The organism is Bacteroides caccae, from assembly GCF_002222615.2.
Taxonomy (GTDB): Bacteria; Bacteroidota; Bacteroidia; order Bacteroidales; family Bacteroidaceae; genus Bacteroides; species Bacteroides caccae.
In genome coordinates this window covers 2,076,176-2,191,518 of record NZ_CP022412.2, presented here as the reverse complement: position 1 = coordinate 2,191,518, position 115,343 = coordinate 2,076,176, and the positions used below count along the sequence as shown (strand labels likewise).

Sequence of the window (115,343 nt, the reverse complement as noted above, 5' to 3'; positions counted from 1 at the left end):
TTCCACACTCCTATCGGCGACATAGGTATACGCTGCGAATTCAACTCATTATTGATTTGGATTTCCTTCTTACACCATTCTACCAACCGTATCGGTTCTTTTATAAACTCCCCTGCTTCTTCCTTTGAAATGACTTTCTTGAAAAAAGAACGGTAAGGTGTCAACATTTCATTCTCTACACGTGGATTGGCAATCTCCGCACATGCCCATAAATCCGTTTCCTGAGGATCAGGAGCATTCTTCAAATGGTCTTCCAATACTTCCAAAGAGACATCCCTCCAGTCCTTTGCAGAAAGTTGTTGTAATAAGGGCAAAGCAAGTCCTTCTCTATCACATTCGGTTGCCGACTTCCGGAAATCAAGTAACGTCTGATAGTTTCCCCGCGAAGCGACCAACATTTTCACAAACTGTTCCGTATCGGCAATACCTTCTTGTTGAAACGAAGCCAACGCAGTTTTTGCACGTTCTTCCGTCAGCATCGTGGCAACATACGCATTACGAATAGAATCCTCCTTAGCCAGACGAAGATCATTTTCGGCACGCTGTTCCGGAGTTACTTCAGGCAAATTGGCTCCTTCAACCGGAGGAGTGATATCCAAATCCAATGTATATGCTTCTCCTCCTTTCTTATCTAAAACCAAATTCAAAGTATCTTCTTTACCAAAAGACAACTTAGAAAAGCCGAATGCCCCGCCAGCGGAAGCCCATACCAACATATCTCCTTTACCGGCTGTCAACGATGCCCGGCCGTCAGTACCAGTGTATTTGGTAGCTACCGTATAAAACTCGGCATAATTGTACACCTTAAAATCAACTTTGGCTCCGGAAACAGGTTTCCCATTCGCATCTGTCACCGTCACCACGGCTTTTGCCGTCGGAGCATAATTCCCTATTACATTGATTTCAGTATAGTTAGGAGTTTCGAGCATAATCTCCTCCGGACCGTTATAACGTCCGAATACCTTGGTATGCATCAGCATTCCACGACTTGCAGGCGCATTAAACCAACCCAGATTCAAGACCGGTTCCGGTTCGCAAGCCCCGAAGAAATACCATTCACCGTCTGCCCAAGCCTCTACCCACGCATGGTTATCATCAGTATGTGCCCAACGGGGAGTATAAACCTGACGCGCAGGAATCCCAACGGAACGCAATGCAGCAACAGTAAAAGTGGATTCTTCCCCACAACGCCCGTATGCCGTCTTTACTGAAGCCAAAGGCGAACTAGTGCGGGCGTCACTCGGACGATACACCACCTTCTCATGACACCAGTGGTTCACTTCCAGAATTGCATCTTTCATCGAAAGGCCTTTCACCCTCTCTTTCAATTCTCCATAAAACACTTTTCGCGAATCATCCAGATTCTCATTATTCACCCGGATAGGCAGAACAAAATGCCGGAATAATTCATCGGTGACGTTTTTTCCCCAAGACATTTCGTTACGGGCCTGCTCGGAAAGACGAAGATTCTCCAGATAGTAATTTCCGGAATAATCCGTAATATCCCCTATCGGCATATAGGCATACAAAAACATCAGAGCTTCACGCTCGGAAAGAGTCAAAGTCGAATCGGAAAAGATTGTGAACAAATCTCCATGAGGAAGTGCCCTCTGCTTCTGTTCAAAATCCTGAAACACCTGATTCCGGTAAGCCTCCTCCTTCAGAAAGTGAGATTCACCACAGGAAAACAATACAACCGATAGAATCGGAACAAGTAATAGTCGAATGTGTGTGTTTATATTCATATCTTAATAAAATAAATATGTGAGCTATTTTATGCGTACTTAAAAGATACGTTCACAAAATTACAAGTTTTTTTCAGAAAGACGGCACAAGTCCTTGTAAATGTATGTAATAGGTTTGTAATATATACCGTGTTCGAACCTCTTATAAAAAGAAAAAGCAGAAGAAAAAGAAATATTTTATGTTTTACAGCATATAATTCAAAAACATTTCGTATCTTTGCAGTGTTAATAAAGAAAACAAGATGTAAAACCGCTCTTCAAAACGTGGAGGGCAAAAAAAGAGGAAACAAATTATGAAAAAGAATGCAAATGAAAAGATTATGATGTTACAGTACCGTATTAAACGCTATCAAGCAATGGGAAATGGTGCAATGTGCCAAACCCTGAACGGTAAACTTCAAAAACTGCTGTCACAGCAGGTTGCCATGTAAATAAACACACTAATTATATTGAAATAAAGCGAGGAACTTTCGAGTATCCTCGCTTTTTTTATACTTTTGTACTCTAAAGATAATAAAACACATCAATTATGAAGAAACTATTAATATCGGTCGCGGTATTCGCCTTTGCCATAGCCTCATTTGCACAAGCACCCGGCTATGAATTCACAACCGTTGTATCCCACAAAGCCACACCTGTCAAAGATCAGTCGTCCACCGGAACTTGTTGGTGCTTTGCCACTGCATCTTTTATAGAGTCGGAACTGCTCCGCATGGGGAAAGGAGAATACGATTTATCAGAGATGTTCATCGTCCGCCAAAAGTACATGAACCAAATGGAAGATAATTATCTCCGACGCGGAAAAGGAAATATCGGCGAGGGAAGCCTGGCACATACTTTTAAAAACGCTTATAAGCAAGTAGGAATTGTACCGGAAGAGGCATACTCCGGTTTGATAGACGGCAACAAAGAACATAACCATGGAGCGTTATCGCGTTATTTCAAGGCTTTGGTAGACGCAAATATCGCTTCTAAAAAGCGTACTCCGCAATATTATGCACTTATCAATAATCTGTTCGATACGTATTTGGGTAAACTGCCGGAGAAATTCACTTATAAAGGAAAGGAATATACACCGCAGTCTTTCACCGAAAGCCTGGGACTGAATATGGATGATTACATAGAACTGACCAGCTTCACCCACAAACCTTATTATGAAATGTTCTCTCCCGAGGTACCGGACAACTGGGAGAACCAGCCGATGTATAATCTTCCGTTGGATGAACTGATTGAAACTATCGACTATGCACTGAACAAAGGATATACCGTATGTTGGGACGGTGATGTCAGCGAACAAGGCTTCTCTTTTAAGAACGGAGTTGCTATCAATCCACAAGTGGAAGACGTAAAAGATTACTCTACTACCGATCGCGCCCGTTTTGAAAGTATGCCGAAATATCAACGCCTGGACGAAGTGTTTAAGTTTGAGCACCCTTATCCGGAAATCGCCGTAACACCTGAAATCCGTCAGGAAGGCTATGAAAAGTTTGTAACTACCGACGACCATTTAATGCATATCACCGGCATTGCAAAAGATCAGAACGGTACTAAATATTATATTACCAAGAACTCCTGGGGAGCAGAAAGTAACAAGTCCGGCGGTTACCTGAATATGTCGGAAAGCTATGTACGTGCCAAGACTATCTGCGTTATGGTACACAAAGACTCCCTACCGAAGGAATTGAAACAGAAACTCGGAATCCGATAAAACGTATCGGGCAAATTCTTATAGACTTAGTTGGAAAAAACAGGGCGGAAAAGTAGTATTACTTCACCGCCCTATTTTCTTATTAACCCACTATTAAACCCTTTTTTCTTTTATTTCTTTTTCAGCGTCACATCACTGATTTCTACCACACCACCTTTACCTAGGGAAAGGATAGCTACATAACAATCTTTCAGGATAGCCGCATCATCATCAGTATCGGATACTTCCAGATTGGCATTTGATTTCTTACTGCTGATAGCATTCACCACCTGTCCCATATCATAGTAAACCACTACTTTAGTCCATTTATCAGCATCCTTAATCTTGAAGTTATATTGTGCACCCGAAGCGTTTGGTTGAGCGTCCGCATCATAATCTCTACGCATGAAGAAAGTAGTATTGTACTTACCGTTATCATTCTTTTCCTCATTCGTCTGCTTGATATATACACTTACCGGAGTGCCGGCTTCCTTAGCTTTTGCATAGAAAGTGAGAACATAGATACCCTTTTCCAGACCGTCGGTAACACGCTGTCCCAAGAATGCCTTGTACCAGGAAATATTCTTTTCGGCTCCGGAGTTGTCAATCTTCATGGCATTCGGATACTTGGCGTCTCCTGTCTGTTCCCAAGCAATGGTAGTCGCTCCGTCAGCTTCATTATTCATGATAAACCATTCTCCTGCGATAGCCTTGTTGGCGTTAGTTACTTTAGTTTTCACTTCGGTAGCAAACTTTTCGTTTTTAATCAGATTTTGAGCACTTACGCTTACTCCCGCGATAGCCAAAAGGCCGACAAATAATACTTTCTTCATCTTATAGCAATTTAATTGTTAATATCTCAATTTCTATTCTTTCTTATTTTACTTGTTGAATGACAAATTTATAATTCCCGGTCATTTTCTTTTCTTCTGCTTTCAGTGTGATCCGATAAATCTCCTTACCCCATACATTAGACAGGCGCGGATCATCTAACTTGACAGTTTCCAGTTCGGCTTTAAATTGAGCCGGATAGTCCAGTTCCACCTTCTGTCCTCTGACTTCGATACGCACTTTGCCCGGCGACGGAAATGTAACATTTCCCCAAGTCAGGAAGTTTACCTGATTAGGCGCCAGCACTTCATTTAATGTATAGTTGTCGGCCACCACCAACTTACGGTCATCCAGTTTATAAGAACGAACCCAGCTTTTTACTTTCGCTTCTGCCGGATAGGCAGCAGCTATATCAGTAGAGAAAAAGCGATTCTTCTCATTACACACCGTATTGGTAGCCTTATAGTCCTGACCGAATTTCTGCGATATCCCGTTAATCATCGGCAAGTTATGATAATCACTCTGCATCGTCCAAATCTTATAGCGGTCCTTTCCGAATGTCTGTTTGGTATATGTGCCCACGCCGGCGTCAATCAATACGGGAATCGTATTCAGATACAAAGAGAATGTGCCCACATCATTATGATTGTGGCTTTCGTTATTGAACCCTCCTTTGGTTGCTACAAACATTCCATGTTTATTCTTCATATAGCAGAATTCCGTTTCGGGATACCAAGTCACGTCCGGCATCTCATGTTTAGGGGTCGCTTTGGCAAGATCATTACAGCAAAGCAGGGACTGGAGAGAACGGAAAGCATCATTACCCATTGTAGCATACGGCTTTCTGCCATTCAATAGATAAGCGGCAAAATGCATCATCTCCTCACTGTTCACAGCCTTACCGAAACGATAGATCAATAAAGGATCACCCCCGCCTTGTGCAGATGCATCGGCAAAGTTTACGACCCAGCCATTGCCTACATAAGAGCGTGACATATATTCACCCATTCGGCGAATCATCGGTTCCTGAAACAAGGATATTTTGCCACCCGTACCGTCAGAAAGAATCTGAAGATAATCATAAAGTTTACCGGCTGCGTGTCCCCAGTAGGAAGTTCCTTCTTCACAAGCCCCGTCGGATTTCACAAAGTTTATGAACTTATCCACCGATTTCATCGAACGGTAAACGGCTTTGACCAGTTTATCCTTGTTGTTCTCCATTAATAAGAAACATTGCAGCGCATTGGAGTTACACCATGGATTCCAGTTGTTGATAATCTCTCCCGGCCGCCAGTTGAAAGCCATCCACCACATATCATCATCATTCATATAAGGATCGAGAATGCGTTCTTTAATAGCTTTACGTATTTGAAGAGACACCACGGGGTTAATTTTGTCGAACGGTTTACGGAAAAAATAGTGTACCCACGCCATTAAAGCACCATAACCACCGGAACCAAGATCGATAATCTGTTCGCGGAAATCAGGAAGTGAACGTTTACTGCTCTGGCGAGGCAAATGTGCAGACAAAACCCATGAATTCATCTCGCAGCTCATGTAAGCTCCGTTTAATAACTGGTCGATAAAACGTCCCTTTCCTTCGGCCAGTTCAGCAAGCATCAACGCATTCAATGCCTGGCGGTTGGCGTCATAAGGAGCTTCCATTACTTTACGATTACCACTACGTTCGTATTCCAGATAAGCAGTGGCAGGAATCAGTTTCCATTTATAATCGAGAAGTTTCTCACCGGCTGCGATAAGACGTTGCTTGTTAGGCCCCATTAACGAATCCCAGGCTGCCCGATCGGTATAAGCCGGATAAGGCACCCAAGCTTGTTTCATTACTAATACGTTTTTCAACGTAGCTTCATCAGCCGCTTTTTGCAGCATATTTCGTTCGGTGTAAGCATTGGCTTTGAAAGAAAGACTTCCCAAAGTTGCAACCAGAAGAAAACAAAGTAAATGTTTCATTCGATTCATGGTATTTTGTTCATTTAAGTATGGCAAAGATAGCGCATCTCCCTAAAAACGAGGTGAACAAATCATACGAACCTGATGACAAAATAGTACAGAGTTCAAGAATTGTACTCACAGAGAGCTTAAATTAAGTATTCAAGTCATAAAAGCGATGATTTTATCCTGCAAAAAACAGAGGCTCTATTTGAGTAAAACAGAGGCTCTGTTTGGGGTAAATAGAGGCTCTGTTTGAGTGAAATAGAGGCTCTGTTTTATTCCCAGTCACTGAACTCGAAACTGAGCTGTTCCCAGACCCCGTGTTGCTCATCGGCTTCTTCTTTCGGATTGGAAACGGAAAGTCCGATAAGGCGGATCGGATGTTGCTCGTATTCCACTGTTTTCAATAATTCCTTGGCGAGTGGAAGCACGCGGTCCAGCGTCGTCAACTCCTGCGACTGGGTGATACTGCGGGTGATCTGACTAAAATCATGGAACTTGATTTTCAGCGTCAGAGTGTTTCCCTTGAACTCTTTTCGTTGCAGTCGTTCTATCAGTTCTACCGCCATGTGATATAGTTCGATAAAAACAGATGAACGGGAGGAAATATCCCGTTCCAATGTACGCTCGCACCCGATAGATTTACGAATACGAACCGCTTCCACAGGACGTTCGTCGATCCCTCGTGCACATTCGTAATAAAGTGATCCTACTTTACCAAAATGCGCGGTCAATGTCTCCAATGAACATTTCCGCAGTTGAAGCCCGTTACGGATTCCCAACAGATGCATTCTCTTTGCCGTGACAGGTCCTACTCCCCAAAAGGATTCAATAGGCAGACGGGCGATGAACTCGAGTGCCTGTTCCGGATGAATGGTACACAACCCGTCCGGTTTACGATAATCCGAAGCTATTTTGGCAAGAAACTTATTATAAGAAATCCCGGCAGATGCAACGAGATTCAACTGGTCGCGAATCTTCTGCTTTATTTCCTTCGCTATATCCACAGCCAAAGAAATACCCTTCTTGTTCTCCGTCACATCCAGGAAAGCCTCATCCAAAGAAAGCGGTTCAATGATATCGGTATATTCATGAAAGATTTCATGTATCTGTCGGGAAACGGACTTATAGACATCCATTCTGCCCGGTACGAAAATTAACTGAGGACAAAGGCGCTTTGCCTTCTGTGAGGACATCGCAGAACGGACACCGTAACGCCGGGCTTCATAGCTGGCAGCAGCTACTACTCCTCTTTCTTCGGCATGACCGACTGCCAGAGGTTTTCCCCGAAGCTCCGGATGATCACGCTGTTCTACGGATGCGTAGAAGGCGTCCATGTCAATGTGTATGATCTTTCTCTGAACCATTTCTTGCGATTAGCAGAGCAAACTTACTATAAATTCCTGAATAATTTCTGTTTAGCGGTTCAAAAAATATTCAAGATTGCACCAAACCGACTCTTAATAATACTATATTTGCATATTATCTATTGAAACCACAGGCGCACCTGAAAAGTTTATATCACAGTACTATATACTTCAATATTATGAAAAAAATACTATTTTGCGTATTAATAATGCTCTGCAGTATTTCCGCATTTGCTCAAAAAAGAATTACTTTCAAAATAGAAAAGCTTTCAACTCCCGAAAACTTCCTTTATTTGCAATCTTACGACGATATCTACAAAAGACTTATCATGTCCGAAACCGAAGTTTTTTCAAAAGAAGTTGAAAAGCAGGAAAAGAATCCGCCGTTCAATATCATCGCAAAAAGCGAAGCTCCCGACAGCCTGGTATCTTATCGCTACCATTCTTTCTTTCAAGGTATGTATCAGGCTTATGCGGACCACAGACCGTTTGTGTTATCTCCGGACATGATCTGGTTGTTAATCAGCCAAGGCTTTGCACGACATATCAACGCTAATCAAGAAGCAATGCGAGATTATATCGTCGATTTCTCCGGAAAACAATCGTTGATTGTTAAGACAGATAAACAGTTGGAAGATCCTACTCTTTCATGGAGTGAGATCTTCCCTCAATTTACAGAACAAATAAAAAAACAAGTAGGAAATAGCCTGGTTGAAACACTGACTTGCAACTTCTCAACAACAACACCTTTAGAGAAAATTGCCTCTGAAATAACAATCATGGAATCCGTGAAGCCTTATTTTGAGTTTATTGTTATACGCATTGTTTGCGGAATCCCGGAAATAACCCTCGAAGGTACACCTGAAGATTGGGAGAAGGTGCTAAGTAAGGCTAAAAGTTTGAAAGGATATAAGCTCGAATGGTGGATCTCCGAGCTGGAACCTCTTTTGGAGGAATTTGTAAAAGCATCCAAAGGCGAAATTAACAAAGGCTTTTGGCGCAATATGTTTAAATATCATTCGCAAGAGAAGTATGGCGCTCCTAATATGATCGACGGCTGGATAGTGAAATTCTTTCCTTATGACAAAAAAGGACAAAGGAACAATCTAAAACAACTGGAAGGCACAGACAGTCTGCCTGATGAAATAGTAAAAGTAGATTTAAAATATCAGGAAGTATATAACAATACAGTTACAGAAACTCCGTTGGAACTTTGGGCAGGCTTCGTCGGGCTTGAACAGAATAAAAGAAACTTCGCTCTACGACCACAAATCAGTTGGATGATCAGAAAGAAAGACCTCACTAACAACAAAGTGAAAAACAAATTAATGGCAGATGCACAAGGTACAGGTTTCGGTCGTGGCATTTCTATTAGAGTGAAAGAATTTCCTTCTGTTTTGTTAGAACTCACTGAAATAAAGAAATTGGAAATAAGATTCATTAATCAGATTGATATACCGGATGAAATATCAAAGATAAAAATTGAACATTTAGAGTTATTCGGGAAAATAAGCAAAGAAGGAATTGAACGTATCAAAAGACTATTGCCTGATAGTGATATTAAAATAAATGGTTCACGAATATAAGAAATAGTCCCGATGAACGGGACTATTTCTTATATATATCAGGCCTGTTTCTTAGCCAGAAACTTCTTAGTCAGCCACTTTCTTACAGGTTCATCATACAACTTCAGACAGAGGTATGCCAACAGGATATTTCCGAAGAATACTACCAAAGCCACCGGCCATGTATCGGAGAAAGTGAGTTTTTCCCCACTCCACAACCAGGCATAATACAAATACATAAAAGGATAATGAACGATGTACAAGGGATAGGATATATCTCCCAGGAATTTGCAAATTACGGAAGTCCCTTTATCTGTCGTTTTTCCGGAGGCACCCAGGTAAACAAGGATCGGGAAAAGAATAATGGTACATACAGAGTCATAAATACCATTCATCCACGAAGCTTCCATACCACCGATATGTGGTATAGACAGTAGAACAGCAATCGCAATACTACATATCCAGAAAGCTCCTCTAATCTTGACCGGTTTAAAAATACGCGACATCAACAACCCTGCGGAAAAAGCAAACAGCAAACGCAGAAATCCTCCGAGCAGATTATAATCCAGCAATGACCAACCTACACCTAAATGCCCATAACCGGAAAGATTGCATACAGCAAATGAAGCCAGTCCGATCGCCGCCAGAATGACAAGCACGGTCAGCTGTTTGGTCGAGAACCGGCGGATAAACAGGGCATACAGAATATTCCCTATATACTCGAAAAACAAAGACCAACTCGGACCGTTCAAAGGATACATTTCTCCATTTCCACGAACTTCGGAACCCGAACCGGGTACAGTCGGAATCAAGAAAAGATTGAGAAGCAATGCAAGCATCACCATAGATATGCTGACCTGCGTACCGTCCCACTTCTCACAACCTTGTATACAAAACGTAATAGCACCTAAAACAGCTCCCAGGATAACCATTGGATGTAAACGGATTAACCTGCGTTTGAAAAAGTCTTTTGTGTTCATCGTTGTTTTCCAACGGTCGTCATAAGCGTAACCAACAACGAATCCCGACAGGATAAAAAAGAAATCGACGGCCAAATAGCCGTGATTGAACCGCTGGTCTATGGGACTTGTGGCAAAGCCTTCAAATATATGATACCATATAACCAAAAGAGCAGCGATTCCTCTCAAGCCGTCAAGGAGTTCATAATGGGGTTTACTATCTGCAAATGCAGCAGAAGAAGAGATGTTTTGCATGATAAATTTATAAATTAGATTATTATTTTGCGTATCACTGATGAGGGCCCAAAGTTACAGAAGTTAGTTATTAAAAAAATTGTCCTACATCAAAATACGCCCCTACCAGAAATTATTTCCGGCTTCTAAGGCGGCTAAGTGTCGGAAGGGTTATTCCAAGATAAGAGGCAATATATCCTAATTGTACCCGCTGGCATATCTGAGGAAACTGCTGCATAAATTCCTCATATCGCTCTTTGGCCGACAAAGTCAGGCGATCTTTGTGTGAACGGTGTAAGCGTCGGTATTCATTCTGATGAATGATCCTTCCCCAATTAGCCAGTTCGATATTGGTCTGAAAAAGCCGGATCAAATCAGATAGTGTTATTTTATAGGCAACCACGTCTTCAAGCGTTTCCACAAATTCCTCACTCATTTTATTATAATATAATTCATCCATGCTGAAAACAATCCCTCCTTCACACGAGAAGGAGGTAGTGATTTCCTCTCCGTTGACCAGCCAATAAGAGCGGGTCATTCCTTTTTCGATGAAATAAGCTGATCTGCTATATTGATTAGCCTTTATCAATTGATATTTTTTAGGGAAATGGCAAAGTGTCACATTATCCTTCAATAGTTGTATTGTATCATCAGAAACCGGATACAGAGAGGTCATCATTTCTATTACATTCGTCATAAAGCAAATCCTTAATTGTTTTTCCAGTGGTCACAAAGATAGAAAAAACAATTACTTCAGCAATACAAACGGCAACCATTTTACAAAACGATATTCTCTATCGAGCTTTAAGGCAATGACAGGTATTTGTCGTCCTTTCTCCCAAGCCGGCAAAGATAAGATGACCTCATTATTCTTTCGTTGAATCTTAATCCTTTTACCTGTTGACAAATCAAAAGCTTTGGTTATCTGATAGCCTTCCAAAGAATTTATCCGAAGGGTAGAAACCGGTTTCCGTAAATGCAAGTATATATACTCATCTTTATAGGTACTTCCTATTTCATCAGTTTGCTTGAAAGGGCCTCCATGTGTATCATACACAGCTTCTCTATTCCGGTTGATCCATTTCGTCAATTCATATAACCGTTCCACTTGTTCTTCGGGCATCTCTCCGGTAGGTTTAGGTCCGATATTCACTAATAGATTACCGTTACCGCAAAGTGTTTTACTAAACATTCCGATCAGTTCGTCTGCTGTCAGCATCTTAGCATCAGGTTCGTAAGCATATACCGGATAAGTGACGCTGGTACATGCTTCCCATGGAAACGGGGGAGCATCTGTTGTTTTGGCTTCTATTGAGAAGTAGTCGCCCGATGAGCCGTCTGTCCAGAAAGTTTCATGCCCGTCCTCTCCTCTGGTAATAGCCAGACGAGTAGATAACGTATTACTTTTTAGTTTCTTGATATACTGATATAAATCATTTCCTTCTTTTGCAGTCCAAAGAGGATCCAGCCAAAAGCCGTCAAACCACAAGATATCCGGCTGGTAACGGTCTATCAGTTCTTTTGTCTGGTTATGCACAAACCTGATAAAATCTTCCCGCCCATATTTCGGTTCTTTTATTTCTCTTCCAACTTGTGCCATAGAGTTCCAACCGCAATAATCAATGTCTGCTATTGAATAGTAAATGCCATAAAGCAATCCCTGTTTCCGACATTCTTCACCCAATTCCTTCAAAATATCTCGCTTGAAAGGTATGCGGTCTATATCAAAGATAGAATATTCGCTCGGCCAAATGCAAAACCCGTCATGGTGTTTTGAAATGACTACCATATATTTGCATCCGGCCTGAACAGCTACATTTACAATCTCTTTAGGATTGAAATTCTGAGGATTCCATTTCATGGTAATAGAGTCTGCCACACTTTTAGGAGTACCATTACCAATAGCCCAGGAATCTCCTGTACCAGGTGAATGACAAGCCATCCAATGAATGAACAAACCCAGTTTGGCATCTTGAAACTGTTTTAGAAGTTTCTTGTCCGTTTGAGGATTAAGTACCGTTGTCTGACTTTGCACACAAGTTAAATATCCACATATAAACAATAATAGAAAAGAGAGTCTTTTAAGCTGCATATAATAGAGGTTATTTAAGTTATTTTTCTATATTCAAAGAGGTGTTTTACCCCATACATCTGAATTAGCGGTCATGATTTTCAAACATAAACCACTCCAGATTCATAAAATCCTGCCCGGTCATAGACGGATCATTGTTCTTGAACACCAGCACCAATGCATGAACACCGGTCACCGGTTTCACTTTTGTCCGGTGAACGGAATAGGCAACATCCCCATTCATCGGTTGCAGCTCACAAGTACCAATCAGTTCTCCATCCGGTTTATCCAAACGGATTTCAATAGTACCGGCAGCATTCTTTCCCCATGTTTTGCAAATGAAAGAATTCACCTCCATTCCTGTAAAATCGAAATATTTCCAGTAAGCACAATCTCCATTCCGTATAGCCGACAAATATTCTACCGGATTGCTATGTGCCGGACGCCGAACAACTACCGTGGTATGCCCCGACAAAAGACAAGCCCTCGCCGCATCCATACGCAATAAAGGATTAATAGGCCCCCCACAACCTTGAGTGGTCATTTCTACTTCATTGATAGTTCCGTCCGGATTAAATACAATGGGTTCCATACAAACCTTACGCATAGATGAACTAGCATGGGTAGGCCGATGATAAAAGATATACCACTGCCCATCTATTTCAGCAATAGAACCGTGATTGTTCACTAAATTCCGGTCACTCCCCCAATTGTCTATAATTACTCCCCGATATGTATAAGGACCTAATGGAGAAGTAGCCGTAGCATAGTTCAGGGTAGCACAATTAGATTCACCGTGACGCTGGTGCCCGGCATATACATAATAGTAGATGCCATTCCGTTTACGGACCGAACTGCCTTCATTGAATGCATGTTCTTTATAAGTCAGCAGTTTCTCATGTACTTCACCTTCGATAGATAACATATCCTTACTCAGTTTAGCTCCTTTGGCATTGGCTTGTCCCCAGAATAAATAAGCTTGCCCGTCATCATCTATAAAGACCGAAGGATCAATTCCATGAATTCCGGCTATGGCTTTTCCCTCTTTAAAAGGTCCATAAGGAGAAGAAGATACGGCAACACCTTCATCTTCCTTTTCATTCGTCAGGCAATAGTATAAATAGTATTTGCCGTTGTGATAGATACAGTCCGGAGCATAAAGCAACTGGTCGGTATAGTCGACTTGCTTCCCTATACCTTTTGTAGCGAAAGAAAACTGTTCCACATCCCAATTTATCAAATCAGAAGTCGATAACACATCATAGGTATGCGAACACCAGACATTTGTCGGCTCATCACGCGAACCATATACATAGACACGCCCATCAGGCATCTGCCTGGCCTCCGGATCGGCAATATACACGCCCGGAGGAGAAATAGGATTAAGCATTCGATGATTAGTCTTAAGTAATTTGGAAACCTTCTTTCCTGTTTGTTCGGTCACAGCCGTATTTACCATGCGATGCTGTGCCGACAATCCCAAACAAAAGGTTAAGAGTATAAAAAACAGTATCTTATTTCTCATAATTCTATATTTTTTCAGTTTTAACTCTAACGTATCATTTGATTATTTTATAAAAAAGTCTTTTTTGATCCGTATATCCTCCACCGAACGACCTATCATCAGGTTGAACTTCCCGGATTCGACAACATATTTCATATCTTCATTCCAAAGTCCCAAATCGGAATAAGGAATGACTATCCGAATATCCTTAGATTCTCCCGGATTCAGACTCACTTTCTCAAAACCTTTTAGGCAGGCAACAGGCGTTACAACACTAGAAACACAATCACGTATAAATACTAAAGCGGTTTCTTTTCCTGCCATATTTCCCGTATTCTTAACAGTAAATGTAAATTCAATATCCTGAGTTTGAGGAATGACACTGTCGATTTTCAATCCTGAATATTCATAACTCGTATAGCTTAATCCATGACCGAAACAAAATGCAGGTTTTTCATCTTCTCTGGAAGAACCCAAACCATAACCCGTCCAATATCTGGAAGGTCTTTGATAATAATACATTGGGATTTGACCGGCATGTTTGGGAATGGTAATTGGCAATTTGCCCGAAGGATTCACTTCTCCAAATAATATTTCAGCTAAAGCTTGTCCACCATACATTCCCGGTTCCCACACATCTACTATGGTTGGGATGTTTTTGGTTATCCATTCGTTATTTAGAGGTTTGCCATTTACAATGACGATAACTACGGGAGTACCAGTGGCATGTATTGCTTGGACCAGCTCCAACTGTCGTCCGTAGAAATCTATTGAAGGACGGTCCGCCGATTCTCCATAAGTTCTTAATCCCCATTCCGAACGTATTCCATATCCTCCAATTGCAACAATTGCCAAATCGGACTGCCGGGCCTTTCGGACAGCATCATCAATACTGTAATCAGAGATGCCGCCGCCTTCGGTTATCAGCTTCTTCTGAATAGCAGGATCGGTAGTATTTACCGACAGATCAGATTTCTTTGCCTTAATCCGTCCGCTATTGCTGTATAAGATCGACTGCTCGGGAGAGGCTGCCGCCTGAATACCCTCCAGAATAGTAGTTACGTGGTCATCCGGTTGAAAGATAGACCAGTCACCCAAAATACTTTGATTGTCAGCATTCGGTCCGGTAACTAAAATCTTCTTGTATTTAGTCCTGTCAAGAGGCAGGATTTGCCGGTCATTTTTAAGCAAGACAATGGCTTCTCTAGCAGCTTCCAAAGCTAATGCTTTGTTCTCTTTGCTACCATAACTATCTTCTTCAGGAGATACATAACGCTTCTCAAACAATCCCAGCTCGAATTTAATCTTCAAGATTCTTCTAACAGCATCATCAATACGCCGGGAAGATACTTTCTTTTCCCTGACTAACTCTACGAGCGGACTTACAAAGCGTGCCGAATCAGCAGAATACATATGCATATCCAAACCGGCATTGACCGACTTGCAAACAGCCTCTTTCTGATTTTCAGCTATCTGATGCAAAGAAGTAGCCAAATTCTCCACATCTCCCATATCACTGATAAAAAAGCCTTTAAAGCCATACTCCTGCTTGATTATATCAGTCAACAACCACTTGGACGCATGCACCGGCACTCCTGCAATATCATTATGTCCGGGCATAATAGTCATACATCCGGCCTCTATGGCTGCCTTGAAGGGAGGCAGAAAATACGAACGGAGTGCCCGTTCAGACAGTTCGGCGCTAGCATGATTACATCCTCCGACAGATGCACCTCCCCCCACCAGATGTTTGACTGAAACAGCCACTTTCTTAAAAGGATTTTCATTGCCCTGGTACCCCCGTATAGCCTCTTTAACCAATTCGCTTGTCAGGAAAGGATCTTCGCCATAGGTTTCACCGGTCCTTCCCCAACGGGCATCCTGAACGATATCTATACAAGGAGCAAATGCCCAATGTATACCGGAGGAACGGATTTCTTCACCGGCCTTCGAAGTCGTGCGATAAATTAATTCCCGGTTGAAAGTAGCGGCCATGCTTATGGAAGTCGGGAAAATCGTTCTGCCCGTAAGCATTGCATATCCATGTGCCGCGTCCATGCCTATAAGATAAGGAATCTTCAGACGGGTTTGTTCGGACAGTTTTTGTAGTTGATTGCATTCTTCAGGCTCCAAATCCGCCAGCCATGCACCGAAATCATAATATCCATTCTTAAATATGGCCTCTTTATCCCATACGGTAACCATATCCATTTGCCCAACCTTTTCCTCCAATGTCATCTGCGCAAGCAATGCTTCCACTCTTTTGTCTACAGGTTGTTTGGCATCCATATAAACGGAAGTGTCTACCTCTTGTGTAGACCGACAAGACATAAGAAGCAAAATTAAAGTATATAAAATCAATTTCTTCATGTTTATTCAAATTTTATCGTTTTATAATTTTCGATTGGGTTCAGGCATACATTACCCGGTTCTATTATCGGGATAACTGCTCCGGATAGTTTCACTTTCTTACCTTCATAAATAACTTCACCCATTTCACGACGTTCCAGACTTGTATTTAAAGATATGAAAAAGGGAAATAGATCGTGTCCTGTTGCAAGACTCATGTCCTCTATCATCTCTTCCCAAGTCAGAAGTCGCATCGGATCGTTTTTCCAACGGGTATACTGGATATGTTTCCACCGGGCATACCAAGTATTTCCATATGTGTCGTCCAAACGTTGCCAGATATACCAAAGTTTATACCAGCCTGCCCCGTAAGAAAATTGCTTGGCATACTCTCCGTCATTTGTATATCTTTTTAAGTCTAGTTTATCAAATTCGGAAGAACGGAAGAAATCTTCGCACTTTTTATTCGCATGTTGCCGGAGTTCCTCATTGTAAAGTGCCTCTACTTTTCCCTGAAACCAACCGGCATGTGCTTCTCCCTGATTTCCAAAAGGTACATCACCAGCCGCTTGTCCTTTCTCGTTGACCGGGCCTGCCAGTGTATGCGCCAGTTCATGTCCATAAATAGAAATCAGACTGGCTGAATCTTGACTAATAATACCATTCTCCTTAGGAAAGAAACTGTTGACAGCCCAGCCTCCTCCACTTCCGGCAGAGAGAACGAGAAACATCGGTTCCTCAGTTTGCCGAGACGGATACCACTGCAACAATGTATCGTTTATCTTAAAGAATTCTTTTTTTATACATTCAAGAAGAGTATGGTTAACAGTAGGCGCATAATAAGTGACCATACCATTAATAACACTTTCCAATTCCGGATAGATAGCTCCGCCACCACCCATTGTTTGGGGCAAACGAGGCTCTCCTCCCACCGGAACTTGTTTCTCACATAACCAGTCCATTATTTGGTCAACAAAAGCACTTCCCGCTTCTCCATTACTTAGAAAATCATCTAAAGCCGTACCGACTGCTATACGTCCCTTACCATATTCACGGTAAGCGCGGATAGGCAAACTGTCACTCCCCATTTCCCAAGGTATCCACTGTTCTGAAAGAGCCAGACCAATATGCCGACGATTCTTATAGTTCTGATAATCTTTGGTATAACTTGCATCAAAACTCTTGAGCAACCGGTTCAGAGACCAATTATCGACCTGTTCTGCTTTTACAGGATCAGCCAGAATAATCAAGCTACCTCCCTCAGATACAAAATCTTTGAGCAAGAGACACTCCTGCTCCGTATAAACCGGAGCAGAAGGGTCATTCTGAAAAGTAATGATTACGTTATATCTAAAATTAGGATACCAGGCAAAAGGATAAATCTTACGTTCCGGATCATATGGAATACGGATACGGGACACCCCCTTCTCATCCAGGACACTACCGAGTGAGGCTTGTGACGATACACTACGAAATCCTTTCTGGTGTAACATATCCGGCAATCCCCACATGAAATTGAACGAACATTGATGCGAAAGATCAATAAGGACATTATATCCTTTATCTATCGTCATGGCAATGGGAGCAGGAGGATATTTCTTCCCGATTTCGACAGGTAGAGTTTCTCCGGAATGCCACGCCTCGGTGATAATTTGTTCTTCATCTTTCAGTGTGCACCCAGTGACGAGCACAGTAATCCAAAGCATTAATAAACATCTGATAATCATTACTTATATACATTTTATTTGGAACGTTCAACAGTTATCAGTTTACCGTCTGCTTGTACGGCTCTGATAGTACATTGGCTGACAGGAAGTTCGTCGGGTAAAGTGAACTTCAGGAAGTTAGAGAAGTATTTTCGTTTTCCGTCTTTCCAGATTTCAAAAGCTACCGCTTCATTACCGTTAATTATGGTTACTTGCTGTCCACTGGCACTATAAGTCGGGGTCTTGGTTATCTTTTGATTCTCTTTAAACTGAGTATAGTGACCTACATCCCCTATTTTACCAGTCAGTCCCAGACTTTCCAAACCTGCATCTCCGTCTTTCCGATCTTCAATATAGTAGAAAGGTTGAGGATTCGGATATTTGGAAGTGTATTCTCTAGTTTCTGCAATCATTGCATTGGTGACAGTATAGCGATTTGACCCATATTGTTCGATAGTTTCATCTACCGGAGTCATAAATCCCCACATATCAAAGAAATCTGCCAAATTCTTTTGAGCTATGTCACTGGCATATTTCACAAATAGCATTTGGCGCTCTCCTACAGGGATATTATTCAAGTTTCTATTATTACGCAATTTCTTGAATAATTCCGGGTAGAAATCGGATTTGATACCACATCGGTGGAAATAAAGCCATAATTGCCAGTATATACGCATATGAATTTCCGTATCTTCCTTCTTGGGATCGCCAAGGAAATTACAGAAAGGACGGTTATTCAGTTTCCTGTCTGCCAATACGCTCAACGGAGCTCCGTTTGAACATTCTCTCCCTATCTTATAAAGTACATAATTTGAAAAGAGGTTATTGGATGACTCAAAACAACCGGTCCAGGCAATAGCTCCCTGGTGAAGGTGACCGATTTCATGGGCAGGGCCCCAGCAGCGTCGTTCGGTATATAACTTTTCAGTAGGCATAAATTCGTCCAATGCATTAATCCCGAAACCTATTTGTCCGTTACCGGCCCACATATAACTATCATCATTGATCGAAGAACCATTCACATGATTATTGAACAATGCAGGACGAATATCCTCCAAGCCTAATAGTTCGTATTGCCAGTTCACAAAATGATCAAACATAGTGATATACTCAACTATAGAATTCGGCTGCCACTGAAGTAACTTGGTACGATGAAAATTCAGTAACATTTCATTTCCTTTAATAAGAAAATATTCATAGGTCGCCTTTTGAAGAAGTTCTGTGTAAACTGCATCGGTCTTATCCCTTTCCAAATCAAAATAACCGCTAACTGTACCGGAAGTCAATGGTATATGAATCTTTACAGGTTTCGCATTCTCCGAAGTTAGTTCGGTGTTATACATAACAAACAACATACCATCACCCTTCATTTGGAGTTTGTTGATACCTTCATTCAACATGTATTTGTCTCCACTCAAATTGGAGGATCGAATCGCTTGTAAACTAATAGTATTCCCATAAGTTTCTCCTACCATGACTATTAATTCATCACCTGAATTTACATAGATACCAGTAGGATTATCCAAATCAGTGTATGATTTCATATACAGTTTATCAGCCCAATTATTAGGAGTACTATAAGGTTTGTATTCCTGAATTCGGAATTTCTTTTCCCAAGTATCATAAGTGCCGTTTTTCAGTTGCATAGCTATATTGATAAAATAGCCGGGCAATGCTTGAATTTGTTGCATAGTTGCCTCCGGACGCACTTCGCTACAAGTGAGATCTGTAAATACACTTAACAGCTGTTTCTCTTGTTCACTCAAGCCTGATTTCATCTCATAAAATTCGATTTCTTCACAGTTCACATAATCATCTTTTGCGGTATTAATTACAACCTTTAATTTAGTGATCTTTGCTAATGGTTTACCCATAGCAAGTTTAGTTTGCGAAGTTGACTTCTTGAAATCGTATGAACCCAGAAGAATATATTCAGGTGTGTCTTGTGTTGCATAATACAGGTCAAATGTCCCCCAATGACCTCCTCCGGTACTTCGCGGAGTATAAACAAAATAATCCAATGTATGTGTTCCGTCAAAATCAAACTCAAGAATGACAGGGAATTTCGTGGCTCCCGCAGCCCAAGGACTATGATAAAAATTATTTCCACCAAGTCCATCCCAACATTTTTCTATTTCTTGTCCCGGTTGATACTGACTGGCAGTTCCACCGGTAGGTTTGAACATAACATCTCCGCCCGGTTCAACATCATCGGTATTAGGTTCCAACGGTTTTTGTTGAATAACACATTCAGCCGCTACGCCTTCATATTTCTCATTATCAAAATGAATAGAAGCAGAACGCACCTCTCCGTACATCGCATAATTATCAATATGGAAAGTATGTTCTTTACTACTCAGGGCACGTGTATCAGGAACAGTCGTCTCGTTCAACCAATCACAGACTTCTGGTATATTGACCTTATAATCTATATTAGATGTAATTTTAAGTCTCACATCTCCACCGTCGGCAGACAATGTAGTGGCAGTAAGCGGAGTAACCAAAATTGCCGGACCATATCCTAGTTGCCGAACCTTGATAGTATATTCTTTGACTGTCGAAACAACTTTTACTACTGCTTCTCTGACCTCTGGTTCTTCACTGGCAGGAATATACAGACGCACCATGTTTTCGTCAATAACTTTCGTCGCCATACACCAGTTTGGGGCAGAAGATGTAATACGCCATTCATCCTTGGATAAATTGGTAATTACCGGTATTTCGATATCATGTTTTTTGTTATCGAAATCCTGTATTAGAAATTCTTCCGCTATTTCCAATTGAGGTATAGAATGATTTTCATCTTCATCATTGCATCCACAGAAGACTGGCATGCAGCATATAAGCATAACCAAAATTAAGCTTTTGATTCTTTGTATATCTTGTTTATCCATACATTTTTAATTTATAAGTATATTATTTGATTTATTCCGCAACCCATAAATTTAACTCGGCAATAGCTATAGCATTCAGTATTGACTCTTTAGAATGAGTCGATTCAATACGCAGATATCTGAACGAACCAGACATTGGCACCATAAGTTCCGATTCATAAGTAGCTCCCATTTCTGACAATGGCAGATCATCACTTAAAGTTTTCAATAAAGTAAAGTCTATTCCATTCTCACTTGTATAAATATTGAGCTCTTGCGGATTTGCATTACCATTGTTAGAACCATTAGCGGCGGTTCTAGTGATATAGCTAAATTTAAAACCACTATACACATGAGGCAATTCAACCTGTATATATGGGAATTCCGAGAAATCACTAGGATAACCATGAAATGCCCAATACGAATGGAAGGAGGTATTGATATCTCCATCAATGATATTGACAAGTTGCGTACGTGGATCCAATGATTCAAAATCTTCAGTTCTCGCATTGCTGGAGATCATGCTTTCTGTCAGTTTGATCTCTTCTAATTCTGTTATATCAATATGCTTCTGATATACGATACCAGCCAGATAAGTATTTGTCCCTTCTTTAATGTCAAATGTAGGCATACTACATTCGGACAATTCTATCGGTAACATGTATTTACCAAATTTCAAATCATCCGGAATATTAATTTTAACCGTAGCGATACTTGTACTTTTTCCGGAAACGAACGAAACCTTTTCTGCTAAAGTATAACAATTATCCGGTAGTAATTCGAAATCTGCATGATTAGTCTCATTATAAGCAGTCAACAATTCAGGATTAATCTTTAAAGTGCAATCAAAATCCCAATTATTTTCCATCGGCATACTTATAGGTATAGTAATATCGAAACTTGTTTCCCCACCTTCTTCCGCTTTATAAGGCTGATAACCTGATTTTTCAAAATAGAGATAAGGGGTGACAATATCCGGAACAATAAATATTTGCCTTTTATCAATATTGATATCATCACTAGAATTATTCAAGACAAGTGGCAAAATATAGTTGGCCTTATCCAATTCTTTAATTTTATCAATATAGAAAAACGCCTTTACCTTTTTGTGGTTATCGGTATCTTCAAACGCCAATGTTGGTGTTTCCAGCTTGAAACAGTTATCAGGTAACAATTTATAATCCGTTTCATTTTCTGCATTATAAATTTGTATATTAACAGCATCTAAAACAGAAACATCAACTGTTGAATATTTCTTTGAATTATATCCGGCCCTAATAACGGTGAATTCACAACTGGCTTCATTGCTTGTATCATAAATAGTAACATGCTGCTCTCCATTATTTTTAAAATAGAGAATAGACTCATATTGATCCAAATAATCCTCACATCCATCATCACAAGCGCCTAATGACACTAATGCGAGAAAAAAGATGATGATTTTAAATATATTGTTTTTCATACAGTTTTCTTTTTGTTGATTTACGAAATTACCACCCATAATTTTGTGTCAGTTGTTTGTTCAAGCTGATTTCTGTCTGAGTAAACGGATACAAGTAATGTTGTTTTTTGAATACACGTTTTTCAAACACTGTTCTTTCCCAAAAACTATCAGGAGTTACATCACCGCTTCCGGTAGTTTCCACATTCATACCCCACATCTTACCCCCGTCACATTCTTCAGCGATTTTCCAAGTACGAGTATCAAAAAAACGATGATTTTCGAAAGCCAGCTCTACACGACGTTCTTTACGGCATAAATCAAGTAATTCATTATCATCAGCATGAGGATAAGATTCAGTAATAGACGGCAGAGCAACTCTTGCTCTCAGCTCTTGCCACACTTCCATTGCTTTGGTATAATAATTAGCCGGGATATTCACCCCTCTAATTTTACATTCTAACACAGCCTCTATAAAATTCAGGTAAATTTCTCCCAACCGGAAAGTCGGAAAAGTAATTTCTCCCCATTGTCCATTTGCCGAATTAGCCGTATGGTCATAAAAGCGATTCACCAAAAAACCAGACTTAGGACGAGCGTCCGAAGTATAACCGTTGGCCCCATGAGCAAAAGAAGTAAGTGTCATTTCATTACCATGATGCCATTTGCTCCCACTAAAGAAAACTGTTACATAAAAACGCGGATCTCTTTCCGTACACATCTTTACAGTATTCAGTTTGTAAGAAGCAGCTCCTCCCCATGCAGGATAGACGAAATCAGTATAAGCCATCTCGTCCATAGGATAACCAGACTCCTGATCAACTATAGGACTACCGTCTGATTCATAACCTGTAATAGGAAACCTACCTGTCTTTGCCATTGGATAGGCATCCACTTGTTGCTGAGTAACCCCGACAAATCCCCAAGAAGAACTACCTGCAACGGAAGTAGGACATGTATGAGCCGACATTATAAAACGGCCTTTCGAACCGGTAGTCCATATTAACTCACTGTTCCACTTTTCTTGTGTTATGCCATAATAATTATCATACGGATCATCATCATCAGAGTGATATAATTGGTAAAGATTGCCATCAATGATCTTGTATGCTGCATCTGCTGCCGTTTTCCACTTTGCCGCATCATAATTCTGCGGAAACAGATTCGTTCCATCAGGATTTTTAACAGAGGCATACATCGTATTTCCATTAAACAAATCACGTGCAGAATAAAGAGTCAAGCGTGAGATTATGGCTTGGCAAGCACCTTTGGTAGCCAAGCCCTTTTCTGTACTGGAAGTCCAGTTAGACTTCATATACGGGCTCTCAATCAACGAATTCAACTCACCTATTACATAATTCACACATTCATCCCATGTATTACGGGGACGTTCCAGTTCAGCAGCACTTTTTGTAAAATCAAGCAGCTCATCATGCAGAATGAATACCGGTCCGTAGATTCTCATCATCAGAAAATAGTAATAACAACGTGCAAAACGAGTTTGTACCTTCCACTGTTCTTTTTCATCATTGCTCAACAACGGGTCAGTACAACGATCAATATTAGCTAAAAATATGTTACACTCACGTATCCCTCTATAATAAGTACTCATACGTTCGTAAGGTACATTTGACGGATTCCAAGCTCCGGAAGTCATAATATGATATTCACGGTTTCGCATTGAAACTGTTACTTCATCAGCTGCCCCGCTCCACGGAGTATATTGGAAATCATTAGCGTCATCCGGTAAGAAACTCATAGTAGTTAACCAATATTTACGTGAATCCGCACGGGTTTCCCACACTTTATCCAAAGTCAGCGCTTCATCTTCCTGTCTATCCAGAAAAGAGTCACATGATGTTTGTGACAGCAGTAAGACACACACAAACAAAGAAGAACAGTATTTAGTTATTTTTTTCATATATCGTTTCATATTATATTAGAATTTAGCGTTCAAACCTATTGTGAAAACTCTTAATGGAGGATAAATACCTCCGTCTGAACTTCCGGTTTCCGGATCCCATAATTTGAATTTACTAAAGGTCAGCAAATTACTCCCTGAGACATAAATACGGGTAGATTTGATAAACGTTTTTTCAAGAATAGACTTGGGAATAGTGTATCCAATTTCAAAATTTTTCAGTCGCAAGAAGCGCCCGTCCCGCATAGTAAGTGTAGATGTCTGGTTATTGTTAGTAGAACCTTCCCCACCGGCTTCACTCAATCTGGGATAGTAAGCAGCCAGGTTCTGTTCCGGTGTATTGGTTGTCTTCCACACATGATCGTAAATATCAGCATTGATTGCACTTTGATTAATATTACCGGTAGAGAAAGGACGCATTGCAGTGCCGCCAATATAGAAAGTACAATGAGCTATTCCCTGGAAGAAAGCATTGATATCCCAGCTTCTCCATTGGGCAGTCAGTCCGAAACCATAAGTAATCTCCGGAATATTTGTATATCCTAAAGCCACTTTATCATATGTATCAACCACTCCGTCTCCATTAACGTCTCTGTATCTGACATCACCCACACGATAAGTTCCAAAATTCTGTTCGGGAGCATTGTCTATTTCTTCCTGGCTTTGAAACAATCCTTCAGCTATAAGTCCGAAAGTATGGTTTCCTCCAGTTCCGAATGTTTTTCCAATACTGTTTTGATATTTATAAAGGTGTTCTACTTCGTCGTTATTCAGTAATTTATTCCGGTTGAATGTAAAATTAGCCCGCCCGGTCAAAAACACCTCTCCGACTTTTTCCTCATATTCGAGTGTTGCATCCACTCCCCGGTTAACAGACGCCCCGATATTGGTTTTCGGTTTTGTTGTCAGTCCGACGATAGCCGGAAGTCCTTGTCGGTTAATAAATACCCCTTCACGTTTTTCATGAAAATAATCAGCTTGTATCTTAATTCTGTCAAACAGTCTCATTTCAAATCCCAAATTGGTTTTATAAGCTTTTTCCCAACTGACATTTAAATTTTCAACATTTCCGACTTGGATACCTCCGCCTCCTTCACTTCCGTTCTCGCCATAATTCCACCCATTGTTGGTGCTGATAGTTGATTGATAAATCCACCGGTCTCCACCAATCGCGTCATTTCCCACACTACCATAGGACGCTTTCAATTTCAATTCACTGACAACCGGAAGAATTGGTTCCCAGAATTTCTCATTAGAAATCATCCAACCGACAGCATAAGCCGGGAAAAATCCGAACCGATGTCCCTTGGCAAAGTTTTCCGAACCGTTATATCCCATATTAAATTCAGCAAAATAAGTATCCTTAAAAGCATAAGTCACACGCCCGGCAAGTCCTTGATATTTATAAGGTAATGAAAGGGTTTTGCTATAAGTCAGTTTCTTGTTTGTAACCTTATGATTGTATAAAAGCATGGCACCTACACGATGTTTCTCGGCAAACAACCGATTATAGTTGATACTACCTTCCAAATAGGTAGTAATGGAACCACTACCACTTTCACTAAGTCCTAATTCGTCTGTTCCGGTCACAATAGGACTACCAAAAATCAAATTCCCGTCTTCATCACGACCCTTAGCATAATATTGATTCGGTGTTTTAGAACGAACAATGGTGTTAGTATTAACCGCATCCCAGGAAAATTTAATAGAAGCTGTCAGCCCTTTGGTGACTAAATCTCCTAAATCCTGATTGATTCCGATAAGTGACTGTGCGGAATTCCAAAATTGTTCGCGATATCCGGAATGAACTAAAAGATTCCAAGGATTCTCGCCACCTTGCATACTCGGATAAGAAAGAGTTCCGTCTGAATATTCTTTAGGATAAACACCGGGAGAAGCTTCGAAAGCTCTCGACCAGATTTTATCTTTCTCTACACCGGGACCATAAAACTTCTCATATATATTGGCCAGATTTACATTCAGAACAGTAGACTTTGTTACATTAAAATCCATATTAGCACGGAAGCTATATTTATTGTAACGAAGAGATGTATCATAGTCATATCGTTGCCCTGCATTTCTAAAAATAGAACCTTCATTATACAGCGAACCGGAAACAAAGTATTTACAAATATCACCTCCACCGGATACATTCAAATTTACCCGCTGGTTAGAGGCCATATTCTTATAAAGTTCATGCATCCAGTCAACATCAGGATACAAATCGGGATCTGTCCCATTCTGGAAATATCCTATTTGCTCTGGAGTATAATATTCATAACCTTTCATCTCATTGTATAATTCAGCCCATTGTGCAGAGTTTACAAATTCCGGCATTTTGGTAGGTTGAGTAAAACCAGCTTCTACTCTGGCATTAATAACAGGTTTACCCTCTGCCCCTTTCTTGGTTGTAATCAAGATTACACCATTAGCTCCTCGCACACCATAAACAGCGGAAGCGGAAGCATCTTTTAATATAGAAAAAGAAGCGATATCCTCTACATCTACTAAGTCCAAATCCCGTTCGATTCCGTCTACCAATACCAATGGAGTGTTACCACCGGTAAAAGAAGATACCCCTCGAATATAGAAATCGGCTGCGCTGGCTTTTCCCGGTTCTCCCGTGCGATTCATCGCAACAACTCCTGCTAGTTGTCCCGCCAGTACACTCGAAATAGAAGAACCTGGAACTTTAACACCTGCCATATCAATAGTGGAAATAGAACCGATGACACTGGCTTTTTTCTGATGACCGTAACCTACGACTACCACTTCGTCGATTTTTTCAGTATCAAACTTTAGAGTCACATTGATAACGTTTTGGTTTCCTATCGCAACTTCCTGAGTACTCATTCCTATATATGAGAATACGAGTACTCCACCTACAACCGAGTTGTCGATAGTAATAGAATATTTACCGTCCAAATCGGTAATAGCTCCCGTCGAGCTGTTTTTAAGCCATACATTGGCTCCGATAATGGGCATATTGTCTCCTTCGGAAATTACCGTACCGGTAATAGTACGCTTTTTAGGAGCTGCCTGGCTGTCCTTTGCAGCGTAAGTTTGGATTGATATTCCGGCTAATAAAATAAGAAAAAACAACCGGAAAAATTGGGTGTGAAATAAATTTGGTTTCATGTATGTTTATTAAAGTTAATCACAATACTAATTTAAGATTCATAATACAGTTTCATTTAATCTCTTTACTTATTAATTTCCTCCTTTCTTTTTAAAGTTCGACCTTTTATCTCTTTGCATTTTGAGTATACGCAAAGAAAGGAACTTTAAAAAAGAGTGTGGGGTGGGATATTTATATTTGAGAGGGGAGGAATTAGAAAGGGGGAGAAAAAAGATAGTTTTTATATAATTTATCCCCCTCCCCCTAGAGAAAGCTATTATTTTTTGTAATCGGAAGGTAATACTCCAAACTCCTTTTTGAAGCATTCTCTAAAATAACGTAAATCACTAAAACCTACCGCATAAGTAACTTCAGAAATACTATACTTTTGTGATAATATCATTTGTGAAGCAACCTTCAACCGAATACTCCGGATAAAAGCATTTGTTGTCTGGTTAGTCAGTTGTTTTATCTTCTTGTTGAGTGTCAATTGGCTCATTCCTATTGTACGGCAAAGTAACGAAACACTCAATTCTTCATTAGCAATATTATCTTCTACCACCTTTATGATTTTTTGAATAAAATCCCTATCGGTCTTTTCCGGAAAAACAGTAGTAGGATCTTCCTCAGACATTAAGTTATTACTAAACTTTTGGGCCAACATTTGTCGGTTGGTAAGGATAGAATGTACTGTGGAAATTAAAATATCATTATCAAAAGGCTTACTGCAATAAGCATCCGCATAAACAGACAATCCTTCTTGCTGTATCTCTTTAGATGTCTTTGCCGTTAGAAGAATTACAGGAATATGTGAAGTCTCTTTCGTCGATTTAATAGCGGAACAGAGTTCTATTCCATTCATCTCCGGCATATAGATATCTGAGATGACCAATGACGGTATTTGAGACAAACAAAGGTCAAAAGCCTCTTTACCATTGAAAGTAGTCAATATCTTATAATAAGGACAAAACAACTCATCCAATATTTGTACAATACCTTTATTATCATCCACAATAAGCAAAGCCGGTTTATCACTCATATCTCTGTCTCTATCCTCTATTTCCGGATGTATATATTCTGATGCAGTAAAGGGACCAGAATCCTCCTGTGAGAATGTTGTTGTCTCTGATAATGGTTCTATAAGAGTATTCTTATTTTGGAAGGGAATAAAGACTTGGAAAACAGTCCCTTCCCCCTCAGTACTCTTGAACAGAATTGTTCCTTTATGAAGTTCGACCAGACTTTTAGTCAAAGAAAGTCCGATGCCGACTCCTGATTCCGAATAGAAACGTTCGAAAATATGTTTTTTCACTTCTTCTGTCATTCCCGTACCCGAGTCGGTTATGTGAATAGAAACACCTTTCTCTTGTTCCATGACATCCAATGTGATAGAACCTCCGTCAGGCGTATGCTTGATAGCATTGGAAAGAAGATTATACAGAATTTCTTCCATTTTATATGCATCAAATAACAAAAGAATGTAAGAGGCATTTGTATTAAATGCAAACTGTATCTGCTTGTCATGAGCTATTTGAAGGAATTGTGAGAAACAATTTCTACAAAATTCCACGATATCCCCCTCCCGTAGTTCGATATCCAGTTTGCCTTTGTCTTGCTTAGACAATTTAAGTATCTGATTTATCAAACGTAATAATATAGAACTATTATGTTGTATGTTCATCAGATGACGATACAATTCATCCTTCGAGATATCCGGCGTAGAAAGTAATTTTTGCAGAGGAGAAATAATCAATGTCAACGGAGTACGAAATTCATGTGACAGATTCATAAAGAAATTCATTTTCATCTCTGACAGTTCCCGTATCTGTTGTTTTTCTTTCTGTGCAAGAAAGAGTTCATTCTTCCTTTTCTCACGAATCTTGAAATTCCGGATAATCATATATACAATGAATATACTTATAAGTATATATAATAGTATAAAATACCACCGGAGTAAAAGCGGCTGCAAAACCTGAATTTCCATTTTCAGTGGTTCCGACCAAGTCTCACCATTGCAAGAGGCTTTCACAGAAAAAAGATAATTGCCGGGAGGTATATTAGTATATTTTGCCGAACGATTACCTTGTTCGCTAGTAATCCATTCTTTATCAAACCCTTCCAACTTATACTTATAAATAATTTTATCTGTGGAGGTAAAATGCAAGGCAACGAAGTCGAATGAAAAATTATTGTTACGACTGGATAATGTCAGTTTATCAGTATTAAGAATGGAGCGTTCCAATAGAATCTGCCTGTTCACTTCTTCTCCGACTTTCAGAGTCTTATTATTTATGGAAAGATTGACAAAAGAAAGTTTGGGAAGAATAGTATCCTCCGTAAACACAGCAGGAATAAACGAGGTAATACCGTTAATGCCGCCAAAATATAAAGTTCCATTCCTTTTTTCTATATAAGCTCTTTCACTAAACTCATTATTTGCAAGCCCGTCATTTAGTTGGTAGATTTTGACGGACAACGTTTGAGGATCAATCCTGTTCAATCCTTTATTAGTCGCTACCCAGATAAAATTATTAGTATCCTCCGATATAGCTTTGATACAATTATTGGAAAGCCCCTTCTGAACATTAATCCATTGATAGTTCCAATCATTAGTAGAGGGATTACGTTTCAGATAATACAATCCATTGTCTAAAGTCCCTACCCATATATCACCATTCTTGGCTTCACGAATATGAACGATGTTATCTTGAAACAACAGATTATTCTGATGAGTGGCAAAGCTAAATTTCCGTAATATGGGAGAAGATGTGAAACGTTCTTTGCCATTTAACACAACAAGTCCTTCTGCCGTACCAACCCATAAATTATTCTCTCTATCTTTCAGAATTGTACGTATAGTATTGGAGGGAAGAGGCAAAACTTCAGAATCAGTTTTATAAGTTACAACACTTTGTTGAGTAGAATAATTATAAAGAGTAACCCCATTGTTATAAGATGCAATCCACAAGAAACAAGAGTCCTGCACAATACTTCGGATAGAAGGGATATTTATTCCCGAAGTTTTTTGATAAACAATTTGTTTGTTACTTTCTATCCATGCTTCATAAAGGCCATACATGGTACCAACCCATACTTTGTTTGAAGACTCTTGACCACAAATTGTATGTATCATGTCATTGGGGAAAATCGTCTTCCCCATTATTTGTTTTTGTGTGGAGTCAAGTACACATACCTCACCATTCAGGCTGCCTATCCAATAATTGCCGGAATGGTCCGTTGACATACATTCGATGTTTTTGCCAGACATACTTTTTTGAAAAGGAGTCTGGTTCTTGTGGAAGCAAAATGTTCCGTTACGATAAGTGCCAATCCATATATTACCAAAACTATCCTCAGTAAATGAAGTCGTCCAGGGATTACCACTAAAAACAGTTTCCATAGCCCGTTCCGGAGTAAGCCCTTTCAAAGACGTACGATACAGACCGTCGAAACTAGATACCCAAAGTTGGTTATCCGAAGAAATGAACAACTCTCTCCCCGGATGGTTTGTCAGTTGGAAAAGAGTCGATGTTTTCTCATTATAAAGGTATGCTAAGCCTTTTTTGAGAAGATAGAGTTGCTGTTTGTGTACAAAAATTTGATCAACATCTTCGAGAATATCTTCCTGAAAGCGTTCAAATGTATTGCGGACTTTATCAAAAGCATAAACTTTTCCTTCTGCCACAGTTAAATAGTATCCGTTAAAAGGAATACATAAGCTAGGAAAATAATAATAGGAACTCAAATATTGTTTCAATTGATATTTATTATTCTTTTTATCAATAACATCAATCCGATAAATTCCCCCTTTACCTGTGTACACCCAAATCTGGTCTTCTCCTACAGCTTTGATTTTGAGAATAGCTCTTTGTATTCCGAAATCTTTCGGGAAATATGAAGAAATACGTGTAAACTGGTCAGTATCTATATCATAACAGTAAAGTCCCATTTCCGTACCAACCCATAGATTGCCGGCTGCATCTTCGGTGACGTACAACATTAATCCGGTATCTAATCCGTTATCATACCGACGATAGGTTTTGAAAGAATATCCATCATACCGGACTATACCGTCAAAAGTAGTAAACCACATAAACCCTCTTGAATCTTGTATAACAGAACGTACATAGTTCTGTGGTAATCCATTAGCAGATGTTATATGTTTAAAAGTATACTCATTTGCCTGTGCCAAAGGGAAAAAATGCATAAGCAAAATGATTAAAAAGACAGTGTGTTTTTGCATAATTAATAGATTTGACTTAAATCAACAGTCAAAGATATAAAAAAACTGTTGTAATATTGAATTTAGTCCCCAATAGAATGGGAGAAAACGATTATCAAAAAGAAAAACCTCTGCTTCCAGAGGTTTAATTCATTGATAGTGGACCTGGAGGGAATCGAACCCTCGTCCAAACGAGGAAATCATAAGCTTTCTACATGCTTATCTTTGCCTAAATTTTCGTGCAGGAACAGAACCAAAGCCATCAATTCCCACCTTATCCTCTAAAGTTTCATCAAAAGTGCGAGGCCGCCTTTGACTATCCCCGATGTAACTGCACCACTGAACCGGAATGCTTCGGAGCAACAGCTTCCGAGTGATGTCTCGTCCTGGCACCTTGTGCCTGGATTAAGCTAATCTACTATGATTCGATTAAGCAGCAAGAGCGTAATTAGTTTCGCCAGATAAAATTTTGATAACTGAGATTTAAGTGGAAATTACCGACCCACTGCATGCTTACTTACCATTTCTGCCCGCTGTCAAATCCAGTCAAGCCCAAATTCTTATTCGTACAAAACAGCATTTGTTTATAACGCTTTTCAAGGGTACAAAGATAGGAAATGTTTTCGAAATTACGAGAAGACGTTAGCAAATATTATATCAAAGCAGTATCTTTACAGGGCAAATTTATTCTTAACACAAAAAGATATCATGAAAAAACTTTTAATTACCAGCTTATTTCTAGGAAGTTGTGTACTCCTCCTAGCACAAAAAACGACTAAAATACCTAATGTTTATAAACCCGTCCGTTCGGAAATGTATAAGAAAGGATGGATAGACTTCAATAAAAATGGTGCTAAAGATACCTACGAAGATCCGACAGCACCTATCGATGCACGTATAGAAGACCTGCTCAGTCAGATGACACTGGAAGAAAAAACTTGCCAAATGGTGACTCTTTACGGTTACAAACGGGTTTTGAAAGATGATTTGCCTACTTCTGAATGGAAAAACCAACTATGGAAGGACGGTATCGGAGCCATTGACGAACACTTGAACGGTTTCCAACAATGGGGGCTTCCACCGTCGGACAATGAATATGTATGGCCGGCATCCAAACATGCCTGGGCGCTGAATGAAGTGCAACGTTTCTTTATTGAAGAGACACGACTCGGCATTCCTACCGATTTTACAAACGAAGGGATTCGCGGAGTGGAAAGTTACAAGGCTACCAACTTCCCTACTCAACTGGGACTGGGACATACGTGGAACCGTCAACTAATTCACCAGGTAGGACTGATAACCGGACGGGAAGCGCGTATGTTGGGATACACCAATGTATATGCCCCGATACTCGACGTCGGACGTGACCAACGCTGGGGACGCTATGAAGAAGTGTATGGAGAATCACCATATCTGGTAGCAGAATTAGGTATTGAAATGGTGCGGGGTATGCAACACAATCATCAGGTTGCAGCTACCGGAAAACACTTTATCGCTTATAGCAACAACAAAGGTGCACGCGAAGGAATGGCTCGTGTCGACCCGCAGATGTCACCGCGTGAAGTGGAGATGCTTCATGCCTATCCTTTTAAAAGAGTTATCCGCGAAGCGGGATTACTCGGCGTAATGAGTTCTTATAATGACTATGACGGTTTTCCTATTCAAAGCAGCTATTACTGGCTGACTACCCGCCTGCGCGGAGAAATGGGATTCCGTGGATATGTCGTTTCGGACAGTGATGCCGTAGAATATCTTTATACCAAACACGGGACCGCCAAAGATATGAAAGAAGCCGTTCGCCAAAGCGTGGAAGCCGGATTGAACGTGCGTTGTACATTCCGTTCACCGGATTCGTACGTATTGCCTTTAAGAGAGTTGGTAAAAGAAGGAGGACTAAGCGAAGAAGTAATCAATGACCGTGTACGTGATATTCTGAGAGTGAAGTTCCTTGTCGGCTTATTCGATACTCCTTACCAGACAGATTTGAAAGGAGCGGATGAGGAAGTAGAAAAGAAAGAGAACGAGGAAGTCGCTTTGCAAGCCTCTCGTGAATCCATCGTACTCTTGAAAAATGAAAAGAATGTGTTGCCTCTGGATCCTTCAAAGATCCGAAAAATAGCAGTCTGCGGTCCGAATGCAGATGAGCATTCGTATGCGCTAACTCATTACGGACCTTTGGCAGTAGAGGTTACTTCTGTTCTAAAAGGCATTCAGGAAAAAATGAAAGATAAAGCAGATGTACTTTATACTAAAGGCTGCGACTTGGTAGATGCCAACTGGCCGGAATCAGAATTGATTGACTATCCTCTGACAGATGAAGAACAAAAAGAAATAGACAAAGCTGTCAGTCAGGCCAAACAGGCAGATGTAGCTATTGTCGTGCTAGGTGGCGGACAGCGCACGTGCGGAGAAAACAAATCCCGCAGCAGTCTCGACTTACCCGGTCGTCAACTCGATTTACTAAAAGCAGTAGTGGCTACGGGAAAGCCTGTCGTGTTGGTTCTTATCAACGGACGTCCATTATCTATCAACTGGGCAGACAAGTTTGTCCCTGCTATTCTCGAGGCATGGTATCCGGGATCTAAAGGTGGAATAGCTGTAGCAGATATACTCTTTGGAGATTATAATCCCGGAGGAAAACTGACTGTAACTTTCCCCAAAACCGTAGGCCAAATACCTTTCAACTTCCCTTGCAAACCTTCTTCTCAGATTGACGGCGGCAAGAATCCGGGACCGGACGGCAATATGTCTCGTGCCAACGGCGCATTATATCCTTTCGGATACGGGTTAAGTTATACCACTTTCGAATACTCCGACTTGAAAATCTCTCCGGCTATTATCACTCCCAACCAAAAGGCTTATGTCACCTGTAAAGTGACCAATACCGGAAAACGATCAGGAGACGAAGTGATACAACTGTATGTACGTGATGTACTGAGCAGCGTCACTACTTATGAGAAGAACCTTGCCGGATTCGAACGGGTACACCTGAAACCGGGTGAAACGAAAGAAATCACTTTCCCTATCGACCGCAAAGCACTGGAACTGCTGAATGCAGATATGCATTGGGTAGTAGAGCCGGGTGACTTCACATTGATGCTGGGAGCTTCTTCTACGGATATTCGTCTGAACGGAACACTGACTGTTGTAGAGCCGGGGCAAGCTCCTGCCACAAATACACACAAGGACAGTACTCCTGTCAGTGCCAGTACCAATGCAGACACAGTAGATAATGTAATTGATAATAATTTAACTACGTTCTGGGAAGGCAATAAAGGGGACTACATTACCTTTACCTTACAGAATGGAGCTAAAATAGACGGAGTATCCATTGCCTTCTCCCGTGAGAACGGACTGGAAACTGACTTCGAGATACAACTATCGAGTGGCGGCGGACAATTCCTCACTGTATATTCCGGTACTGTGAAAGAGTACAATAAACTGTTGGACTTCCGTTTCAAAGGAACTACTGCCAGCGATTTACGCATTGTACTAGGTAGTGACCGAGTAGGAGTAGCAGAGATAAAACTTCCCCAACTGCAAAAATAGGAAAAGGCGTGTTTAAAAAGTCGGTAGTATCTTCAATTCCCCTTCTTTCCGAAAGAAGAAACTTTTCGATACTACCGACTTTTCTATCAGTCTTTTCCTCTAAATTATTTTATATGTTCATCTCCATCAATCTCCCCAGCCCGGATTATTTGGCTTCAACTTAGGATTCAGAGCCATTTCGTTTAACGGCAAAGAAAATAAGTAATGTTTGGGAGATTCAAATATAGCCGGGGTAGTCACACGTTTTCCATATACATCCAAACTTCCATCTGCATAAGTTCCCACTTCTGTTTTCAATACAGCGATTTCCTCAGGTGTGTAAACATCTGTATATAGCATCATTCCCGCTTTGGGGGCTACCAGTCTTTCACCACATCCCCAACGCATCAAATCAGCGTAACGTAATCCTTCTCCGAACAATTCCACGCGGCGCTCACGACGGATCTCACGAATCAAATCCGCATTAGTTCCTTTAATAATCGGATGCTTGGCTACCAGTTTAGAGTCAGTTGCCGGCGAACTGGTTAGCTTTACATTAAATCCGACACGTTTTCTTAAAGCATTTACAGTCAAATCCAATTCAGGATCTTTTCCTAATTCTGCTCCGGCTTCAGCGCGAATCAGTAACACCTCAGCATAACGGAATATGATAGCATCCAGAGTACCTACGCCATGAGTATCGGAAAACTCTTTTTCGTTATAAAACTTAGCAATTGCGTATCCCGTACTGGAATGTGTCCCTCCTTCAAGGAAAGAAGATATTGAACTTCTTTTCCCTTCCAAATAATAAGTATAAGGTCCTGCATACGGGGTCGCGATTGTCTGCAACAGACGTGGGTCACGATTCTCCAATTCATCTTTAACCGACGTTACCCCCGTCTGGTCATACGGTTGCCCTGTTATTGTCAAATAATCATCCGCACAATCTTTGCTCATACCCATCATTTGAGCCATTTCACCCAAACGTAGTTGCCGGGTTACATTATTACCTTTATCAACTTTGGGGTCATATTCTTTTGATAGAATAACCTCTGTGTTAGTATTATAATTATCCTGAATAAATAATTCGTGATATGCCGTAGCGGGAGAAGTTCCTTCATACAATTTATATCCATATTCCGATTTCATTAATTCACCAGCAGCATCATAAGCAGCTTGTAGGAATTTGGTGTCATTTTCTATATTATGGTAACGACGATAAGTACCCTCAAACAAACAGATTCGTGCTTTTAAAGCTAAAGCCGCATCTTTACTCACCCTATATACCTTTGTCTTTTTAGGCAACCATGCAATAGCCTGGTTAATGTCTCTCAATACATTATCCATGACAAGAATCCGGGAATCACGCCCTTTATATAATTCTTCCGTATCAGAAGGTGTCAGTGCTGTGTCATACCAAGGAAGATCACCGTATTTTCTTACTTTATTAAAATAATCCATGCACTTGAAGAACAAGATTTCTCCGGCGTATTGTTGCTTCACAATTTCTGTTTCCGGTGATTTCTCATAATTCATTAGAAACTCGTTGCATGCACGAATATTCTCCCACTTCCAATCAGACCCTTCATCAGAAGCATTTTTTACAGCTATCTGATGTCCGAAGCTTACATCATTCTTTTCCCAAGGAAGAATATTGTCCGAGTTCCAGTCGTCTTCCAACATCGAATTGTACCCTTTAGGGGCACCATGACCGTTAATCAACTTTGGATAAAAGTCATTGCAATATTGTTCTAAAGCATTGGCATTGGCAGATTCAAAGAATTTTCCGGTTTCAATGATATCTTCCGGGGTCCTGTCCAGAAAATCGCATCCCTGCATAAAGAATGCCGCTACCCCTAGTCCTAGTATAATTATTTTTTTCATAATAAACAGATTTTAAAAAGTTAAGTTAATACCAAATGAGAAGGTCCGACTAAACGGATAAGCCTTACCATCGGAAGTAAGATTACCCACCAATTTATTGTCTTTGGAGTTGGACTGACGTGTACTGACAATATCCGGATCCAGATACTTAAATAGCTTAGTCCCTACCCATAAATTCTGGCCACTTGCAAATACTTTCAATTGCTCGATTCCAACTGTAGATATCCACGCTTTAGGTATTGTATAACTGATTGTTAAATCCTTCAAACGAATATATGCACCATTCTGCAAGTATTTTGTTTGGGTTTGCTTACTCCTGCCACTATAACTTGGAAGCGGGTAATAGGCATTGGTATTATTCTCACTCCAAGAATTATCAACATGGTAATCATTAACAGCAGATTGCCATACGTTGCTATTACTCGGAAATCCCCAAAACACCGGGCTGTCAATCCATAAATCTCTTTTAGCTATCCCTTCAAAAAAGACACGCACATCGAATCCCTTCCAGGAAGCACTGGCATTGATATTGAAAGAATAACGGGGAGTGGTGTTACCTATCACTTTCTGGTCACCTGTATTATAGATAGTCTTGGCAGATGTAATACCTTCCACTCCATCCAAATCTTTATAACGTATGTCACCTACTTTCCAAGTCTTTGATATATCTCCCTGAATAGTAGCCATTCTCTGAGCTTCTGCTTCGTCCTGAATGAATCCATCAGTTACATACCCCCATATTTCTCCGATTCGCTTACCTTCATAGTAATTATTCAAAGCTCCTTCCGGATTATCGAATTTTGTAATAGTTGAATAACTGTCTGCAAGTCCTACACCGATAGAATACATTAACGGACTGCCTCCGACATTATTAATCTTATCATTCCAAGAAACAGATAATTCCCAACCATTCGTCCGCATATTCGCCAAATTTTCTTTACCACCGGAACTTCCCAATACGGCCGGATAGGTTTTAGAAATCACCATATCGTTTGTATTACGGATATAGTAATCGAATGAAGCATTTAAACGGTTATTCAACATAGCGATATCCAGACCGAAGTTGGTAGTTGTTACCTTTTCCCAAGTAATATTGGTACTTGCCAATGTCGGTGCTTTCAATCCGGATATAACTTTTCCACCCATTACATAAGATAAAGTTTCATTATCCAGATAACCTAAATAGTCAAAATTTCCGTTTGTTACCTGATTGCCTAGTGTTCCGATAGAAGCGCGAAGCTTTACATTATCAAAAAGGTTGCGTGCAGGTTCAAAAAACTTTTCTTCCGACAGTCTCCAACCAACAGACACAGAAGGGAAAAATCCCCATTGTGAACCGCTTTTATATTTGGAAGAACCATCATAACGTCCATTCACTTCCAACAGATATCGGCCTAAATAGTCATAATTCAAGCGGAAGAACATGCCTTGTACAGCCCAGACCGTTGCATCTTCTCCTATAGACTGCAAAGTAGTAGCAAGGTCACTGACCGGAGTATTGTTGTCGTACAGTCCTGAAACTTTTGTCTTCAAAGCTGTTATTTTTTTACTTTCCTGATTATATCCGGCCATGACACCGAAAGAGTGCTGCTTGATAGTTTTCTTATATTCAGCCCAGAGGTTTAAAGCTTGATAAGTGTCATTGTACTTATCATTATTTACCCCATTTGAACTTCCTTGCGGAATACTTGTACCATCCGGTTGTGATTGATACAAAATATTTTGATGCTTTTTCTGTTGCTTAAAAAACTTATTTCCTGTATAATCCCCTTTAATGGACAAACCTTTTATCGGAGTAATATTGAATGCTCCCGTATACCAAAAGTCATCGGAAGAAGTAATATCACGTCCTGCTTGAGCCATGATTCCTGCAATATTATAGTTGAAGTTAGAACCGGCCACAGCTGCAAAATTTCCATCCGGCAGATAAACCGGAATAAAAGGAAAAGCACGATAAACTTCATGATAAGGACTACTTCCCATATAATCGTATGTATTCGGAATGTCCGACTCGTTACGGTTATACTTAGTCCGGAAGGTGATTTCCAACCAGTTTGTCAATTGAGAAGTAAAATTGAAAGACATATTGATACGTTTATAAGTATCATCTCCAAATGCAAATAATCCATCTTGTCCTTTGTATCCGATAGAAGCATAATATGAATTTTTCTCAGTTCCTCCGCTGATACTGGCATTATGTTGCTGCATGAAAGCAGATTTCTTATAGAACTCCTCGAACCAGTTTGTATTAGCAGCATACGCCCACTGACCTATACCTGTATACTTGCCTGTTTGGTCTATAAATACAGAAGGGTTATTGACCGGGTCACTATTATACCTGTCAATGGCTTCTACTAATTCAGTGGAAAAGTCTCCGTTACCACCGGAATTAACACTAGCCTGATTAATTGCATGAATCCATTTGCTGGAATTTATGCCTTCGGGCAATCTGGAAGGAGACGACCAGGAGAAATTGTTGTTGTAATTCACACGCACTTTCTCACCTTTAGTACCCTTCTTTGTAGTGATCAAGACCACTCCAAATGCAGCTCTAGCTCCATAAACAGCAGCTGAAGAAGCATCTTTTAACACCGAAATGCTTGCAATATCCTGTGGATTGAGCAAAGAAATATCATTAGTTTCCACTCCATCCACCAATATAAGAGCCGAGCCACCGTTCAATGATGTTGTTCCACGGACATTGATTTGCGCAGTTGCGTTAGGACTACCTCCATCAAATGTTATATTCAAGTTGGGAATAGCTCCTTGTAATCCTTGGGTTACGTTAGCTATCGGCCGATCCTCCAACACATCGCCATCAGCCATAGTAACGGCTCCCGTCAAATTTACCTTCTTTTGGGTTCCATATCCCACTACTACTACTTCATCCAGCACTTCAGAGTCCTCTTTCAAAACTATTTTAAAAGAAGTCTTACCATTAACGCTCAATGTCTGACTTTTCATTCCAATATAAGAAATTGTAATTTGAGCATTGGATGCTACATTGTTGAGAGTAAAAATACCGTCAAAGTTGGTAATACTACCATTGGTAGTTCCTATTACCAATACACTGGCACCAATAATCGGTTCGCCTTTTTCGTCCGTAACGGTACCGCTAACTGTCAGTGATTGCCCCAAAGTATTCACGGACAAACAAGAAAGAAATAACACAAACATGCTTCGAAGAAACATGAATGGCAGTGTTTTACATTGTTTCATAGAATAAATTGTTAGTTAGTAATTAGATTTATATCAAGGTCACATTAATAATAAGGAAGTAAACAAAATCCCTATGCGTGAAATCGGACAAGGAACTGTTTACAATAATTAATGGTTAACTTGCTCTTTTATTTATTAAAGTAAGAGGATGTGCCTCACGGCACTATTTATTTTTGCTTATGTGTATTATTTCATTGTGGTATTGCAAATATACCATAAAATTCCTAATAATCAAAAAAAATAGTCTTTTTTTGAAAAGATTAGTTAGCGCTTTTTCGAATATCGAAAAAATACATAATTCCACTCCTCTATCCCAAATATTCTCTTAAAATAAAAACAATCCTAAAGAAGAATTCCAGCAAATTATTGACTTTATTCCAAGTCAATCACTTACCTTTGTCATACTGATACAATTTATGCAATATTCCGTACAACATAAAATATCAATATCATGAAACAATTATTGATTACAACTCATTTGTATACATTCGCTGTTATCTGTGTAATTGCAACTACCATTAGTAGTTGTACCTTTAAAAAAAAGACTGATATGGAAACACCAACCGGAACAAAGGAAAATGAACTAACCATGCTAGTAGGAACTTACACGTCAGGAGACAGTAAGGGAATTTACAGTTTCCGTTTCAACGAAGAAACCGGAACAGCAACCGCACTTAGTGAAACGGAAGTAGAAAATCCCTCTTATCTCGCAGTTTCTGCTGACGGGAAATTTATTTATACAGTCAGTGAATTCAATAATGAACAGGCGGCCGCCAATGCATTTGCCTTCAATCAGGAAAAAGGAACTCTTAAATTATTGAATTCACAGAAAACCGGTGGTGAAGATCCTTGCTATATCATTACAAATGGAAATAATGTGATAACCGCCAATTACAGCGGCGGCAGTATCTCTGTTTTTCCTATCGCAAAAGACGGTTCACTCCTGCCTGCTTCCGATATTATAAAGTTCGAAGGTTCGGGAACCGATAAGGAACGACAGGAGAAATCCCATTTACATTGTGTCCGTATCACTCCGGACGGTAAATATATGTTTGCCGATAATTTGGGAACAGACCAAATACATAAGTTTATCATTAACCCGGACGCGAATGCAGAGAATAAGGAAAGTTTTCTTAAAGAAGGTTCTCCTTCCGCCTTTAAAGTGAAAGCCGGTTCAGGTCCCCGGCATCTGACATTCTCACCCAACGGTAATTATGCCTATCTGATTAATGAACTGTCGGGTACAGTAATAGCCTTCGAGTATAAAGACGGAGATTTAAAAGAAATCCAAACCATAGTTGCCGATACAGTCTGTGCAAAAGGCAGTGGTGATATTCATATCAGTCCGGACGGCAAATTCCTGTATGCCAGTAATCGCCTGAAAGCAGACGGCATCGCCATTTTCAGTATCCAACCGGATAACGGAATACTGACAAAAGTAGGTTATCAACTTACAGGGATTCATCCGCGTAATTTCATTATTACGCCTAATGGCAAATACATGCTGGTTGCTTGCAGAGACAGCAATGTCATTCAGATATACGAAAGAGATGCAGACACAGGCCTGTTAACAGACATACACGGAGACATAAAAGTAGATAAACCTGTTTGCGTGAAATTTATACCCAATCCCAAACAGAGCTAATATTCACAAGACCTAAAATTATATATAGCCTGATACTTATATTCTCTTTCAAGTGTGAAACAATTTAAATGTGAAAGAGCTAAGCTGATTAACAAATCAGCCTAGCTCTTCATTCAGGAATAAAAAAGCATCCACTATCTCATTTGATCAAACTACGAAAGGCCTGAATCCCCTGATGATTAATATCCAATTTTTCTACCTCTTTCAATAACCTGGCAGATTTCTCTTTCTGATTCAATCCCCAATATCCCAATGCCATCATATATTTGCAATGAATTATATTCCTTACAGTCAAGTTATCCTCCCAAATCAAAAGATCAGGCAATGACACAGCGAAATAATCCATTTTAATCTTGTCAAACAAATGCTTCTCTCCGTAAGAAATCAACTTATGAAAACGTCCATTCGCCTCATCTATGCGTCCTAGTTTTAGTAATGCCAACCCCTGATAAAATATTTTATCGGGTTTCGCATCATTATAATACATGGCGGCGGCAGGTTCTGTCGGCCCAACAGTGGCCTGTTCCCAATATCTGACAGCTTCATCTTTACGGTTCAGATTTTCATAAGCGCAACCCAAGAAATAATAGAAATCATTCTCTTGTGCACCGTACAATTTGCCTTCACCTAAATGATGCGGATATTCCAAGCATTCTTCCAGTAATGCAATTGCTTCTTGATTATTGCCAGCAGTCAATGCTTGCTTAGCCAGTTCCACACGGGCTAGTTGATATTGGGCAGGTACTTTTCCCTCACCACCTTCCCAAGGGTGGAAGCTATGTGCATCAAGCAATGCTTTGGCTTTTTCATATTCACCAGTCTGGTTCAACAGAGTTATTTCTTCCAATACAAGATCGTCACGTTGCTCAATCAAATCAGGATATTGCCGTAAGAAAGCCAGACGTTCCTTATGCGGACGACGAACACGTTTATAAAGCTGGTCCAATTCCATTAGAATACGTGCATCTGTTGTATCAAGCCGAAAAGCACGTTCCATGTATTCGATAGCCTTTGTTTCTTCATTCTTTTTATTGAAATAAGCCAGAGCCAGATTACGCCATACAGTCGGGAAGTTATCATCTAGCCGGGCAGAAGTTTCCCATGCTTCCATAGCCAAGTCGTACTGACGTTTGTCATAGTATAGATTACCCAGATAATAAGGAGCTTTAGCATCATGCGGATTTTGCTCCATGGCACATTGTAATGCAAGGATTGCTTCCAGACGGTTAGGGAAACAATAATCAGGACACATCTCAGCCGCTTGGGCAAACACCTGTCCTGTTCCCGGTAATTCCCCTTGAACCAGACACCAGCCTAAATAATAATAAGTCATAGGAGTAACGGCACCTTCAGTTATAGCTATATTCCATAAAGAAGCAGCCTCTTGCCAACAACCTGCCGCACAATAATCAAGCGCTATTTCATCATAGTTATGAGGTTCGCCACGCATCATTTCCTTCAAAGTAGCCAACTCGTCAGAAACATTGGTTATCAAATATTTTTCATAACGACAGCCAAAGTTGAATTTATCAATGGCCAATGAATCCTCAATCAGTTGCAGAGCTTCTTCTGATTGTCCCATTCGGCGGAGGATAGCAACTTTTAAAGCACGGGCTTTATGATTGTGCCAGTTGCGGATTAGCGAGTGATTAATTTCATCCAATGCATCTGCCAAGCGGTTTTGCATAGTAGAAATCTGTGCACAAGCAAAATATCCGGCATCCTGCCAAGCAGCATTCCAGCAAGCTTTATAGAAACGGTCGTAAGCCTCATTGTAATGTCCCTGATATTTCAAGGCAAGGCCAAGATTATAAATCGGTTCTCCGTCATAAGGATTCGGATTACGTTTTTGTAGGGTCTTCACGGCAGTAAGCAGATATTGTTCTGCTTTATGGAAACGCCCTTTACGTATATACCACAGACCAAGCGCGTTATTATTACGTACATCAATCGGATCACGCCGCAATGCTTCTTCGTAGTATTCTACGGGATTATAAGTAGCATGCCTGTATTGCTCCAAATGCATACCTGTTAAATAAAGCTGTTCAGTTGTCTTTATTTCTTGTGGAAATAGCGCAGCTTCGGCAGCATCAGGAATAGGTTTCACTTCTTCCGGTTCCGCATGCCAATAAAGCAATTCCCTTCCGTTTGCCGTGATTTCAAGAATCAGTTTATTAAGTTTCTCACCATTCACATTTACCACTTCATTCAGCAATTCTTCCGGGGTGATAGTCACTTCCTTGCTATAATACACTTTACCGTCTTCTCCTTTCAAAATAACGTTTACCGTCTGACGAGAAGTAGCAAATATCTTACAACGTACACAGTCTTCTCCTTCCGGTTCAATGTTCATCAGCAAATCCCTGCTGGCATTCTTCACCACTCCCAATTCCCGGTAAGGCAGGAAATATTGAACGAAACTCTTTTCTTCATAAGGTTGCAGCCAAGTAAAGTCCGGTTGATTTTCAGTATATACACCTGCCATTAATTCAATATACGGTCCATCCTCATCGGTCAGATTACGGTCCCATGCACGACCGAAATCACCGTTCCCCCAAGTCCATTGTTTCTTACCCGGAGAAATATGGTGATTGGCTACATGCAGCATACCGGCACGGGTATCATTCTCATATCCACCCTCGAAGTCAAAGCGGGAATTTACAGCCATATAGGAAGTAGGAACCTTGATATTCTTATAGTTCGAGATGTCCACTCCGGCGGAATAGTCCATCTTATAATAAGTACCCGTTGCGATAGGAAAACTGGATACGGCACGTTTTCCATGGTCGAACACGGCATTGATATCCGGCGGGAATACGCTCTGATAGTAATCATTCACCGCTACGGCAGGATTCGCCCACCACAGAAAGGTCTGCGGTACTTCGGTACGGTTGTAAAGTACTCCTTTGATTTCAAGAAAAGCATGTCCGGGACGAAGTGTAAAACCTGCCATTCCCTTCTGATGAAACATACGTTCCATTTCATTTACCCATACCGTGACGCTTCCGTCGGCATTTTCCTCAATAGTCGTATCCACGGGCATATAAGTACTGGGGCGATGATGTTGAGGCCAGTTAAATTCGATACCACCAGAAATCCACGGTCCTGCAAGTCCCACCAAAGCCGGCTTTATCACATGATTATAATAAATAAAATGACGCTCTCTGATTTTATCATAGGCCATCTGCACACGTCCACCCAGTTCAGGCAGAATCATCACTTTGATATATTCGTTTTCGATAAAAATAGCATTGTATTCCTTATCCACCTTTTCATCGGACATTGATTCAATCACAGGATAAGGATAAACTACCCCACTACTGCCTTGATACACCCGTTTCTCCAGGAAAATCGGATTCTTCTCCGGTTTACCTACTTCATAGGTAGGGATAACCACCTTTTCTTTCCATGCTTTTACCATCGTATTATTGATTATAAATTTATTTTTTATTCGTTGACAAAAAAAACAAAAGGCAAAGAAGATCGGAGACAGGGAGGTTTTATATCCTCCCAGCCTGATTAATGATGTTATGCCTATTTACTTGCTAATTTGACAATCCGTTATCGTTTATTTAATTAAGTCCTTTTCTAATGCTTCCAGCGATTTGCCTTTCGTTTCGGGCAATGCACGGAAGAAGAACAGGTAGCCGACAGCACAAATGGCTGCATAAATCCAAAATGTACCGCTGCTTCCCAAGAAATTATTCAGTAGCGGGAAAGTGTATGTCAGTGTGAAACTACCGACCCATAAAGCAAATGTACAGGTAGCCATCGCAACGGCACGTACTCGGTTCGGGAAAATCTCGGCGAGCAGTACCCAGGTGATTGGCCCCAACGACATCGCATAGCAAGCAATAGCCAAAACGACCAGCACCACCATAAAGAATCCACTGACTTCGAAGAAATAACAAGTACCCAGAATAAGATAAATGCCTGCCAGTCCCCCGGCTCCCAACAGCATAAGAATACGGCGTCCTAAACGTTCGACTGTATAGATTGCCACAAAAGTAAAAATTACATTTGCCACACCTGTCACCACAATATTAAAGAGAACATCTCCCAATGAATATCCTGCGGACTGAAATATCTCCTGCGCATAATTGAAGATAACATTCGTACCGCACCATTGCTGGAACACAGCTACGATAATACCTAAAACAAGCACTTTACGGAACGGACGGCTAAACAACAACCGCAATCCTCCTTCCGACTTCGAAGAACCGGTTTCTTCCACCAGGCGAAGTTCCTGACCGGCATAGTCGTCACCGCCTATTTTGCTGAGTACATTCCATGCCTTCCCTTCTTTCCCTTTCATCGCCAGCCAACGGGGACTTTCGGGAATGAAACATGCCAGCAACAAGAATATCGCAGCAGGGAAGGCAGCCGCCCAAAACATCCATCGCCATCCCATTTGGCCATTCCACGAAGCGCAGATATCCGCGAGAGAGAAGTCTGCAGGAATAGGCTCCGCAATCAGCCAGTTTGTGATTTGAGCGCCAAGAATACCGAGCACAATTGTCAATTGGTTTAGCGAGACGAGTTTTCCCCTGATTGAGGCAGGAGCTACTTCGGCAATATACATAGGAGAAAGTCCCGAAGCGATTCCGATGCCGATACCTCCCAGAAAGCGGGCGGCCAGGAACCAGCTAAATACTGAAAATGCCCCGGTAGCATAGGCAGAAGACAAGAATATGAAAGCAGAAATTATCAGGAGAGGTTTACGCCCATAACGGTCTGCCATCATCCCTGCCACCATAGCGCCAATCAGACAGCCGAGTAAAGCCACGCTCATGGCAAGTCCCTGCATGGCAGGCACATCGGCTATATCGAAATAGAGTTCGTAGAAAGGTTTCGCTCCCCCTATCACTACCCAGTCATAGCCGAATAGAAGTCCGCCCATTGCGGATACTAAACAGATAAAATAGACAAACTTTTTATTATAACTTCTCATACCATTAGAAGATTGATTGATTAATTGATTTTGCAAACTTGTTTTTTAGACTTTCGACCGAACACCCGGTACTCCTTTTTTTCTAGTCCAAGCCCCTATAAATAGATGTCGCTTTTGTTTCTATCACTTTACCTTCATTCTTTAGTATCAGGCTTCTGATATCCTCTTCGCCAAGCATCGTCCGGGGAGCAAAACTTTCAGAATTCATATACGTAACCAGGCTGTAAAGCATCTGTTGTATTTCAGGCTTGTCGCTTCCCTCGGAAAGAATATCCATAGCACTCATTATCAGTTTTCCCTTTCCACATTTTGTTTCAAAGACAGATACCAACTTTCTGTTATTTGTAAAATTGTCAATAGATTCCACAATCGGTTCAACCGGCGGTAACGAATCGACAACCAGTACTTTCGACCTCTTCACCAGATTCCACCATTGCCAGTTGCTATGCATTTCTGTAGGGAAGTGCCGCAAAGCCGCATGTTGAGTATTGCACAGAAGTCCCATTGTTCCTGCCTGTCTGGGGAAATGGACAGGACTCCAGAAGACCGGAAGAAACTTCCCTTCCAATCCTTTCAGATAACTCATTTTCGGAGAAAACAAAACTTTTCTTCCTTGCTTCAACGCAGCCAAAGCTTCTTCTACATCTTGAGTCAGCAGGACATCTCCGACCTTCAATGATTCGATACGAGGATATACCCAAACAGGCCACGTATTTTTCCATTCAGTTCCTTCTACAGATACCGTGAGATACAACTTTGAAGCCTTCCGTACACTTTTAAGTTCTGCACGGATATCTCCACATTGTGTCACTGTTCCTTTGGATATACTTTCCACATTCAGTCTGCCGTTCGAGATTTGCGTTCCCGCCTCATCAGCCAGCTGCCACATTATCTGTTTATTATCAATAGCCGCATTCGAATAGTTGACAACTTCAATTGATGCAGAGAACATCTCATCACCGGAATAAACCGCTTTAGCAAAACGAGCCAACGGAACAACAGGCGCACAAAACTGCCTGAAAGCAGAAGCCTCAATCAATCCTTTCGAATCCCAGAAAGCATCCAAAAGTCCGACCAGTGCAGTTCCCTGTCCCGGGAAATCATGCAAATCCAACAACTGAAAACCGCTGAACTGCTTTGTTTTCATCGCTCTTTCTATCTCCTCCTTATATAACAAGACCGCCAATTTTCCCGATGCTTCCAGAAAATCCTCCGCTTTCGAATATAATCCTTTCTTCTGTAAATCCTGTTTAACAGCCTTAAAATTCAGAGGTTCCAGTACTCCTGTGTATTTCTCTATTTCTTTTAGATTCGGAAATACGGCATACTGCCCAATCTCATGAGAGATAAGAGGGACATTCATGTCCTGCATGGCGGCACTGTAATCTTTATAGAAACAAGGTGGTTCCTGATCGAAAATACCTTGTCCCCTCACCCAACCTTTATCTGTCCATTGCGTGACAAAAAAGTCATCTTCCGGCTCCGGTTTCGCTCCATGTCCTTTTTCGAAAGTAAAAGTCGAAGTTGTATATAAACGCCTGCTATCTTTCCCTTTCATATATCTGACCATGTCATTCAACAGTTTAAAATCATACTGGAGTTCATTACCAACACTCATCATGCAGAATGACGGGTGATTTCCATACGCTTCGACAATCCGGTCAAATTCGTTATAAAGAAATTGGGTCATTGCCTCATCCTTGCCGATAGTATAAGACCAGTTCGGCAGTTCCACCTGTAAATAGAAACCTAACTTATCCGCAACGCAAAATGCCGCTTCCGGCGGGCACCAGGAATGAAACCTCAAATGGTTCAGCCCCCACTCCTTGGCTGTGGCAAAGACTTTCATCCAACCTTCTTCCGTCATCGGCGGAGTACCTGTCAGAGGAAAAATACAACACTCTAATGTTCCGCGCAGGAAAATTCTATTACCGTTGACCGTCAGGATGCCTTGACCATTATCTATCTCGCGCATCCCGAAAGAAACATCTTTCCGTTCAGTTTTCTTCCTGTCAAACCGGCAAACTACAGACAAATTATATAATTCAGGAGTAAATTCATCCCATTTCTTCATATCTGTACCCAGCGAATAATCATATTCGAGCTTCTGCCTGCCTTCTTGCAAAGTAATCTGAAATTCTTTTTCTACAAACTTCTGTCCACCTTCAGGCTGTCCGACCTGCAAGGCTAGTTTCACTTTCTCCGGTTTATGCCCGCTATTCTCCAAAGTAACCGCCACCCGTATCTTCCCATTTCTGACATCAGGATAAACATTCACATGCTGAATACTGACTTTCTGCCGGGCAGTCAGTTTCATCTTACCCAACACTCCATTCCACATAATCTGAGTGTCATTGGTATAAGCATGTGCCAGGTCGTTTGCAGAAATATCATATCGCTTTCTATTGTCAATACGTAAAGCTATTATATGTTTACCTGCCGACAGACCTTTCGGCATGACAAACCGATGAGGAGCGATCAAGCTTTCCTGTGCACCCGCCACTTCTTCTCCGTCAATCCATAAACGGCTCTGCCACAGGACTCTTTCAAAAGAGAACTCCAACGGCTGTCCTGCCATACTTTTGGGAATATTAATCTCACGCTTGTACCATGCGACCCCTACATAAGCGTTCTTACGGGTCAGACGAAGCAACTGCGGTTTTTCCAGTTTGGGAACGAGTCTGTTGGAAGTCCCTTTCCGGGCCAAATCTGTGGTTCCAGGCAAACTTATATTATCGGAGAAAGATTTCAGATACCATCCCTCTTTCTCCCCTACATCTGTACTATCTAAAGCCAATTCCCAATTTCCACTCAAATCCAACAGATTTTGGGCGGCAGAAATACTGGAAATTCCCAATAATACTATTAATAAGAAAGATTTCATATTATAACTTTTCATACCATTAGAAGATTGATTAATTAATATTGCAAAGATAGAACCGGTTGAGTAGACAAAAAATAGAATTTCATTTTATAAAGATAGACAATCTTATTTTTTTGCCCTATATTTGATAAATAGTATACATTACTATATATTTGCATAAAACAGTTGAATCACATACTATGATATTATGGTAAAGTTAAAAAATGGATTTACCGGAGAAAGGGCTTTAGTGCTTCCCCGAATGATTGTTGACAAACTGGAGGAAGATCCTCTGACCTCCATGCTCCATATCACGGATATAGGATATTATCCGAAGGCCAAACATCACTTCCGGGAACGAAAAGAACCGATCAATCAATATGTATTCATTTATTGTATCGACGGGGCCGGTTGGTATCGGATAGGTGAACAGGAATATACCGTTTCCGCCAATCAATATTTTATCCTTCCTGCGGGAGTTCCTCATGCCTATGCTTCTAATAAATCTTCTCCATGGACTATTTACTGGATACACTTCAAAGGTATCCTTGCTCCTTTTTACGCTCAGGAAGCAAGCCGTCCAATGGATATCCAGCCCGAATCACATTCACGTATCAGTACACGAATCAACTTGTTCGAGGAGATATTCAATACTCTGAAGAATGGTTACAGCAATGAAAACCTGCGTTATGCGTTCTCCATGTTCCATTTTTATTTAGGAACACTACGCTATATACAGCAATTCCGCAACGCTGCCACACATAATGACTCAACAGAAGATGAAAATATAAGCGAACTGGCAATTCATTATATGAAAGAAAATATGGAGAAACACCTCAGCCTGCAAGATATAGCCGACCAGATCGGGTATTCTCCTTCTCACTTCTCCATGCTGTTCAAGAAGAAAACAGGACATGGCCCGGTAACCTACTTCAATTTATTAAAAATACAGCATGCCTGTTTTTTACTCGACACCACGGATATGAAAATTAATCAGATATGCTATAAGATAGGTATAGAAGATACTTATTATTTCTCCCGCTTATTCAGCAAGATTATGGGAATGTCACCACGGGAATATCGTAAATCGAAGAAAGGATAACTGCCTCGAAACTTTTAGTTTCAAGCCTTTGGAACAATAGTTTCAAGGCGGTGAAACTTTAGTTTCCCTATATGGAAACTTTAGTTTCAAAGCCTTGAAACTAACTGAAGTAAAGCTTGATTCTGACGAGGACCTACAAGGGAAGTATGAGAAATGCAATACGAACAGTATGAGAAATGACTGTTTTTTATCGGTTTTAGGTTAAAAAAGTATGAGAAATACCTTATTGAAAAAGTATTTCTCATACTTTTTTATATTGATTAATAACAAATTATCTAAAAACAATGAGAATATGAGAAATGCTTTTCTCATTTCCGATTCTTCGCCAAATTTGGTGGTAATTTAACCAGTCGGTGGTATCTCCATTCCCCTCCTTCGGGGAAGGAGGGGTGGCTGAAAGCCGGGGTGGTAGGTGGATACACAATGCTGATAATAACAGACTTACGCATTCACCTACCACCTCCCCCTACGGGGACTCCTCCTTCCTGAAGGAGGAGAATGTTGAATACTATTGACTATCAAATTATTGTTGAATACTATCGACTATCAAATTATTATTTTCCTAATTAAGTTTACCACCAAATTTAAAGAAGAACCTCATTTCCCTTCTGGTAGGCGAGGGCTACTTTTTCTCTATCGACAGCACAAATTGGCGTAAATATACTTGTTGTTCATCACTACCCGCATTTGTAAATCGAACGAATTTCACCGGGGCTTTTTGCAGTCCGGCCGTCAGTCGGGCATCTTTCTGCTTCAAGTCGATCGTTTTCCATTCTTTACCGTCCGCGGAGATTTCAAAACGTCCCCATGTACAAGGTTCCTTCTTTCCGAAATTAATATCTATACTTTCTGCCGGATAGATATTATCCAATTCTATTTCTATGAAGTTTCCTGCCGGCCATTTCACGACTTCGTTCATCGGAGAGATAAGTATGCGGTTCGCCTTTATTTGTAATGGCAAATTCTTTATTTGCTCCACATTACTGATAAGCTTATGTGGCATATAATCTGTTGTGGCATCCAAATCGGCTCCATACTTCTGATTATATCGTTTTACGGCAGTCGCAAATATCTGGTCAATCAAAGGCTTTATAACTTTGGAGGCTGTCTTCACTCCCGGTTGATAAGGATTCTGATTATAATTCTGGTCGGTATAAAACATTCGTTGCTGCAAAGCTTTCACATGATTATATCTCCGTAAGAAAAAAGACTTCGAATCATTTTTGACCATTTTCAGTACTTCTTCTCCGGTTTCGGCCAGCAGATTGAATTGATGAAGCCACGGAGTTATTTCTACAATCAACGGCTCGTTTTCTGTATTCACCAATAGGATATCGCCAGCTTCCTTCATCTGTTCAAATGTATCCCACAAGAGGTCAAAATCAACTTTTTCATATTTTCCACTCTCAACATAACTGCTAAGGAAACGTTTGGCAACGGGTTGAATATTCATAGACTCTTCGCGGCGATAACCGTGTCCGTTGGGACCTAAGTCGGAATTGTGCATGGCAAAACATTCCAATTCGTCCGCAGCCCCCGGAAGAATGGTACGGATAGCGTCTTTCCACGTTTTCCAAGTATCATATTTAGTAGGATTCCATGCATAGCTTGCAACACTGTAAATAGCAATCTTAGAGGCTTCGGCGTGCTCCATAGGATTGGTCACAAAACCGGACATTTCCTTCGCTATTGTGGTGTCGTTGCCATAAACAGGTCCGAGCAGTAAATGGTCGCGTACATAATCGGATACCGGAAAATTCCACCAAATGTAGGCGGGACGTTTAATGCGTTCGTTAATCCAGGAAATGCCGTCGCGGGTAATATCGGAAATCACACGATCACCTGTCCACATAATCTGGACAGAAGGATTCAGTTTCTCACCTAATGTAGTCAGATAATTGCCTTTGGGGTTCGACCAGCTTTTATTATACTCCGTAGGACACATGATAAGCGGAGTTACATCCGGCTTTGCCTTTACAAACGCCTCATCAATATAGTTCAATAATTCAGCTTGCTTCTGAGGATTGGTACCTTCGCCCGAGATGTCATCAAAGAACACCGCAAAGGAACGGACACCGAGCTGATACATCTTCTCAAATTTTGAGAGCAATAAATCACGGTCTTCCTGGTTCCATTTGATATCCTGTCCCGGGTGAATAGCCCATACAAAATCAACTTCATTTTCATTGGCTACTTTCACAAGCTCCTGCAATTGGGCTGCTTCCTTTTCCGGATAAGGCAAACGCCAGTTGGGAGCGCTGTGATACGGATCGTCTTTAGGACCGTAGATATAGGTATTCATCTTATTCTCACCATAAAACTTCAGTTGGCGAAGACGTGCCTGATGGCTCCAGGGAGTTCCGTAGAAGCCCTCCACTACACCGCGATAACGGACAGAAGGATAATCTTTGATTTCCACTTCCGGCAATTTTCCTTCTTTCAGCAATTGGGCGAATGTCTGAATAGCATAATAAGTGCCCCGTTCATCATTGCCGGCCAATATGATTTCTTTATCATTGACAGCCAGATAATAACCTTCTTCATGTTTGGGAATCAGCTTGTTATACTTACGTACACTTTTGTCTCCCTTCTCACCAATATAAATACGGATTCCTTCCTTGGTACTTTGCTTGCCGGTAAGGATACCTTGCAACGCTTTCACCGCATGCGGGTTTGCTTCTTTTTCACCTTCTATCCGGTAGATAGCAGGAAGACTGAGTGTTTTACCTTGTTCATTGAGTTGCTGTGGGGGCGGCTGTAAACTTACATTTTGTGCAATTGAAGTGAGTCCACACAACAAACAGGCTCCCATTAAATAAATCTTTCTATTTTTCATAAGTAATTAAAAGGGGGGTTAGTATATTATTATACAAAGAAATACAAATCAATCTAGTTATACAAATTTCCGGGAGACAGATAACATAGATTTTAGAATAAAAAAGAACAATTACATATTGAAAAGTTCTTAAAAAGGAACTATTAACAACTCATCGGCCAATAAAATGAGAACCGGATTGCATACTACATTTAACTTTGAACTTAAAGATTCATAATTGGTAGTGGTATATTCCATTATTTGTCTTACATTTATGACGTTTTATACTTTACTAACTTTATATATAATACAGCATGGAATATATCAATCGTTTCTACTGGCTAATAGCTTTATGTCTTATTATTTCCACCGGAGCCAATGCTTCCGTAAATCCCAAACCTTTTGTTATCCCCGAACTGAAAGAATGGAAAGGCAGTGACGGAGCTTTTGTTCCCACCGAGGCTACAAAAATCGTGTATGCCGCCAACAATCCGGAGCTTGAACGCATCGCACGAATCTTTGCCCAAGACTATCAAACAATGTTCGGACGTTCGCTCGAAGTAGTGCAAGGGAAAGGAGCTGCCGGCGACTTTATCTTTTCCCTCCGCACCGACAAGAAATTAGGAAAAGAAGGATATACGATCCGCGTCACAGACCGGGTTGCTTTATCCGCCCCCGAAAATATCGGTGTATATTGGGGTACACGTACCTTACTTCAGATTGCCGAACAGTCAGAAAATCATCAGCTCCCGAAAGGAACCCTGAGAGATTACCCAGACTATCCGCTTCGCGGCTTTATGATAGACTGCGGCCGTAAGTTCATCCCGCTTTCATACTTACAGGATTATGTAAAGACTATGTCTTACTACAAGATGAACACTTTGCAAATCCACCTGAACGATAACGGCTTCAAACAATACTTCGAACATGACTGGTCAAAAACGTATGCCGCCTTCCGCCTGGAATGTGATACTTATCCGGGACTGACGGCACGGGACGGACATTATACGAAAAAAGAATTCGTCGACCTGCAAAAATTGGCTGAACAAAGCTATGTAGAGATCATTCCGGAGATTGATATCCCCGCCCACTCCTTGGCTTTCAGTCATTATAAACCGGAATTGGGAAGTAAAGAATATGGCATGGATCATTTGGATTTATTTAATCCCGAGGTTTATACTTTCTTCGACGCTCTTTTCAAAGAATATCTGGAAGGAGAAGAACCTGTATTCCGGGGCAACAAAGTCCATGTGGGCACCGACGAATATTCAAACGCCAAAAAGGAAGTTGTGGAGAAATTCCGCGCCTTCACCGATCACTATATCCGTTATATAGAAAGCTTCGGCAAGCAAGCCTGCGTATGGGGTGCACTGACACACGCCAAAGGAGATACTCCCGTCAAATCGGAAAATGTCATCATGAATGCATGGTATAACGGTTATGCCGACCCGAAAGAAATGATAAAGCAAGGATACCATTTAATCAGTATCCCGGACGGACTGGTCTACATAGTCCCCCAGGCAGGATATTATTATGATTATCTGAATACCAAATCACTATACGAGAAATGGACTCCTGCACAGATAGGCAAAGCCGTGTTTGAAGAAAAGGACCCGAATATTTTAGGAGGAATGTTTGCTGTATGGAACGACCATGTGGGTAACGGCATTTCCAATAAGGATATTCATCACCGGGTTTACCCGGCTTTGCAGACACTAGCCGTTAAAATGTGGACAGGCAAACAAGTCACAACTCCCTATGACAGTTTCAATGAACAACGCAATTTACTAAGCGAAGCTCCGGGTGTGAATCAACTCGGAAGAATCGGAAAAGCTCCCGGCCTGGTTTACGAACAGGCAGCTGTTACCCCCAACCGTACTCTTCCCTATCGGGAAATCGGGTATAATTATCTGGTATCTTTTGATATAAAAGGAGCTGATGAAGCAAAAGGTACAGAACTGTTCCGTTCTCCTGACGCCGTATTCTATTTATCTGATCCGATAAGTGGAATGTTGGGCTTTGCACGCGACGGCTATCTCAACACTTTCAACTACCGTATCATGCCCGGCGAACATGCAACAGTAGGTATTAGCGGAGACAACCGCGTCACCCGCCTGCATATAAATGGAAAAATCGTAGAAGAACTAAATATACAGAAACGCTTTTATAATGGTGGAAAAGATTCCATGAATTACGTTCGTACATTAGTTTTCCCATTACAGGAAACAGGTAACTTCAAAAGTCAGATTACCAATCTGAAAGTCTACCGCCAATAGGACGGATATTGATACAGAAAAGGCTGTCCCGTGTTTCATTCCGGGACAGCCTTTTTATAATCCAGTTATGACAAATGTAACTGCTTTCTTACCAGTATTATTTTATGGATACTCAATAAAGAATAATCGTATCCTTCTCCTGCCTTGTATTTAATCCAAAACTGATAGAGATTTTCCGCAATACCTTCGCTAATTCTTCATCTTTACGAATAGTTCCCGTAAACAGATTATCCCTATTCTTTTTATTCTCGAAACACACTTTCGTATGATACTTCTTATTGATTAAGTTTATCAGTTCACCAAGCGGCTTATCCGTAAAGTTATACTCTTCTTTTCTCCAGTCATATCCTTCAATATCCAACGTCTCGGTTTCAATCGTCTTTGAATCAATATAGTAAGTGATGCGTTGAGCAGGCTTCACCTCTATGGCCTCTTGCCCCGTCACCTGAAAATCTATTTTTCCGGTAAAGAGAGTCACCTCCGCTACTTCATCATCAGACTTTATATTAAATTCCGTCCCTTTGACTTCCACAAGCGCATCTTTGAAATAAACCCTGAAAGGACTGCCTCCTGTCATCTTTTTCACCTCAAAAGACGTTTCTCCCTCTAAGACCACTTTGCGCTCTTTCAAAAAATCGTCCTGATATGAAAGCGTACTTCCCGCAGCGAGCCATACCACCGAACTATCCGGAAGGACATACGTCATACGCGTATCGGCCGGTCCCAAGATTATTGTCTCTAAAGAAGCTCTTGAAGTAATCAGATACCACGTACCTACGACCAGCAAAAGACAAGCGGCGGCAGCCAGAATCCTAAAACCCCGATTATAGCCTGACAATTTTTTCTTTGCAGGTTTGTGATTCCAACATACATCCGTAATGTTGGTCCATATCTCCTCCTCAATTTTTTTGTTTTCAATAGAAGTGCCAAAGAATTTATCCCACTGTCTTAGTAATAAACGGCACACCGGTCCTTCATCCGCTAATTTTATTTTTTCCTCCGGAGTCAGTCCTTTAGAAAACATCTTCTTTACTATTTGTACAAATTCCTTGGCATTCATAATACTTTATTTTTTTAATTGAGATTCAATAGGATCGTCATACTGAGTCTGAAGCTTTACCAATTCCCCTTTCAGTTTTTCAGTTATCTTTTCATAACCGGGCTTCCCAAACAAATTATGCATTTCATGCGGATCTTTTTTCAGGTCATACAGCTCCCACGCATCAATATCATTATAAAAATGTATCAGCTTATAGCGTTCGGTACGCACACCATAATGACGTTTCACCGCATGTTCCGCCGGATATTCATAGAAATGATAGTAAAGGGACTTACGCCAGTCCTTAGGACGTTCTCCTTTCAGCAAAGGCAACAAAGATACCCCCTGAATATCTTCCGGAATATCTACTCCCGCCATTTCTAAGAAGGTAGGTGCATAGTCTATATTCTGAACCATTTGCGACACTTTTCCTTTCTTGCCATGAGGAAAACGGGCTAACAACGGAGTACGGAATGACTCCTCGTACATAAAGCGTTTGTCAAACCAACCGTGTTCTCCCATATAGAATCCCTGGTCGGAAGTATAAACCACCAATGTATTTTCCAGAAGCCCTTTTTCTTCGAGATACTTCAACACCCGTCCGATATTGCGGTCGACCGAACGAATCACACTCAAATAATCATGCATATAACGTTGATACTTCCACTCCGCCAGTTCCTTGCCTTCCAGTTTCCGGGCTTTAAAATCTTTGATAATAGGGTCATAATAAGCATCCCAGGCAGCTTTTTGTTGCGGATTCATACGCTTATACATAGCGCGTCCATAACCTTCCAATCCAGTTTTTGTATGAATCTCATTTTCTTTATCCGCCATTTTCAGGTCATAGACAAGGTCCATATCCTTGAATATGTTCATCTCCTGTTCGGAAGCAGCTATACGGCCTTCATATTTATCATAGAAATTTTCCGGCAATGGAAACTTCACCTTATCAAACGCTCCCAAGTCACAAGTGTCGGGCATCCATGTACGGTGCGGGGCTTTATGATGCAACAACAGACAGAACGGTTTTTCTTTCTCCCGTTTGTTCTCCAGCCATTCCAGCGCCAAGTCCGTAGTGATATTGGTGGCATACCCTTCTATCTGCACTTTCTTACCATTATCTATAAAATAAGGATTGTAATAATCACCCTGACCAATCAGAATATTCCAATAATCGAATCCCGTGGGATTAGAGGTAAGATGCCATTTACCAACAATAGCAGTCTGATAACCTGCCTTCTGCAACAGCTTAGGGAAGGTCTGTTGGCTTCCGTCAAACCGATGCGCATTATCTATAAAACCATTCTTATGGCTATGTTTTCCCGTCAACATACACGCACGGCTGGGCCCGCTTATAGAGTTTGCCACAAAACTATTGGTAAAGACAACTCCTTCATTGCCGATACGGTCGATATTGGGTGTCTCTATAAAACGGTGATCGTAGGCACTGATAGTCTGAAATGAGTGGTCGTCACTCATTATATACAAAATATTCATAGGCTTCTCAGACGCCCCTTTACTCTGAGCAAAGGAGGGCAATGTTACCAAGGCGGCTACCCCTGACAAAAAAATGCAGTGTTTGTTGTTCATCACTATAAAATTAAGTTCGTTATGTAATAAATACATTCATTAATTAAGTTCCCCTTACTGAAAAGGAACAGTTTTAATTTTCTGTATCATAATTTATGGAAAAACGTGCAGCAAAGATAAAAATAAATATCCATAAAATAAGACACTTAGCAAATAATAGAAACAGAATCTGTTTCAAAAAACTTCAAAACAGATTCTGCCTTCATCTTACCGTTAATAGCCCGGATTCTGCACCATTTGCGGGTTATTACTTACCTGATCTACCGGAATAGGCATCAAATAATTCGCCGGAGTACGGAATTCACGAATGTGACTTGTCATTTGTGTATCCTTGAAGAAGTCCTCATCTTTGGTAGCTTCCACATTTAATCCTCTCGGATATACACCAAAGTATTTTTCCCCCAACTTCCAGCGACGAAGATCCCAGAAATTATGAGTCTCCATATAAAGTTCAATCATACGTTCCTGACATACAATCTGCATCAAACGACCATCGGGGCCTACGGAAGAATAATCTGTCAACGGCTCCTTTGCCTTCGCCCAAGCAGTCAGTACAGGGTCAATGCCGGCACGCTCACGGATTACGTTCAATTTCTTCATGCCTTCAGCCACATAACTAGCATCACCATATCCGACACAAGCCTCTGCATAATCCAGATACAACTCACCCAAACGAATGATAGGCAACGGATATCTCAAGGAAGGCACGTTGTCCGACTTACGGGCAGCCGATCCCGGATGAACCCCTTTCTTATTCAGATAACCGGTTGGAGAGTAGTTATTTCCTCTGTTCATTTTGCCACTGTTGTCTTCCTTCTTGTACTGTGTCAACCATCTTTTGCGTTGTTTACGGTCGGAACGGTCCATTTTATCCTGATAAGTAATACCTTTGGTACCGTCGGCTACTACATTCTCCGTCTGACATTCGTAAAAGCCATTATGGAAAGATATCCAGGCATAGAAACGCGGCTCACGATGATCGTTCAATTTCAAAGTTATTCCCTCTCCGCGTGTATCATCATCCAAAATAGTAGTCTGAAAACGATTTTCATAGTCATACGTCGGGTCTTGGTCAATCGGAAGACCATTTTCGGTATAGAATCGTTCTACCATTGTCAGAGACGGACCATATCCTCCTCCAAAAGAAAGATAAGGAATGGATTTATTCTGTATGCTATACATTTCTTCCAAGCGGGTATTTGCCCAAAGTACCTCCTTAGTTCCGTTCTTGTCCAGGTATGTAAGACGCAGCTGTCTTTGGATAGGATCTTTCGGATACGGATAGGTGGCTGTACCAATGGCATCATCGCCAACGTAATATAATCTGTATCCGTGATCTTCTGCAAAGTTTATTGCTTCCAAAGCTGCATCGGCAGCTACTTTATATTTCTCTTTACTATATGTTTGAGACATCAATAAGGTGCCGTCATTGTTGGCAAAGTCACTGTAATATTCCGAGTTTCCATTGAATAGAGGAGAAGCAGCATAAAGCAACAATCGGGCCCTCAGCGCTTTGGCAGCTACACTAGTTGCCAGTCCGTAAGAAGATCCCATACGTTCCGTAGGCAATTTCTCCGATACGATTCTGAATTGTTCTGATACCCAGTCCACACATTCGTCATAAGGAGAACGGGCTGCCATCTTGTCATAAGGTGTATTCATATCCGGTAATTCTTTTACCAAGATGATAGGACCATAATGCTGCATCAATACCGAATGATAATAAGCAATCAGAAAATCCGCCTGATTGGCGAAATCATTAATCTTATCATCACTCAATCCCGGAACGGACGCAATATTCTTCTTCAACAGATAACATTGCCGTATACCTTTATACATATTACTGTATGTCGCATCCACATTGCCGATATTTCCTGAAGTATATCCTCCCTGAAAATATAGTTTAATAGGTTCTCCGTTGAAACAGCTTACTATTTCATCTCCTGCATATCCGATAAAAGTATGCGAATTCTGATAAGCAGGCATAAAGGAATAACAGGAATACAGATAGTTCAATGCAGCTTGTTCCGAAGCAAATGCATCTTCTTCATTGGCTGTTTCATTCGGCACAATATCCAGATAATCACATGAGCCCAAGAGACAGCCGGCAAATACGAACGATAACAAAATATTATATATCTTTTTCATTTTATTCAAATTAACGGTTATTATTAATAGTCATCTGAAAACCAAAGTTGAAAACACGTTGCGTAGGATATTTCAAACCATTACCTCCTCCTTGTTCCGGGTCCCAGTGCTTGAATGGCGAGAAAGTCGCCAGGTTCATGCCACTGACATAGAAACGCATATTCTTGTATGTATAACCTATTTCTGCGTTCTTCAACTTGATAAATGCAGCGTTGCGCAGCCAATAGTCAGAGCGTTGAGTGTTGTTTACACTCGTGTCCCTGGTCAGACGAGGATAAGTGGCGTTGATATTCTGATTGTCGGGAGACCAGCGATCGTCAGCAATCCAAGTCAGGACATTACGCAAACTGTTGTCTCCGAACGGATGAAAATCACTCATAACCAATGAAACCTTTGCAACTCCCTGGAAGAAGAAAGAGAAATCAAGATTCTTCCAGCGTATAGAAGGGCCGAAACCATATACAATCTCCGGAACGGTAGGATTCTTCGCCCATACCCAGTCAGAAATATCCACGATATCATCATCATAACCATAAAGTTTGGAGATATTCACATACTTGATATCACCGGCACTAAGATTTCCTCCGATCTGCTGGTTAGAGTTTTTCACATCATCCGGATCTTTGAAAAGACCGTCGGAAATCATAATACTAGGAATATTTGCACTCTGCCCTACTTTTGACTGGAAAGCATATTTCGGAGATTCATCGTATTTTGTAATCTCATTATGAGCATACGTAAATGTCCCTTTGAAACTGATAAACCAGTCCTTACCTATTTTCTTATTGAAATCTGCCGCAAAGTCGAAGCCTTGATTCTTCATGGCTGCCAAGTTTCCGAACACCTTTGTTCCTGCTGTTCCCAGATATTGAGGAATCGTACCTCTCTCCTGAAATATATCAGTACGGGTTTCGTGGAAATAGTCCATTGTCAGGTTCAATGAGTTAAACAACTGCAAATCCAAACCTACATTGACTTTCTTACCCACTTCCCAAGTAACCTCCGGATTACCATAACGGGAATATACAGGACCTTTATAAGTTATATCACCATCCAGCCCGGTAGTATATCCGGTACCTGTCAGGTTGATTGTCGGCATATACACAAAACGTGCCCCACCAATATTGTCATTACCAACAAGCCCCCACGAAGCACGAATCTTCATGTTAGAGAAAACATTCTTCAAAGGTTCAAAGAACGCTTCCTCACTGATGTTATATCCCACTGCAATAGAAGGGAAGAATCCCCAACGGTGTCCTTTGGCAAAATTCTCGGAACCATTGTAACCCATATTCACTTCCGCCAGATATTTCCCGTCGTAAGCATACGAAAGACGGGCAGCAACACCTTGTTTACGTTTGGGAAGTGCAGCAATCAAGTCGCCACTGAATAATTGAGTCACCAGTTCATCCTGATTATAGATAAACATGGCATTCACATCATGCTTTCCAAATGTACGGTTGTAGTCCATGATAGCCTGGAAATAGAATCGGCGGTCGCCCGAGTTGGCAACACCCGGTTTCAAGTCCGTAGATACTTCTCCACCGCTTTCATTCTGAAGTCTGGTGACAAAAGAATACACTCCATTATCATCTACCGAGAAATCCTGTAAATGGTATTTGTTCCAACCTGCGGAAGCACTGTTAGTAGTACTTGACCAGTTCTTGAAAGAGGCCAATGCCTTAAATCTAAGTCCCTCGGTAATAAAATTCAGTTTCTGCTCAAACTCCAATGCCGCCACTACCGTGCTCCGGAAATTATCCTGATAGCCGGATGCAAGCTGTGCCACCGGATTCTGTTGCTGTCCCGGTTTCAAGCGGTCATTCACACCCCACTTGATATGTGTAGTAACACCGTCGTCAGGGAAATAGATCGGAGCTTCCACCGGACTTGTATTGATAGCTCCCGCAAACAGATCGTTCATACTGATGTTGGGTTGCTTCGTTTTTCTCAGCTGCACATTCAAGCGCAAAGAAAGACGTGAATCCTTACCCAAATATGCATTAATGTTATTCTGAAATGAATAACGCATCACATTAATGTTATTATTATAGGAGAAAAAGTCTTTGGAACGATTCTTAATCATACCTGTCTCGTGATTGACCGTGACACTTGAGAAATAATCCACTCGTTTGCCGCCTCCCCGGATATTAACATTGAAATTCTGGTTAAATGCCTGATCCTTAAAAAGCTCGTCATACCAGTTGACATTCGGATAAGCATACGGATTTAATCCAGCACGCGTTCCGGCAATTTCTTCTGCCGAATAGGGAGATTCGGTAGAGCCGCCGTTCAACAAAGATTCATTGAACAAATCCATGTAAGTGGCTCCGTCGACAAACTTCGGCTTACTTGTCGGACTTGTGATCTGTCCTTCCACACGGAAATTGATAATCGGCTTATCAATATTACGACCGGATTTAGTGGTAATAATCATAACGCCATTAGCCCCACGGGTACCGTACATTGCCGTAGCAGTAGCGTCTTTCAAAATAGAGAAGCCATCAATGATTTCCGGGTCAAGATTATCCAAATCACCGGAGGATATTTCCACTCCGTCCAATATAATCAGCGGATTGGTTGCTCCGTTCATTGTAGAAATACCGCGAATATAAAAATCCGATCCATCCGCTCCCGGTTGTCCGGTACGCTGAACAGCAATAACACCAGCCAATCGTCCGGCAAAAGAATTGGAAAGAGAAGCCGAAGGAACCTGCAGTTCCGCCGGGCGGATTGCCTGTACGGAACCTACCATACTAGCCTTTTTTTGTCCGCTGCCATAAGCAGTGACCACCACTTCTTCCAACTGCTTTGCATCTTCCACAAGTTCTACAAGAAGTACCTTGCCGTTGACCACTTTCACTTCCTTGGTTTCATATCCGATATATGAAATGACCAGCACATCTCCGGGAGTGGCCTTAATCGTAAACTTTCCGTCCATATCGGTAATCACTCCGCTGTTCACGTCTTTTACCCGTACAGTTGCTCCTACCACCGATTCTCCGGACCTCGCATCTACTACACCTCCTACAATCTCTACTTTTTTCTGCTGTGTGCTTGCTGCCTTCTTTTCCAATTTCAAGATGATATCATCTCCCATAATTACATAACTGATACCACTTCCGGCAAATACTTCTTTCAACACATCCGAGATTTCTCCTTCACAATCCAGATTTTTACCCGGTAATGCATCAAGGTCACTCGGATTGAAGAAAAACTTAAAATTAGAACTGGATTCGATAATCTTAATGGCTTGTCTCAAAGTTATCGACTGTCCTTTTACTGTCACTCTCCCTTGCGCAGCACTCAACGTCAAAGGGAAAAATAAGATTAATAACACGATAAGCCTCAAATGCCATCGACTACACATACTTTCTTTCATGATTACAATTTAAAATTAAACAAAGTTTTTCATACACATAGATTTTGCAAAATCAATAAATTCTCTAGTTTATAATACAATATACTCAAACTGGCTCTTTCATTTTCCTTAACTTTACGCCAATTCGGGATTCATGCATTATATATTAAATACATCTAACCCATTTCTACCCCTTACTCAAATCTGCATTTTATTATTTTTTTTTCGAAAAGATGTGTTTTTGAATTATTCTTCATATCTTCGCTCTTTGAAATCCTCATTAAATCATAAGATGAATGACCAAGAAGCAATAGTATTACTAAAATCAGACAGCCACGAAGCTTTTGAGTACTTGTATAAAGTATATGGCGGACAAGTATATAATTTTAGTAAACTATATATCAATTCATCTGAAGATATTAAAGAAGTAGTACAGGAAGTGTTTGTCAAGCTATGGGAAGCACGTTCTTTTCTAAGAGAAGATGAGAACTTCAGAGGATTTTTATTTATCGTCACCCGGAATCTTATCTTTAACCGCCAGAAAAAAACATTGAATGAAAACTTCTATAAACTGTCTGTTTTAAGTGCTTACGAGCAGTCGAACATTGATTCCTACAATATAGAAGAAGAATTGCAGGCTAAAGAATTAAACAATTATATTGACAAGATTATTGAAGAACTTCCACCGAAGCAACAGGAGATATTTATTTTGAGCAGAAAAGAAAACCTAAGTCATAAAGAGATTGCCGAATTGCTGAATATCAGCGAGCGAACAGTAGAGGTTCATATAGCTAGAGCTATCCGGCACATTAAATCCCGGCTGGAATACCTGATCGCCCTCCTGGGAGTAATGGACTTACTTAATTGAAATAGGTCGGCTACCATTCTTTTATTTCTTATTTTGAGCAATACGGTTATTGCCGGCCTGCGACTTCACAATTACTCCACTTCCGTTCTTGCTACATTTAATACATTCCTTCCGCAATTTCCTTTCTTTCAGGTCAAAGATCAGATTCGGATTAAAGTGTTGTCCGTTGATACGGGTTTCAAAATGCACGTGTTCGGTGGTAGCACGACCGGTACGACCGGTCAGACCGATAGGTTGCCCGGCTTTTACGACCTCACCACTCCGAACCAGATTCTTACAGTTATGGCTATAAATGGTTTCCAGCCCGTTCGCATGACGGATTACTACCAAATTTCCGTATGCATAATAAGGTTTCGACATCCGTACCACCCCGTCAAAAGCAACACGAATCGTATCATTAGCACAAGTCTTGATATCTGCCCCCGAATGTCCCCCACGAGTACCATAAGCAGAAATGACCTTACCACCCGGCAGAGGGAAAGCATATTCATGCTCCTTCAACGAGTCCAAATGCAGGTATATATGATTACCTTTAGCAAACAATCCGGGAGTAGCCACACGGATATGGTTTACCTCCCTGAAAGAAAAAGAGGATTTGTCTTGTGCGTTCACAATCATCGGAAAGAATAAGACGAATAATAGTATGAGAATGTCTTTCATGTATTTTTTCGTTTTCAATCAGAATACTCCCCTGATTATTCAAAAAAGATAAGTTCGCTGCTATCTGATTCTGCATATTCGTTCAGCAATGACTGAATCATCTCAGCAGCTTCTTTCAGGCCTTTTTTTCCATTATAACCATTGACGATTGCTAAAATATGGGTAGTACCGAGATTCATTTTAGTCCGTTCGTTATCACTGGTAGGCGTACCGATACCACCCGACGCATCACGATAAACGGGCAATCCTTCGATATTCAACACACCCTTTCCGATACCTTCAAACGGTTCCCCTGCTTTGCCGATACCCAATTCAAGATATGCGCCTTGTATTTTATCCGCGTCAAAACCACCGATAGAATGTCCCGTCCGAAGAGAAACTAAGTTGATGAGATCTACCAGAGTATCAATCTGGTACAGAGGAATTCCGCGCATCAGGCGACGACGCAAAGCTTCCGCCGACGGACGGTAACGTCCGGGATCTTTACCACAACGTTTGTAGGCTTCGCGGGTGGCAGCTATGACAGGCTGATGTTTGATGTCTTCTATCTGTGTAGTAGTAGTCAGTTCTTCGGTGAAAGCATTGATTTCCTTCCAAAGTCCTTCGCAGTAAGCTGTATTCTTCACTGCGGCATATACGGCTGCTCCGGCAAAGACCGGACAAGCATCTTTGATCTCCTGTGATACTTTTATTTCAAACATAACTTATTATAAACCAATCATCGGCATCCCAACAATTACAAATGCCGATTATTACGTTCTAATCATTATTCCCGACAAAATACGGCCGGAGTCAATCCCCAGTCTACGCGCAGAGAAAAAATCATCTTGATGAATATAGGTACAGATACCGGCTACTTCAATTTGCCCGGCAGGAATTCCGGCATAAAGCAATTCACTCCGGTTGGCTTCCCACAGATCAATATGGTGTTTGCCTGTCTTCCTCTTTTTTGTAGAGATAATAGACATATCAAAACCACTTTCTTTGAATGCTTCATAAACCTCATCACCTACTTCAAATGATTCGAGTGAAATACTCGGACCGATACAGGCCACTACGTCAGCACCCCGGGTTCCGAAATTCCGGCTCATGTGTTCCATTACACAACTGACAATATGCTGCACCGTGCCTTTCCAACCGGCGTGAACGGCAGCCACCACTTGCAGCCTTCTGTCATATAGTAACACGGGTACACAATCCGCAGTCGTAACACAAACACAATATCCCGGCACATTGGTAATCAAGGCATCAATGCCTCTCAAAAGTGTTCGTCTCACTTCTAATGACTCCTTAAAGAACGATTCGTCAACGACCAGACTCGCACTACCATGCTTTTGCTCCGGAATAACTAATTCTTTAATTTGATGTCCCGTTATCTGAAATAACTTATTCTGATTACAATTCACATTGATACATGAATCCTTGGTATAAGGCGAGCAATTAAATGAGCCATATGTTCCCTCACTGACACCTCCATGACGTGTTGTAACAAAATGAGCTACTTCGGGGTATACCGTCAATGACTTATACCCCTTCAGCTCTTTATCTTTTGTGAGTGAAATCATTTTTCCTCCCAATCCTCTTCTTCGTATTCGTAATCAATGTCCTCATCGTCATCATCCGCTTCCTCCTCATATTCATAGATGATGTCTTCATCTTCACCCATGTCTTTGAGTTCCTGTTGCAGACGGGTTACATCTTTCGGACGGTGAACAATGTCTTCTATCTTGTTGCTTTCCTTATTCAGTTCCTCCCACAGAATATCTTTCAATACGGAGATTCCCAAACCGGAAACAGAAGAGATGAACACGTGCGGAACACCCGCGGGCAATGTCGGTTCTATCTCGTCCATTAGCTCCTGGTCGAGCATATCGCTCTTTGTGATAGCCAGCACACGTTGTTTATCCAGCATTTCGGGATTAAAAGTACTCAACTCATTCAGTAGGATTTCATATTCCTTGCGGATATCATCACTATCCGCAGGAACCATAAACAGCAATAATGAGTTTCGTTCGATATGGCGCAAAAAACGTAATCCCAGTCCCTTACCCTGACTCGCTCCTTCGATAATCCCCGGTATATCCGCCATTACGAATGATTTACCGTCACGATAGGAAACGATGCCCAAGTTCGGTTCGAGCGTAGTAAACGGATAGTCGGCAATCTTCGGTTTAGCAGCCGAAATAGCGGAAAGAAGCGTAGACTTTCCCGCATTCGGAAAACCTACCAGACCAACGTCTGCCAGGAGCTTCAGCTCCATGATAACTGTCATTTCCTGCATTGGCTCGCCCGGCTGCGCAAAACGCGGCGCCTGACGGGTTGCCGTCTTGAAATGCCAGTTGCCCTGACCACCGCGACCGCCTCTCAACAAAATTACTTCCTGCCCGTCTTCGGTCACGTCACAAAGGTATTCCCCCGTTTCGGCGTTATACACCACCGTCCCGCAGGGAACTTCTATTATTTTATCCGCACCGTCTTTTCCAAAACTACGGTTCTTGCTTCCCGATTCGCCATGACCTGCCATTGCGTGACGGTCGAACTTCAAGTGAAGCAATGTCCAGTAATTACGATTACCGCGCAAGATGATATGGCCTCCTCTTCCGCCATCGCCCCCGTCGGGACCTCCGTTGGGACAATATTTCTCGCGCCTCATGTGTGTAGAGCCCCTTCCGCCCTTACCCGAGCGGCAGTAAATCTTTACGTAATCAACAAAATTCGATTCAGCCATACTTTTCTAATAATATTATTATAACTTGTCTATTGCTTCGCAAATTTCAGCGAAGATACCTTCCATAGTACCCAGACCGTTGATATGCTGGTATTTCTTTTCGTTCTTGTACCAGTCAATCAGCGGAGCAGTCTGTGAATGATATACATGCAGACGTTTTTTGATAGTTTCTTCGTTATCGTCAGCACGGCCGGAGTCTTTGCCACGCTTAATCAGACGTACCATAAGTTCATCTTCCGGCACCTCAAGGTCAACCATTACAGAAACATCCTGTCCTCTCTCGGCCAACATCTTCTTTAATGCTTCCGCCTGTGCTATTGTTCTGGGGAAACCGTCGAAAATTACACCTTTGCTATCTTTGAAGCTATCAAATACGCTTGCCAGAATATCAATCATCAGTTCATCCGGAATCAACTGTCCCTGGTCGATATAACCTTTAGCAGTTTTACCCAGTTCTGTACCGTTCTTGATTTCTGCGCGCAATACATCTCCTGTTGAGATGTGATTGATACCATACTTTTCTACAATACGCTCGCTCTGTGTCCCTTTTCCAGAACCCGGAGCACCGAAAATTACAATGTTCAACATCTTTTTTACCTAAAAATTAATTTGTATTTGAATTTAGTCTACTACTGTGTAAATGTCGGGGTAATTTCGCCCGAAACCGTCATAATCCAATCCATATCCCACGATAAAGTCGTTCGGAATTTCCATTGCTACATATTCAATGTTCAGGTCCACCTTCAGTTTTTCCGGTTTCACCAATAATGAAGCGATGTGGATAGATTCGGGATTACGCGTACCCAATGTTTCGAGCAGTCGCTGCATAGTCAGCCCCGTGTCTACAATATCTTCCACGATAACAACCGTACGTCCGGCAATGTCCTCGTTCAGTCCGATTACTTCTTTGATAACTCCGGTGGAAGTCACTCCCTGATAAGAAGCCAGCTTGACAAACGATATTTCGCAAGGGATTGTGATGTGTTTCAGCAAGTCGGCCGTAAACATAAACGAACCATTCAACACGCTGAGGAATAGTGGGTTCTTATCTGCCAAATCGCGATTGATTTCGTTCGCCACGCGAATCACTTCTTTCTGAATATCTTGTTCTTTAATGGAAACAGTGAACTGCTTGTCTTTTATCTGAATGCTATCCATAACCGGTTATTTTAAAAAAGTTGTCGCAAAAATACAATTTTTATTCCACTCTGTACATCTTCTTCTGCAATTTCTTTGAAAGAAGAAGCAGAATCGGTGAGATAGTTAGCGATGTTTCTCCATTAAGCAGTCCACAGAATATCCCTTTATGAAATAAATAAAAAAGCTATTTAACAGCCTATCGGATAAGAATAAATAGACAATAAAAAGAATAGCCGGAAAGAAATAAGAGTAATCATATTTTAGACGCAAACACCCCCACTGATCCACTTCATTAAATTTTTAGTCGGGTAGATAATAAAGCGGATTCCCACCTTAAATGTACATTGGTTTCCACCTTAGCCAAAAGTAAATTCAACATTCTCAATGCTGACAAAAAGCATTCCTTCCCTTTTCCTCAGAAAGACCTTGCTTTCCCTTGCCAACCAGCCGATAGCAAGAGCTACGTCTTCAAACGTCAAACCTAACTCACGGCACAAATCGAACATTGACAGTTCACCTTTTTCATTTAAGATGCGCCATACTTTTCCGGCATTCAAGCCAATTCTAGTCTTTTCCATAATGCAAACTTTAGAAGATTAAACAATCCGTTATCTATGATTTAATCATTGTGAGCACAGGAAAATAATGTTATGCACATTACCTACCTACAAAGATAACATTTTTCTCGAAAAAAGCAAATAATCAGCACCATAATACTCAATTCTCCTACTATCTCCGACACTGACTGAAGCGCTTCTTCGTCATCCTTGTGCGAACAGGCTATATCTTATGTCCGGTACATTCATAGAGAAGTTACTCCCCATTAAATGTAAACTTGCTGAAAAGTTTCACTTCATGCATTACAATCTATAATCAAAGTTTGCGTTTATAGTTCTTCGCCTGTCAACAGGAACTTTGCTACCTATACAAAACAACTTTACTTTCCATAAAGAAGAATTTTCCGACCTATCTCCTGTAACTCATCTATCTATGATTAACACGTTTTTCTTCCCATAACAAACGGGAAAAGTCAGAATAATCATGTACATTTGTAGGGCGAAAACTTAAAAAAACATCACAATGAAAATATTTCCAAGCAGCAGTATAAAGAAACTGGACGCATATACCATTGAGCACGAGCCGATTGCCTCAATAGACCTCATGGAACGTGCCGCAACCGCACTGACAAAAGCCATAATGAACAGGTGGAGCCGGGAAACTCCCGTCACCGTATTTGCCGGACCGGGCAACAACGGTGGAGACGCCCTCGCCGTGGCTCGTATGCTATCCGAAAAAGGATATAAAACAGAGGTATATCTCTTTAACCCGAAAGGTGAACTCTCCCCGGACTGCCAGACCAACAAGGAACTGGTGGAAATGGCAGAGGAAGTGACATTCCACGAAATCAGCACCCAATTCGTCCCTCCCACCCTGACACCGGACCATTTGGTTATCGACGGGCTTTTCGGTTCGGGACTGAACAAACCGTTGAGCGGAGGATTCGCAGCCGTTGTGAAATATATCAATTCTTCTCCGGCTATGGTAGTAGCTATTGACATCCCTTCCGGACTTATGGGAGAAGAAAATACATTCAACGTGAAAAACAACATTATCCGCGCCGACGTAACGTTCAGCCTGCAGCTTCCGAAACTCGCTTTCCTTTTTGCTGAAAACACCGAATATGTAGGCGAATGGGATTTATTGAATATCGGATTGAGCGAAGAGGGTATTGAAGAGACGAAAACAAACTACGAGATGCTGGAACTGGAAGATATACGTTCACTCATCAAACCACGCCAACAGTTTGCCCACAAGGGGAATTTCGGTCATGCCCTCCTGATTGCCGGCTCGAAAGGTATGGCGGGTGCATCGGTATTGGCAGCTCGTGCCTGTCTCCGTTCGGGAGTAGGACTGCTGACTGTACACGCACCGATATGCAACAACGACATTCTTCAAACCTCCGTCCCCGAAGCCATGGTAGAAACCGATGCCAATGAAACCTGCTTTGCCATACCTACCGACACGGACGATTACCAAGCCGTCGGCATCGGCCCCGGACTGGGAAGAAGCGAGGAAACGGAAGCTGCCCTGCTCGAACAGCTCGAACATTGCCAGACTCCCGTAGTAGTGGACGCTGACGCACTCAACATCCTTGCCAACCACCGCCACACACTGACACACCTGCCGAAAGGTTCTATCCTCACCCCACACCCGAAGGAACTAGAACGGCTGACCGGCAAGTGTCAGGATTCATACGAACGACTGACCAAAGCCTGCGAACTGGCTCATGCCGCCAACGTACATATCATCCTGAAAGGCGCCTATTCCGCCATTATCACCCCGGCAGGAAAATGTTATTTCAACCCGACCGGAAATCCGGGAATGGCAACCGGAGGCAGTGGCGATGTATTGACCGGAGTGATCCTAGCTCTGCTAGCCCAAGGCTATCCCGCCGAGGATGCAGCTAAAATCGGTACTTACATCCACGGACTGGCCGGAGATTTCGCCCAGAAAAAGCAGGGGATGATCGGACTGATTGCCAGCGACATCATCACCTGTCTGCCTACGGCATGGCGACTTGTAAGCGAATAAAAGTTAAGAACTTACAGTTTTTTCAATAACTTCATTAACTTTGTTTTCAAAACCAGTTAAAAAAGAACCGAATATGAAAAAGTTGATTATAGCAACGGGACTACTAATGGCTACTTCCGCCTATGCACAAACAGAAGTGTTGACAGGCGTTACCCGAGGAAAAGACTACGGAGTGGTGTACAGCCTTCCCAAAACACAGATAGAACTCGAAATAAAAGCCAACAAAGTCAGCTATACACCGGGTGAATTCAGTAAATACGCAGATCGTTATCTGCGACTGACCAACGTATCTGCCGAGCCCGACGAATATTGGGAACTGAACAGCGTAAAAGTTAAATCAGTAGGAGTCCCTAACAGCGAAACGACTTACTTTGTCAAACTAAAGGATAAAACAGTAGCCCCTCTCATGGAACTGACTGAGGACGGAATTGTGAAATCAATCAACGTCCCTTACAGCAAGAGTAACGAGACTAAAAAAGCTGCTCCCGTCACTCCCGCCACCGTAAAAGCGAATCCTCGTGATTTCCTTACCGAAGAAATCCTAATGGCCAGCTCCACCGCCAAAATGGCCGAACTGGTAGCCAAAGAGATCTATAATATCCGCGAAAGCAAAAATGCCCTTTTACGCGGCCAAGCGGACAACACTCCTTCGGACGGCGCCCAACTCAAAATCATGCTCGACAATCTGAACGCACAGGAAGACGCCATGACCAAGATGTTCTCGGGCACACGTGACAAAGAGGAAAAGACATTTACGATCCGACTTACACCGGATAAGGAACTGAATAACGAAGTTGCTTTCCGTTTCTCTAAAAAGCTGGGGGTAGTTGCCAACAACGACCTGGCCGGCACTCCTTTCTATATCACTCTGAAAGACTTGAAAACAGTCAAAATGCCACAAGACGACGGGAAGAAGAAAAAAGAACCGGAAGGAATTGCCTACAACGTCCCCGGACAAGCGCAAATCACGCTGACCGACGGCAAAAAGAAACTGTATGAAGGAGAAGTACCTGTAACGCAATTCGGCATTATCGAATACTTGGCTCCGGTATTGTTCAACAAGAACTCAACTATCAAGGTGTATTTCGACCCGAATACCGGCGGACTTCTTAAAGTAGACCGGGAAGAAGGGAAATAATGAAACTCTAAAAAGAAAAGAATATGGGCGGTGAAGGACACATGCTCGACATGATACGTCGGCTTAGCGAAGGAAGAGAAGCCTCCCGCCTGCGTCGCGAGCGAAACAACGAGAAGCTAAAACATTTAAACCGTAGCAACGAACATTACCCGTTGCCCAATACCACGTCGGAAGAAATGGAACGTATCATCCGTGATTCCGAGAAGAAAAAGGAACGGGACAACAGCTACTTCGTATGGGGGACACTGATTATCATGGGCGTCCTGATTGCAAGTGCCGTTATACTATGGGCTATCTTTATTAAATAATTTATTCCCCGCAGAGTAACACAGAGCCTTTTAATCTTACCGTAAAGAGAGGATTCAGTGAGAGACATTGTGTTACTCTGTGGGGAAATGAAATTTTATAAAACCGTCCTTCTGTAACTGATAAAGATAAGTAGATACACGTGACTCGTAGCCTGCTTCATTCTGAAAATGGTCTGCGAGTTTTTCTATGATTTCACGCACCGTCCGTTTCCCGTCAATCAGTTCCCATACAACCGTTCCGTGTTCTTCCAAATGCACATGAAGCTCCTTCGACATCCCCTTCGGAACAAGAAAGCGTTGCATCCACGTATATTTAAAACGAGGGAAGGAGAGCACAATCGTCTCCCCTTCCCTTTCAACGGTAATATGTTCACTGCGACAGGGAATTACATCCAACAGGTTGATTTTCTCTTTCGCTGCCATACTTTGATCTCCTTATTTCAAGAATATTATACTGAGTCTTTAATATTATACCGATTCTTTTTTAATATTAGCTTCTTCCAGCCCATAACCTTTTTTCCTGTTCTCTGCCTTCAACATCAAAGATACAATCAACGCAAGTACACCGAAGACAGCAAAAATAGCCATAGGTAACGTGTAATCATACGTCTGTGCACCGTCTACCACCGGCCCCTTGCAATAAGAGTTCAGCACCCAACCGATCAGCAAAGGCACACCCATCAATCCCCAGTTCTGTACCCAGAAAATCAATGCATAAGCCGTACCCAACTGTTTCTCAGGAATAATCTTCGGAACGGAAGGCCACATAGCTGAAGGAACCAATGAGAAAGCGAAGCCTAACACAATCATAATGATCGTGGCAAACCACCACACATTCAGGATAGGAAGTGCAAACATAGTATGCACGAATATCAGCATCACTGCACCAATAGTCATCAACGTGGCACCTTTGCCGATACGGTCATACAGAGAACCGAACAACGGAGTCAGGATGATCGCACCGATCGGTAACAATCCCGGAATCGTCCCCGCCAATTTCGGGTCTACATTATATTTCTGTACCATTAAGTCCGCCGCATACTTGATAAACGGGAATACAGCCGAATAGAATAATACGCACAGCAATGCAATCAGCCAGAACCCCTTGTTGGTAACGATATATACGATATCTTTCATACGGAAAGGTTCTTCGGGTTCAAGCCCTTGTGCGTCAAGTGAAGCATCCAACTTCTTATCATAGAATGTGTAAATAAAGAAAGCAATCGTACCTACACAAAGCATAACCAGGCAGAAAAGAATCGGCGCGGGAATATTGGTATGAAAAGCACCTGCCTCGTCAGTAGATCCGAAGAAGTCAGCCAAAGGTACAGTCAGCACCATTGCCAGAGTTGTACCGATACGTGCCGTTGCCATTTCAAGTCCCATAGCCAACGCCATTTCCTTGCCTTTAAACCATTTCACAATAATCTTAGAGACGGTAATACCAGCAATTTCCACACCAACACCAAAGATAGCATATCCCAATGCTGCCAATGCTACCTGCATCTTGAATCCGAAAAGCAGGGCACCTTCCGGGAAAGTGGTAGAGACAGCATAATATTTCAGTCCACAACCGAACACCATTAACAGACAGGCGCCCATTCCAGTAAAGCGTACTCCCATTTTATCCAGGATAATACCGCCGAAAATCAACATCAGCAAGAATACATTGAACCACCCGTAAGCGCTGGTAAAGAATCCGTAATCCAAACTATCCCAGAGTAGTTCTTTCTCAAGCATAGGTTTCAGCGGGGACATAACGTCCGTGAGGAAGTAGCCGCATAACATGGTAAAAGCGACCAATGCTAGAACGCTCCAACGCAACACCTTGGAGTCATTCAATTTCTGTTTTAATTGTTCTGTCATTGTTATATTTAAATAGTAGTTAATAATTTTATTTTTTACGACCAACAAAGATAGTTAAATCTCCATTGTATACCTCACAAAGAGATTTGTTTTTAGAAAAAAAGTTAGGCGCGGATTACATGAATTGCACGGATTCATTAACAAATCCGTGTAATCCGTGTAATCTGCGCCCAAATATAGAGAAATACAGAAAACCTTCTGCCCCCTCTTAAATGGTTTCACCCAATCCCTCTCTGCAATCCGAATGGATTATTCAGCAGCAGGAGCCGGAGTTTCAGCCGGTGCCGGAGTTTCTGTTGCAGGTGCAGACTCTGCCGGAGCAGTAGCATCTGTTTGCGGTGCAGCAGTACCAGCAGGCAAGTTATACGGGTTAGTCTGTTGTTCTTTCTGAGCCTGTTCCAACACTGCATCTTTAACAGCAGAAGAATGAGGAACGACATAAGCGGTAGCAATACTCATGATAACCATGAAGATAGCTAAGCCCCAAGTTGCTTTTTCCAGAAAATCGGTAGTTTTGCGTACGCCCATAATAGCGTTGGATGAAGAGAATCCGGAAGCAAGTCCGCCTCCTTTTGAGTTCTGAATCAGCACGATAAAGCACATCAACAGGGCTGCAATAACCATTAAGATAACGAATAATAAGTACATTTTTAGTTATTTTGAATTAGCGTTAATAATCAATTTCTCCAAAAATCTGATTTGGTCTGCAAAGTAAGCATTTTTTTTTGGATATTTCAAACTTAATTTTTTAATTATTTCAAGAGCTTTCGAATATCGTTGTTGTTTAACATAGATTTTAGCTAAAGTTTCGGTAAAACAGCTATCATCTTCTTCCTCTGCCGCACTCACTTCTTCCGAAGGAGTAACAGAGATTTCCGCTTCCTCTTTTAAAGGTTTCAGACAGAGAGGAGCCTCACTTTCGCTCTTTTCAATAAAATCGTCTATCAGTTCGTATCCTTTCAACTTCGGAGCGACTTCTTCCGATTCGGCAGCAGTCGTATTGTCTTCCAACAGATAAGTTGTATAGTCCATTGAATAGTCGAAAGTTGTCTGACCGGCCACCTCCTCCGGCACCGTAGACAGAAAAGCGTCAATCAACGCCAGGGTGCGGTCTACCGAAGGCTCGTTTTTCAGCACTTCCGTAAGGGGCACTCCTTTCTTACGGGACTGGACGGCAAACCGGTCACCTTCGATCAACTGAAACAGTTTCCGGCGATCGGCAATGTACAGAACCGCTTTCCGCAGTTCCGCGCCAAAATTAATATCATGGAGAATATATAGGTTCTTTAGATACAACAGGCGAAGCGACTGAAAATACGGATACCGCGCGAGCATATTGCGCAGCTCATACAAAGTATCCCTATCCAGCGTTTCAGGGTGCTGAATCCATTGTTGAAAGTTAACAGAAGTCATTAAAATTACCAGTTTGCTACAGTTGCATTAAATATTTGGTCGGTTATCTCTTTAGTCATTTCAGCAATCAGTCCGTCTTGTACAGCCGTCAGCAACTGACTGGAATCATAGGTACGGAAAGCTGAAAACTGTTGTTCGAAGTCTTCGGCGTGGTTTGTGTTGTTGACAAAGCGTACATTCACCGTAATGGTCAGTTTCGTCTCCGAAGAATAACCGTCGGCGGATACAGCCTGGTTGTATTGGTTGTAGCCTGTAATTTCTCCGTCAATCTGCAAATCCGCGTTCTGATTCGGCTTCAGCAGTTGGAGCCGTGTCTGACGGATAAAGATATCTTTCAGATCCTCATTAAACTTCGTTGCCAACGGTGCATACACATACTCCGACTTAATAGGGAAGTCGGCAATCGAAATGGTTTTCACCTTATCATAATTGATAGACGAACCATTAAACTTATAGGAAACAGTACACGCAATGACTACCAACGGTAATGCAAGCAGTAGCGCAACGCGTGGCGTTATCTTTTTAATCCAGTTCATATTCTTTTATTTTTCTATAAAGCGTACGTTCGGAAATCTTCAGATCCCGGGCGGCACCTTTCCGTTTTCCATGATGTTTCTCCAGTGCTTTACGTATCATTTCCTTTTCAACTTCATCCAGTGCCAAGTTTTCTTCTACATATTCTTCCGTATCCTGAATATCATCATCGTCGTCTTTCGGACAGACAGTTGCCTGCTGCATCGGATGAATAATGGCAGGCACCGAAGGCTGGTTTGCCGTTGTCACTACCGGAGTAGCGACGACTTGCCCTACTTGCCCCATTTGTGCCACCTGCCCTGCACGTTCAGCCATCATGTTGTGCACCATCTTCCTCAGTTCGGCCACTTCCTGACGCATATCGAACAGAACGGAATAAAGAATTTCCCGTTCGCTCTCAAAACTTTTGCTCTCCCGTGTTCCCAGCAATGCCGGCAGACGTTGTACATTCTGTGCGGGAAGATAGGTTTGCAGAATAGCTGCCGTAATCTCCCTGTTCGTCTCGATAATAGATATCTGCTCGGTGATATTCTTCAACTGGCGCACGTTTCCGGGCCACGGATAAGCAAGAAGTTCTTTCTTCGCATCCTCCGTCAACTGAATGGCCGGCATCCGGTACTTTGCCGCAAAGTCCGCCGCAAATTTACGGAACAACAGAAGCACATCGTCTCCCCGCTCACGCAAAGGAGGGATCTGAATAGGCACCGTATTCAAACGATAATATAAATCTTCACGAAAACGTCCTTCCGCAATAGCTTGCGTAAGATTGACATTCGTAGCTGCAACAATACGCACATCCGTCTTTTGTACTTTCGACGAACCTACTTTGATAAACTCGCCACTCTCCAGCACACGGAGCAGACGTGCCTGTGTAGGCAACGGCAACTCCCCTACTTCATCCAGGAAAATCGTACCGCCGTCCGCTTCACCGAAATATCCTTTCCGTTCACCAATCGCACCGGTAAATGCTCCTTTCTCATGGCCGAACAATTCCGAGTCGATCGTCCCTTCGGGGATCGCTCCACAGTTGACAGCGATATACTGTCCGTGCTTCCTCCGGCTGTATTGATGAATGATTTGCGGAAAACTTTCCTTTCCAACTCCGCTTTCTCCGGTAATCAGCACAGACAAATCGGTAGGAGCTACCTGAATGGCAACATCTATGGCGCGCAACAATGCCTCGGTATTTCCGATAATACCGAAACGCTGCTTCACTTGTTGTATCTCCGTTTTTGTCATTACTTCCTATTAATCTTCGTCTACTGTATCCAGCTTTAGTTTGTCACTATCATCCCGTTTCTCGTAATACTGTTTCCGCAACGGATTTGCATGGGCTACTTTCTCCCGTTGACGATTACGGAACACATCAATGGCAACATAAACTGCCTGACGGAACGAGTCCTCGCTCGCCAGTCCCTTGCCTGCGATGTCATAAGCCGTACCATGTGCCGGAGAAGTACGCACTACCGGCAGTCCTGCCGTATAGTTTACTCCGTCATCCATAGCCAACGCCTTGAACGGAGCCAGCCCCTGGTCGTGGTACATCGCCAATATTCCGTCGAAATGCGTATAATTGCCCGATCCCATAAAGCCGTCGGCAGCATAAGGTCCGTAACAAAGAATCCCCTTTTCCTCCATTTCCTTCATGGCAGGGATAATCACTTCCTGTTCTTCCGTACCCAGCAAACCGCCGTCTCCGGCATGAGGATTGAGAGACAACACCGCAATACGCGGAGCACCGATGCCGAAATCCTGCTTCAGGCAATGATGAAAGATCATCAGCTTTTCCTGAATCAGTTCCTTCGTAATCGTAGTCGCAATCTCTCTGACAGGGATATGCGTCGTCACTAGAGCCACACGAAAATCATTCTTCATCAGAATCATCAACGATTTGTTTCCGTTGCCCAAACGTTCTTCGATATACTCCGTATGTCCGGGGAAAGAAAATTCTTCCGACTGGATTGTATGTTTGTTAATCGGAGCTGTCACAATTACGTCAATCAGCCCCTCACGATAGTCTTCAATAGCCCGTTCCAAAGCGCCCAATGCGGCCTTACCGGCTTCGGGGTCAGGTTTGGAAAACTCAACTTTCACTTCATCATCCGTACAGTTCACTACGCTCAAGCGGTTGCATCCCGCTTCGGAAGCCGTATTGATAATACTGAAGTTAGTCTGCACATCCAAAGCCTTGCGGTGATAAGCAGCGACTTTCGGTGAACCGTAGATAATAGGAGTACATAATTCCAACATGGTAGGATCCGAGAATGTCTTTAAAATCACCTCATAGCCTACCCCGTTAATGTCTCCCTGGGTGATGCCGATTCTTATTTTATTATCTTCCATGTTTTTATTTATTAGTTTGTTCCGCTTCCTTGGCTGCTCCTCCCAATGGGATCTGGTTTTGCTGAACCTCATTCGGAAGTTTCAGTGTATAAAGAGATGCCTCCATTTGGCGCACCAGGTTACGTTTCATTTTATCAGGTGAATAAACAAATATTTCTGCTGTGATAATTCGTTGGTTTTTCTCATCCAGACGCGTGTGAGACACATACGGGCCACCCATGAAGTCCCCCTTCATGCGCCATAATCCGCGTGCTTCCATTGTGTAACTGTTCTGTACATTGATCGGACGTACATCGGTCAGTAAAGAATCCGTTGACATATAAACCCCTTCCTTGAATCCCGGAATGTTCGCCTTCATCACAGAGTCACGCTTATGCACAAAATATTCTTTGGTGAATGTATCTTTATCGGTATAAGGATAAGAATACATCACGAAGTTACGGTCGGCAGTACCTGTATTGGTGGAAGCCCAGAAGAAATCTTTTCCGGTCTTTGAATTAGCCAGTTCGGCAGGCAACCAGATATCGCAACCAAATAAGCTATCCACTTTCTGTGAGATAAAATTGCTGTGCTTTTCTTCCAGCATGGAAATCTGACGATTCATTTCCGCACGGGTGAAGAAGTCAACAATAGTCTGCTTATTCTCTTCCACAAACTTTTGGAATTCTTCTTCATTCGGAGCCTGAATGGTCAATATCATTTGCGGATTCGCATACACATCCTTCGCATATTTGAAAGAAGCTTTCGTATAAATGTCCTTTATATCTACGATAATGATATTGCGGATCAACTTCAACGTTGAATCATAATCTTTCGGTGAAGTATACATAATACGGAAAGAAGGTTCCGACTGCGGCAACCCCGGCATATCCGAATCGAGCACATCATGCAAGGCCCTTCCTGCCGCACGATCCCAAACGCCGTGATCTACTACTACCAAAAGTTCGTATGCACGCCCACTAGAAGTGTGATTCCCTTTCAGACCACAAGAAGCAAAAACGAAGGCTATCAAAGCCATGCTTAAATAAGAAAAGTACTTTTTCATGATGTTCGATTTTTATATTAGCTCTTATTATTTTCCTCCTGTTTCGCAGTCGACAACATGCCGCAGGCTGCAAAAATATCTTCTCCGCGCGAAGAACGGATTGTAGTAAAAAGCCCGTGCGTGGTCAAATAGTCACGGAAACGGGTCATTGTATCCATATCTGCCCCTTCAAGATCAACTCCCGGAATGGCATGGAACCGGATCAGATTTATCCTGCAATCCAATCCACGCAACAGTTTCAGCAACTCCTTGGCATAGACTTGCGAATCGTTGAGTCCCTTAAAAACAATATATTCAAATGAAAGTCGGCGCTGTTTGCTAAAATCATAGTTTTTTAACAGTTCCACCATTTCGGTAATCGAATAGCCTTTTTCCGCCGGCATCAGTTCGGAACGCTGCACCGCCAACGGCGAATGGAGGCTGATTGCCAAATGACAATCACTTTCTTCAATAAAACGTTTCAGTCCTTTCCGCAATCCGACAGTGGAGAGGGTGATACGCTTCGGACTCCATGCATAACCGTAATCAGCCGTCATTATCTCCAATGCCTGCAATACTTCATCCAGGTTATCGAGCGGTTCGCCCATGCCCATCATCACGACATTTGTCAACTTGTCCCGTTCCGGCAACGAATGAATCTGATTGATAATCTGACTGGCGGTCAGGTTGGCCTTATAACCTTGCTTTCCGGTCATGCAGAACTTGCAGTTCATCTTGCAGCCTACTTGTGAAGATACACACAAAGTCGCCCGGTCATCATCCGGGATATATACGGATTCTACAAAGTGGTTCTCACCTACTTTATACAAATACTTCACCGTACCGTCCACAGAGCGCATTTCATCTACCGGCGCCTCTGCTCCCACCTCATAGTTCTGCTTGAGCAACTCCCGATACTTCAACGACAAATTTGTCATTTCATCAATCGAGGCCACCTTCTTATCGTAGAGCCACGATGCAATCTGCTTGGCGGCAAAGCCGGGCATTCCCAGTCTTTTCGCCAGCGATTGAAGCTCCACAAGAGTCATTCCTAAAAGAGGATATTTAGACATTATTCCTTCTGTTCATGGTTTATATTTGCAAATGTAAGGAAATAAAGTCGATTTCCGTACAGCGAGAATGTAAAAGTTAACAAAAAAGGTCGTTCCCGAAAGAGGAACGACCTTTTGCAGTTATCGTTTTTACGATTAAGTCTTAGAAGAACAGGTAACGTGTATCTTTTACGTTTCCTTTCAGATACAAGTCATTCATCAGACGGCTTGCGAAGCGTGCGTGCATATTAGTCAACGTAGCTTCTTCATCTTTTGCGTTGAATGTATCGTTCAGTTTGTCCTTGCCATATACTTGCAGAACAAATACGCCGGCATTACCTTTGATCGGAGCGCTCAATTTATTTACTTCAGCAACAGAAGCATAAGCGCCAACCAACGGTTCGCTACTACGCAAAGCAGATACATAAGCCGGAGCAGCAAACGTTACCATTTTCAAAGAATCGCTGACAGCGTTCGGCATAGCCTTGTACTGGTCGAGTGAGGTTGCGTTGGCAGCCTTCATGTCAGCCATAATCTTTTCAGCTTTCTTATCTTTCACGATCTCAGCTCTCAACTGTTCCTGTACGGCTTTCAATGGACGGTATCCTTCCGGCTTGATGTTTACCAGACCAACGACCATCATGTGATCGCTTTCGCCACATTCATACAAGCCTGATACTTCACCCGGTTTTGCTTTATCGAATGCCCATCTCAACGCTTCTTTTGTACCTCTCACACCACCGATACCATGTTCGGAGCTATACAAATCAGCTCTGTCAAGCAATTTGTATCCGGCTTCTTCGGCGTTAGCCACCATTTTCTCAACAGAAGGATTGGCAGCGATAAACTGGCTGAAGTCATTGTAAGCACGGTTGTATGTTTCCTTGCTGAATTCAACTTCACGCTTCACCACAGCTACTTTATATTTATCCTTCACCGCTTTCTTGTTAGTCACCTGAAGAATAACGTTAGCTTGACCCAACGGCAAGTTTACCAGTTCGTTCACACCTGTGCTGTTAATAGCAGAAATAAATTTCAAGTTGTCACCGTCAATTTGTGCACCTTCGTACTGTGCAGCAGTCATCCAGTTGGAATCACCGGTCTGACCGTATTTCTTAGCAAGCTCTACGAAGTTAGCACCACCTTTGATAGCATTGTAGATACTGTCGGCCAGAGTTTTCGTCTTAGCTGCATCTGCTGCATATACCTGAATCTGACGGAACTCAACAGAATCGGCAGCCGCAGTCTTGGCTACAATTTTGAATGAGTTGATCGTATTATCGCCACCATTATAGTAAGGACCATAAACAGAACCAACAGAAGCAGAGTCCAAACGTGCAACTACATCCGACGGGAAAGCAGTCTTGTTGTAGAACAAGTCTACATAAGGAGCTTCCGAACCAACCGAACGAATGAAAGAAGTATAATCATCCGTTGTAGTAGCCAACTGTTCAGTAGCTTCGTCCACTTCCTTCTGGATAGCGGCGCGGTCGGCAGCACTGGCAGTTACCTGTACGTCGATGTATTTGATATCACGAGTTTCCTGGTATTGCTTGAACTGTTCTTTTTTCTTGTTATACAAGTCTTTCAGTTCCGATTCCTTCACTACGATTGTAGAATCTACCACAGAAGAATAAGGAACGGCAGCCAGCAACATATTGTATTGGTTTACTCTTGCGTCGAAAGCATCCTGTGCTTCCACCGGGTTAGAGATAAGCGCTTTGGATACCAATGCCTGATACTTTTCAGCCAGACGGCTCTGAATCAGAGTTTTCTGAATGAACGACCAATATTTATACATATTGTTGTACTGTTCAGCATACTGTGCCGGCATTTGCGATTCGTTCATTTTGGCATATTCTACCAGGAACTTGTTCAACATATCCTTGTCGAAGTTTCCGGTTTGCGGATTCTGGAAAGGAGTCTGTCTCAACAAAGGATGAACGCCAGCTTTCAGGATATCCTGAATTTCAGCAGTAGAAACAGTCAGTCCCAGTGCTTCAGCTTCTTTTTCAATCAGTTTATTGTTAACGTAGGAACGCCATACTTCATCGCGTACCTGACTGGTTTGTTCGTCATTCAAGGCGGTCACTCCACGCATGAGTTTCACCACTTCGGTATATTCTTCTACCAAGTTCTGATACTCCTGAGCGGAAAGAGCGTCTCCGTTCACCTCACCAACGTCATGTGCCTGGTGCGGCTGCATCACCTTCCATGCGTCACCCGCAATGAAAGCAAACAGCGCCAAGCCGATAACAATCACCAATAGAGGTCCTTTCGACCTAATGTTTTGTAATGTTGCCATTTTGATTAATACGATTTATGTTTATTATTATTTCTTCTAATTGTCGTTTTAGCGCACGAAGATACAAAAAATGCTAATATGCTTCTATTTATTGGCTAAAAATTTCTCGGTATTCGTCATTATTCCATGACTTTTAGGCGAACCAGTTCTATTTTCGTCGCCGTCACCTTGATTATCTTGAACTGATAACGTCCTACCCGAATCACTTCATGCAGTTTCGGGAAACTCTGATATTGATTCAGAATCAGTCCTCCCACTGTCAGATATTCGTCGGATTCAGGCAGGTCAAGACCGAACGTTTCGTTGACTTTCTCAATCTCCAGACGGCCGGACAATACATATTCATGCTCGTCTATCTGCTTGCTGATATAGGAAGTGTTATCATGTTCGTCTTCTATATCACCGAAGATTTCTTCTACCAGATCTTCCAATGACACAATACCGGACGTTCCGCCAAACTCGTCCACCACTACCGCAATTGTCTTTTTCTGTTGCATGAACAGTTTCATCAGCTTATTGGCGGACATTGTTTCGGGGACAATCGGCACTTGCTTCACATTCTCGTGCCAGTTGGTCGGTGCGCGAAACATCTCCGAAGAGTGGATGTAACCGACCACATTGTCAATATTACCGTCATATACGATAATCTTGGAGATACCCGACTCTATAAAACGGCTTTTCAGTTCATCCAGCGAAGTTGTGAGATCAACCGCCACCACCTCAGTACGGGGAACAATACAATCGCGTATTTTAATATTCGAGAAGTCAAGTGCGTTCTGGAAGATTTTCACTTCCGTATCCAGTTCCTCCTCATTCTCGGCATTATCAATGCTGCTCTGCACAAAATAATCAAGATCCACCTTTCCGAAAGCTTTGTCGGACGCATCCTTGTTTACCTTCATGCCGAAAATGCGCAGGAAGATGCAAGACAAACCGGAAGACAACTTGGATATAGGATATAAAACAACGTAACAAATAAAAAGTGGAACAGCGAAAACGTTCAATACCATATTGGGATTGATCTTGAACAATGTTTTCGGCAGGAACTCTCCGGTCACCAAAATAATCAGGGTAGAAATGACAGTCTGTGCCAACACCATTAGGAAGTGATTGTCAATAAAGCCGGCCAGCAGATTTTCACCAATGATCTGAGCCATCAGGATACCATAGATAACCAGTGCGATATTGTTACCCACCAACATGGTAGAGATAAACTCGTTCGGGTTCTTGAAAAAGATAGAAAGGATGCGGGAAGTAATGCCCCCTTTGCGTTCCATTTCAAAACGCAGTTTGTCTACCGAGACAAATGCAATCTCCATTCCCGAAAAGAAAGCGGAGAAAAGCATGGTGATTATTAGAGAGATATAAATATTCATAGCTTATTTCACAGAATCTTTTTTCACAGAGTCCGGCAGGGCTTTTGTTTCCGGTTGTGGCGGAGCAGTCGCCTCGTCGTCGACGTAGAATATACCTTCAATATTATGAATCGTATAAACGGTCATTTGCTGATTGGAATCGAACCCATGCCCGGTGATAATCCGGTCCGGTTGCTGGATACGAATAAACTTGTCGGAATACACTTTCTGCGTAGCTTCATTCCAGTAAAGCAGTTCCGTATTGAAACGCTCTCCTTTCCGGTTTTGTATATCCACGTTTCCTATCAGTTTCCAGAGTCTTTCCTTGTCATAGTAGTAGGCAGTATCCGCCTTGATACTGGCTTCTATATGAAAGATCGAATCGAACTGTTCAAGATACACTCCTTTTTCAAATGCCCAATAAGACGGCTTCTTGCGGTCGAAAACCAGCCACTCTTCCGTATTCACCCGATAGCGGGTCACTCCCGAATCGGATATAAGGGTTGTCACTCCGGATGTCTGCATCACTGCCATGGAGTCACGTTCTGTAATAGCATCCCCCGTTATTTTCTTTTTGCCACCACAGGAGGGAAATAAAAGAAGCATAACAATTGTCCCTAAGACAATTGTTATGCTCATGCTTTTATGCAACAAACGGTTCTTTCGTTTTCGCAACATACGTTTATCTAATCGTTGTAGACTCTCCGATCCAGCCACCGATAGTAATACGGTCGCCAGCCTTATAACCTAACATAAACAGGTCTTTTGCTTGCGGAGTGTGTGCAGAATATCTGCCGATCAATTTGTTTGCTTCTTCAGCTACACTCGGGTCTACTTGTTTTGCGCGTTGCAATTTGTCAATTATAACAAAGTAAGTACACTTGTTCAGTGCAGACTCGTCACTCCAGTTAGGACTCATTGCATAAAGGTTGGCAATCAAAATATACGGAGCGCCATAATTTTCATTGAGACCGATAGCTTTCTGACAGTAAGTTCTTGCCTGTGACAATTTCTTAGCAGAAGCCAACACAGCAGCAGCAGCGTATGCTTTTTCCGCTTTCTTTATATTGTCAGTTTCCAAGTTGATAGCTTCATCAAAGAATTTCACTGCACTGTCGATATCACCTTTCTTGAATGCCTGATATGCACACCCGGTAGCAGCCTCTGCTGTCGGTTCCATTTTATAAGCATAGAAAGATGCCTGCAAATAAGCTTCACTTTCCGTACATTTCATCATTTTCATGATGTCGATTACTTTCTTCAAATAAGCGAGGTCAGTCTGATTAGCTTCTACTTTCGGGCCATAAATTCCTTGCAGTGATTCACAATCAGCAGTACCACTGTTTACAAACAAGGCAACCAAGTTATCTTTGATACCCAGCAGAGCTTTCTTCTTTGCTTCATTAGTTTCAGCAGCAATGGCAGCATCAGCATATTCGGAAGCAGCCAGATAATCCTGAATAAATTGTTCCTTATGAGCAGGATCAGCTTTCAGTTTATCCAAAGACATCTGCAGGAAATAGAAAATAGTAGCTCCGGCAGACTCGCCTTTTACAGCATTAACCGATTGGCTCAGCCATTGATAAGCCTGATTCACATCCAGTTTCGGAGCCAAGGCGATATAGTCTACAGCCTTGATACCCAAAGCTTCATCAGCAGAAGATACCTTCGTACCTTTAGCCAGGAATTCATCAGTGTATTTGATACGCAAGTCATGCGTATTCATCAGTTCATTAAAATATTTCTGATATTCCGGATTATTTCTGTCCTTAATCTGTGCCATTAAACCTTTCAGAATTTTATATCCGTCAGTAAAAGTGTAGAAACGGAGTGTCGGACAGTTTTCCAACACAGCTTTCCAAGGAGTATACGCATCTTTAAAGTTACCTGCACGCACAGCTTCATGCGAGATACTACTGTTTGAATTACAGTTAGTCGCATCCTGTGCTACCACAGTAGTCGCCCCTGCCGAAAGGAACAACATAGCTACAAGCGTTTTAATTTTCATTGTATCTAAATTTTAGTTGTTAGTATAATATTATAGTCGTCTATTCTCTTCTCTTTTTAATTCTTGCATTACTCTACTCTACGCTTGAAGAACCAACGTTCGTTGAACGTCAATCCGATACTTACGCGGAAGATATTTTCGTTCACAAAAGTCGCTTCTTGTCCACTGATACGAACAAACTGTCCACTGATACTGAGGATAGAGCGTGAACGGGGAACAGGCAGACCGAAACCGGCTGTTACACCATATTCGCGGGTAGCCTTCTTGCCGTTGATCTTATAATACGGGGTCGTATAATAAGCTCCCAAACGATATTTTATGTGAGCAAGATAAGAACGTCCCAGCAAGTTAGGGATATATTCCGCACCCACAGATATTTTAGAACGGTCGCAATAAGCATAAGTTTCATCAAAATCACCACGTATGGATTCATCTGTTGTCCTTACACCAAAGTCTGCTTTCGACCATTGTTGCAAACTGTAATCCACTCCGATTGTCAGTCGTTTGTCATAGTTATAGGTAAATCCGACACCATACGTATTAGGGAGTGCCAATGTAGCATCCGGCGCCACGCTAGTTGAAGTTTCAACCGTACCTGTACTATTAGAGACCAACTGTGTGGTCACATCATAATCATTCCCCAGTTTTATTTTTGGAGAATATACAACACCAAGCGTCACTGAATGTTTCTTATCTATATCCTTTGTATACTGTGCTCCAAAGTCCAGCTTATAAGATGATACAGATGCAGTCGCCTGTTGCACAAAATTATAAGCCCCCGACACATTCGGATAATAAATAGTCCGCGAACGGGTTATATCCCCCCAAAAATAAGAAGCATTTACACCCACTGAAAGATCTTTGAATACCTTCACACCCAATCCGACATATAGTTGGTGTAAACCTCCGTCGCCTGTATAATTTCTGGCATAAGCTGTCGTATTACCAGTTGCGGGATCTGTCGCATTCTGAGTATCCGATACCGTATATCCCACATTGGAGAACGGCAGCAAACCGATACTCATTGCTAGTCTCCTATGTAACCGGAATTGCATTGCCAGATAGTCGAAACTAGAGTTTTTGGCGTTCAGCTTCACGCCACCGCCACTAATATTCATATTTTGAAGACTGACGCCCCCTTCAAAGAGGAAAGTCAACGAGTCAATGGCTGTATACGAAGCAGGATTCAACGGATTGATCTGCGCTCCGTCCCGGAGTCCGAAAGCAATTCCTCCCATTGCCTTACTGTTTCCGAAGTTCTGGTCAGACAAGTCGCCATAGCCATATCGTGTATAAGGAGAGTTTGTATTATTTTGAGCGATTGCCATTCCGGTAACCATTGTGAGCAATAGCGCCCAAAGCGTGTGTTTAAATCCTACCATTATTATAGTTTAAAATTCTATTTAATCCTTTCAACACTAAAAATCTATCTGCAAAGATGATACTTTTTACGCTGCTATCAAAAGAAAAATCATCTCCGCCCGTTAAAAAAACCAAAAGTTCAGGATATTTATGCTTCATAGACTCAATATAACCTGAAATTTCGTATTCCATACCTTTCAACACCCCGGCGCGTATAGCCGTTTCGGTATCCCGCCCCATGGGGAGTTTGCGCCCGTTGGAGTCAATAAGAGGCAAGCGTCCGGTAAACTGGTTGAGTGCCTTGAAACGCATCTGCATACCGGGAGAAATATTACCACCATGATACTGTCCTTTCGAGTCTATAAACTCGTAAGTAATGCAAGTTCCCGCATCAATCACCAATATATCTCTACGAGGATATTGCTCATTCGCTCCCACCACAGCAGCCATTCGGTCGTATCCCAGCGTTTCGGGAGTTTCGTACAGGTTGGTGACCGGAAGCGGAGTCTTCGAATCGAGCCACAGCAAAGGGAAAGGCAAGGCGACCAAAGCCGCAAGCACCCGTTCGCTTAAATCAATCACGGTAGCTACAATTCCCTGCTCAACCGGGTATTTGACACAAAGAGCTTCCAGGCAATCCAATGACTGATTGGACTCGGTCAGCACTTCCACCATTTCCCCACCGTCAAAGAGGGCAACCTTCGCAGCGGTATTTCCTATGTCGATAATTAAATTCAATGCATTCTTATCTTTTAGCGGGCGCAAAGGTAAAGTAAAAAAAGAGAAATCGAAACATCTGAGAGAAATTATCTTCTTTTTTGGTTCTTCTTCTGTTCTCTCTCTCAAAAAAGTGTGTCGGGCGAACTATATAATATAGAATAATATATATTTTTATTTATATATGCACGGTTAGTGGCACGCCTCCATTTTTCAGCAGAAGATAAATCACTAATTCACAATCAATTATACATGCAAAAGGGGTAGCACGGTTAGTGGCACGCTTTTACGTGTATAATTCCGGTAAAACAGAGGCTCTATTTCACCCAAATGAAGGCTCTATTTACCCCAAACAGAGGCTCTATTTTGATAAAACAGAGCCTCTGTTTCACGAATCCAACAATTCTTTGTATATTCGCTGCCAAAATAAAACGAACCTACTGATGAAACGGTCTTTTTTATATGTAATCTTCTCTCTTTTCCTGTTGCTCCTGCCCATTGGACAAACAACTGCCAACAGCAATGACTCTATCCGTCTTAGCCTGCTGACTTGTGCTCCCGGAGAAGTGATATACACCCTGTTCGGACACACTGCCATTCGTTACGAAAATCCCTCACAAGGGATTGACGTCGTATTCAATTACGGCTTATTCAGCTTTGACATCCCTAACTTCGCTCTCCGCTTCTCACTCGGAGAAACGGACTACCGACTGGGAGTGATCGACTACCCTCATTTTGCAGGAGAATATGCCTATTTCGGACGCAGCGTATGGCAACAAACACTTAACCTGAACAACGAAGAAAAGGCCGAACTAATCCGCTTGTTACAAGAAAATTACCGCCCCGAAAACCGGGTGTACCGTTATAATTTCTTTTACGATAATTGTGCCACCCGTCCCCGCGACAAGATAGAAGAAAGTATTGCAGGCAAAGTGATTTATCCCGTAGAACCGCAAGACGGTTCACGTACCTTCCGCGAGATCGTCCACCAATATTGCAAAGGACATCCGTGGGCACGTTTTGGCATTGATCTATGCATCGGAGGCGAAGCCGATCGGCCTATCACGCAGCGACAGATGATGTTTGCCCCGTTCTATCTAATGGATGCATTTGCCGGCGCACAAATTACCGGTGATTCCATTCAACGCCCGCTTGTAACGGACAGCGAACTGATTGTGGATGCCACTCCCGAAGAAGATGAAAGCTTTTGGATACCCACTCCGCTGCAATCCGCTCTTCTCCTCTTTATACTTACCGCCGCCGCTACCATTTACGGCATCCGCCGACGGACAGGACTCTGGGGAGTCGACCTCATATTGTTCGGTACGGCAGGTATCGCAGGATGTATCCTTGCGTTCCTGGCCCTCTTCTCCGAACACCCGGCTGTCAGCTCCAATTTCCTGTTATTTGTCTTTCATCCGGGCCAGCTTCTTTTCCTTCCTTACATCATATATTGTGTCCGAAAAGGGAAGAAATGTTGGTATTTGACCTTAAATCTTATTATTTTAACACTTTTTATAGTGCTTTTTCCGGTAATTCCGCAAAGATTTGACTTTGCTGTTGTACCTTTGGCACTCTGTTTGCTGATACGTTCAGTGAGCAATCTAATTGTGACATCTAAAAAGAAATAATGAAAGGACTACTAACTTCCCTTATCACCGTACTGACCTTCACCGGGCTGCAAGCCCAGTCGCTACCTGCCGCCCCTAAATTAGTGGTGGGACTGACGATCGACCAATTACGTACGGACTATCTGGAAGCATTTTCGTCACTTTACGGCGAGAAGGGCTTTAAACGTCTTTGGAAAGAGGGAAGAGTGTTCCATAACGCCGAATATACTTTCAGCGGTGTAGACCGCGCTTCCGCCATAGCTGCCATTTATAGCGGTACGACGCCCTCCATGAACGGAATTATCTCCAAACGCTGGATGGACGCCGCCACCCTCCGCCCCGTCAACAGCACGGACGACACGGCATTTATGGGATATTACACCGATCAGACGGTCGCCCCCACCAAATTGCTGACTTCCACCATTGCCGACGAGCTTAAAATAGCTACACAAGGTAAGGGACTTGTATACGCCATTGCCCCCAACTGCGACGCCGCCATTTTTGCCGCCGGACATGCCGGAAACGGTGCTTTCTGGCTCAATCCCAATACCGGAAAATGGAGCGGGACAACCTACTACGGAGAATTTCCCTGGTGGGCAAGTCAATACAACGACCGCCAGGCTGTCGATTTCCGTATCGCCGGCATGACATGGGAACCGGTTTTCCCGCGGGGGATGTACACTTTCCTGCCAGATTGGCGGGATATGCTTTTCAAATATAAATTTGACGACGACCGCAACAACAAGTTCCGACGGTTCATCGCCAGTCCCTTTGTGAACGATGAAGTCAATGCACTCGCCGAAGAAGCGCTCAACAAAAGTTCTATCGGTATGGACGATATTACTGACTTATTGGCACTGACTTATTATGCAGGCAACTACGCACATAAATCCGTACAGGAATGTGCTATGGAAATACAAGATACATACGTACGTCTCGACCGCAGTATCGCCAACCTGCTCGACGTGCTCGACAAGAAGGTAGGACTACAAAACGTGCTTCTTTTCGTCACCTCGACCGGCTATACGGACAGCGAATCGCCCGATTCGGGATTATACAAAATCCCCGGCGGAGAGTTTTATCTCAACCGCTGCGCCGCCTTGCTGAATATGTACCTCATGGCTACATACGGTGAGGGAAAGTACGTTGAAACCCACCACAACCAGCAAATCTATCTGAACCATAAATTACTGGAAAAGAAAGAACTGAACTTGACGGAAATACAGCAGAAGTCCGCCGAATTCCTGATGCAGTTCAGCGGAGTGAACGAGGCATATTCCGCCAACCGGCTTCTACTGGGTTCATGGACTCCGGAGATCTATAAAATACGCAACGGTTACCACCGCAAACGTTCGGGAGACCTCGTAATCGACGTCCTCCCCGGGTGGACAATCGTCAACGAGAATGGCGGCGAAAACAAAGTGGTACGCCATTCTTATATTCCTTCGCCATTGATTTTCATGGGACATTCCGTGAAACCGGCCGTTATCCAGACACCTGTAACAATAGACCATATCGCGCCTACACTGGCACATTTTATGCGCATCCGAGCTCCCAACGCCTGCACATCTGCTCCTATTACCGGCCTGCGGTAAAAGAAACCTCACAAAAACAGGGCGCAAAACATAAATAAATCAGCATTTTAATGTAACTTTGCGCAAACTATTTTAATTCGATAAATAATAAACATACTTATACAAATGGGATTCAATGAATTTTTAAGCTCGATTTTCGGAAACAAATCCACGCGAGACATGAAAGAAATCAAGCCCTGGGTGGAGAAAATCAAAGCTGCTTACCCGGAGATTGAGAAACTTGACAACGACGCACTCCGTGCCAAAACGGAAGAACTCAAAAAATATATCCATGAGTCGGCTACCGCCGAACGTGCGAAAGTGGAAGAACTGAAAGCGAGTATCGAAAGCCTGGAACTGGAAGACCGCGAAGAAGTCTTTGCACAAATCGACAAGATAGAAAAAGAAATTCTGGATAAATACGAAAAAGCACTGGACGAAGTACTGCCCGTTGCTTTCTCAATCGTCAAGGCTACCGCAAAACGTTTCACGGAAAATGAAGAAATCGTAGTTGCCGCCACTGATTTCGACCGCCAACTGGCTGCTACAAAAGACTTTGTACGCATCGAGGGCGATAAGGCCATTTATCAGAATCACTGGATAGCCGGTGGTAACGATACGGTCTGGAACATGGTACACTACGATGTACAGTTGTTCGGTGGTGTCGTTCTGCACAAAGGCAAGATTGCGGAAATGGCAACCGGTGAAGGTAAGACATTGGTGGCTACCCTCCCCGTATTCCTGAATGCACTGACCGGAAACGGTGTGCACGTGGTTACCGTGAATGATTATCTGGCAAAACGTGACTCCGAATGGATGGGTCCTCTTTATATGTTCCACGGTTTGAGCGTAGATTGCATCGACCGTCACCAGCCGAACTCCGACGCACGCCGCCAGGCATATCTGGCAGACATCACGTTCGGTACCAACAACGAATTCGGTTTCGACTACCTGCGTGACAATATGGCGATCAGCCCGAAAGACCTTGTACAGCGTCAGCACAACTACGCTATCGTCGATGAGGTCGACTCCGTATTGATCGATGACGCCCGTACTCCGCTGATTATCTCCGGTCCCGTGCCGAAAGGTGACGACCAACTGTTCGAGCAGCTCCGTCCGCTAGTAGAGCGTCTGGTAGAAGCACAGAAAGTATTGGCAACCAAGTATTTGTCCGAAGCAAAAAAACTGATCGCATCCAACGATAAGAAAGAAGTGGAAGAAGGATTCCTCGCCCTGTACCGCAGCCACAAATGTTTGCCGAAGAACAAAGCATTGATTAAGTTCCTGAGTGAACAGGGCATTAAAGCCGGTATGCTGAAGACGGAAGAAATCTACATGGAGCAGAACAACAAGCGTATGCACGAAGTGACGGAACCGTTGTACTTCGTCATTGATGAAAAGCTGAACAGTGTAGACCTGACCGATAAAGGTATCGACCTGATCACCGGTAACTCCGAAGACCCGACACTATTCGTTCTTCCGGACATTGCCGCAGAACTTTCGGAATTGGAGAATATGAACCTGACCAACGAACAGTTGTTGGAGAAAAAGGACGAACTGCTTACAAACTACGCTATTAAATCGGAACGTGTACATACTATCAACCAATTGTTGAAGGCTTACACCATGTTCGAGAAAGACGACGAATACGTAGTGATCGACGGACAGGTGAAGATTGTAGACGAACAGACCGGACGTATCATGGAAGGCCGCCGTTACTCTGACGGATTGCACCAGGCTATCGAAGCCAAAGAAGGCGTGAAAGTGGAAGCTGCCACACAGACCTTTGCTACGATTACTCTGCAGAACTACTTCCGTATGTATCACAAGCTATCCGGTATGACCGGTACAGCCGAAACGGAAGCCGGCGAACTCTGGGACATCTACAAACTGGATGTGGTAGTGATCCCGACCAACCGCCCGATTGCCCGTAAAGATATGAACGACCGCGTCTACAAGACGAAACGTGAAAAATATAAAGCCGTAATCGAAGAAATCGAACAACTGGTGAACGCCGGACGCCCGGTATTGGTAGGTACTACTTCGGTAGAAATCTCCGAAATGCTGAGCAAGATGTTGACCATGCGCAAGATCGAACACAAGGTGCTGAATGCGAAGTTACACCAGAAAGAAGCTGATATTGTTGCTACTGCCGGTTTGAGCGGAACAGTTACCATTGCCACCAACATGGCCGGTCGTGGTACCGACATCAAGCTAAGCCCGGAAGTGAAAGCCGCAGGCGGTTTGGCAATCATCGGTACGGAGCGCCACGAATCCCGCCGTGTAGACCGCCAGTTGCGTGGTCGTGCAGGACGTCAGGGTGACCCGGGTTCTTCTGTATTCTTCGTGTCACTGGAAGACGACTTGATGCGTCTGTTCTCCTCCGACCGTATCGCCAGCGTAATGGACAGGCTCGGTTTCCAGGAAGGTGAAATGATTGAGCACAAGATGATTTCCAACTCTATCGAACGTGCACAGAAGAAGGTAGAAGAAAACAACTTCGGTATCCGTAAACGCCTGTTGGAATATGACGACGTGATGAACAAGCAACGTACGGTTGTCTATACGAAACGCCGCCATGCTTTAATGGGCGAACGTATCGGTATGGATATTGTGAACATGATTTGGGACCGTTGCGCCAACGCTATCGAGAACAACGACTACGAAGGTTGCCAAATGGAACTGCTTCAGACGTTGGCTATGGAAACTCCGTTCACCGAAGAAGAATTCCGCAACGAGAAGAAAGAGAAACTGGCTGAAAAGACATTCGGCATTGCCATGGAGAACTTCAAACGTAAGACTGAACGCCTGGCACAGATTGCCAATCCGGTTATCAAACAGGTATATGAGAACCAGGGACACATGTACGAGAACATCCTGATTCCTATCACGGACGGTAAACGTATGTACAATATCTCTTGTAACCTGAAAGCTGCTTACGAATCCGAATCCAAAGAGGTAGTAAAAGCATTTGAAAAGTCAATCCTGCTGCACGTTATCGACGAAGCATGGAAAGAGAACCTGCGCGAACTGGATGAACTGAAACACTCTGTACAGAATGCAAGCTACGAGCAGAAAGACCCGTTGTTGATTTACAAACTGGAATCTGTAACGTTGTTTGACTCAATGGTGAATAAGATTAACAATCAGACTGTTTCTATCTTGATGCGCGGACAAATTCCTGTACAGGAAGCTCCGGATGAACAGGCTGCCCGTCGCGTAGAAGTACGCCAGGCTGCACCGGAACAGCGTCAGGACATGAGCAAGTATCGTGAGAACAAGCAGGACCTGAGTGATCCGAATCAGCAGGCTGCTGCCAGTCAGGATACGCGCGAGCAACAGAGACGTGAACCGATTCGTGCCGAAAAGACCGTAGGACGTAATGATCCCTGTCCATGCGGAAGCGGCAAGAAGTATAAAAACTGTCACGGAAAGAACGTTTGATAAAGAAGAGTTCAAGTAGTTAATTAGTCCTAACTACTTTACTAAATAATAAAGGCTGCCTGACAAGTCAGTAGTATCCGCAATTCCCCTTCTTCGGGAAGAAGGGGTGGCTGAAAGCCGGGGTGGTAGGTGGATACACAATGCTGATAATAATAGACTTATATATTCACCTACCACCTCCCCCTACGGGGACTCCTCCTTCCCGAAGGAGGAGAGTTTTAGATACTATCGACTTGTCAGGCGGCCTCTTTCTTTTATTCGTGTAAAATAGTACTTTTGTTCAAACTACTAAATGAATCAAACTATGGCAAAATCTTATTCACTGGCATTCATCTCTCTGTTCCTGTTGCTATTCAACAGTTGCCAGAGCATCGAACAGATTTCCATTGATTATCTGCAACCCGCCGACTTGAGTTTTCCACCCCAGCTCCGCAAGGTAGCTGTTGTGAATAACACCAGCGATGCACCGGATAACAAATTGATTACAGAAGTACAGAAAACGAAGGAAAACGTTCCGGAAGTAAGTCGCGCCACAGCCTATGCCAACGGTGATCCCAAGATTGCTGCCGAATCATTGGCTGAAGAAATAGCCCACCAGAATTACTTTGATGAAGTTGTCATTTGTGACTCCGCCTTACGTGCCAATGACAAGTTAGCGCGTGAAAATATGCTAAGTCAAGAGGAAGTCAGCCAGTTAGCTTCCGATTTAGGAGTTGATTTTATTATTGCATTAGAGAATCTGCAATTCAAAGCAACCAAGACCATTCGTTATCTACCCGATTTCAATTGTTATCAGGGAGCTATGGATGTAAAAGTATATCCCACAGTACGGGTTTATGTGCCGGGACGAAGCAAGCCCATGACCACCCTTCACCCTAATGACAGTATCTTTTGGGAAGATTTCGGAGGTTCGGTCACAGAAGCGGCTGCCCGTATCATCCCCGAAAGGGAAATGTTGAAAGAAGCTGCGGAATTTGCAGGAACAGTTCCGGTAAAGCATCTGGTTCCGATATGGAAAACGGGAAAACGGTATTTATACACCGGCGGTTCGGTTCAGATGCGCGATGCAGCTATCTACGTCCGCGAAAATTCATGGGATAATGCATTCGAACTTTGGCATCAGGCTTTCGAAGGAACCAAGAACACAAAGAAGCAGATGAGAGCCGCCTTCAATATTGCCGTGTATTATGAGACGAAAGATAGTCTATCTCAAGCTGTGAAATGGGCGGAAAAGGCACAGCAACTAGCCAAGAAGATAGAGAAAAAGAATGTTGTCAACAATGTCAAAGCGAGTATTGACGATGTGCCGAATTATTACCTCACCAGCCTCTATTTGGCCGAATTGAAGGAGAGAAATGCTCAAATATCCAAATTAAAGATGCAAATGAGCCGATTTAATGATGATTTTTAAGGAAATCATGTATCAAATCTTATTTTTTTTATACCTTTGAACTGACAAAAAGAAGGAACCTATGAAACTGAGCCAACAATCATTATCTATCATCGAATCGGCTATCCAAAAGGCAGTCGGCAAATATGTATGCAATTGTGAACAGACAGTCGTAACCGATATTCATCTGCAACCTGACCAGACGTCAGGGCAACTGAATATTTACAACGATGATGATGAAGAACTAGCAAACGTCATGGTGGAAGAATGGGCAACATACGACGGCGATGATTTCCTCGAAAATATTGAGCCCGGCTTACGTAGTATCCTTTGCAGAATGAAAGATGCAGGTGACTTCGACAAGGTGACTATCCTGAAACCTTATTCGTTTGTACTGGTGGATGAGGACAAAGAAACGGTAACTGAACTATTGTTGGTAGACGACGATACGATGCTGGTGAATGACGAGCTACTGAAAGGATTGGATAAAGAGTTGGATGATTTTCTGAAAGAGTTGCTGGAAAAGTAAAATCTAATATATGGCAATAAAAAAGATTCTGTTATTATAACAAGGCAAATGTAGAAGCGGCTGTACAAAGGCAATTCAACGGTTCGGACGAAGTAAACAAGTTGATGTGGATTCTACAAGAATAAAAAAGAACGGCATGAAACTAAATTTTTATATACTACTCTTATGCCTTAGCAGCATAGGAATAACAAGTTGGGGTCGCAATGCGACCCCAACCTCTCATCTCACCGTCCTGCAACTCAACATTTGGCAGGAAGGAAGCATCGTAGAAGGAGGATTTGAAGCCATAGCCGATGAAGTGGCACAAGTTGATGCCGATATCGTTTTTTTCAGTGAAGTCCGCAACTACAATGGCACCTGCTTTATATCCCGCATCATTGAGGCACTTAAGAAACGTGGAAAAACTTACTATGGAGAACATAACCCTCTGGATGTAGGCATTTTATCCAAATACAATATAAGTCAGCAGGAGATTATCTATCCAAAGGACAGCGGTTGCGGCTCTATCCTGAAAGCAACTATCGGCATAGCCGGACATACTATTGCCGTTTATTCCGCCCACTTAGATTATAAGAATTATGCTTGTTACTTACCTCGTGGTTACAATGGAAGTACTTGGAAGAAAATGACACAACCTGTTCATAATGCGGATTCCATTTTAGCGGCCAACCGGATCGCCTTTCGCGAAGAAGCCATTGAAGTATTCATCGAAAACGCACGGCAAGACATTGCCGAAGGAGCCATTGTTCTATTAGGAGGAGATTTCAACGAACCTTCTCACCTCGACTGGCAAGAAGATACAAAAGACCTATGGGACCATAATGGGGTAGTTATCAATTGGGACTGTTCAAGTATACTCTGCAAAGAAGGATTCAAGGACATATATCGGACTCTATATCCTAACCCGGTCACTCACCCGGGATTCACTTTTCCTTCCGACAACGACAAGATGCCTGTCAGCAAATTAACTTGGGCACCCGATGCGGACGAAAGAGACCGGATTGATTTTATTTACTTTTATCCTAATCAGGACATTACACCGATATCCTCTATGATTCTCGGTCCGTCCCGTTCCATTGTCAAAAGTCAGCGCATAGAAGAGAATACAGAAGACAACTTCATCACCCCCAAAGGCATATGGCCTTCTGACCATAAAGGAGTAATAGCCACTTTCAGGATATCTCCCCAATAGAACAGACTTTTCCAGCTTAGAGCCGTATTATGGGGAGATACTGCTGATCTGTCGGACAGCTCCTCTTTTTATTACTTCTATATTACTAGTTTATCGGACATATAGATCCAATGTGTTGGACATATATAGCCAGCGCGTTGGGCATATAGATCCAATACGCTGGACATATAGATTCAGCATCTCATCCATAACAGCCTGATTAACCGCCCGTTAAACCCGGTAGACAAATTGCTGTTACTTTATTTATTTTCGTCCATAGTTGAAACAAATTCTTCGACTTTTGAAAAGCAGCGCTTTAGGTAGGCTAAAGCTATGCTTTACACACTCTAAAGCGCCGCTTTAGAGTTCAAAAAAGGACACTACATGGAAGTAAAACGTACAGGGTGAAGAAGTGAAGGACGCTTTCAATCGTTTCTCCTTCTCTCCTTCACCCTGTATCTATTTATTCATCGGCAGTCCAACACGAAGATGAACCTGATGAACCCTCAATAAGAGTATAAAAATAAAATTGCTATTATCTCATACTTTTGAATCAATACTCATGAGCCTTTTCCGCCCAAGCTTTCTCCATACCATAGAAATTAATCACTTCACCGCTAGCTTTGCCTTCCAACTCCTGTTGTTTCTGCTCAAAGAAAGTTTTCCAACGCAGATAATACAAATCTTTCAAAAGACCACTCCATTCACGATGAGAATAATCATGCAAACCTCCCTGATTGGAAGCGATACTATCACCCCAGACTGTGATTAATGCAGATGCATTCCATTCATAGAGTTTCTTTTCCGCGTCCGTATTGCCCAAAGAACGTGCGGCAGTCAGCCAAGAAGATACGGAGAATTCTTTCCGGGTAGACAATAAACTGTCTTGCGACAAAATGAGTTCAAGGAACTGCTGCGTCTGCTTCCGGAAATTCTCTTTGTCTTTACGATCATAACTTTGGGATATTTCATCGAGCAATGCATTGCCTTTATCAGCATTACTCTGACGTACGATATCCACCAAGTCATATTCAAAATTATTGTTGCCTTTATATTGTTCAGCCACAGAGAGCATTAAGTCCGCTGCTTTCGAAGTAGAATCAGGCGAATAGAACAGTTTGGAATATCCCCATGTAGACGTTCTGTCCAAATGGAAACCCGGACGGGCACACAATAAGGATTCCACCGTTCCCTCACCCTGATAATTCTTGGGAGCATTATAAACCGTATGTTCCAATGCTCTCCATGCTTCCATAACTTCCGGTGACAGTTCACCACCATAACGGGCTTTCAGATATCCTTGCAACCATGTATCCGGCGAGAAACGTTCCGCACGCCACGGCAACTCATACAACAATTCAAACATCACCGGATTATTCTCAATACCTTCGGGAGTAGTACCTACTCCACGCAATGTTTTCCCATTTGCATGTGTACACGCATCGTAATATCCGTTCACCAACTGATTCATTCGTCCATGCAAACCGACATTTCCTCCGAAGTTCAACAACATACAATAAAGCCAGTCATGCTTGCCAAAGCCTTTCTCACGATACCACATCGAATCCGGATCCCCCCATTGAGGAAGTCTTTCGCTATACAAATCCAGCACCAACATATCTCCGGCATTCAACACATCAACCATAGCCGGACGCGGATTTGCCTGCCATGCCTGAATGACCCAAACTGCTTCCGGATTGGCTTTCTTCATGGCTTTCATTATAGAAGTTCCGGCCTTCGCCAAGTCTACCCCTTCTGTGTTGCCTCCCTCATGGAATGGGTCCATACTATAATATTTAGCTTTTCCGTAAAGTTTCTCCAATTCTTCGTAGTACATAGCCGCAAAAGAATCGAAATGCTCGTCTTCCGAAGAAAGGAAGGCCGGACGAGGGAAACCGCACCACTTGCCGGGGTCGGCAATCTGATAACCTAGTTTCTCACCGATATTACGGGGAACCATTCCTGCATAACCCGGAAATACGGGTTCAATTCCCAGTTCCCGCATACGGGATACGATCTTCTTTTGAAGTGCTTCTTGTTGCTGATACCAACTGTCAGGATTGGGTCCGCCCCACCCTTCCAGATTGTTCATCTGCCACCAGGCCATAAATGCCGGACCGGAGATAAATTCATTGATTTCTTCCGTTGTGTATCCGACACGTTTCAGCAGATTATACCAGACTACTTCCATTCCGGTTATGCTCAAAGGCATATTAATGCCATGCAATGCCATCCAGTCAATCTCCTTCTCCCAACGTTCCCAATCCCAGAAAGCCATTGAGTAGGAATAAGTACAATAATTCAGATAATAACGGTTTTGCATAGCTGTCTCCTGACGGATTTTCCCCGTGGGAAGAGGGAGCACTTCCGGCAACTTTTGTGACGGGTTATTCCAGGAAAGATGAATACCGGCTACATACTTCAGATACCAGTTCAGTCCTGTTGCCAATGACAGATCGGAATTTCCGACTATCAGGACTTTACCGTCTTCGGCAGTTATTTCAAAGTAATCCTTAGACACATCGTCTTTTTCCGGTGTCATCCGAAAAAGGATTCGATCTTTCGAGGTTCCTTCCGTTACACGTTCTGCCAAAGAATTTACCGGTAACTGCTTCGGTTGGCAGCTACAAAACAAAGTCACTCCAAATAATAAGGTTATCAAAATACGTATGTTCATAATCGTGTTTTTTAGATTTGCCAAAGATAGTAAATAGAAATCAAATTTCTTACTACCTGTACACTTTAATCAATGAAACAAGAAGAATTGCGGGCGACCGTATACGTTTATCTCTTTTACCTTCCCTGACAAAAAAGCACCTTTACGTACTTTGAAGCGAAGGGCTGATATTTTATAGATTTCCTTTATGTCCACAATGATACGGTGCGGCTGTCCGGGTTCCGTTGCCGGATCTGTATGCCAGAATGAAGAAATATCTCCGTCGAACAAGTTCTCCGCTATACCCAGATTCTTATCTGCCTGCTCGCTGCTTACGTAAACAACTTCCCATTTGGTCTTATCAATCGGTTGTCCCTTATCGTCCAACAAATCAACCTCTGAAATACACGCCTGATTGTCTTCCGTATAAGAAGAAAGCGTTTCGATGCAAAAATGACGCAGAGTGCGCATAACCGGTAAATCAACTTGCTGCCAATCGTTTGTCTCCGCCAAAGTGGTGTTCAGAAGAATATCTCCTTCTTCGAGAATCGGACTGCCTGTTTGATTGCGTTGCTGTTTCTCCGGCTTGTTTTTATCAATACCCAAACTGTCGAGAATCGGCTTGTCCAATCCCTGCAAGTTCCTCTTTCCCGTATCCTCCATTTCGAAAACAACAATCTCATTCTCACCTTTTTTCAACCAGGGAGCAGGTATATAAAGAGTTTGTTGCGGACCGATATTCCAGAAACGTCCCAACGATTTACCGTTTACCCAGACAGCTCCTTTACCCCATTGGCTCATATCGACAAAGCAATCGCCTTGCTGTTCGATAATGAATGTCCCTCTATGAAATGCCGGAACGCCTTTGATTTCTTGTCCGAAAGACAAGGAAGATACTTCTTCCTTATAAAGAGGAAGCGGTGTGATTGACCACCCTGTCAATTTCTCATTCCCCCAAAGCACCTGACTTGTAATTCCTTTACGGTTAAAAAGAATATCGGGACCATAATTGACCCGTCCGGTATTTTCAACCAGAATCTCAAGTGTGGCGGGAACTTTATGAATATCCAATGTCGTGCTATTCTGATTATAACGACGGTCAAGGCTGGCTACTTGTTTACCGTCCACCAGAATAACGGCATAATCACGCAAATCCTGAATAATCAATTTCTGTTTTCCCGGTGTCTTAATGGTAGTCTGATAGTGGATATATCCGAAATCGGCTCCTACATCTTCCATGGATAAAACATCTTCCGATTGTATAGTCTGATGAAATGCCGTAGTTAACGGAGCACTTTCTTTCAGCTCGACCGTCGCAAAGGTTGTGGTCGGATTATCGGCAGGCACTTCCGGCAACTGTGTTCCCTCCGGCAGGTATTTCTGAATGATCTCCCGGAAAGCATGATATTTCGGATAGCAGTTGCCCCATTCTCCAAGCGGAGCGTCATAATCGTAGCTGGTAGGTTGGGGACGGAATCCTCCGCTGGTATTGGCACCGTTCATATACCAGAAATTTGTTCCTCCGTGGAACATATACATACTGACAGATACGCCATGTCCCAACATCCAATCCAGTTGTTCGGCAGGACGCTCGTAGGCAACAGAAGAATGACGTTTCCCCCATTCATCAAACCAAGCCGGATAGAACTCCGCCACAAAGTACGGACCGCCCGGATGATATTTATCCACGATTTTAAATATATCTTCGCCGAACACGCCGTTCAAAGTAGGCAATGCACCGGCAATATGTCCGGCTTCCACCTGCCCACCGCCGTCGCAAGTAAACAACGGAACATTGAATCCGGCTTCTTGAAGCATATCACGGATAGCAGCAAGGTATTCTTTGTCGGCCGCATACGAACCGTATTCGTTTTCCACCTGTACCATGATAATATTACCGCCGTTGTTGATAGTCAGAGGGGCCAGTTGCTTGCCAAGTTCCTTGATATATCGTTCGCAATAAGACATGAAACGCGGGTCCTTACTGCGATAAGTCAAGTCCTTTTCTTTCAGGAGCCACGAAGGATAACCTCCGAAATCCCATTCCGCACACACGTATGGCCCGGGACGAAGAATGACATACAGCCCTTCTTCCTGTGCAATACGTACAAACTCGGCAATATCCGCTTGTCCGCTGAAATCAAATACTCCGGGTTGCCGTTCGTGGAAGTTCCAGAATACATAAGCAGACACGGTGTTCAACCCCATTGCACGCGCTCGGTGCAGACGGTCACGCCAATACTCGTGCGGAATACGGGGATAATGCATTTCTCCGCATATCAATTGCACATCTTTCCCGTTAATATTAAAAGTACCATTTTCTATTTTAACCTGTTCCCTGGGGGAGGAACAGGCTGAAATAAAAAATGATACAATTAAGTTAAGCATAATAAATACGTTGCTTCTACTTTTATTCATCTTTATTCAAACTATATCATAAGTATTGAATGTTCCGGGGGCTTCTTCAAATTTGGTGGTTATTTAGCAAGTCGGTGGTATCTCCATTCCCCTCCTTCGGGAAGGAGAATGGAGGATACTATCGACTATAAACTAGCAAATCATTATTTTACAAATTCACCTTACCGACAAATTTAAAGAGTAATCTGCTCCGACTTGCCCACAAGATATCGGTTTGTCCCGACCGAAGCATTCATCAATCCGTATCAGAATGTAACTTCACCGAAAATATTCACTGCATATTTTCCTGCGTCATCATACCAATGAGTGAGTTTCTCCGTCGGAGCAAACTTGATGGCGTAAGCCGGATTGTATTTCAAATCGGCCACTTTCTCCGGCATCCAGATTCCAACTTTGTATGTCCCGCTCAATCCGGCAGCTGCACTTCCTTTTATAACATACTTCGCTACCTGATTCGGTTCTTCATTTGTAGAAGGAATCCATGTTTTAGGATCAACATCCAGCTTTATTTCTTTAGCTACCTGACCGTCTCCGGAAACCAGCACAAGATATACTTCTTTCGGATTAATCACCGTAGCAAAACCGGTATTAGTTATCGTCAGATTATATTCCAAGTTTCCGTTTTTCGCCTCCACTGTCGATTCGCTTTGCAGATTCAACCGGTATCCCAAATGGTCACGTACAAATTCATAGAATGAACGGACAACCTCATTTCCTTCAGCGTCTTTAAAATAACTCTCATCAAAGAGAATGTTATTATCATTCAGCAAAGAAGGATATACTTTTACTTGTTTCCAACTCATGATATTCAAATCAAAATTCTGCGTTATATCAAAAGCCGAATAACGGTGTTCACGCAAAATACGCAATGACTTCATCGGAGTAATTAGTGCAGCCAAACCCCATTCGGTATCTTCATTATAAGGAATCTCACCACTCATATAGAAATTATTCGCTTTTACTTCCCCGGTTATTTGTTTATAATCATCCGTATTGGGAACAAAGTCATTGCCCGGCGCATGAGAATGTTCACCGGCTGTAAAGTAATCGTTCGCATATCCGATACGTCCGCGGTATTCTTCCTGCTCCAATGTCAATGCTTTCTTATGACTCGGGTAACGCATTTCTACACAATATGGAACAGGCAAAGCTCTTAACAGTGCACTGACAATTGCATTCTTCGCATCCTGATCATTTGCCAACGGCGACGTATGCCACTCTCCCCAAGCACCAATAAAACCAACTTGCACCGTAGCAATCTGACCGATATATTCATTCAACAAAGGTGTCAATTGTTCAATATGCCTAAGAATCCATTGTTTAGATTCACCGCCGGACGTATTAAGCCCCGCATGATTGTATGCAAAACGAAGAATGGCTTTATATCCCTGCGCTTTCATCAACTCAAACACCTTGCGGATATTATTCAAAGCCTCATCATCAAGATCTTTACTCACCCATTTGGTCAGATAGATATATTGCTGCACAAGAGTCAGATTATCGTCTTTCGCATCAAACTGCTCTATTTTCTTTTTATACAAATCCTCACCATATACTTCATAATCATTATATGGACTTTTCATCTCATCAGCCAGCAAATTACATTCAAGATGAAAGCCTCTATCAGGATTTCTCAACGACTCGATATGAACGATTTTACCTACAACTTCCGGAGTTTCCGGTTCATTCGTACCTTCTTCCTCTCCATACTGTCCTGCATACACATCTATCGTATCAGAACAAAAGCTACACATAATACCTAATAATAAGGTAGATAATATGGTCATAGTTTTCTTTATATTGATTAACATGATTGATCTATTTTTAATTTTCACCTGATTAATTTTCATTGAAGATAAAACGTGCAGGAGCCCCTGTTGTCCAAGGAGTCCACAATGTTGCTCCGCCATCATGAAGCATACATCCATGCTCTGTATTATCAGTCACCAACAAATAGCAATACTGTCCGGTGTGATTATTAATATTCGGTTCTACCCATTGACCGGAAGCACACAAATTAAATTTCCAGTCATTCAAATGAGTCTGTCCTTTCACTGACTCATAATAATCAGGGTCTTTCAAAACATTCCATTGACCTTCAGCTGTTCCCGCTTCGGCAAACAGGTTCTTATACTCCTGCATAGTCGGTAAGCGCCAACCCGTAGGAGCTATTTTGTCACGAATGTCATAATGATAATGAACTCCGTATGCTTTCACTCTGCCTTCTCCAAAAGATTCCGGCGTATTCTTATAATTATTTGACTCAATATCAGTTCCGTCAGGATACTTGGTCGTCCTCAAATTATCTGCCAGCCAAACCAGTGAAGTTCCGTCGCTATAAGAAATACGGGCAACCCGATAGGTTATCTTCTCATCACCGCGAACATCAATGAAACGCATCATTTCCGTCATATTTAGTACTCCGGAAGAACGTGACACCAGTTGCCCGTCATCAGTCTTCACATTCCAATATATAGCGTTGGATGTCCAACGTTTAATAGAAAGTTGGTCGAGCAAGGTCTGAAGTTGCTCGTGTGTCAGAGAAGACTTACCTTTTACAATCCCTACACTTTGCTCGGCTACAGTCTGTTTCATTTCAGGATCAAGTGACAGACAGAGTGAATATGAGGTTGATTCAGGCCTTCCTTCCGTATCCCATTCAAACTGTACGGCAGTTTCCGGTTTATCTTCAGCCAAAGCAATCTCAGTCATATCCTCAGGTTGTAATAACTTGGTAGACATACGTTTCACATGAATCGTATGCACATCCGACGCAGCAGCCGTAGTATTGCCAGTCTCTTTAACAGTCCAATACAACAGCGCTTCTTGACCGGCCTTTATTCCCAACTGAGAGAAATACTGATCGGCTGCCAATACGGACAAAGTAAAAGAGGTCGATTTACCAGCGTCAATCTTCACCGGCTTTTTGAAATCTCTGGTAGCACAAAGAATCAGTTTGGCACCTTTCTCCAATGCCTTATCCCATGAGAAACTATATTCATCGATTGACAAATCATTCAAGTCAATTTTCGTTCCATCCTGAGGCGCACTCAGGTAAATATCCGACATAGGAATAATTACATTATACTTGTCCTCTTTACATCCGGCAAGTAATAAAATACCTAATAGAGTATATAATAAATGTTTCATAATACTATCCATTTTTAGTAACCGGGGTTTTGAATTATAAGACCTTGTCCTTCAGTAATCAAATGAGTAGGTAACGGAAACTTCTCATATTTATATTGCCCGTCTACCTTCGTTTCGATTTTACCAGTCGGCTGACCTGCAAATCTTGCTTTAGCAAGTGCCGCTTCTATGAATTTTCCGTGACGAATCAAATCCTGTCGACGTACACCTTCAAAATAGAACTCATGTCCACGTTCTTCCAACAATTTATCAAGGAAATCTTCCACTGAAGCGAAATCACTCAATTGATAAGCTTTCAGTCCGCCATGGGTAACACGTACTTGATTCAATAACCCGACAGCTTCCTGAGTTATGCTATTTCCATTGCGGACAATAGCTTCTGAAAGTAAAGTCAATACGTCTGCATAACGGTAGATTGGCATATCTATTTCACACAGTTCTCCTATCACCCCTTCGATTTTATACTTAACCGGAATTGCACCATAAAAGAGTACACCTGTTGTACCTCCGTCACGGTCAAGAGCACGACTGTGATGCACGCCTTCCGTACCAGTATATTCACCTATAATTCTTTCCCGTCTTTTGTCTTTAGGATCAAAAGATTCATAGGCAGGCCAGGATATTTTATACCCTCCCCATGCAGTCACCGCCATTCCTGCCGGAATAGGATAGTCGGATGTTAATACATGTGCAAACCACTTCTGCTCCATCACACCAGCTTCCGCTACACAAGAGAATATTACTTCCGAATTCTTTTCTCCTGATAAAGAAAACAAAGAATGATAATCGTCTACCAGTTTATAACCGTATTCGGATTTAGTCAATTCACGTCCTATTTTCTCTGCTTCATCCCACTGTTTAGTCATCATATAGAATTTTAACAACAATGTGTTGGCCAATCCTTTTGTAAAACGTCCGTAATCCGTATCTTCATATTTATAAGGCAGTATGTCGGCCGCTTCCTTCAGGTTAGTAACAATGTATTCACGCATCGCTTCTTCAGACAAGCGGGGAATCACAATCTCAGCTTCCGGTTTCTGCAAAGTTTCCAAATCTGCAATAGGTATCGGACCATACATATCATACATCAGAAAAGCCAGAAAACCACGTCCACATTTTAATTCGGCCATATAACGGGCCTTCAATGTTTCATCCATATCCACGTTCTTGATACGTTCCATTGTCAAAGTCATGGAAGCCAGATATTGGGAATAGTCATACACGCGGCGATAATCTCCGTCGATATGCCAGTCATTAGCTTCATACGAATTATATACGGTAGTCCACCCCCATGTATTTTCCACATAATCGGTCACCATTTCCGAAGTCGTCACATAACCTGCCGCCACCTCAAAAATCCCCCACGGAGAAAAAACGTAATAAGCACTTGAGTTGACCAACGCATTTACATCTTCAGCATTCTGCGGAAACATTCCCGGATTTATTTTATTATAAACTTCCTGTTCCAGCGTGCAAGACGATATGAGGAACAAAAGAGTTGCTATTACAGTATAAATTGTCTTTTTCATATTCATAACTTATTAGAAAGATATTGATACACCAAAATTATAAGAGGTCACATTCGGATATGCATAAGTTCCGTTATCCGTTTCAGGATCCAGCCCTGTCCAATTGGTAATCACAAACGGATTGTTCACATCTACATATACACGAAGATTATTCACGATCTTTTGGCTGATCGGTACTTTATATCCCAATGTTATACTTCCGCAACGAACGTAATAGATAGATTTTACGTAATAGTCTCCCCAACCGTTTCCCCCTCTCACGTAGGTAGGATCAGTAGCTGTCAAGTTATTACTACTGAACGCTTTCAATGCGTAAGTGGAAACGTTGATACCATTATCCATGCGTGTCCAACCTTCATAATAGCTGGCTCCCCGCTTTCTACCCGCTTCTCCGTAAAAATAGATATTCAAATCAAAATTCTTATAGCGGAATGAATTGTTCAAACCGTAGATTATTTTCGGATCACCATTCCCCATATAGACCTTATCTTCATCTCCTAACACACCATTTCCATCCCGATCTTTCAACTTCATCATTCCCGGAACCAAATCTTTCTGGGCATCCGGTGCCTTCTCTCCCGGTTGCAGGATACCGATTGCTTCATATTCCCACCATGCCCGTATCGGGTCATCTTCTTTTTCATAGGCTCTTGGCTTCCAGTTCGGATCACGTTTCAACCAACGGTCATTATAATGCGATAAAGTCAATGTGGTATCCCATTCAAAGTCTTTTGTAACAATATTCACTGTATTCAATGTGATTTCCACACCCTGGCTTTGCGTTGATCCTATATTTCCTGCAATTTTATTTACCTCATTATAAAATGGCAAGGGCTTGTTTGTCACTAACAAATCTGTTATTTTACGCTTAAAGTACTCGGCAGCCAACTTAAACCGGTTATTAAATATTCCAAAGTCTACTCCAAGATTAAATTCCGTAGTTGTTTCCCAAGTGATACTCTTGTTTCCCAAATCCGAAGCATATACTCCTGTTGACTCCGCGCCTCCAATAATGGCATTTCTTCCTACCTCATAATAATCATAAATACGATAACCGACATTAGAATTACCGGTCTGTCCATAAGAAGCTCTCAATTTCAACATGGATAACCATTTAGAAGCCCCTTTCATGAAATTTTCTTCACTAATCATCCAACCTGCTGATACAGAAGGGAAATATCCCCAACGATTTTCCGGTGCAAAATTAGATGCAGCATCAGCACGTACCGTGGCTTCCAACAAATATTTTCCTTTGTAAGAATAATTAGCACGGGCAAACAAAGAAGCAATACTATTTATAGAAGCCCATGAACTGACAGAAGGCTTTTTATAATTACCCGACCCCAAACTGTTATACCCAAATCCATCCACCAGAAAATCTGAATTTCCGGCACTGAATCCGTCATTCTTGAACTTTTGGAATGAATAACCACCAATAGCTTTCAGATTATGATCACCAAAACTTTTAGAATATTGAGCGGTCAATTCCATTAGATAAGTAGTGCTTGTCTCTTGTGAAATATCTGCCCTTCCATTCTTATTTGCCCCTTGCAAAGTTGTCTTAGGCAAATAACTGGAACGTTTCTGGAAACTGCGGTCAGCTCCCAACTGTAATTTCACTTCTAATTCTTTCAATGGTTTTACTGAAACAAATGCTGAACCGATCAACCGATCTTTTACCGTATTATCTTTTATTTCCAACAAAGAAACCGGATTCGCAACAAAAGGACGTTTCGGGTCAATAAAATAATTCCCTTCAGAATCATAAATAGGAATAGTAGGATTGGACTGAATAGCACCGGTCAACACACCTGAATATTCATTAACCTTATCTCCTAAAGGAACGTTATCATACTTATTCTGTGAGTAAGTAGCGGTTAATCCGAAAGATACATATTTACTTAATTCTTGATCCAGATTTAAACGGGCAGAAAAACGGCTGACACCATTATTCTTGACAATACCTTCTTGATCCATATAGTTGACGGAAGCCAAATAACGGGTTTTCTCCGTACCACCATTAACAGAAAGATTGTGTTGTTGCGTATATCCGTTACGCATTACCGCATCAAGCCAATCAGTACCACTTGCCAACAATATCTCATCATTATTGAAAGCTGGTTTATATTGAGTGGGCGGAGTATCCGGTTTCTCCACATATCCTTTATAAATCCCCATTCCATTCAACTTCAGCCACTCCTCGTGCTGCTGCTTATTATACATATCCATATACATACGAGTATCAAGCATCTTATAATTCGAACGGGCTACCTGCACAGATCCCATACCGGAATAAGTCACTCTGGGCTTCTGACTCTTACCGCGTTTTGTTGTAATCAGAACAACTCCATGACCGGCACGTGCTCCATAAATAGCCGTAGAAGCGGCATCTTTCAAAACTGAAATTGATTCAATATCATCCGGATTCAAAGACTCCAGCACATTATCAATATTACCGGATTCATAATAGCCGTTCCCCGAACTTAAATTACCGGAAGACGATACCGGAAAACCATCAATAACAAACAAAGGGTCGTTACCTGCTCCTGTAGAAGCCTCACCACGAATACGGAATTTAGCCTCACCGCCAGGTTGCGCAGAGATCTGATTTACACGAAATCCGGCAGCCTTACCTGCCAATGCACGAGATACATTCGGAACAGTATTCATTTCTACATCACCCATATTTACCATAGAAACAGCACCTGTCAATGTCTTTTTACTCTGTGTACCATAACCTACCACTACTACTTCTTCCAATTGTTTGGAATCTTCCTGTAAAATGATTTTTAGATTTTTACCGACTTGCACCGCAACAGTCTGTGACTGATAGCCGATATAGGAAATATCCAATTGTGCTTTCGATGAAGATACGGAAAGTTTGAAGATACCGTCAATGTCTGTAATCGTTCCATTTCCCTGTACGCCTTTCTCCAATACACTAGCTCCGATTACCGGTTCACCATGAGTGTCCAGTACCGTACCCGATACTGTTACTTTCTTTTCCTGCTGTGGTGATTGCGCTTCAACAGACAATATTATTTTCTTATCCAACACCGAATACTTCACATTCGTACCGGCAAAGATTTCCTTCAACACACTGAAAATATTACTTTTATCAGCAGACACAGAAACACGACGATTCAAATCTACATGTTTGTTATTGAAGAAGAAGTCAAAATCCGACTGCGCTTCAATCTCTTTCAAAATATCCTCCACACGCTGGTTATGAACATCGATACTGATCATAGCTTTCTGAGCGTAACTATCGGCTGCATAACTTAGTCCGATAGAACATACTAAGAACAAAACTAATAGTCTCATAGATAATGGGATTTTTTTTGAGGTTAGCCAAAGCGACTTTATCACCCATAAAAATTGGATGCTAAAATAATTTTGCATAAATTTGTAATGACTTAAAGTTAATAAAAAGTTTATCTAAGCTTGTCGCCAAACAAGCATTAAAAAGATTTACTGGTTTCCATACGGGAAGATACGCCAATATCATCCCGTATGTTTTTCATTTAAGGGGGTCTGTCTTTCATACAATTACTTTTCGTTTTAAGGTAAATCAATTAATATATTTCTATCTTACTCTTTTCATCTTTTATATTCGGAGAATCAAGATACCGCCAACGAATCTGGGAGGAAAGTTGGAAATACTCTAAGATACGTTCCAGACGTTGATTCGTGAATGTTCCTGTAAACGAGTCTCCTTTCAAGCGGTCATTCTTAATTATAAATTCTACATTATATCGTTTCTCCAACATTCGTAAGCCTTCTTCCAAAGGAGTGTTCCTGAATATAATTTTTCCTTCTTTCCATGCTGTTTCCGATTCACCGGAAGTGGCATAAAGCTGCACTTTACAATCTCTCGAATCATAAACAAGTTTTTGTCCCGGATCCATTAATACCTTTTTCGACACATTATCCTGTGTAAAGATGAATCCTATCTTTCCTTCCACCAGTGTTGCCAGCACTTTATCATCTTTCTCATAGGCTTCTATATTAAAATGTGTACCCAGCACTTCTATCTGCGACTGATGAGAAGTGGAAACGATAAATCTCTTTTCGGGATTCTTGGCAACTTCAAAATAAGCTTCTCCCTGCAAGGTTACGTTTCGTGTATCTCCGTTGAAATGTGAAGGATAAGTCAGACGTGATTCTGAATTAAGGAAGACTACCGTTCCATCCGATAAAGTTAATGAAGTGGTCATTCCCGGATTGGTCTTTACTTCCAACATTTGTGCCAGTTCCTGTTCGTCTCCTCCCCAATAGTGCACCAACTGAACAACGAGAAGTGGAATGAACAGAACTGCGGCCGCACGTTGTGCCCATTCCCACCACATCGTTTTCTTTCTACCTGTTATCCTGCCTTTTACCCTCGACAACGCTTTTTCCGTATCTACTTTCTTCATTACATGAATGGTATCCGTAGCCAGATAAAGCGAATGAATCTGTTTGGCTACCCGCCGGTTCTCCTCCGATTCGTTCATCCAAGTCTCAACCAGCAGACGTTCTTCTTCTGTCACTTGTCCCTCACAATAGCGGGGAAGTAATTCGTCTATTTTATTTTTATCAAGTTTGTCCATATCCTCTTTTTCTTGTCTTTTATTATAAGACAGGAGACTCCGGATAGATTCCTAAACTAAAATCCATTTTTTTCAGAAAATCTTTGTTTTCTTATAAAAAAGCTATATTTGCAGTGAATTTACAAAACTAATACATGAAAGAAACCTACCGCTCAGAAAACGATTTCTTATTATCAGCCGTCCGACACGGAGATCAAAAAGCTTTCGACACGCTGTTTCGAAAGTATTATCCGATGCTTTGTGCATACGGTCATCGGTTTGTTGATCTGGAAGATGCGGAAGAAATTGTAGAAGACTCTCTTTTATGGATTTGGGAAAACCGGGAAACTCTTGTCATTGAATCTTCACTGAGTTCCTACCTTTTCAAAATGGTGTACCGCAGGGCTTTAAACAAACTCGCGCATATCGACGCCACCCAACGGGCTGATACCCGTTTTTATGAAGAAATGCAGGAAATGCTGCAAGATACGGACTACTATCAGATGGAAGAACTGACCAAACGAATTGAGGAGGCTATCGCAGCGCTACCCGAAAGCTATCGGGAGTCTTTTGTGATGCACCGTTTCCGGGACATGAGTTACAAAGAGATCGCCGAAACACTGGGAGTATCACCCAAAACAATAGATTACCGTATCCAGCAAGCTTTGAAGCAACTGCGCACGGACTTGAAAGATTATCTTCCGTTACTACTGCCGATTCTATTTCCTTAATACAAAATTTACCCTTTTCGGTAAGGCAACGTAAACCAGAAAGTAGAACCTTTTCCTTCTTCTGAGTTAACGCCTATTTCCCCTTTCAAATGCTCGACAATCATGTGACAAATGGAAAGTCCCAGTCCTGTCCCCTGAATAAACGGGTTATATTTCACAAAACGTTCAAATACGTGCCGGCATTGTTCGGGCGACATACCGCACCCCGTATCCGAAACATAAAAATAGATCGTATTAATATCTTTCATACGGTATCCCATACGGATACTGCCGGATTTGGTAAACTTTATGGCATTAACTATAAAATTAGAAAGTAGCTGCATCAGGCGGTTCTTATCTATATAAAGCATACATTCCGGCAGACGTTCGCAAAAAGTGAAAGTTACCGCATCATTCTTCAAGCGCAGCTGCATACTTTGCTCTATTTCCTCCATTGTCTGATTCACATCAATCAGCGCCGGACAGAAATCGAATGTCCCGGCTTCAATCTTCGACATATCCAGAATGTCATTAATCAGTTGAAGCAACAAGTTAGTGTTTGTTTCAATAATATCTGTGTATTCCCGCATTTCCTCACGATCATCAACTTCCGGTAACATATTTGAAAAGCCAACAATAGCATTCAACGGAGTACGTATCTCATGACTCATGTTAGCCAAAAAAGCAGACTTCAATTGGTTGGCTTGCTCCGCCTTTTCCATAGCTTCACTTGAACGGCTGTACGCTTTCCGAAGAATACGGATATAATAGGTAATAGCCGTTACCAAAATCACCAATATAGCTATGCAGACAAGGATTTCGACTTTATGTTGCTGAAAGAAACTTTGGGGCTGATTGATATAAACAGCTGCTTTCGGATAACGATAAGAAGGTATATTATGTTCCTCCAACACCGGATAGCACAGATAGGCATTCTCCTTTCCACCAGTAGTTTCCGGAATATTCCGGGCTTGTTCTCCGTCCAGAATCCGGTAAAGTATCTCCAGCAAAGACTGCCCGAAAGACTCCGCCGAGACATAATATCCGCCTGCGAAAGTATTGTTAGACAAATCTTCGGACGACAGTAGGAATAAAGGAGATGGAGTAAAATTGGATATCACATCTTGAATATGATCAAAAAGATAATTATTATCATCTTTATTGTGTGATTCAAACCAGGAATAATAAATAATTCCGGTATTCGATTTATA

Annotated in this window: 73 protein-coding genes and 1 other RNA gene (2 of these 74 running past the window's edge); 18 read left to right on the top strand and 56 right to left on the bottom strand. The window is 42.1% G+C overall.

Features of this window, described 5'->3' with window-relative positions:
* Positions 1 to 1,745, bottom strand: the 5' portion of a protein-coding gene (locus CGC64_RS08430; protein WP_005679422.1) for a transglutaminase domain-containing protein. 955 nt of this gene lie to the left of the window's left edge; 1,745 of the gene's 2,700 nt are visible here — the first part of the coding sequence; it begins with the start codon at positions 1,743 to 1,745; its stop codon lies beyond the left edge, outside the window.
* 293 nt (positions 1,746 to 2,038) lie between these two features.
* On the opposite strand from CGC64_RS08430, the gene CGC64_RS18935 reads away from it, so the two are divergent.
* Positions 2,039 to 2,176, top strand: coding sequence for a hypothetical protein (locus CGC64_RS18935; protein WP_004301914.1), 138 nt, complete (start codon positions 2,039 to 2,041; stop codon positions 2,174 to 2,176).
* A 98-nt stretch (positions 2,177 to 2,274) separates the two neighbouring features.
* A complete protein-coding gene (locus CGC64_RS08425; protein ID WP_005679418.1) occupies positions 2,275 to 3,453 on the top strand; it encodes a C1 family peptidase in 1,179 nt (392 codons plus the stop codon).
* 110 nt (positions 3,454 to 3,563) lie between these two features.
* Here CGC64_RS08425 and CGC64_RS08420 read toward each other — a convergent pair whose 3' ends face one another.
* The 3 genes from CGC64_RS08420 to dinB form a co-directional block, all read right to left on the bottom strand.
* The gene (locus CGC64_RS08420) at positions 3,564 to 4,265 is read right to left on the bottom strand and encodes a DUF4627 domain-containing protein (RefSeq protein WP_005679417.1); all 702 of its coding nucleotides are present in this window, start codon (positions 4,263 to 4,265) and stop codon (positions 3,564 to 3,566) included.
* A gap of 43 nt (positions 4,266 to 4,308) precedes the next feature.
* Positions 4,309 to 6,243 (bottom strand): heparinase II/III domain-containing protein, encoded by a 1,935-nt coding sequence (locus CGC64_RS08415; RefSeq protein ID WP_005679416.1) that lies wholly within the window; start codon positions 6,241 to 6,243, stop codon positions 4,309 to 4,311.
* Between the two features lie 248 nt (positions 6,244 to 6,491).
* Positions 6,492 to 7,583 (bottom strand): DNA polymerase IV, encoded by a 1,092-nt coding sequence (gene dinB, locus CGC64_RS08410; RefSeq protein WP_005679415.1) that lies wholly within the window; start codon positions 7,581 to 7,583, stop codon positions 6,492 to 6,494.
* A 179-nt stretch (positions 7,584 to 7,762) separates the two neighbouring features.
* Between dinB and CGC64_RS08405 the strand changes: the two genes are divergently transcribed.
* The gene (locus CGC64_RS08405) at positions 7,763 to 9,169 is read left to right on the top strand and encodes a DUF4419 domain-containing protein (RefSeq protein WP_055172919.1); all 1,407 of its coding nucleotides are present in this window, start codon (positions 7,763 to 7,765) and stop codon (positions 9,167 to 9,169) included.
* 38 nt (positions 9,170 to 9,207) lie between these two features.
* Here CGC64_RS08405 and CGC64_RS08400 read toward each other — a convergent pair whose 3' ends face one another.
* From CGC64_RS08400 to ssrA, 12 genes are all read right to left on the bottom strand, one after another.
* A complete protein-coding gene (locus CGC64_RS08400) occupies positions 9,208 to 10,362 on the bottom strand; it encodes an acyltransferase family protein (RefSeq protein ID WP_005679412.1) in 1,155 nt (384 codons plus the stop codon).
* A gap of 112 nt (positions 10,363 to 10,474) precedes the next feature.
* Positions 10,475 to 11,038, bottom strand: coding sequence for a Crp/Fnr family transcriptional regulator (locus CGC64_RS08395; protein ID WP_005679410.1), 564 nt, complete (start codon positions 11,036 to 11,038; stop codon positions 10,475 to 10,477).
* A gap of 51 nt (positions 11,039 to 11,089) precedes the next feature.
* Positions 11,090 to 12,376, bottom strand: coding sequence for an alpha-L-fucosidase (locus CGC64_RS08390; protein WP_224241536.1), 1,287 nt, complete (start codon positions 12,374 to 12,376; stop codon positions 11,090 to 11,092).
* A gap of 121 nt (positions 12,377 to 12,497) precedes the next feature.
* Positions 12,498 to 13,937, bottom strand: coding sequence for a family 43 glycosylhydrolase (locus tag CGC64_RS08385; RefSeq protein ID WP_005679408.1), 1,440 nt, complete (start codon positions 13,935 to 13,937; stop codon positions 12,498 to 12,500).
* Between the two features lie 42 nt (positions 13,938 to 13,979).
* A complete protein-coding gene (locus CGC64_RS08380) occupies positions 13,980 to 16,286 on the bottom strand; it encodes a glycoside hydrolase family 3 N-terminal domain-containing protein (RefSeq protein WP_005679407.1) in 2,307 nt (768 codons plus the stop codon).
* Positions 16,287 to 16,288: 2 nt separating this feature from the next.
* Positions 16,289 to 17,992: a hypothetical protein gene (locus CGC64_RS08375; RefSeq protein WP_032855528.1), complete on the bottom strand. Its 1,704-nt coding sequence runs from the start codon at positions 17,990 to 17,992 to the stop codon at positions 16,289 to 16,291.
* A gap of 14 nt (positions 17,993 to 18,006) precedes the next feature.
* Positions 18,007 to 20,805, bottom strand: coding sequence for a M60 family metallopeptidase (locus CGC64_RS08370; RefSeq protein ID WP_227102802.1), 2,799 nt, complete (start codon positions 20,803 to 20,805; stop codon positions 18,007 to 18,009).
* 91 nt (positions 20,806 to 20,896) lie between these two features.
* Positions 20,897 to 22,306 (bottom strand): DUF1735 domain-containing protein, encoded by a 1,410-nt coding sequence (locus CGC64_RS08365; RefSeq protein WP_224241531.1) that lies wholly within the window; start codon positions 22,304 to 22,306, stop codon positions 20,897 to 20,899.
* A gap of 28 nt (positions 22,307 to 22,334) precedes the next feature.
* A complete protein-coding gene (locus tag CGC64_RS08360) occupies positions 22,335 to 24,218 on the bottom strand; it encodes a RagB/SusD family nutrient uptake outer membrane protein (protein WP_005679402.1) in 1,884 nt (627 codons plus the stop codon).
* 6 nt (positions 24,219 to 24,224) lie between these two features.
* Positions 24,225 to 27,344 carry a SusC/RagA family TonB-linked outer membrane protein gene (locus CGC64_RS08355; protein ID WP_005679400.1) on the bottom strand — a complete coding sequence of 1,040 codons (3,120 nt, stop codon included), beginning with the start codon at positions 27,342 to 27,344 and terminating at the stop codon, positions 24,225 to 24,227.
* Between the two features lie 257 nt (positions 27,345 to 27,601).
* Complete coding sequence (locus CGC64_RS08350) at positions 27,602 to 31,531, bottom strand: hybrid sensor histidine kinase/response regulator transcription factor (protein WP_105094981.1); 3,930 nt, start codon at positions 31,529 to 31,531, stop codon at positions 27,602 to 27,604.
* A gap of 172 nt (positions 31,532 to 31,703) precedes the next feature.
* Positions 31,704 to 32,100: a transfer-messenger RNA gene (gene ssrA, locus CGC64_RS08345) on the bottom strand.
* Between the two features lie 154 nt (positions 32,101 to 32,254).
* Between ssrA and CGC64_RS08340 the strand changes: the two genes are divergently transcribed.
* The gene (locus CGC64_RS08340; RefSeq protein ID WP_005679392.1) at positions 32,255 to 35,095 is read left to right on the top strand and encodes a beta-glucosidase; all 2,841 of its coding nucleotides are present in this window, start codon (positions 32,255 to 32,257) and stop codon (positions 35,093 to 35,095) included.
* 126 nt (positions 35,096 to 35,221) lie between these two features.
* Here CGC64_RS08340 and CGC64_RS08335 read toward each other — a convergent pair whose 3' ends face one another.
* Both CGC64_RS08335 and CGC64_RS08330 read right to left on the bottom strand, forming a co-directional pair.
* Complete coding sequence (locus CGC64_RS08335; RefSeq protein WP_005679390.1) at positions 35,222 to 36,958, bottom strand: RagB/SusD family nutrient uptake outer membrane protein; 1,737 nt, start codon at positions 36,956 to 36,958, stop codon at positions 35,222 to 35,224.
* Positions 36,959 to 36,970: 12 nt separating this feature from the next.
* Entirely contained in the window at positions 36,971 to 40,150 is a 3,180-nt protein-coding gene (locus CGC64_RS08330; protein WP_005680231.1) for a SusC/RagA family TonB-linked outer membrane protein, read from the bottom strand.
* Positions 40,151 to 40,628: 478 nt separating this feature from the next.
* Here CGC64_RS08330 and CGC64_RS08325 point away from each other — a divergent pair, with 478 nt between their 5' ends.
* Positions 40,629 to 41,822, top strand: coding sequence for a lactonase family protein (locus CGC64_RS08325; RefSeq protein WP_005679387.1), 1,194 nt, complete (start codon positions 40,629 to 40,631; stop codon positions 41,820 to 41,822).
* A 139-nt stretch (positions 41,823 to 41,961) separates the two neighbouring features.
* Here the strand turns inward: CGC64_RS08325 and CGC64_RS08320 are convergent, their stop codons facing one another.
* The 3 genes from CGC64_RS08320 to CGC64_RS08310 form a co-directional block, all read right to left on the bottom strand.
* Positions 41,962 to 45,243: a DUF5107 domain-containing protein gene (locus CGC64_RS08320; protein ID WP_005679386.1), complete on the bottom strand. Its 3,282-nt coding sequence runs from the start codon at positions 45,241 to 45,243 to the stop codon at positions 41,962 to 41,964.
* A 147-nt stretch (positions 45,244 to 45,390) separates the two neighbouring features.
* Positions 45,391 to 46,773, bottom strand: a complete 1,383-nt coding sequence (locus CGC64_RS08315) for a sugar porter family MFS transporter (protein WP_005679385.1) — start codon at positions 46,771 to 46,773, stop codon at positions 45,391 to 45,393.
* An 82-nt stretch (positions 46,774 to 46,855) separates the two neighbouring features.
* Entirely contained in the window at positions 46,856 to 49,672 is a 2,817-nt protein-coding gene (locus CGC64_RS08310) for a glycoside hydrolase family 2 (protein WP_005679384.1), read from the bottom strand.
* A 172-nt stretch (positions 49,673 to 49,844) separates the two neighbouring features.
* Between CGC64_RS08310 and CGC64_RS08305 the strand changes: the two genes are divergently transcribed.
* On the top strand, positions 49,845 to 50,738 hold the full coding sequence (locus CGC64_RS08305; RefSeq protein ID WP_005679383.1) for an AraC family transcriptional regulator: 894 nt from the start codon (positions 49,845 to 49,847) through the stop codon (positions 50,736 to 50,738).
* Between the two features lie 622 nt (positions 50,739 to 51,360).
* On the opposite strand, the gene CGC64_RS08295 is transcribed toward CGC64_RS08305, so the two are convergent.
* Positions 51,361 to 53,574: a beta-N-acetylglucosaminidase gene (locus tag CGC64_RS08295; protein ID WP_005679381.1), complete on the bottom strand. Its 2,214-nt coding sequence runs from the start codon at positions 53,572 to 53,574 to the stop codon at positions 51,361 to 51,363.
* A 293-nt stretch (positions 53,575 to 53,867) separates the two neighbouring features.
* Between CGC64_RS08295 and CGC64_RS08290 the strand changes: the two genes are divergently transcribed.
* Positions 53,868 to 55,829: a family 20 glycosylhydrolase gene (locus CGC64_RS08290; protein ID WP_005679380.1), complete on the top strand. Its 1,962-nt coding sequence runs from the start codon at positions 53,868 to 53,870 to the stop codon at positions 55,827 to 55,829.
* A gap of 112 nt (positions 55,830 to 55,941) precedes the next feature.
* On the opposite strand, the gene CGC64_RS08285 is transcribed toward CGC64_RS08290, so the two are convergent.
* From CGC64_RS08285 to CGC64_RS08270, 4 genes are all read right to left on the bottom strand, one after another.
* Positions 55,942 to 56,889 (bottom strand): FecR family protein, encoded by a 948-nt coding sequence (locus CGC64_RS08285; protein ID WP_005679379.1) that lies wholly within the window; start codon positions 56,887 to 56,889, stop codon positions 55,942 to 55,944.
* 6 nt (positions 56,890 to 56,895) lie between these two features.
* Positions 56,896 to 58,458 (bottom strand): sulfatase family protein, encoded by a 1,563-nt coding sequence (locus CGC64_RS08280; RefSeq protein WP_032855531.1) that lies wholly within the window; start codon positions 58,456 to 58,458, stop codon positions 56,896 to 56,898.
* A gap of 213 nt (positions 58,459 to 58,671) precedes the next feature.
* Positions 58,672 to 60,606 (bottom strand): RagB/SusD family nutrient uptake outer membrane protein, encoded by a 1,935-nt coding sequence (locus CGC64_RS08275; protein WP_005679377.1) that lies wholly within the window; start codon positions 60,604 to 60,606, stop codon positions 58,672 to 58,674.
* A 10-nt stretch (positions 60,607 to 60,616) separates the two neighbouring features.
* Positions 60,617 to 63,988 carry a TonB-dependent receptor gene (locus tag CGC64_RS08270; RefSeq protein ID WP_005679376.1) on the bottom strand — a complete coding sequence of 1,124 codons (3,372 nt, stop codon included), beginning with the start codon at positions 63,986 to 63,988 and terminating at the stop codon, positions 60,617 to 60,619.
* 271 nt (positions 63,989 to 64,259) lie between these two features.
* On the opposite strand from CGC64_RS08270, the gene CGC64_RS08265 reads away from it, so the two are divergent.
* Complete coding sequence (locus tag CGC64_RS08265) at positions 64,260 to 64,835, top strand: RNA polymerase sigma-70 factor (protein WP_005679374.1); 576 nt, start codon at positions 64,260 to 64,262, stop codon at positions 64,833 to 64,835.
* A gap of 21 nt (positions 64,836 to 64,856) precedes the next feature.
* Here CGC64_RS08265 and CGC64_RS08260 read toward each other — a convergent pair whose 3' ends face one another.
* From CGC64_RS08260 to CGC64_RS08230, 7 genes are all read right to left on the bottom strand, one after another.
* Positions 64,857 to 65,495: a M23 family metallopeptidase gene (locus CGC64_RS08260; RefSeq protein ID WP_005679372.1), complete on the bottom strand. Its 639-nt coding sequence runs from the start codon at positions 65,493 to 65,495 to the stop codon at positions 64,857 to 64,859.
* Positions 65,496 to 65,530: 35 nt separating this feature from the next.
* Complete coding sequence (locus tag CGC64_RS08255) at positions 65,531 to 66,196, bottom strand: B3/B4 domain-containing protein (RefSeq protein ID WP_005679371.1); 666 nt, start codon at positions 66,194 to 66,196, stop codon at positions 65,531 to 65,533.
* Positions 66,197 to 66,247: 51 nt separating this feature from the next.
* A complete protein-coding gene (gene pgeF / locus CGC64_RS08250) occupies positions 66,248 to 67,060 on the bottom strand; it encodes a peptidoglycan editing factor PgeF (protein ID WP_005679370.1) in 813 nt (270 codons plus the stop codon).
* On the bottom strand, positions 67,057 to 68,223 hold the full coding sequence (gene obgE, locus CGC64_RS08245; protein ID WP_005679369.1) for a GTPase ObgE: 1,167 nt from the start codon (positions 68,221 to 68,223) through the stop codon (positions 67,057 to 67,059). The genes pgeF and obgE overlap by 4 nt, the downstream gene beginning before the upstream one ends.
* An 18-nt stretch (positions 68,224 to 68,241) precedes the next feature.
* Positions 68,242 to 68,811: an adenylate kinase gene (locus CGC64_RS08240; RefSeq protein ID WP_005679368.1), complete on the bottom strand. Its 570-nt coding sequence runs from the start codon at positions 68,809 to 68,811 to the stop codon at positions 68,242 to 68,244.
* Between the two features lie 33 nt (positions 68,812 to 68,844).
* Positions 68,845 to 69,381: a hypoxanthine phosphoribosyltransferase gene (hpt, locus tag CGC64_RS08235; protein WP_005679367.1), complete on the bottom strand. Its 537-nt coding sequence runs from the start codon at positions 69,379 to 69,381 to the stop codon at positions 68,845 to 68,847.
* Between the two features lie 338 nt (positions 69,382 to 69,719).
* Complete coding sequence (locus CGC64_RS08230; protein WP_085962144.1) at positions 69,720 to 69,944, bottom strand: winged helix-turn-helix domain-containing protein; 225 nt, start codon at positions 69,942 to 69,944, stop codon at positions 69,720 to 69,722.
* Positions 69,945 to 70,443: 499 nt separating this feature from the next.
* Between CGC64_RS08230 and CGC64_RS08225 the strand changes: the two genes are divergently transcribed.
* The 3 genes from CGC64_RS08225 to CGC64_RS08215 all read left to right on the top strand — a co-directional run bounded on the left by CGC64_RS08225 (position 70,444) and on the right by CGC64_RS08215 (position 73,401).
* Entirely contained in the window at positions 70,444 to 71,955 is a 1,512-nt protein-coding gene (locus CGC64_RS08225) for a bifunctional ADP-dependent NAD(P)H-hydrate dehydratase/NAD(P)H-hydrate epimerase (protein WP_005679365.1), read from the top strand.
* A gap of 73 nt (positions 71,956 to 72,028) precedes the next feature.
* Complete coding sequence (locus tag CGC64_RS08220) at positions 72,029 to 73,093, top strand: DUF4831 family protein (RefSeq protein WP_005679364.1); 1,065 nt, start codon at positions 72,029 to 72,031, stop codon at positions 73,091 to 73,093.
* A gap of 23 nt (positions 73,094 to 73,116) precedes the next feature.
* Positions 73,117 to 73,401 carry a hypothetical protein gene (locus CGC64_RS08215; protein WP_005679363.1) on the top strand — a complete coding sequence of 95 codons (285 nt, stop codon included), beginning with the start codon at positions 73,117 to 73,119 and terminating at the stop codon, positions 73,399 to 73,401.
* Between the two features lie 72 nt (positions 73,402 to 73,473).
* On the opposite strand, the gene CGC64_RS08210 is transcribed toward CGC64_RS08215, so the two are convergent.
* The 15 genes from CGC64_RS08210 to CGC64_RS08140 all read right to left on the bottom strand — a co-directional run bounded on the left by CGC64_RS08210 (position 73,474) and on the right by CGC64_RS08140 (position 89,401).
* Positions 73,474 to 73,824, bottom strand: a complete 351-nt coding sequence (locus tag CGC64_RS08210; RefSeq protein WP_005679362.1) for a PqqD family protein — start codon at positions 73,822 to 73,824, stop codon at positions 73,474 to 73,476.
* 45 nt (positions 73,825 to 73,869) lie between these two features.
* Complete coding sequence (locus tag CGC64_RS08205; RefSeq protein ID WP_005679360.1) at positions 73,870 to 75,267, bottom strand: MFS transporter; 1,398 nt, start codon at positions 75,265 to 75,267, stop codon at positions 73,870 to 73,872.
* Positions 75,268 to 75,516: 249 nt separating this feature from the next.
* Positions 75,517 to 75,915 (bottom strand): preprotein translocase subunit SecG, encoded by a 399-nt coding sequence (gene secG, locus CGC64_RS08200; protein ID WP_005679358.1) that lies wholly within the window; start codon positions 75,913 to 75,915, stop codon positions 75,517 to 75,519.
* Positions 75,916 to 75,921: 6 nt separating this feature from the next.
* Positions 75,922 to 76,680: a hypothetical protein gene (locus CGC64_RS08195; RefSeq protein WP_005679357.1), complete on the bottom strand. Its 759-nt coding sequence runs from the start codon at positions 76,678 to 76,680 to the stop codon at positions 75,922 to 75,924.
* A gap of 5 nt (positions 76,681 to 76,685) precedes the next feature.
* On the bottom strand, positions 76,686 to 77,216 hold the full coding sequence (lptE, locus tag CGC64_RS08190; protein ID WP_005679355.1) for an LPS assembly lipoprotein LptE: 531 nt from the start codon (positions 77,214 to 77,216) through the stop codon (positions 76,686 to 76,688).
* On the bottom strand, positions 77,203 to 78,453 hold the full coding sequence (locus tag CGC64_RS08185) for a sigma-54 interaction domain-containing protein (RefSeq protein WP_005679354.1): 1,251 nt from the start codon (positions 78,451 to 78,453) through the stop codon (positions 77,203 to 77,205). Before CGC64_RS08185 ends, lptE begins: the two co-directional genes overlap by 14 nt.
* Positions 78,454 to 78,462: 9 nt before the next feature.
* Complete coding sequence (gene pdxA / locus CGC64_RS08180; protein WP_005679352.1) at positions 78,463 to 79,557, bottom strand: 4-hydroxythreonine-4-phosphate dehydrogenase PdxA; 1,095 nt, start codon at positions 79,555 to 79,557, stop codon at positions 78,463 to 78,465.
* A gap of 4 nt (positions 79,558 to 79,561) precedes the next feature.
* A complete protein-coding gene (locus CGC64_RS08175) occupies positions 79,562 to 80,602 on the bottom strand; it encodes a DUF4837 family protein (RefSeq protein ID WP_005679351.1) in 1,041 nt (346 codons plus the stop codon).
* Positions 80,603 to 80,619: 17 nt separating this feature from the next.
* Positions 80,620 to 81,654, bottom strand: a complete 1,035-nt coding sequence (gene rlmN, locus CGC64_RS08170) for a 23S rRNA (adenine(2503)-C(2))-methyltransferase RlmN (protein WP_005679349.1) — start codon at positions 81,652 to 81,654, stop codon at positions 80,620 to 80,622.
* A gap of 142 nt (positions 81,655 to 81,796) precedes the next feature.
* The gene (locus CGC64_RS08165; protein WP_005679348.1) at positions 81,797 to 83,938 is read right to left on the bottom strand and encodes a peptidylprolyl isomerase; all 2,142 of its coding nucleotides are present in this window, start codon (positions 83,936 to 83,938) and stop codon (positions 81,797 to 81,799) included.
* 119 nt (positions 83,939 to 84,057) lie between these two features.
* Positions 84,058 to 85,314, bottom strand: coding sequence for a hemolysin family protein (locus CGC64_RS08160; protein ID WP_032837574.1), 1,257 nt, complete (start codon positions 85,312 to 85,314; stop codon positions 84,058 to 84,060).
* Between the two features lie 3 nt (positions 85,315 to 85,317).
* Entirely contained in the window at positions 85,318 to 85,932 is a 615-nt protein-coding gene (lptC, locus tag CGC64_RS08155; RefSeq protein WP_005679346.1) for an LPS export ABC transporter periplasmic protein LptC, read from the bottom strand.
* Positions 85,933 to 85,975: 43 nt separating this feature from the next.
* A complete protein-coding gene (locus CGC64_RS08150; protein ID WP_005679345.1) occupies positions 85,976 to 87,301 on the bottom strand; it encodes a hypothetical protein in 1,326 nt (441 codons plus the stop codon).
* A 68-nt stretch (positions 87,302 to 87,369) separates the two neighbouring features.
* Positions 87,370 to 88,683 (bottom strand): outer membrane protein transport protein, encoded by a 1,314-nt coding sequence (locus tag CGC64_RS08145; protein ID WP_005679344.1) that lies wholly within the window; start codon positions 88,681 to 88,683, stop codon positions 87,370 to 87,372.
* Entirely contained in the window at positions 88,670 to 89,401 is a 732-nt protein-coding gene (locus tag CGC64_RS08140; RefSeq protein ID WP_032855530.1) for a type III pantothenate kinase, read from the bottom strand. Before CGC64_RS08140 ends, CGC64_RS08145 begins: the two co-directional genes overlap by 14 nt.
* A gap of 422 nt (positions 89,402 to 89,823) precedes the next feature.
* Between CGC64_RS08140 and lnb the strand changes: the two genes are divergently transcribed.
* From lnb to CGC64_RS08110, 6 genes are all read left to right on the top strand, one after another.
* The gene (gene lnb / locus CGC64_RS08135; RefSeq protein ID WP_032855527.1) at positions 89,824 to 91,011 is read left to right on the top strand and encodes a lipoprotein N-acyltransferase Lnb; all 1,188 of its coding nucleotides are present in this window, start codon (positions 89,824 to 89,826) and stop codon (positions 91,009 to 91,011) included.
* Positions 91,011 to 92,585 (top strand): alkaline phosphatase family protein, encoded by a 1,575-nt coding sequence (locus CGC64_RS08130; RefSeq protein ID WP_005679340.1) that lies wholly within the window; start codon positions 91,011 to 91,013, stop codon positions 92,583 to 92,585. Before lnb ends, CGC64_RS08130 begins: the two co-directional genes overlap by 1 nt.
* 105 nt (positions 92,586 to 92,690) lie before the next feature.
* Positions 92,691 to 96,008 (top strand): preprotein translocase subunit SecA, encoded by a 3,318-nt coding sequence (secA, locus tag CGC64_RS08125; RefSeq protein WP_005679339.1) that lies wholly within the window; start codon positions 92,691 to 92,693, stop codon positions 96,006 to 96,008.
* A gap of 304 nt (positions 96,009 to 96,312) precedes the next feature.
* Positions 96,313 to 97,419, top strand: a complete 1,107-nt coding sequence (locus tag CGC64_RS08120) for a DUF6340 family protein (protein WP_005680199.1) — start codon at positions 96,313 to 96,315, stop codon at positions 97,417 to 97,419.
* A gap of 61 nt (positions 97,420 to 97,480) precedes the next feature.
* Entirely contained in the window at positions 97,481 to 97,927 is a 447-nt protein-coding gene (locus CGC64_RS08115) for a hypothetical protein (RefSeq protein ID WP_005677500.1), read from the top strand.
* A 136-nt stretch (positions 97,928 to 98,063) separates the two neighbouring features.
* Positions 98,064 to 99,119 (top strand): endonuclease/exonuclease/phosphatase family protein, encoded by a 1,056-nt coding sequence (locus tag CGC64_RS08110; protein WP_005677499.1) that lies wholly within the window; start codon positions 98,064 to 98,066, stop codon positions 99,117 to 99,119.
* A 532-nt stretch (positions 99,120 to 99,651) separates the two neighbouring features.
* Here the strand turns inward: CGC64_RS08110 and CGC64_RS08105 are convergent.
* From CGC64_RS08105 to CGC64_RS08075, 7 genes are all read right to left on the bottom strand, one after another.
* Complete coding sequence (locus tag CGC64_RS08105; RefSeq protein ID WP_005677498.1) at positions 99,652 to 101,775, bottom strand: alpha-N-acetylglucosaminidase; 2,124 nt, start codon at positions 101,773 to 101,775, stop codon at positions 99,652 to 99,654.
* A 69-nt stretch (positions 101,776 to 101,844) separates the two neighbouring features.
* Entirely contained in the window at positions 101,845 to 104,142 is a 2,298-nt protein-coding gene (locus CGC64_RS08100; protein ID WP_232286818.1) for a beta-galactosidase, read from the bottom strand.
* 275 nt (positions 104,143 to 104,417) lie between these two features.
* A complete protein-coding gene (locus CGC64_RS08095; protein WP_032855144.1) occupies positions 104,418 to 105,983 on the bottom strand; it encodes a DUF4874 domain-containing protein in 1,566 nt (521 codons plus the stop codon).
* A 28-nt stretch (positions 105,984 to 106,011) separates the two neighbouring features.
* Positions 106,012 to 107,322 (bottom strand): SusE domain-containing protein, encoded by a 1,311-nt coding sequence (locus tag CGC64_RS08090; protein ID WP_022042546.1) that lies wholly within the window; start codon positions 107,320 to 107,322, stop codon positions 106,012 to 106,014.
* Between the two features lie 14 nt (positions 107,323 to 107,336).
* Positions 107,337 to 108,851 (bottom strand): RagB/SusD family nutrient uptake outer membrane protein, encoded by a 1,515-nt coding sequence (locus tag CGC64_RS08085; protein ID WP_005680187.1) that lies wholly within the window; start codon positions 108,849 to 108,851, stop codon positions 107,337 to 107,339.
* A gap of 12 nt (positions 108,852 to 108,863) precedes the next feature.
* Positions 108,864 to 112,253, bottom strand: coding sequence for a TonB-dependent receptor (locus CGC64_RS08080; protein WP_005677492.1), 3,390 nt, complete (start codon positions 112,251 to 112,253; stop codon positions 108,864 to 108,866).
* A gap of 173 nt (positions 112,254 to 112,426) precedes the next feature.
* On the bottom strand, positions 112,427 to 113,443 hold the full coding sequence (locus tag CGC64_RS08075) for a FecR family protein (RefSeq protein WP_005677491.1): 1,017 nt from the start codon (positions 113,441 to 113,443) through the stop codon (positions 112,427 to 112,429).
* 134 nt (positions 113,444 to 113,577) lie between these two features.
* On the opposite strand from CGC64_RS08075, the gene CGC64_RS08070 reads away from it, so the two are divergent.
* The gene (locus tag CGC64_RS08070; protein ID WP_005677489.1) at positions 113,578 to 114,153 is read left to right on the top strand and encodes an RNA polymerase sigma-70 factor; all 576 of its coding nucleotides are present in this window, start codon (positions 113,578 to 113,580) and stop codon (positions 114,151 to 114,153) included.
* A gap of 8 nt (positions 114,154 to 114,161) precedes the next feature.
* Here the strand turns inward: CGC64_RS08070 and CGC64_RS08065 are convergent, their stop codons facing one another.
* Positions 114,162 to 115,343, bottom strand: the 3' portion of a protein-coding gene (locus CGC64_RS08065; protein WP_005677488.1) for a sensor histidine kinase. 714 nt of this gene lie beyond the right edge of the window; only the last 1,182 of its 1,896 coding nucleotides appear in the window; its start codon lies beyond the right edge, outside the window; the stop codon is at positions 114,162 to 114,164.

Excerpts from the sequence above, each read along its gene's own strand:
- CGC64_RS08395 (WP_005679410.1), bottom strand. The coding sequence starts at position 11,038 with ATGACGAATGTAATAGAAATGATGACCTCTCTGTATCCGGTTTCTGAT.
- CGC64_RS08415 (WP_005679416.1), bottom strand. The coding sequence starts at position 6,243 with ATGAATCGAATGAAACATTTACTTTGTTTTCTTCTGGTTGCAACTTTG.
- CGC64_RS08310 (WP_005679384.1), bottom strand. The coding sequence starts at position 49,672 with ATGAAAAGTTATAATATGAAATCTTTCTTATTAATAGTATTATTGGGA.
- CGC64_RS08340 (WP_005679392.1), top strand. The coding sequence starts at position 32,255 with ATGAAAAAACTTTTAATTACCAGCTTATTTCTAGGAAGTTGTGTACTC.
- hpt (WP_005679367.1), bottom strand. The coding sequence starts at position 69,381 with ATGGATAGCATTCAGATAAAAGACAAGCAGTTCACTGTTTCCATTAAA.
- CGC64_RS08080 (WP_005677492.1), bottom strand. The coding sequence starts at position 112,253 with ATGCAAAATTATTTTAGCATCCAATTTTTATGGGTGATAAAGTCGCTT.
- secG (WP_005679358.1), bottom strand. The coding sequence starts at position 75,915 with ATGTACTTATTATTCGTTATCTTAATGGTTATTGCAGCCCTGTTGATG.
- CGC64_RS08270 (WP_005679376.1), bottom strand. The coding sequence starts at position 63,988 with ATGAAAGAAAGTATGTGTAGTCGATGGCATTTGAGGCTTATCGTGTTA.
- CGC64_RS08365 (WP_224241531.1), bottom strand. The coding sequence starts at position 22,306 with ATGAAAAACAATATATTTAAAATCATCATCTTTTTTCTCGCATTAGTG.
- CGC64_RS08405 (WP_055172919.1), top strand. The coding sequence starts at position 7,763 with ATGAAAAAAATACTATTTTGCGTATTAATAATGCTCTGCAGTATTTCC.
- CGC64_RS08210 (WP_005679362.1), bottom strand. The coding sequence starts at position 73,824 with ATGGCAGCGAAAGAGAAAATCAACCTGTTGGATGTAATTCCCTGTCGC.
- CGC64_RS08105 (WP_005677498.1), bottom strand. The coding sequence starts at position 101,775 with ATGAACATACGTATTTTGATAACCTTATTATTTGGAGTGACTTTGTTT.
- CGC64_RS08220 (WP_005679364.1), top strand. The coding sequence starts at position 72,029 with ATGAAAAAGTTGATTATAGCAACGGGACTACTAATGGCTACTTCCGCC.
- CGC64_RS08225 (WP_005679365.1), top strand. The coding sequence starts at position 70,444 with ATGAAAATATTTCCAAGCAGCAGTATAAAGAAACTGGACGCATATACC.
- CGC64_RS08100 (WP_232286818.1), bottom strand. The coding sequence starts at position 104,142 with ATGCTTAACTTAATTGTATCATTTTTTATTTCAGCCTGTTCCTCCCCC.
- CGC64_RS08290 (WP_005679380.1), top strand. The coding sequence starts at position 53,868 with ATGGAATATATCAATCGTTTCTACTGGCTAATAGCTTTATGTCTTATT.
- CGC64_RS08325 (WP_005679387.1), top strand. The coding sequence starts at position 40,629 with ATGAAACAATTATTGATTACAACTCATTTGTATACATTCGCTGTTATC.
- CGC64_RS08175 (WP_005679351.1), bottom strand. The coding sequence starts at position 80,602 with ATGAAAAAGTACTTTTCTTATTTAAGCATGGCTTTGATAGCCTTCGTT.
- CGC64_RS08115 (WP_005677500.1), top strand. The coding sequence starts at position 97,481 with ATGAAACTGAGCCAACAATCATTATCTATCATCGAATCGGCTATCCAA.
- CGC64_RS08425 (WP_005679418.1), top strand. The coding sequence starts at position 2,275 with ATGAAGAAACTATTAATATCGGTCGCGGTATTCGCCTTTGCCATAGCC.
- CGC64_RS08335 (WP_005679390.1), bottom strand. The coding sequence starts at position 36,958 with ATGAAAAAAATAATTATACTAGGACTAGGGGTAGCGGCATTCTTTATG.
- pdxA (WP_005679352.1), bottom strand. The coding sequence starts at position 79,557 with ATGGAAGATAATAAAATAAGAATCGGCATCACCCAGGGAGACATTAAC.
- CGC64_RS08330 (WP_005680231.1), bottom strand. The coding sequence starts at position 40,150 with ATGTTTCTTCGAAGCATGTTTGTGTTATTTCTTTCTTGTTTGTCCGTG.
- CGC64_RS08285 (WP_005679379.1), bottom strand. The coding sequence starts at position 56,889 with ATGAATGCCAAGGAATTTGTACAAATAGTAAAGAAGATGTTTTCTAAA.
- CGC64_RS08160 (WP_032837574.1), bottom strand. The coding sequence starts at position 85,314 with ATGAATATTTATATCTCTCTAATAATCACCATGCTTTTCTCCGCTTTC.
- CGC64_RS08375 (WP_032855528.1), bottom strand. The coding sequence starts at position 17,992 with ATGATTATCAGATGTTTATTAATGCTTTGGATTACTGTGCTCGTCACT.
- lptE (WP_005679355.1), bottom strand. The coding sequence starts at position 77,216 with ATGAACTGGATTAAAAAGATAACGCCACGCGTTGCGCTACTGCTTGCA.
- CGC64_RS08070 (WP_005677489.1), top strand. The coding sequence starts at position 113,578 with ATGAAAGAAACCTACCGCTCAGAAAACGATTTCTTATTATCAGCCGTC.
- secA (WP_005679339.1), top strand. The coding sequence starts at position 92,691 with ATGGGATTCAATGAATTTTTAAGCTCGATTTTCGGAAACAAATCCACG.
- CGC64_RS08085 (WP_005680187.1), bottom strand. The coding sequence starts at position 108,851 with ATGAAAAAGACAATTTATACTGTAATAGCAACTCTTTTGTTCCTCATA.
- CGC64_RS08355 (WP_005679400.1), bottom strand. The coding sequence starts at position 27,344 with ATGAAACCAAATTTATTTCACACCCAATTTTTCCGGTTGTTTTTTCTT.
- CGC64_RS08265 (WP_005679374.1), top strand. The coding sequence starts at position 64,260 with ATGAATGACCAAGAAGCAATAGTATTACTAAAATCAGACAGCCACGAA.
- CGC64_RS08255 (WP_005679371.1), bottom strand. The coding sequence starts at position 66,196 with ATGTTTGAAATAAAAGTATCACAGGAGATCAAAGATGCTTGTCCGGTC.
- CGC64_RS08090 (WP_022042546.1), bottom strand. The coding sequence starts at position 107,322 with ATGAAACATTTATTATATACTCTATTAGGTATTTTATTACTTGCCGGA.
- CGC64_RS08240 (WP_005679368.1), bottom strand. The coding sequence starts at position 68,811 with ATGTTGAACATTGTAATTTTCGGTGCTCCGGGTTCTGGAAAAGGGACA.
- CGC64_RS08150 (WP_005679345.1), bottom strand. The coding sequence starts at position 87,301 with ATGAAAATTAAAACGCTTGTAGCTATGTTGTTCCTTTCGGCAGGGGCG.
- CGC64_RS08360 (WP_005679402.1), bottom strand. The coding sequence starts at position 24,218 with ATGAAACGATATATGAAAAAAATAACTAAATACTGTTCTTCTTTGTTT.
- CGC64_RS08145 (WP_005679344.1), bottom strand. The coding sequence starts at position 88,683 with ATGGTAGGATTTAAACACACGCTTTGGGCGCTATTGCTCACAATGGTT.
- lptC (WP_005679346.1), bottom strand. The coding sequence starts at position 85,932 with ATGAGCATAACAATTGTCTTAGGGACAATTGTTATGCTTCTTTTATTT.
- lnb (WP_032855527.1), top strand. The coding sequence starts at position 89,824 with ATGAAACGGTCTTTTTTATATGTAATCTTCTCTCTTTTCCTGTTGCTC.
- CGC64_RS08295 (WP_005679381.1), bottom strand. The coding sequence starts at position 53,574 with ATGAAAAATAGAAAGATTTATTTAATGGGAGCCTGTTTGTTGTGTGGA.
- CGC64_RS08130 (WP_005679340.1), top strand. The coding sequence starts at position 91,011 with ATGAAAGGACTACTAACTTCCCTTATCACCGTACTGACCTTCACCGGG.
- CGC64_RS08320 (WP_005679386.1), bottom strand. The coding sequence starts at position 45,243 with ATGGTAAAAGCATGGAAAGAAAAGGTGGTTATCCCTACCTATGAAGTA.
- CGC64_RS18935 (WP_004301914.1), top strand. The coding sequence starts at position 2,039 with ATGAAAAAGAATGCAAATGAAAAGATTATGATGTTACAGTACCGTATT.
- CGC64_RS08205 (WP_005679360.1), bottom strand. The coding sequence starts at position 75,267 with ATGACAGAACAATTAAAACAGAAATTGAATGACTCCAAGGTGTTGCGT.
- CGC64_RS08315 (WP_005679385.1), bottom strand. The coding sequence starts at position 46,773 with ATGAGAAGTTATAATAAAAAGTTTGTCTATTTTATCTGTTTAGTATCC.
- CGC64_RS08370 (WP_227102802.1), bottom strand. The coding sequence starts at position 20,805 with ATGCCAGTCTTCTGTGGATGCAATGATGAAGATGAAAATCATTCTATA.
- pgeF (WP_005679370.1), bottom strand. The coding sequence starts at position 67,060 with ATGATTTCACTCACAAAAGATAAAGAGCTGAAGGGGTATAAGTCATTG.
- CGC64_RS08215 (WP_005679363.1), top strand. The coding sequence starts at position 73,117 with ATGGGCGGTGAAGGACACATGCTCGACATGATACGTCGGCTTAGCGAA.
- CGC64_RS08350 (WP_105094981.1), bottom strand. The coding sequence starts at position 31,531 with ATGCATTTTTTCCCTTTGGCACAGGCAAATGAGTATACTTTTAAACAT.
- CGC64_RS08075 (WP_005677491.1), bottom strand. The coding sequence starts at position 113,443 with ATGGACAAACTTGATAAAAATAAAATAGACGAATTACTTCCCCGCTAT.
- CGC64_RS08120 (WP_005680199.1), top strand. The coding sequence starts at position 96,313 with ATGGCAAAATCTTATTCACTGGCATTCATCTCTCTGTTCCTGTTGCTA.
- rlmN (WP_005679349.1), bottom strand. The coding sequence starts at position 81,654 with ATGTCTAAATATCCTCTTTTAGGAATGACTCTTGTGGAGCTTCAATCG.
- CGC64_RS08305 (WP_005679383.1), top strand. The coding sequence starts at position 49,845 with ATGGTAAAGTTAAAAAATGGATTTACCGGAGAAAGGGCTTTAGTGCTT.
- CGC64_RS08275 (WP_005679377.1), bottom strand. The coding sequence starts at position 60,606 with ATGAAAAAGATATATAATATTTTGTTATCGTTCGTATTTGCCGGCTGT.
- obgE (WP_005679369.1), bottom strand. The coding sequence starts at position 68,223 with ATGGCTGAATCGAATTTTGTTGATTACGTAAAGATTTACTGCCGCTCG.
- CGC64_RS08185 (WP_005679354.1), bottom strand. The coding sequence starts at position 78,453 with ATGACAAAAACGGAGATACAACAAGTGAAGCAGCGTTTCGGTATTATC.
- CGC64_RS08260 (WP_005679372.1), bottom strand. The coding sequence starts at position 65,495 with ATGAAAGACATTCTCATACTATTATTCGTCTTATTCTTTCCGATGATT.
- dinB (WP_005679415.1), bottom strand. The coding sequence starts at position 7,583 with ATGGTTCAGAGAAAGATCATACACATTGACATGGACGCCTTCTACGCA.
- CGC64_RS08400 (WP_005679412.1), bottom strand. The coding sequence starts at position 10,362 with ATGCAAAACATCTCTTCTTCTGCTGCATTTGCAGATAGTAAACCCCAT.
- CGC64_RS08095 (WP_032855144.1), bottom strand. The coding sequence starts at position 105,983 with ATGTTAATCAATATAAAGAAAACTATGACCATATTATCTACCTTATTA.
- CGC64_RS08380 (WP_005679407.1), bottom strand. The coding sequence starts at position 16,286 with ATGAAGAAATTGATTTTATATACTTTAATTTTGCTTCTTATGTCTTGT.
- CGC64_RS08165 (WP_005679348.1), bottom strand. The coding sequence starts at position 83,938 with ATGGCAACATTACAAAACATTAGGTCGAAAGGACCTCTATTGGTGATT.
- CGC64_RS08280 (WP_032855531.1), bottom strand. The coding sequence starts at position 58,458 with ATGAACAACAAACACTGCATTTTTTTGTCAGGGGTAGCCGCCTTGGTA.
- CGC64_RS08385 (WP_005679408.1), bottom strand. The coding sequence starts at position 13,937 with ATGAGAAATAAGATACTGTTTTTTATACTCTTAACCTTTTGTTTGGGA.
- CGC64_RS08110 (WP_005677499.1), top strand. The coding sequence starts at position 98,064 with ATGAAACTAAATTTTTATATACTACTCTTATGCCTTAGCAGCATAGGA.
- CGC64_RS08420 (WP_005679417.1), bottom strand. The coding sequence starts at position 4,265 with ATGAAGAAAGTATTATTTGTCGGCCTTTTGGCTATCGCGGGAGTAAGC.
- CGC64_RS08195 (WP_005679357.1), bottom strand. The coding sequence starts at position 76,680 with ATGACTTCTGTTAACTTTCAACAATGGATTCAGCACCCTGAAACGCTG.